The sequence below is a fragment of the Microbacterium indicum DSM 19969 genome (genome assembly GCF_000422385.1).
Taxonomy (GTDB): domain Bacteria; phylum Actinomycetota; class Actinomycetes; order Actinomycetales; family Microbacteriaceae; genus Microbacterium; species Microbacterium indicum.
This window is the reverse complement of sequence record NZ_KE383821.1, coordinates 53,585-137,939: the sequence shown is the minus strand read 5'-3', so window position 1 is coordinate 137,939 and position 84,355 is coordinate 53,585. Positions and strand designations below refer to the sequence as shown.

87 protein-coding genes, 4 tRNA genes and 1 riboswitch are annotated in these 84,355 nt (G+C 70.6%); of the genes, 46 read left to right on the top strand and 45 right to left on the bottom strand.

The annotated features are described in order from the left end of the window. Window positions 1-262 (bottom strand): transposase (locus H576_RS17040; RefSeq protein WP_029151297.1); only part of this gene is annotated, 262 nt, incomplete at its 3' end. Between the two features lie 431 nt (window positions 263-693). Here H576_RS17040 and infA point away from each other — a divergent pair. The 7 genes from infA (at window position 694) to H576_RS0113050 (ending at window position 3,987) form a co-directional block, all read left to right on the top strand. After that, on the top strand, window positions 694-912 hold the full coding sequence (gene infA, locus H576_RS0113080) for a translation initiation factor IF-1 (RefSeq protein ID WP_029151296.1): 219 nt from the start codon (window positions 694-696) through the stop codon (window positions 910-912). Between the two features lie 61 nt (window positions 913-973). Further along, on the top strand, window positions 974-1,090 hold the full coding sequence (gene rpmJ, locus H576_RS0113075) for a 50S ribosomal protein L36 (protein WP_029151295.1): 117 nt from the start codon (window positions 974-976) through the stop codon (window positions 1,088-1,090). A gap of 154 nt (window positions 1,091-1,244) precedes the next feature. Continuing rightward, a complete protein-coding gene (gene rpsM, locus H576_RS0113070; protein WP_029151294.1) occupies window positions 1,245-1,619 on the top strand; it encodes a 30S ribosomal protein S13 in 375 nt (124 codons plus the stop codon). 19 nt (window positions 1,620-1,638) lie between these two features. Next, window positions 1,639-2,037: a 30S ribosomal protein S11 gene (rpsK, locus tag H576_RS0113065; RefSeq protein ID WP_029151293.1), complete on the top strand. Its 399-nt coding sequence runs from the start codon at window positions 1,639-1,641 to the stop codon at window positions 2,035-2,037. Between the two features lie 147 nt (window positions 2,038-2,184). Then, window positions 2,185-3,174: a DNA-directed RNA polymerase subunit alpha gene (locus H576_RS0113060; protein WP_029151292.1), complete on the top strand. Its 990-nt coding sequence runs from the start codon at window positions 2,185-2,187 to the stop codon at window positions 3,172-3,174. Window positions 3,175-3,207: 33 nt separating this feature from the next. Beyond that, window positions 3,208-3,741, top strand: a complete 534-nt coding sequence (gene rplQ, locus H576_RS0113055) for a 50S ribosomal protein L17 (protein WP_029151291.1) — start codon at window positions 3,208-3,210, stop codon at window positions 3,739-3,741. Between the two features lie 164 nt (window positions 3,742-3,905). Next, a tRNA-Tyr gene (locus H576_RS0113050) sits at window positions 3,906-3,987 on the top strand. Window positions 3,988-5,050: 1,063 nt separating this feature from the next. On the opposite strand, the gene H576_RS0113040 is transcribed toward H576_RS0113050, so the two are convergent. From H576_RS0113040 to H576_RS0113015, 6 genes are all read right to left on the bottom strand, one after another. After that, a complete protein-coding gene (locus H576_RS0113040; RefSeq protein WP_029151290.1) occupies window positions 5,051-5,560 on the bottom strand; it encodes a hypothetical protein in 510 nt (169 codons plus the stop codon). Continuing rightward, window positions 5,547-6,416, bottom strand: coding sequence for a helix-turn-helix domain-containing protein (locus H576_RS16810; RefSeq protein ID WP_156888234.1), 870 nt, complete (start codon window positions 6,414-6,416; stop codon window positions 5,547-5,549). The genes H576_RS0113040 and H576_RS16810 overlap by 14 nt, the downstream gene beginning before the upstream one ends. A 568-nt stretch (window positions 6,417-6,984) precedes the next feature. After that, a complete protein-coding gene (locus tag H576_RS15880) occupies window positions 6,985-7,227 on the bottom strand; it encodes a helix-turn-helix transcriptional regulator (protein ID WP_036320937.1) in 243 nt (80 codons plus the stop codon). Window positions 7,228-7,376: 149 nt separating this feature from the next. After that, on the bottom strand, window positions 7,377-7,955 hold the full coding sequence (locus H576_RS0113025) for a hypothetical protein (RefSeq protein WP_029151287.1): 579 nt from the start codon (window positions 7,953-7,955) through the stop codon (window positions 7,377-7,379). A 53-nt stretch (window positions 7,956-8,008) separates the two neighbouring features. After that, the gene (locus tag H576_RS0113020) at window positions 8,009-8,512 is read right to left on the bottom strand and encodes a hypothetical protein (protein WP_029151286.1); all 504 of its coding nucleotides are present in this window, start codon (window positions 8,510-8,512) and stop codon (window positions 8,009-8,011) included. Between the two features lie 50 nt (window positions 8,513-8,562). Then, on the bottom strand, window positions 8,563-9,870 hold the full coding sequence (locus tag H576_RS0113015; protein ID WP_029151285.1) for a tyrosine-type recombinase/integrase: 1,308 nt from the start codon (window positions 9,868-9,870) through the stop codon (window positions 8,563-8,565). A gap of 296 nt (window positions 9,871-10,166) precedes the next feature. On the opposite strand from H576_RS0113015, the gene H576_RS15875 reads away from it, so the two are divergent. From H576_RS15875 to H576_RS17035, 3 genes are all read left to right on the top strand, one after another. Next, a complete protein-coding gene (locus H576_RS15875) occupies window positions 10,167-11,009 on the top strand; it encodes a hypothetical protein (protein ID WP_051172774.1) in 843 nt (280 codons plus the stop codon). Window positions 11,010-11,050: 41 nt separating this feature from the next. Further along, the gene (locus H576_RS0113005) at window positions 11,051-11,851 is read left to right on the top strand and encodes an inositol monophosphatase family protein (RefSeq protein WP_029151284.1); all 801 of its coding nucleotides are present in this window, start codon (window positions 11,051-11,053) and stop codon (window positions 11,849-11,851) included. A 179-nt stretch (window positions 11,852-12,030) separates the two neighbouring features. Beyond that, window positions 12,031-13,110 carry a M23 family metallopeptidase gene (locus H576_RS17035; RefSeq protein ID WP_051172772.1) on the top strand — a complete coding sequence of 360 codons (1,080 nt, stop codon included), beginning with the start codon at window positions 12,031-12,033 and terminating at the stop codon, window positions 13,108-13,110. Window positions 13,111-13,171: 61 nt separating this feature from the next. Here H576_RS17035 and H576_RS0112995 read toward each other — a convergent pair whose 3' ends face one another. Together H576_RS0112995 and H576_RS0112990 are read right to left on the bottom strand one after the other, a co-directional pair. Then, the gene (locus H576_RS0112995; protein WP_029151283.1) at window positions 13,172-14,305 is read right to left on the bottom strand and encodes a Gfo/Idh/MocA family protein; all 1,134 of its coding nucleotides are present in this window, start codon (window positions 14,303-14,305) and stop codon (window positions 13,172-13,174) included. Continuing rightward, entirely contained in the window at window positions 14,302-15,126 is an 825-nt protein-coding gene (locus H576_RS0112990; protein WP_029151282.1) for a sugar phosphate isomerase/epimerase family protein, read from the bottom strand. Before H576_RS0112990 ends, H576_RS0112995 begins: the two co-directional genes overlap by 4 nt. A 112-nt stretch (window positions 15,127-15,238) precedes the next feature. On the opposite strand from H576_RS0112990, the gene H576_RS0112985 reads away from it, so the two are divergent. Further along, window positions 15,239-15,838 carry a TetR/AcrR family transcriptional regulator gene (locus H576_RS0112985; protein ID WP_029151281.1) on the top strand — a complete coding sequence of 200 codons (600 nt, stop codon included), beginning with the start codon at window positions 15,239-15,241 and terminating at the stop codon, window positions 15,836-15,838. 71 nt (window positions 15,839-15,909) lie between these two features. Here H576_RS0112985 and H576_RS0112980 read toward each other — a convergent pair whose 3' ends face one another. Next, complete coding sequence (locus H576_RS0112980; RefSeq protein ID WP_029151280.1) at window positions 15,910-17,196, bottom strand: MFS transporter; 1,287 nt, start codon at window positions 17,194-17,196, stop codon at window positions 15,910-15,912. Window positions 17,197-17,367: 171 nt separating this feature from the next. On the opposite strand from H576_RS0112980, the gene H576_RS0112975 reads away from it, so the two are divergent. The 4 genes from H576_RS0112975 (at window position 17,368) to H576_RS0112960 (ending at window position 20,603) form a co-directional block, all read left to right on the top strand. Then, a tRNA-Thr gene (locus tag H576_RS0112975) sits at window positions 17,368-17,439 on the top strand. 20 nt (window positions 17,440-17,459) lie between these two features. After that, window positions 17,460-17,533: transfer RNA gene (locus H576_RS0112970), tRNA-Met, on the top strand. Window positions 17,534-17,964: 431 nt separating this feature from the next. Next, window positions 17,965-20,178: an MMPL family transporter gene (locus H576_RS0112965; RefSeq protein WP_084502736.1), complete on the top strand. Its 2,214-nt coding sequence runs from the start codon at window positions 17,965-17,967 to the stop codon at window positions 20,176-20,178. After that, complete coding sequence (locus H576_RS0112960; RefSeq protein ID WP_029151278.1) at window positions 20,175-20,603, top strand: pyrimidine dimer DNA glycosylase/endonuclease V; 429 nt, start codon at window positions 20,175-20,177, stop codon at window positions 20,601-20,603. Before H576_RS0112965 ends, H576_RS0112960 begins: the two co-directional genes overlap by 4 nt. 120 nt (window positions 20,604-20,723) lie before the next feature. Here the strand turns inward: H576_RS0112960 and H576_RS0112955 are convergent, their stop codons facing one another. From H576_RS0112955 to idi, 8 genes are read right to left on the bottom strand one after another with little or no spacing between them, the layout of a single operon-like run. Continuing rightward, a complete protein-coding gene (locus H576_RS0112955; RefSeq protein ID WP_036320934.1) occupies window positions 20,724-21,905 on the bottom strand; it encodes a ferrochelatase in 1,182 nt (393 codons plus the stop codon). Between the two features lie 2 nt (window positions 21,906-21,907). Further along, on the bottom strand, window positions 21,908-22,768 hold the full coding sequence (locus H576_RS15865; RefSeq protein WP_036320932.1) for a prenyltransferase: 861 nt from the start codon (window positions 22,766-22,768) through the stop codon (window positions 21,908-21,910). Then, window positions 22,758-23,048: a lycopene cyclase domain-containing protein gene (locus H576_RS0112945; RefSeq protein WP_245559189.1), complete on the bottom strand. Its 291-nt coding sequence runs from the start codon at window positions 23,046-23,048 to the stop codon at window positions 22,758-22,760. The genes H576_RS15865 and H576_RS0112945 overlap by 11 nt, the downstream gene beginning before the upstream one ends. 8 nt (window positions 23,049-23,056) lie before the next feature. Continuing rightward, on the bottom strand, window positions 23,057-23,386 hold the full coding sequence (locus H576_RS0112940; protein ID WP_029151275.1) for a lycopene cyclase domain-containing protein: 330 nt from the start codon (window positions 23,384-23,386) through the stop codon (window positions 23,057-23,059). Next, window positions 23,383-24,912, bottom strand: coding sequence for a phytoene desaturase family protein (gene crtI, locus H576_RS0112935; protein WP_029151274.1), 1,530 nt, complete (start codon window positions 24,910-24,912; stop codon window positions 23,383-23,385). The genes H576_RS0112940 and crtI overlap by 4 nt, the downstream gene beginning before the upstream one ends. Beyond that, on the bottom strand, window positions 24,909-25,775 hold the full coding sequence (locus H576_RS0112930) for a phytoene/squalene synthase family protein (RefSeq protein ID WP_342664886.1): 867 nt from the start codon (window positions 25,773-25,775) through the stop codon (window positions 24,909-24,911). Before H576_RS0112930 ends, crtI begins: the two co-directional genes overlap by 4 nt. Further along, a complete protein-coding gene (locus H576_RS15860) occupies window positions 25,772-26,818 on the bottom strand; it encodes a polyprenyl synthetase family protein (RefSeq protein ID WP_051172770.1) in 1,047 nt (348 codons plus the stop codon). Before H576_RS15860 ends, H576_RS0112930 begins: the two co-directional genes overlap by 4 nt. Further along, window positions 26,815-27,420, bottom strand: a complete 606-nt coding sequence (gene idi / locus H576_RS15855) for an isopentenyl-diphosphate Delta-isomerase (RefSeq protein ID WP_051172768.1) — start codon at window positions 27,418-27,420, stop codon at window positions 26,815-26,817. The genes H576_RS15860 and idi overlap by 4 nt, the downstream gene beginning before the upstream one ends. A 76-nt stretch (window positions 27,421-27,496) precedes the next feature. Here idi and H576_RS0112915 point away from each other — a divergent pair, with 76 nt between their 5' ends. Further along, on the top strand, window positions 27,497-28,054 hold the full coding sequence (locus H576_RS0112915) for a MarR family winged helix-turn-helix transcriptional regulator (protein WP_029151272.1): 558 nt from the start codon (window positions 27,497-27,499) through the stop codon (window positions 28,052-28,054). Between the two features lie 130 nt (window positions 28,055-28,184). On the opposite strand, the gene H576_RS0112910 is transcribed toward H576_RS0112915, so the two are convergent. Next, the gene (locus H576_RS0112910; RefSeq protein WP_029151271.1) at window positions 28,185-30,068 is read right to left on the bottom strand and encodes an ABC transporter ATP-binding protein; all 1,884 of its coding nucleotides are present in this window, start codon (window positions 30,066-30,068) and stop codon (window positions 28,185-28,187) included. 76 nt (window positions 30,069-30,144) lie between these two features. Between H576_RS0112910 and H576_RS0112905 the strand changes: the two genes are divergently transcribed. Next, window positions 30,145-31,542, top strand: a complete 1,398-nt coding sequence (locus H576_RS0112905) for a dihydrolipoyl dehydrogenase family protein (RefSeq protein ID WP_029151270.1) — start codon at window positions 30,145-30,147, stop codon at window positions 31,540-31,542. Here H576_RS0112905 and H576_RS0112900 read toward each other — a convergent pair. From H576_RS0112900 to ribD, 6 genes are all read right to left on the bottom strand, one after another. Then, window positions 31,539-32,924 (bottom strand): MFS transporter, encoded by a 1,386-nt coding sequence (locus H576_RS0112900; protein WP_029151269.1) that lies wholly within the window; start codon window positions 32,922-32,924, stop codon window positions 31,539-31,541. The two genes, H576_RS0112905 and H576_RS0112900, sit on opposite strands and share 4 nt — an antisense overlap. Before the next feature lie 259 nt (window positions 32,925-33,183). Continuing rightward, window positions 33,184-33,534 carry a Fe-S protein gene (locus tag H576_RS0112895; RefSeq protein ID WP_029151268.1) on the bottom strand — a complete coding sequence of 117 codons (351 nt, stop codon included), beginning with the start codon at window positions 33,532-33,534 and terminating at the stop codon, window positions 33,184-33,186. A gap of 24 nt (window positions 33,535-33,558) precedes the next feature. Further along, entirely contained in the window at window positions 33,559-34,032 is a 474-nt protein-coding gene (gene ribH, locus H576_RS0112890; RefSeq protein WP_029151267.1) for a 6,7-dimethyl-8-ribityllumazine synthase, read from the bottom strand. Continuing rightward, on the bottom strand, window positions 34,032-35,303 hold the full coding sequence (locus H576_RS0112885; protein WP_029151266.1) for a bifunctional 3,4-dihydroxy-2-butanone-4-phosphate synthase/GTP cyclohydrolase II: 1,272 nt from the start codon (window positions 35,301-35,303) through the stop codon (window positions 34,032-34,034). The genes ribH and H576_RS0112885 overlap by 1 nt, the downstream gene beginning before the upstream one ends. Further along, a complete protein-coding gene (locus H576_RS0112880) occupies window positions 35,300-35,935 on the bottom strand; it encodes a riboflavin synthase (RefSeq protein ID WP_029151265.1) in 636 nt (211 codons plus the stop codon). The genes H576_RS0112885 and H576_RS0112880 overlap by 4 nt, the downstream gene beginning before the upstream one ends. Next, complete coding sequence (ribD, locus tag H576_RS0112875; RefSeq protein ID WP_029151264.1) at window positions 35,935-36,981, bottom strand: bifunctional diaminohydroxyphosphoribosylaminopyrimidine deaminase/5-amino-6-(5-phosphoribosylamino)uracil reductase RibD; 1,047 nt, start codon at window positions 36,979-36,981, stop codon at window positions 35,935-35,937. Before ribD ends, H576_RS0112880 begins: the two co-directional genes overlap by 1 nt. Window positions 36,982-37,038: 57 nt before the next feature. Then, a riboswitch (FMN riboswitch) is annotated at window positions 37,039-37,183 on the bottom strand. Window positions 37,184-37,459: 276 nt separating this feature from the next. On the opposite strand from ribD, the gene H576_RS0112870 reads away from it, so the two are divergent. Next, a complete protein-coding gene (locus tag H576_RS0112870) occupies window positions 37,460-38,332 on the top strand; it encodes an endonuclease domain-containing protein (protein ID WP_029151263.1) in 873 nt (290 codons plus the stop codon). A 247-nt stretch (window positions 38,333-38,579) separates the two neighbouring features. Here H576_RS0112870 and H576_RS0112865 read toward each other — a convergent pair whose 3' ends face one another. The 5 genes from H576_RS0112865 to H576_RS0112845 are packed head-to-tail and all read right to left on the bottom strand — an operon-like array spanning window position 38,580 to window position 44,002. After that, window positions 38,580-39,137, bottom strand: coding sequence for a GNAT family N-acetyltransferase (locus tag H576_RS0112865; protein ID WP_029151262.1), 558 nt, complete (start codon window positions 39,135-39,137; stop codon window positions 38,580-38,582). After that, entirely contained in the window at window positions 39,130-40,140 is a 1,011-nt protein-coding gene (gene trpS, locus H576_RS0112860; RefSeq protein WP_084502735.1) for a tryptophan--tRNA ligase, read from the bottom strand. The genes H576_RS0112865 and trpS overlap by 8 nt, the downstream gene beginning before the upstream one ends. A gap of 9 nt (window positions 40,141-40,149) precedes the next feature. Further along, window positions 40,150-41,073 (bottom strand): NUDIX hydrolase, encoded by a 924-nt coding sequence (locus H576_RS0112855; protein ID WP_029151260.1) that lies wholly within the window; start codon window positions 41,071-41,073, stop codon window positions 40,150-40,152. Beyond that, window positions 41,070-43,262, bottom strand: coding sequence for an RNA degradosome polyphosphate kinase (locus H576_RS0112850; protein ID WP_029151259.1), 2,193 nt, complete (start codon window positions 43,260-43,262; stop codon window positions 41,070-41,072). The genes H576_RS0112855 and H576_RS0112850 overlap by 4 nt, the downstream gene beginning before the upstream one ends. Window positions 43,263-43,306: 44 nt before the next feature. Continuing rightward, entirely contained in the window at window positions 43,307-44,002 is a 696-nt protein-coding gene (locus tag H576_RS0112845) for a response regulator transcription factor (protein WP_029151258.1), read from the bottom strand. A gap of 208 nt (window positions 44,003-44,210) precedes the next feature. Here H576_RS0112845 and H576_RS0112840 point away from each other — a divergent pair, with 208 nt between their 5' ends. From H576_RS0112840 to ygfZ, 4 genes are read left to right on the top strand one after another with little or no spacing between them, the layout of a single operon-like run. Further along, window positions 44,211-44,549 carry a hypothetical protein gene (locus tag H576_RS0112840; protein ID WP_029151257.1) on the top strand — a complete coding sequence of 113 codons (339 nt, stop codon included), beginning with the start codon at window positions 44,211-44,213 and terminating at the stop codon, window positions 44,547-44,549. A 10-nt stretch (window positions 44,550-44,559) separates the two neighbouring features. Further along, complete coding sequence (locus tag H576_RS17310) at window positions 44,560-44,694, top strand: hypothetical protein (RefSeq protein ID WP_281167318.1); 135 nt, start codon at window positions 44,560-44,562, stop codon at window positions 44,692-44,694. 50 nt (window positions 44,695-44,744) lie between these two features. Beyond that, window positions 44,745-45,350, top strand: a complete 606-nt coding sequence (locus tag H576_RS0112830; RefSeq protein ID WP_029151255.1) for a nitrobindin family protein — start codon at window positions 44,745-44,747, stop codon at window positions 45,348-45,350. After that, window positions 45,350-46,426, top strand: coding sequence for a CAF17-like 4Fe-4S cluster assembly/insertion protein YgfZ (gene ygfZ / locus H576_RS0112825; protein ID WP_029151254.1), 1,077 nt, complete (start codon window positions 45,350-45,352; stop codon window positions 46,424-46,426). Before H576_RS0112830 ends, ygfZ begins: the two co-directional genes overlap by 1 nt. Window positions 46,427-46,441: 15 nt before the next feature. Here ygfZ and H576_RS0112820 read toward each other — a convergent pair whose 3' ends face one another. Continuing rightward, window positions 46,442-47,242, bottom strand: coding sequence for a class I SAM-dependent methyltransferase (locus tag H576_RS0112820; protein ID WP_084502742.1), 801 nt, complete (start codon window positions 47,240-47,242; stop codon window positions 46,442-46,444). A gap of 51 nt (window positions 47,243-47,293) precedes the next feature. Between H576_RS0112820 and H576_RS0112815 the strand changes: the two genes are divergently transcribed. After that, the gene (locus tag H576_RS0112815) at window positions 47,294-48,037 is read left to right on the top strand and encodes a phosphoglyceromutase (protein ID WP_029151252.1); all 744 of its coding nucleotides are present in this window, start codon (window positions 47,294-47,296) and stop codon (window positions 48,035-48,037) included. A 62-nt stretch (window positions 48,038-48,099) separates the two neighbouring features. Here H576_RS0112815 and phoU read toward each other — a convergent pair whose 3' ends face one another. Continuing rightward, on the bottom strand, window positions 48,100-48,795 hold the full coding sequence (gene phoU, locus H576_RS0112810; protein ID WP_029151251.1) for a phosphate signaling complex protein PhoU: 696 nt from the start codon (window positions 48,793-48,795) through the stop codon (window positions 48,100-48,102). A gap of 206 nt (window positions 48,796-49,001) precedes the next feature. Between phoU and H576_RS0112805 the strand changes: the two genes are divergently transcribed. Next, window positions 49,002-50,192, top strand: a complete 1,191-nt coding sequence (locus H576_RS0112805) for a sensor histidine kinase (RefSeq protein ID WP_029151250.1) — start codon at window positions 49,002-49,004, stop codon at window positions 50,190-50,192. Next, window positions 50,189-50,872, top strand: coding sequence for a response regulator transcription factor (locus H576_RS0112800; RefSeq protein WP_029151249.1), 684 nt, complete (start codon window positions 50,189-50,191; stop codon window positions 50,870-50,872). The genes H576_RS0112805 and H576_RS0112800 overlap by 4 nt, the downstream gene beginning before the upstream one ends. Window positions 50,873-50,938: 66 nt before the next feature. On the opposite strand, the gene H576_RS15850 is transcribed toward H576_RS0112800, so the two are convergent. Then, entirely contained in the window at window positions 50,939-51,466 is a 528-nt protein-coding gene (locus H576_RS15850; RefSeq protein WP_051172764.1) for a hypothetical protein, read from the bottom strand. Window positions 51,467-51,646: 180 nt separating this feature from the next. On the opposite strand from H576_RS15850, the gene H576_RS0112790 reads away from it, so the two are divergent. The 4 genes from H576_RS0112790 (at window position 51,647) to rlmB (ending at window position 55,700) form a co-directional block, all read left to right on the top strand. Further along, window positions 51,647-52,132, top strand: a complete 486-nt coding sequence (locus tag H576_RS0112790) for a CarD family transcriptional regulator (RefSeq protein ID WP_029151248.1) — start codon at window positions 51,647-51,649, stop codon at window positions 52,130-52,132. Between the two features lie 64 nt (window positions 52,133-52,196). After that, a complete protein-coding gene (gene ispD / locus H576_RS0112785) occupies window positions 52,197-53,366 on the top strand; it encodes a 2-C-methyl-D-erythritol 4-phosphate cytidylyltransferase (protein ID WP_029151247.1) in 1,170 nt (389 codons plus the stop codon). Next, complete coding sequence (gene cysS / locus H576_RS0112780; protein WP_029151246.1) at window positions 53,363-54,736, top strand: cysteine--tRNA ligase; 1,374 nt, start codon at window positions 53,363-53,365, stop codon at window positions 54,734-54,736. Before ispD ends, cysS begins: the two co-directional genes overlap by 4 nt. After that, on the top strand, window positions 54,729-55,700 hold the full coding sequence (gene rlmB / locus H576_RS0112775) for a 23S rRNA (guanosine(2251)-2'-O)-methyltransferase RlmB (RefSeq protein ID WP_029151245.1): 972 nt from the start codon (window positions 54,729-54,731) through the stop codon (window positions 55,698-55,700). The genes cysS and rlmB overlap by 8 nt, the downstream gene beginning before the upstream one ends. A 63-nt stretch (window positions 55,701-55,763) precedes the next feature. Here rlmB and H576_RS0112770 read toward each other — a convergent pair whose 3' ends face one another. Continuing rightward, on the bottom strand, window positions 55,764-56,870 hold the full coding sequence (locus tag H576_RS0112770; RefSeq protein ID WP_029151244.1) for an ABC transporter ATP-binding protein: 1,107 nt from the start codon (window positions 56,868-56,870) through the stop codon (window positions 55,764-55,766). A 231-nt stretch (window positions 56,871-57,101) separates the two neighbouring features. Here H576_RS0112770 and H576_RS15845 point away from each other — a divergent pair, with 231 nt between their 5' ends. Together H576_RS15845 and H576_RS0112760 are read left to right on the top strand one after the other, a co-directional pair. After that, window positions 57,102-57,944, top strand: a complete 843-nt coding sequence (locus H576_RS15845; protein WP_051172763.1) for a DsbA family protein — start codon at window positions 57,102-57,104, stop codon at window positions 57,942-57,944. A 27-nt stretch (window positions 57,945-57,971) separates the two neighbouring features. Next, window positions 57,972-58,047, top strand: a tRNA-Thr gene (locus tag H576_RS0112760). Between the two features lie 82 nt (window positions 58,048-58,129). Here the strand turns inward: H576_RS0112760 and H576_RS0112755 are convergent. Beyond that, entirely contained in the window at window positions 58,130-59,020 is an 891-nt protein-coding gene (locus tag H576_RS0112755; protein WP_029151243.1) for a toll/interleukin-1 receptor domain-containing protein, read from the bottom strand. 58 nt (window positions 59,021-59,078) lie between these two features. Continuing rightward, a complete protein-coding gene (locus H576_RS0112750; protein ID WP_169564355.1) occupies window positions 59,079-60,014 on the bottom strand; it encodes a tyrosine-type recombinase/integrase in 936 nt (311 codons plus the stop codon). A gap of 357 nt (window positions 60,015-60,371) precedes the next feature. Between H576_RS0112750 and H576_RS0112745 the strand changes: the two genes are divergently transcribed. Beyond that, entirely contained in the window at window positions 60,372-61,133 is a 762-nt protein-coding gene (locus H576_RS0112745) for a hypothetical protein (protein ID WP_029151241.1), read from the top strand. Between the two features lie 304 nt (window positions 61,134-61,437). Continuing rightward, window positions 61,438-61,896 carry an acyl-CoA thioesterase gene (locus tag H576_RS0112740; protein ID WP_245559187.1) on the top strand — a complete coding sequence of 153 codons (459 nt, stop codon included), beginning with the start codon at window positions 61,438-61,440 and terminating at the stop codon, window positions 61,894-61,896. Between the two features lie 57 nt (window positions 61,897-61,953). Here H576_RS0112740 and pgi read toward each other — a convergent pair whose 3' ends face one another. Continuing rightward, window positions 61,954-63,630, bottom strand: a complete 1,677-nt coding sequence (gene pgi / locus H576_RS0112735) for a glucose-6-phosphate isomerase (RefSeq protein WP_029151239.1) — start codon at window positions 63,628-63,630, stop codon at window positions 61,954-61,956. 106 nt (window positions 63,631-63,736) lie between these two features. Between pgi and H576_RS0112730 the strand changes: the two genes are divergently transcribed. After that, window positions 63,737-65,455, top strand: coding sequence for a nitrite/sulfite reductase (locus H576_RS0112730; protein WP_029151238.1), 1,719 nt, complete (start codon window positions 63,737-63,739; stop codon window positions 65,453-65,455). Next, window positions 65,452-66,198, top strand: coding sequence for a phosphoadenylyl-sulfate reductase (locus H576_RS0112725; protein ID WP_036320924.1), 747 nt, complete (start codon window positions 65,452-65,454; stop codon window positions 66,196-66,198). Before H576_RS0112730 ends, H576_RS0112725 begins: the two co-directional genes overlap by 4 nt. An 81-nt stretch (window positions 66,199-66,279) precedes the next feature. Here the strand turns inward: H576_RS0112725 and msrB are convergent, their stop codons facing one another. Next, window positions 66,280-66,708, bottom strand: coding sequence for a peptide-methionine (R)-S-oxide reductase MsrB (msrB, locus tag H576_RS0112720; RefSeq protein ID WP_029151236.1), 429 nt, complete (start codon window positions 66,706-66,708; stop codon window positions 66,280-66,282). Window positions 66,709-66,771: 63 nt separating this feature from the next. Between msrB and H576_RS0112715 the strand changes: the two genes are divergently transcribed. The 5 genes from H576_RS0112715 to groL all read left to right on the top strand — a co-directional run bounded on the left by H576_RS0112715 (window position 66,772) and on the right by groL (window position 70,784). Continuing rightward, window positions 66,772-67,722: a DUF2332 domain-containing protein gene (locus H576_RS0112715; protein ID WP_029151235.1), complete on the top strand. Its 951-nt coding sequence runs from the start codon at window positions 66,772-66,774 to the stop codon at window positions 67,720-67,722. A 49-nt stretch (window positions 67,723-67,771) separates the two neighbouring features. Then, complete coding sequence (locus H576_RS0112710; protein WP_029151234.1) at window positions 67,772-68,017, top strand: DUF3263 domain-containing protein; 246 nt, start codon at window positions 67,772-67,774, stop codon at window positions 68,015-68,017. 108 nt (window positions 68,018-68,125) lie between these two features. Beyond that, window positions 68,126-68,677 carry a LytR C-terminal domain-containing protein gene (locus tag H576_RS0112705; protein ID WP_029151233.1) on the top strand — a complete coding sequence of 184 codons (552 nt, stop codon included), beginning with the start codon at window positions 68,126-68,128 and terminating at the stop codon, window positions 68,675-68,677. A gap of 119 nt (window positions 68,678-68,796) precedes the next feature. Continuing rightward, entirely contained in the window at window positions 68,797-69,000 is a 204-nt protein-coding gene (locus tag H576_RS0112700; RefSeq protein ID WP_029151232.1) for a cold-shock protein, read from the top strand. A gap of 164 nt (window positions 69,001-69,164) precedes the next feature. Then, on the top strand, window positions 69,165-70,784 hold the full coding sequence (gene groL, locus H576_RS0112695) for a chaperonin GroEL (RefSeq protein WP_029151231.1): 1,620 nt from the start codon (window positions 69,165-69,167) through the stop codon (window positions 70,782-70,784). Window positions 70,785-70,857: 73 nt separating this feature from the next. On the opposite strand, the gene H576_RS0112690 is transcribed toward groL, so the two are convergent. From H576_RS0112690 to H576_RS0112680, 3 genes are all read right to left on the bottom strand, one after another. Further along, on the bottom strand, window positions 70,858-71,148 hold the full coding sequence (locus H576_RS0112690; protein ID WP_029151230.1) for a WXG100 family type VII secretion target: 291 nt from the start codon (window positions 71,146-71,148) through the stop codon (window positions 70,858-70,860). Window positions 71,149-71,285: 137 nt separating this feature from the next. Next, window positions 71,286-72,992, bottom strand: coding sequence for a sensor histidine kinase (locus H576_RS15840; RefSeq protein WP_051172761.1), 1,707 nt, complete (start codon window positions 72,990-72,992; stop codon window positions 71,286-71,288). A 9-nt stretch (window positions 72,993-73,001) separates the two neighbouring features. Beyond that, on the bottom strand, window positions 73,002-73,694 hold the full coding sequence (locus H576_RS0112680; RefSeq protein WP_029151229.1) for a response regulator transcription factor: 693 nt from the start codon (window positions 73,692-73,694) through the stop codon (window positions 73,002-73,004). Window positions 73,695-73,963: 269 nt separating this feature from the next. Here H576_RS0112680 and H576_RS15835 point away from each other — a divergent pair, with 269 nt between their 5' ends. After that, window positions 73,964-74,782: an inositol monophosphatase family protein gene (locus H576_RS15835; RefSeq protein ID WP_051172760.1), complete on the top strand. Its 819-nt coding sequence runs from the start codon at window positions 73,964-73,966 to the stop codon at window positions 74,780-74,782. A 355-nt stretch (window positions 74,783-75,137) separates the two neighbouring features. Here H576_RS15835 and H576_RS16175 read toward each other — a convergent pair whose 3' ends face one another. The 4 genes from H576_RS16175 to H576_RS0112655 all read right to left on the bottom strand — a co-directional run bounded on the left by H576_RS16175 (window position 75,138) and on the right by H576_RS0112655 (window position 79,907). Beyond that, window positions 75,138-76,055, bottom strand: coding sequence for a DUF559 domain-containing protein (locus H576_RS16175; RefSeq protein WP_156888233.1), 918 nt, complete (start codon window positions 76,053-76,055; stop codon window positions 75,138-75,140). A gap of 227 nt (window positions 76,056-76,282) precedes the next feature. Further along, the gene (locus H576_RS0112665; protein ID WP_029151228.1) at window positions 76,283-77,926 is read right to left on the bottom strand and encodes a DNA repair helicase XPB; all 1,644 of its coding nucleotides are present in this window, start codon (window positions 77,924-77,926) and stop codon (window positions 76,283-76,285) included. 35 nt (window positions 77,927-77,961) lie between these two features. Then, window positions 77,962-79,641 carry a helicase-associated domain-containing protein gene (locus H576_RS0112660; protein ID WP_029151227.1) on the bottom strand — a complete coding sequence of 560 codons (1,680 nt, stop codon included), beginning with the start codon at window positions 79,639-79,641 and terminating at the stop codon, window positions 77,962-77,964. Beyond that, window positions 79,638-79,907 (bottom strand): hypothetical protein, encoded by a 270-nt coding sequence (locus H576_RS0112655; protein ID WP_029151226.1) that lies wholly within the window; start codon window positions 79,905-79,907, stop codon window positions 79,638-79,640. The genes H576_RS0112660 and H576_RS0112655 overlap by 4 nt, the downstream gene beginning before the upstream one ends. Before the next feature lie 108 nt (window positions 79,908-80,015). Here H576_RS0112655 and H576_RS0112650 point away from each other — a divergent pair, with 108 nt between their 5' ends. The 5 genes from H576_RS0112650 to H576_RS15825 all read left to right on the top strand — a co-directional run bounded on the left by H576_RS0112650 (window position 80,016) and on the right by H576_RS15825 (window position 83,961). After that, window positions 80,016-80,396 carry a cold-shock protein gene (locus H576_RS0112650; protein ID WP_029151225.1) on the top strand — a complete coding sequence of 127 codons (381 nt, stop codon included), beginning with the start codon at window positions 80,016-80,018 and terminating at the stop codon, window positions 80,394-80,396. Next, window positions 80,380-80,949 carry a DUF3027 domain-containing protein gene (locus H576_RS0112645; protein ID WP_029151224.1) on the top strand — a complete coding sequence of 190 codons (570 nt, stop codon included), beginning with the start codon at window positions 80,380-80,382 and terminating at the stop codon, window positions 80,947-80,949. The genes H576_RS0112650 and H576_RS0112645 overlap by 17 nt, the downstream gene beginning before the upstream one ends. Before the next feature lie 9 nt (window positions 80,950-80,958). Next, on the top strand, window positions 80,959-82,068 hold the full coding sequence (gene serC / locus H576_RS0112640; protein WP_029151223.1) for a phosphoserine transaminase: 1,110 nt from the start codon (window positions 80,959-80,961) through the stop codon (window positions 82,066-82,068). Between the two features lie 82 nt (window positions 82,069-82,150). Further along, on the top strand, window positions 82,151-82,849 hold the full coding sequence (locus H576_RS0112635) for an iron-dependent transcriptional repressor DtxR (RefSeq protein ID WP_029151222.1): 699 nt from the start codon (window positions 82,151-82,153) through the stop codon (window positions 82,847-82,849). A gap of 185 nt (window positions 82,850-83,034) precedes the next feature. Then, window positions 83,035-83,961 carry a M23 family metallopeptidase gene (locus H576_RS15825; protein WP_156888232.1) on the top strand — a complete coding sequence of 309 codons (927 nt, stop codon included), beginning with the start codon at window positions 83,035-83,037 and terminating at the stop codon, window positions 83,959-83,961. Window positions 83,962-84,355 lie beyond the last annotated feature (394 nt).

Below are 84,355 nucleotides of genomic sequence, written 5' to 3'. Positions count from 1 at the left end.
ACGCCGCCGCGCGGCGGAGGACCTCGTTCTCCTGCTCGAGCAGACGGTTCCGCTTCTTCAGCTCACGGATCTCCGCCGCCTCGGTCCGCGACTGGCCGGGCTTCGGACCTTCATCGATGTCAGCGCGACGTATCCACTTCTGCAGCGTCATTGGGTGAACACCGAAGTCTTTCGCGATCTGCTCGATCGTCACTCCGGGCTCACGGTTCCGCGCGACGCGCACAACGTCGTCACGGAACTCGGACGGGTAGGGCTTGGGCACAGCAACATCCTTCCAGGCCCACCCCGCGGGCAAGCCAAATCAGATGTCACCTATCCGTGCAGCAGTCCCGACGTTGTGCCCGTAGCGCTCGCTTGTCGACCTCGCGATGGTACCGATCTGGGTGGCCACGAACCTGCGCTGCACCCATCGACCTTCGTCATCTGCCTCGCGGCTCTCCTCCGGATCTTCGGCACCGCCCAGCTGCGCCTCGACACCCTCGGCAGGTTGTTCTGATCGGCGCGCGCACCTCGCGAGCTGACGGCTGGGAGATCCCCGGATCTCTACCACGCTCTGACACGCCCAGGTTGTAGAACCTGGGCGTGTCGTCTACCATAGATCTTTGGTGCTTTGCGCCTGCTTCGGCATGCGCGCCTGCGCCATCCACCCATTCACCGCAGACCGGTCGGTCTGCTCAGAAGGTTAGCGAGTCTATGGCTAAAGACGGTGTCATCGAGATCGAAGGCACGGTGTCCGAGGCGCTGCCCAACGCGATGTTCCGCGTCGAGCTCACCAACGGCCACAAGGTGCTGGCCACGATCTCGGGAAAGATGCGGCAGAACTACATCCGCATCATCCCCGAAGACCGTGTCGTCGTGGAGCTCAGCCCCTACGACCTCACGCGCGGGCGCATCGTCTACCGCTACCGCTGATCCCGACCGGGAAGTAACGACCCGCGCCCGCGCGGGTACGAAGACAGCGATAGGAACACCCATGAAGGTCAAGCCCAGCGTCAAGCCCATGTGCGAGCACTGCAAGGTGATTCGCCGCAACGGCCGCGTCATGGTGATCTGCAAGTCCAACCCGCGTCACAAGCAGCGCCAGGGCTGACGCCCCGTCGCCGCTTGCGGCAGAGGTGAGACGCACCTCCCACAACTGAACATCTGAACGGCAGGATCAGATCCCACTCCGGTGGGGGACACCTCGGGGCGGAGGCCCGAGCACCGATCCTGCTCCACACCTCCACAAGCACAGGAGAGATCGCATGGCACGTCTTGCCGGCGTCGACATCCCGCGCGAGAAGCGCGTGGTGATCGCACTCACGTACATCTACGGCATCGGCCGTACCCGCTCCGTCGAGGTCCTCTCGAACACGGGCATCGACGAGAACATCCGCGTCAAGGACCTGACCGACGACCAGCTCGTCGCGCTCCGCGACGCGATCGAGGGCACCTACAAGGTTGAGGGTGACCTCCGCCGCGAGGTCGCCGCCGACATCCGCCGCAAGGTCGAGATCGGCTCCTACGAGGGTCTCCGCCACCGTCGCGGCCTTCCGGTGCGCGGTCAGCGCACCAAGACCAACGCGCGCACCCGCAAGGGTCCGAAGCGCACGGTCGCCGGTAAGAAGAAGGCTCGCTAAGGGTTTATAGGAGATCACAATGGCAACGCCGAAGACCGCCGCGCGCAAGCCGCGCCGCAAGGAGAAGAAGAACGTCGCACTGGGCCAGGCCCACATCAAGTCGACGTTCAACAACACGATCGTCTCGATCACCGACCCCTCGGGCGCCGTCCTGAGCTGGGCTTCGTCGGGTGGCGTGGGCTTCAAGGGCTCGCGCAAGTCGACCCCCTACGCCGCCGGCATGGCCGCCGAGGCCGCTGCGCGTCAGGCGCAGGACCACGGCGTCAAGAAGGTCGACGTCTTCGTCAAGGGCCCGGGTTCGGGTCGCGAGACGGCGATCCGTTCGCTGCAGGCCGCTGGCCTCGAGGTCGGCTCGATCTCGGACGTCACGCCCCAGGCGCACAACGGTTGCCGTCCCCCGAAGCGCCGCCGCGTCTGAGCACGCTCTCGCCGGAGCGTCGGCCCTCGTGGCCGGCGCCCCGGCGACACGTCGTTCCACCCGCGCGCCTCGGCGCGCACGAGTCACAACTCAAGACCTCATTCACCAAGTGTCATATAGCGGGCACTTGATCGAAAGGAACACATAGTGCTCATCGCACAGCGTCCCACTCTGACCGAGGAGAAGATCTCCGAGTTCCGCAGCCGGTTCGTCCTCGAGCCGCTCGAGCCCGGGTTCGGCTACACGATCGGCAACTCGCTGCGCCGCAGCCTGCTGTCGTCGATCCCCGGCGCGGCTGTCACGAGCGTCCGCATCGACGGCGTGCTCCACGAGTTCAGCACCATCCCCGGCGTCGTCGAGGACGTCACGCAGATCATCCTCAACGTGAAGCAGCTCGTCGTCTCGAGCGAGCGCGACGAGCCGATCACGGCGTACCTCCGCAAGATGGGCGCCGGCGAGGTCACGGCGGGCGACATCTCGGCCCCCGCGGGCGTCGAGGTGCACAACCCCGAGCTCGTCATCGCCACGCTGAACGACAACGCCAAGTTCGAGCTCGAGCTCACCATCGAGCGCGGCCGCGGCTACGTGTCGGCCGGTCAGAACCGCAACGAGTACGCCGAGGCCGGCCAGATCCCGGTCGACTCGATCTACTCGCCCGTCCTGAAGGTCTCGTACCGCGTCGAGGCCACGCGCGCCGGTGAGCGCACCGACTTCGACAAGCTCGTCCTCGATGTCGAGACCAAGCCCTCGATCGCGCCCCGCGACGCCGTCGCCTCGGCCGGTCGCACGCTGGTCGAGCTGTTCGGTCTCGCCCGCGAGCTGAACGAAGAGGCCGAGGGCATCGAGATCGGCCCCGCGCCGGTCGCCGAGGTCCTCACGAACGAGCTCTCGATGCCCATCGAGGACCTCGATCTGTCGGTTCGCTCGTACAACTGCCTCAAGCGCGAGGGAATCAACACGGTCAGCGAGCTCGTCGCCCTCTCGGAGACGCAGCTCATGAACATCCGCAATTTCGGTCAGAAGTCGGTGGACGAGGTGCGCGACAAGCTCACCTCGCTCGGACTGTCGCTGAAGGACTCGGTCCCCGGTTTCGACGGGTCGAACTTCTACGGCGGCTACGACGACGAGACGCTCTGATCCACCTCTCTTCTGATTCTGGAGAACTGAGATATGCCTAAGCCCACGAAGGGTGCCCGCCTCGGTGGCGGAGCCGCACACGAGCGTCTGATCCTCGCGAACCTCGCGTCGGCGCTTTTCACCAACAAGTCGATCAAGACGACCGAGACCAAGGCCAAGCGCCTGCGTCCCGTCGCCGAGCGACTCGTCACGTTCGGCAAGCGCGGCGACCTCGCCTCGCGTCGTCGCGCGCTGTCGATCCTCCGCGACAAGACGGCCGTCTACGAGCTGTTCGACGTCATCGCGCCGCAGGTCGCCGACCGTGAGGGCGGCTACACCCGCATCACGAAGGTCGGAAACCGCAAGGGCGACAATGCGCCCATGGCCGTGATCGAGCTCGTCCTCGAGCCCGTCACGCCCAAGGTCAAGAAGGCCGCTCCGGCCGCCGAGGAGGCCCCCGTCGAGGCCCCCGCCGAGGTCGTCGAGGAGGCCCCCGTCGAGGAGGCCGCCACGGAGGAGGCCGCCGAGGCTCCCGCCGCTGACGAGGCTCCCGCCGCTGACGAGGCTCCCGCCGAGGACGCCAAGTAAGCACCGCCCGCTGAGCGCCCCCGGATCCTCGGACCCGGGGGCGCTCGCGTCTTCAGGCGATTCCCCGGCGCGCCCGGCCCTCTCGATTTCTCCCGTGCCGCGGGGGAGCGTATGCTTGATGCTTGCGCCTCCGGTTGGCTGGGAAAGTTGGTCGGGTGCGTCTTGGTAGGTTGTCCGAGCGGCCAAAGGAATCTGACTGTAAATCAGACGGCTCAGCCTTCGGGGGTTCGAATCCCTCACCTACCACGCCAGGGAAACCCCCGGTCATGACCGAAAATCATGACCGGGGGTTTTCGTTTGCGTAGATCGCGGTAGCGCGGCGTGCCATAACTTTGCCACTACGGGCCGCAGAATGCGCCCGCGGTAGTTGGGCCCCGGGTCTCGATCGGCGCTCGATCGCACGTCCTCCGGCGGTGGGAGCGGTTTTCGTCAGATCCGACGAAAAGGGCCCCGCTGGCACTTCCGATCAGAAGTGAGCAGAAGTCCTCGCCTACGCGTCTCGTGCTCGGGGCGCACGCCGCGCGCAGTCGACAGCCACAGGGGTGCGCGCGACTCGCACGCGCCCTCAGAGCGTTTCGCGCACGAGCGGGCGACGGGCCGAGTACCGCCACGCTGCGGGGGAGGGCGCGCGACCCAGCGTGCGCGGCTCCTACCAAAGCGACACGCGCCCCTAGAAACCGGCCACCCAGATGCAACCCGCTCAGAAGTGCGCGGGTTCTCGAGCACCTCGTCTCGCACGTTCGGAAGGGTCGCGTTTGAAACGCGACCCTTCCGAACGACGATGCCCGCGCGCACCTGCTCGCAGCTCACACCGACAGCGGGGGGCGATCGTACGAGCGTCCACCGGCTCTGAGCGATCGACTCCCGGGTGCTCCTCCCGCACGTCACGCGCGAGCCTCAGCGGCTCGTCACCCACCCGGGCCGCGAGGCGCGCGGCGCACGCTCGCGGGCGACGCGTCTCGCGCTCCTTGCCGCGCAGTGCTGACCATGCTGACCCCTCCGACAAGATGGTCGCCCCAGCACCCTCCCCGCCGGAGGCAGTGCCGTCGGCCGGCGCGCGGCCGAGGCGGTCGAGCAGGATGATTCCTCGACCCCGCGAAAACGTCCGGCGGGACTTCTCTCCATTCCTTCGGGGAGAAAAAAAGTACTGGGGACGGGGTCTAGCCCAGGGCTTGAGCCCGAATTTTTTCGAGCCAGCGGGGGAGGAACCTCGCTGCGCGCACGCGCACGCGCACGCGCGTGCGAGGTGGTCGGCCTGTCCCGGCCTCGTCGTCGGGCGACGGCGGGCCGGGACGGCCGGCGGACGACGCTAGGGCATCCGAGCACGGCTCTTCGTGGCGTGAGCGGCTCTCCGCCCTGCGTCGACCCGCGCACGGTAGGACGGATCGGAACGGTACCGTTCGCGCTTCGATGCCTTCTGCGCCCGCTGCGCTGCTAGCTTGGCCTCGCGGTACGCCGGATCAAGGTAGTAGCGCTCCCGCCGCCGCTCCGAGTCCGCCGCATTGCGGCACGCATTCGAGCAGTACCGGCTGCGACGCGATGGGAGCGGCTTGGAGCAGACGACGCACAGCCCGAACAGCTGCGGATGCCGCGTTTCCTCGAGCTCGTCGGCCGTCCCCGCGAGCAGCACAGCCAGGTGTCCCAGCGCGGCTGACAGCCCCAGCACGAGAGCAGATCCGCCGTCAACGTCAACATCCGCACCGTCGGCGCTCAGCGCGAGCTGAATCGTTGAGGCGATGCGCTCGCCGCGGGTGCCGGGATCGCGATCGTCAGTGGCGATGACCCCCAGGTCGAGGGCGAGGCTTTCAGGGTCGAGCATCTGCGGCGGATCCTTCCTGCGCGTACATCGGTACCTGCGGCGAGCGCTTTCCTTCTTGTGAGTCGGTCCGTCGTTCGATGCATCCCATGCAGGTGCCGTCAGTGAGCCAGCGGTGCACGTGCTCGGGTGGCGGGGTGAGCGCGTTCTGCCAGGCGGTGTCGGTCGGTGGGCGAAGCATTGTCTCGAGGGGGTCATCCCATCGCTCTTCGCGGATCCATGCGGCGAGCGCGGGAACGTATCTCTTCCTGGCGGGATCGAGCGTTGCTCCGTATGCGGCTGCGTGGCGGGCGATCTGGTCGGCAAGCCAGTCGGGGTCGTGAATCTTCGTGGCGGTCGCGAACGCGGCCTCGGCGGGCTTGCGTCGTGTCTGTTTCGGCCAGGATCCCCACGCGCGCGCGAACGCGTCGCGAATCGCGTCGCGTGAGAGTTCTTGTCCTTGGTCTTCTTCTGTGCTGGTCTTCTTGTCCTTGGTCTTCTTAGGGGTCGGATTACCCGTTGACGGGTGACCCGTTGACGGGTGACCCGTTGACGGGTGACCCGTTGACGGATAATCCCGCAACGGTGGTTCCTGTAGCAGGAAGTCGGTTTCGGCGAACCTGCCGTCATTGTCGTGTCGTTGCTCGCGTCTGAGGTAGCCCGCGTTCTCGAGCTCTCGGATCGCGGCTCGGATTGCGTCGACGCCGTCGGGCCCTGCTGCGGCGATCTGCTCGATGCTGGTCTTCCAACCGGCCCGGTGCGTCATGAGCTCGGCGAGCACTCCTCGGGCCTTGTGGGAGAGGCGTGCGTCACGTAGCCATGCGTTCGGGATCTGCGTGTAGTTCGCTTCGAAGGTGAGCTCGACGCGGGTGATGCTCATCGCGTGGCCCTCCCTTCGTGGGGAGTGGCAGCTGTTGACGGGGCGAGCCCCCATATCCTCGCGGGGTTCCCGAGGCGTGAGAGGCCACGCCCGACGAGCACGACGCGGCCGGCCTTCGTGAGGGTGGACCGCGCGGAGCGGATGCGCTGCGGGGTGACGGCCGGGAGCCGCGCGGCGAGGTATGCCTGATGCAGAGAGTCGTCAGTCATGGGGCCGACGTCCAACAGCCGGACGATCGCGGACTCGACGTGGCCGGTCGAGCGCTTCGCCCGGTGGTACGACTCATGCGATGTTGACGGCAGATCGACGGTGCGCGGCTTCGACGGGCTCGCGCTCGAGGTTGAGAGCGGGTGCGTCTCCGGAGCGTCGTTGTATCCAGCTCGCGATTCAAACGCGATCTGGCCGAACAGGGGGAGCGGCGGTTGCACGATCGCTCCGCAGGTCTCGCAGAGCGCTCCGGTCGCGACGCCATGCGAGCACGTGCCGTCCTGTACCCTGGCCCCGTCTCGATCCCCAGAGATTCCAGCCGCCTGAGTTGACCCGCTCGGGCGGCTTTCTCGTGTGCGGTTCACAGCGAGGCCGCCGAGGTGATCGGGGTGCCCCACGCCAGCAGCGAGGTCGTCTCGATTCGAAGCGCGCGCGGACCCATGCGGCGCGCGCGAATCTCTCCGGCGGCGATAGCGTTCCGGACCGCCCATCGGGACAGGCCGGTGAGGTCGCACGCGACGGTGATCGTGATGAAGGGCGGCAGTGCGGCGGTGTCGAGCTGCTTGAGTTCGGTCGTGGGGTAAGTAGCTGCGGTTGCAGTCATTTCGTCTCCTGCGGCTTGCGTGCCGTGGAAGACGAAACGGACGTCGCCACGGCACAGAAAGTGCCGCAGGTGACGCCCGCGGAAGGTCTTGGTCCCAGTCGGCCGGGACGCGCTCAGCCTACCAGGACGCGTATCCCCGTGCCTAGCTACTACTTGACGTCGAGTAGCAGCATGAGCGGAATCTCATGGACCCCGCCGTGGGCCGCGCGGTCGACGACGTCGAGCAGCGCGTTCCAGCGAATGCGGACGTTTCTGCCGCAGTCGCAGCGAAGGACGAAAGAGAGGTCGTAGCGGCCATACGTCTGCGCCCCTTTGCCGTTCGGAAGGCGACGACCGTCCCGCTGACGCACGGTGCGCAGATCGACAGGCCACGTCCATGCGCCCATGCCCCGGAGCGAGTACTCGACCGCCCATGTCCCCGGCGGCATCCACTCCCCGTTACCCGGCGAGGCTCTCCGACCGCGAGCGACCGCTTCGAGTTCTGCCAGCCGCGCGGCGGCGTCCGGGTGCGTGTGATGCAGGAACGTCCACTCCGTCCGCGGTCTCTCCTGCCAGTCTCCCCCGCCCGCGTGCTCGCACACGATCGTGACCGCGAGAACGTCGGGCGCGGGGCTCTCGACCTTCGCCACGTCCACGGCGATGTCCAGGCGGTACAGCTGTCCATCCGGTCCGGTCATCTCCCGCCCCGTGCTCTGCGGCGAGCGCGTCTCGTCATCGGGTGCGGTCATGGGGTCTGCCTCCTCGCGGGGTTGTGATGGGGGAAGGCGCTCGCCGCAGAGCGCTACGCGATCACGGCGGCGGGCGCGGACCTCTCGGCTGCGGCGGGATCCGTGGGGGTCGTGCTCGAGACGGGCGCGGTGTTCGCGAGCATGGTGAAGCGGGAAGCGGCGTCTTCCGCGAGCTCCTCGAGAAACGTGGACGTCTCGTCCTCGGTGAGGATGCGACCGATCGAGACCGTGTCCGCCCCGTCGCGTCGTGTTCGCCACGGCATTGTCTCGAGCTCGAGCACGTTCCCGGCGACGTCGCGCAGAGTGCGGACCGCGAGCGGCAGGGCCCACACCGGTGCGTCTCGGGCGAGATACACGCTCGCCCGCCGCTCCGCCAGATCACGCACGAGGAAACCGTAGAACACCGAGGCGGTGAGCGTCGGCCACGTCGCGACGGCGTATTCGATGCGCTCGCTTAGCTTGACAAGGACGCGCAGCCGCCACCCGTCGAAGGTCTCCTCAACCACGGGGGAGAGCGGGCCCTGCGGCGAGCGCGGTCTGTCGTTGCGATCGGTCATGGTGATACCTCCGGACGTGATGATTCGTGGGACGCGCTCGCCGCAGGTGACTACGGTCGTGTGCCCGTGATGGGGGTGACTCGGGGCGGCGTGCGACGCGTGGGGATGCTCAGCCCGGCGGTGAGGTCGGCGAGGCGGTCGGCGGCGGTGTGCTGATAGACCATCGCGGCGGCGGGGGTCGAGTGGCCGAGGAATGCCATGGCGTCGCGCAGGGTGGCTCCGGACTGCGTGAACGCGGTTGCGGCGTAGGCGCGAAGGTCATGCTCGCGGACGGTCGACTCGAACCGGCCCGTAGGGTTCCCGTCGTCGTCGACCATGGGGCGGCGTACTCCGGCGGCGTCGCGGGCGACGTCCCAGGCTCGAGCCCACTCGCGGTCATGGACGTACTGTGATCGGCCAGCCGGAGCGAACACGAGCGACGCGGGGAAGTCGCCGACGTGCTCGGCGAGGTGCTCGGCGAGGTGCTGCGACACGTCGGCCGGGAGCGGCACGGTACGCACGCCCTCTGCAGACTTGGGCGGGCCGACGACCCATCCGTGCCCTGAGATCCATTGCGCGGCTCGCGTCACGCTCACGGCGGCTCTGGTCACGGTGTGACTGGTGCCGTCGTCGTCGACGAGGGTCGTTTCGAAGAACGTGACGTCCTGCCGCTCGAGGGCTCTCCACTCGGACAAGCGCAGACCGCCGACGGCGGCGAGCTCGAGGGCGAGGCGGAAGCGGGCCGGGATAGCGTCGAGCATGGTCACGAGCTCGTCCGAGGTCGGCGGGCGATGCGTGATGCCGGTCGTCGTCCTCGTGAGCGCGTTCGGTACGGGGTTCGCTGGGGCGATGCCGTCGGCGACAGCGGTCGTGAAGATCGCGCGCAACAGGCGGGCCTCTGCTCCGGCGGCGGTCGGATAGAGGCGGGCGCGCTCCGCGTGCCAGGTGCGCACGCGGGCCGCGGTGATGTCGCGCACGCGGTCGCCAGCGAACGGCGACAGGCCGGCCGAAAGCTGCCGCAGGTACTCAGTGCGGGTCTTCGCGCGGAGGGCCTCGCCTCGCGCGTTCCGTCGTTGCTCGATCCATGTCGTCGCGTAGGTGTCGAATCGCTCAGCGGCGGCTTGTTTCTCGTCGGCCTCGCGCTGACGTTCGGCGGTCGCCGGCGACACCCACGACCCGTCATCGATCGATCGGCGGATCCCGCGGAGCCATGCTCGAGCGTCGACCAGGGTTCCGAACGTCAGGGGTTTGTTGCTCTCGGTGCGGGCGGTGTAGTGCAGCCCATCGGGCCCCTGATAGCGGGCCTGGATCCGGCCGCTCGCGAGCTTGCGAACCGAGCCCCATTCCTCCCGTCGACCGCGCCTGGTGGCCTTCGCCATGACCCTGCCCCTTCCCCTCCGTGCCACAATTTTGCCACAACTCTCCTGCCCGTGCCATATCTCCCCGCACTTTGCTGACAGTCGTGGATCGCAGTCTTTCCCAGTCGAGACAACGGATCACGGCGGAATCACGCGGGAGCCGGATTCTCCGCGTTGCCTGACTGTAAATCAGACGGCTCAGCCTTCGGGGGTTCGAATCCCTCACCTACCACGTAACGATCGAAACCCGGATCCCCTGCGGATCCGGGTTTCGTCGTCTCCGGGTGCGATGATGGGGGCGTCCACGAGGAGGCGCCATGTCCGATCCGCAGATGCCCACCGCTCCGCAGCCGATCCCGCCGCGATCCGCGACGATCGCGCCGCCCGAGCCCGCCATGCCGAAGCTCCTCCGCGCCGCCATGTGGGTCGCGATCGGCGCCCTCATCGCCGCGGCGATCCTCTGCGTCGTGTGGGTCCTCGCCTCGCCGGACGGAGACGTCATCGGGCGCGCGTTCTGCACCATCGCGCTGCTCGCGGGCTTCGCGGGCGTGGCCCTCGGCGACGCGCACGCCGCCGCTCACCGGCCCGACTGGGTCGTCGTCGCGAGCATGATCGCCTGGATCGCGGCGCTCCTGGCGGGGCTCACGATCAGCTGGTCCGACTGGTCCTGGGAGAGCTGGGGCTTCTGGTTCCAGAAGCTCATCCACCTCGGCGTCATCGTCGCGGTCCTGCAGCTCGCGCTCGTGCAGCAGCGCCTGATGTGGCGCGCGGTCGGGCGCTTCCCGACGGCGTTCAACCGCGCGGCCGGCAGCGTCACGGCCGTGTTCCTCGTCGCGCTCGTCGCGATGATCGTGGTGTACCTCACGGTGCCGTATGCGCTCGACTACCCCGACATCTACGGTCGCATCATCGTCTCGCTTGCGATCCTCTCGGCCGTCGGCACCGCGATCATCCCGCTCGTGACGGCGCTCTTCGCGCCGAAGGCGCCCCGCCCCGCACCTCCCGCCCCCGCCGCGGCGGCCGAGCCGCTGCCATGGCCGATGCACGCCGACGGGGTCACGCCGCTCCCGATGCTCCCGAACGGCCAGCCCGACTTCGAGGCCGCACGCACGGGCGTGCTCTCGCCCGGATCGCGCCCGTTCCCGCCCCAGCCGCGCTGACCCGGCGTGGGGCGCGGCGCGGATCCCCGTAGCCTGGGGGCATGAGCCTCGAGACGGAGCTGCGGGACCTGGCGCGCGAGATCGCGATCGAGGCGGGCGCCCTCGCGCATCGACGCCGCCGGGAGGGCGTCACGATCGCCGAGCGCAAGTCGTCGCTCGCCGACATCGTCACGGAGGCCGACCGCGAGGTCGAGCTGCTCGTGCGCGAGCGCATCGCGGCGGCCCGCCCGGACGACGGCGTGCTGGGCGAGGAGGGCGGCACCGAGCGCGGCTCCTCCGACGTGCTGTGGGTCGTCGACCCCATCGACGGAACCGTCAACTACGCGCAGGGCATGCCGAGCTGGGGCGTGAGCATCGCGGCCGTCACGGGCGGCGAGAGCCTGAGCGCCTGGACGGCTCTCGCGGGCGTCGTGCGCGCCCCGGCGCTCGGCGAGACCTACGCGGCAGCGCGGGGCGAGGGATCCGTCGTCGAGGTCGACGGCACGACGTCGCGCCTCGCCGTCGCGGCCGAGCACCCCGCCGGTGCGCTCCTCGCGACGGGCTTCGGCTACGACCCGCGCACGCACGCCGGCGACATCGAGACGGTGCGGCGCGTCATGCCGATCGCGCGCGACGTGCGGCGGATCGGCGCCGCGTCGGTCGACCTCGCGTACGTCGCCGCCGGTCGCCTCGACGGCTACTTCGAGCGCGGCCTCAAGCCGTGGGACGTCGCGGCCGGCGCGCTCATCGTCGAGGAGGCCGCGGGAGCGGTGCGCGAACTGCCCGCCGACGCCTTCGGCCGGATCATGACGATCGCGGGATCCGCGGGCCTCGTCGACGAGATCGCGGGCCTCGTTCTCTGACCTCACCAGGGCGGAACCTGCCCGAGCGGTGGAAAGCGGCTGGACGATCCGTTCCCGAGTTGGCGATCCCGCGGCCCACCCACTACGGTTTTATCAGTTCGTTACCTCGCTCCCCCGCAGGGTTCGACTGACCCGATCTCCGACTCGTCCCCCGGCGAGCCTGCCGAAAGCGCACCCTGTTGACCCCTGAGAACTCCGCCGCCGAGCCCGCACGGCCGCTCACGCGCCGTGAGCTGCGCGAGCGCCGCGCCGCGGGGATCCCCGTGGTCGATGCGCCCGAGGAGCAGCCGGTCGCCGCATCGACGATGCCCAACGTGGCCGAGACGACCGAGCCCGCCTCCGCCGACGCGTTCAGCGACGCGGCGGGCGCCCTGGGCTTCACGGGCCGGCCGGCGCCGGTGCGCACGGCGGCCCCCGCGCCGACCCGCCGCGCGCGGCCCGCGGCGAAGGTCCTGCGCACGCCGTTCCGCCGCTTCGCGGCCGCGACGGGATCCCTCGCCGCGCTCGGCGCCGTCGCCCTCCTCGCCGTCGGCACGACGATCCCGATCGGCTCGCACGCGATCGCCGAGGCGGCGGTGACGACGCCGGCCGACGACGCGAGCGCGGCCGACCAGACGGTCGCCGAGGCCGCGGGCGAGCAGCTGCAGGGCTACGTGGCCGGATCCGACATCGCCGAGCAGCCGCTCGACCACATCGACGGCTACTCGGCCTCCACCTACGCGTCGGTCGCGAGCGCCGACGGCATCAGCACGGCCAACGCGTTCTACACGAACGACCCCATGGCCGACGTGCAGTACCCCTTCGTCGTCGGCACGAGCATGAGCTCGGGCTACGGCATGCGCTGGGGCCGCCTGCACGAGGGCATCGACTTCACGCCGGGCGAGGGCGCGCCCGTCCAGGCCATCGCCGACGGCGTCGTCCGCACCGCGACCGAGGCGGGCGGCGCATACGGCGTCACGGTCTACATCGACCACATCATCGACGGCCAGCTCGTCACGAGCCACTACGCGCACATGCTGTACGGCTCGCTGCAGGTCGAGGACGGCGACACCGTCGAGGTCGGCGACGTCATCGGCAACGTCGGCAACACGGGCCGGTCCTACGGCGCGCACATGCACTTCGAGATCATCATCAACGGCTCGACGACCGATCCGCAGCCGTGGCTCGAGGAGCACGCGGGCGAGCGCCTGTCGAAGGAGGACCGCGCCGCGATGCGCGCGGCCGAGACCGAGCAGCTCGGCGCCGTCTTCGACGACTGAGGCGCGGCGACACGGAAGGGGCGGGGATCCGAAGATCCCCGCCCCTTCCGTGCATCGCGCGTCAGAGGGTCTGCGCGAACGGGTCGAAGTCGAGCGGCATCGTGGGGATGGCGTCGACCGAGCTCTCGATGTCGAGGAACGCGCCGCCCTGCGCGGCCGACTCCTCGGCCGAGAGCATGACGTCGAGCACGTGGTAGCCGACCTTGCCGTTCGCGCGGTGGTCGCGCCCCTCGGCGATCGCGCGCACCATGTCGAGCAGGCCCAGGCCGCGGCCCGTGACGACGCCCTCGAGCTCCAGCTCGATGGTCTCCTGCTCCTGCGGCTTGCCGTCGCCGTCCATGCCCGGGATCGGCTTGATCAGGGTGATCGTGCCCTCGAACATGTTCGGGTCGGGCACGATGAGCGTGCCCTCGGTGCCGTACACCTCGAAGATCCCCTGGCGGAAGAGCGACGAGTCGTTCGACAGCAGGCTCTGCGACTGCTGACCGGCCTCGAACGCCGTGAGCACCTGGATCGTCGAGGGGACCTCGACGGGGAACTCGGCCCCGACGTCAGGGCCGACCTTGACGGTGCGGGTCTCCCGGCCCTTGAGCCCGAGGGCCGCGACCTTCTTCACCGAGCCGAACAGGTTCACGAGCGCAGTGAAGTAGTACGGGCCCATGTCGAGCAGCGGGCCGGCGCCCTTCGCGAAGAGGAACGAGGGGTTCGGGTGGAAGAGATCCGGCCCCTGGTACTGCATCTGCGTCGTCGCGAACAGCGGCGTGCCGATGAGCCCGCGGTCGATCGCGCGCTTCGCGGTCTGCACGCCCGGGCCGAGCACGGTGTCGGGCGCGATGCCGAGGCGCAGGCCCGCGTCGTCGGCCTGCTTCAGCAGGGCCGCCGTCGACTCGCGGTCGAGGCCGATCGGCTTCTCGCTCCACACGTGCTTGCCGGCCGCGAGGGCCTGCGACGAGATCTCCGCGTGCGTCTGCGGCAGCGTGAGGTTGACGACGACCTGCACGCGCGGGTGCTTCAGGACGTCCTCGCCCGTGCCGAACTCGGCGACGCCGTACTTCTCAGCCTGCGACTTCGCGCGCTCGACGACGATGTCGCCGAGGATGACGACCTCGACGTCGGGGAACTTCGTGAGGTTCGAGAGGTACTGATCGCTGATCATTCCGGCGCCGATGAAACCGACGCCCACGGGCCCGGTCATGCGGCGAGGGCCTCGTTCTTCAGGAAGTCGAAGCTGGCCTTGATGTCCTCGAACACGTCGCCCGGGGCATTGTCGTACTCGATGACGGCGAGCTGGATGCTCTCGTTCGCGCGGATGGCGTCGGCGAGGGGGACCTCGGCGGTGCCGGCGTGGCGCTGGTCGAGCTCGCGCGACGCGAACTCGGCCGACGCCTCGGGGCCCCAGGGGTTCGGGACCTTCACGCCGTCCTTGACGTGGACGGCGACGAGGCGGGATCCGAGCTGGCGCGACAGCGCGACGACGTCCTGGTCGCCGACGTAGGCCCAGAACAGGTCGAGCTCGAGGGCGATCGACTCGTCGAGCTGCGCGATCGCGCGCTCGTACGCCGTCTTGCCGTCGAACGACGCGACGAACTCCTGCGCGTGGTTGTGGTACCCGACCGTGAGGCCGAAGGTCTTCGCGACCTCGTTCGCGGCGTTGAGGCGCGCGGCGATGTCGTCGACGCCCTCGGCCGTCGCCCAGCGCTCGGCGGGGACGAACGGGTCGATGACCGTCTTCATCCCGATCGTGGCGGCGGCCTCGAAGACGACCTCGGGGGCGGGAGTGGGGATCTCGCCGTCGGGCGTCCACAGGGTGTCGCTCAGGAGCGGGGCGTGGCCCGTCGGCGAGGCGAGGCCGCTCGCGTCGAGCGCGGCGCGCAGCTGCGGGGCGCGGTTCACGAAGTCGAAGGCCTCGACGTTCTTCAGGCCGATCGCGGCCAGCTTGTCGAGGGATCCGCCCATGTCAGCGGAGAACTGCTCGGCCAGCGAGTAGAGCTGGACGGAGGGGATGGGAAGCGTCATCGGATTCCTGCTTTCGCACGTCGTCGTTCAAAAGACACGGCCAGCGCCGTTGCCGCAACGTTATCACCAAAACTAACCGACCGGAGGTTTTCCGCCAGGTAACGTGAGGATCATGGCCATGGACGGTGACGCCCCGATCGGGCGCAGCGGCGCGTACGCCAAGGGCGTGGCGCGTCGGCAGGAGATCCTCGACCGCGCGATCGAGGTGTTCGCCGAACGCGGCGCCGCCGGGACCTCGCTGCGGCAGATCGCCCAGGCGATCGGCGTCTCGCACGCCGCGCTGCTGCACTACTTCGACTCGCGCGAGCAGCTGCTCGTCGCCGTGTACGACCACGCCGAGTCGGGGCGCGACCGCGGAGGGCAGACCGCGAGCGGCGCCGTCGACCTCATGGTCGAGGCCGCGGTGCACAACGTCGCCGTGCCCGGCATGGTGCAGCTCTACTCGACCCTCGTCGCGGCGGCCCTCGAGGACGGGGCGGGGGAGAGCCGCCCCTTCTTCACCGACCGATTCGAGCGCGTGCGCGGCGACTCGGCCCGGCGGATCCGCGAGGAGCAGAAGCGCGGCACCGTGCGCAACGACATCGACGCCGAGTCGCTCGCGTCGATGCTCATCGCGATCTCCGACGGGCTCCAGACGCAGTGGCTCCTGGACCCGTCGATCGACCTCGAGGGGACCCTCGCGAAGTTCCAGGACCTCATCGCGCCGCGCTGACCCGCGCCCCGGACGACGAAGCGCCCGCCGACCCCGCGCGAGGGGTCGACGGGCGCTTCGGCCGCGAAGTGTTACTTGACCTTCTTGATGGGGATCACGGCGAGCGCGCCGAGGACGCAGACGACGCCGGCGGCCCACAGCAGAGCCGTGTAGTTCGAGTTGTCGCTCACGCCGATGCCCAGGAAGAGCGGTCCGATCGCCGGGGCGATGGACTGAGGCAGCGCGTTGGCGATGTTGATGACACCGAGGTCCTTGCCGGGGAGGTCGGCGTTCGGGAGCACGTCGATCACGAGCGCCTGGTCGACGGCGAGGTAGATGCCGTAGGCGAGGCCCATGACCACCTCGGCGATGTAGAAGTGCGCGACGTCGTCGGCGTGGGCGAGGATCACAAGGCCGACGCCGAAGAGTGCGGTCGAACCGCCGACGAAGATCTTGCGTCTTCCGAGCCGATCAGAGAGCCGGCCTGCGATCGCGGTGCCGACGAGGAGGGCGATCGTGTAGTAGAGCACGCCGAGCGCAACGGCCGCCGTCGCGTCCTGAAGCGAGAGCCCGATGTGATCCTGCATGTAGAGCAAGCGGTAGGTGGTGAACATGAACGTCGCGAGGATGATCGCGAACCGCGACCACCAGGCCAGGCCGAAGTCCGGATTCTTGATGGGGTTGGTCCAGAACGAGCTGATCAGGTTCAGCCAGGTGAACGGCTTGAGCTTGTAGGTCGGGAGCTCGTCCTTGCAGGTGAAGGTGTAGATCACGATCGCGATCACCGCGATGATGCCGGGGAGGATGAACAGCACCGGCATGTTCCCGACGAAGAACACCGTGAGGTAGGTGCCGCCGAGGATCGCGACGTTCTGTGCGACCGCGATCAGGCTGGATCCGAGGCCGCGCTGGAACTGAGGAACGTTGTCCGCGAAGCTCGCGACGAGCGATGCGAGGGTGGTGTTGGCGGCGAGCTGGCAGAGCAGCCAAGCGAAGATCAGGCTCGTCTGATCCTCGGAGAACGCCACCCAGGCGAGTCCTCCGAGAAAGACGATGACGCCGGACAGCAGCCAAGGGCGACGGCGGCCCCACCGGGTGCGGGTTCGGTCGCTGAGCGCGCCGGCGAGCGGGTTCGCGATGAGCGCCCCGAGTGCGCCGATCGAGAGGACCGGCTGCAGGAGGGCCGCGGGGTCGTCGGAGATCGTCTGGGCCTTGATCTGCATGCTGACGAGGACCGGTGTCATCAGCGCGAAGTAGAGCCCGAGATACCCGATGGTGAGGCCGACGAAGTACTTCGACGGTGCCCGCACCGATGCGACTGGCTGGGTCATGGGTTCGTTGGGGTCGGACGCTGACGGCTGCGTGAGCGGCTCAGACATTGACGCCTCCTTGAGTCAAATGAAAATACCAACCAGTGGTCAGTGACTCAGATGGTAGGTGATGTTCGACGGGTGCACAACCTCGTGACGGCGCGCAACGCCCGGGCTCCCTGATTCGACGACCCGCTGAGGGTTTGGTACGCTTACGGGGTTGCCCATTTTGCGGCGCACGCCCCGATAGCTCAGTGGTAGAGCACTTCCATGGTAAGGAAGGGGTCGTCAGTTCAATCCTGACTCGGGGCTCGCATCTACTCGATGTATGCGGCGGAGTAGCTCAGTTGGTGAGAGCGCACGACTCATAATCGTGAGGTCGTGGGTTCGAGTCCCACCTCCGCTACCGAAACAGCCTCCTTGAAACCCGGTCTGACCTGGAATTTTCAAGGAGGCTTTCTTGTTGAACCATGACCCTGCCGCCACCCCCGATGGCACACGCGCCCCTACGGAACCCCCTCTGGAGGCTGCGTGGGCCGTAGGCGCGGCCGCTGAAGGGGTCCTCCCTGTGCTCGGTCCTGTCTCCGCCGGTGCCTGACGAGTTTCAGCCAGGCCAGGGGAGGTCTCATCGGTGGTGCCGAATCGCCCGGGTCTCGGGGGTGGTCTGAAATGCGGAAAGGGTGGGGCGGGCGTGAGGAAAACTCGCCCGTGTCATTTGACGTCGATAGGCTTCGGGGACACTATGAGCGAGGGCACGCTCCTCGACGCCTCAGCAGGGCTGTCATCGGTTCCTCCAAGGGACCCCTGGGGTGGGCACGTCACCGAACGGAGCAGCATATGACCGGCCGTTCCCCGGAAACGTCGCTCCATCGCGACGGCGCACAGCCTCCCTTCCCTGCAGGCGCGCCCCCACGCTGGCTTCGGATCCTGCTCCCCGCCGTGCTCATCCTCGCGTGGCTCACTGCTGCGGCGATCGGCGGTCCGTACTTCGGCCGGGTGTCGGAGGTGTCGTCGAACGATCAGACGACCTATCTGCCGTCATCGGCGGACGCGACCCAGGTCCAGGCGCTGCTCGGCGAGTTCACCGACTCGGAGTCGATTCCGGCGATCGTCGTGTTCGCGGGCGAAGACGAGCTCACGAGCGACGACCTGTCGGCCCTGGGGGACGCGCTCGATGCGGCGACGTCGGTGCCCGGGTTGGAGGCGGACGTGTCACCCGTCATCCCCTCGCAGGACGGAACCGCAGCCCAGGCTTTCGTCCCCATCGCGGAGGACGCCGACGTCGGCGACGCCGTCGAGGCGCTGGGCGACACGCTGCGGGCCGACGCGGCGCCCGGCGTGAGCGTCTACGTCACGGGGCCGGCAGGGTTCAGCGCTGATCTGGTGGCAGGATTCGCCGGGATAGACGGTCTCCTGCTCGGCGTCGCGCTGCTGGCGGTGCTCATCATCCTCGTTCTCGTCTATCGGTCGGTCCTGCTTCCCGTGGCCGTGCTGTCGACGAGTCTGTTCGCGCTCTGTGTGGCGCTCCTCACGGTGTGGTGGCTGGCGAAAGCCGACATCCTGCTGCTGAGCGGGCAGACCCAGGGCATCCTGTTCATCCTCGTGATCGGGGCGGCGACCGACTACTCGCTTCTCCTCGTCTCGCGATTCCGGGAGGAGCTGCGCGCGACCACAGACAGGTGGGCCGCCGTGGTCAGAGCCACCAAGGGCTCCTTCGAGCCGATCCTCGCTTCGGGATGCACCGTGATCGCCGGTCTGATGTGCCTGTTGGTCAGCGACCTGAAATCGAACAGCGCGCTCGGGCCGGTCTCGTCGATCGGGATCGTGTTCGCCATGCTCTCCGCTCTCACCCTGCTGCCAGCGATCCTGCTCGTGTTCGGGCGAGCCGCATTCTGGCCGCGCCTCCCGAGGTACGAACCGGCGGCTGTGTCGAGCGAGGGCGGCCTGCCCGGCTCGGGGCTCTGGGCGAAGCTCGCCGCGATGGTGCGCCGCCGTCCCCGAGTGATCTGGATCCTCACGACCCTGGTCCTCGTCGCCGGGACGCTGGGCGTGACCCAGCTGAACGCGTCGGGCGTGCCTCAGTCGGACCTGGTGCTCGGATCCTCCGAGGCGAGAGACGGTCAGGAGGTGCTCGGCGAGCACTTCCCCCGCGGCTCGGGCAGCCCGGTGTACGTCGTCGTCGACGAGGCGCAGGCGGATGCCGCCGTGGATGTCCTTCTCGGGGAGCGCCGCGTCGACAGCGTGTCCGTCACGTCGGCCGATTCCCCCAGCGGCACGATGAGCGTCCCGGACGGCGGCCTGGCCGGCGGCGCGGACGAGGGAACCCCGGCGCCGACTGTGGTCGACGGCCAGGTGATGCTGCAAGCGACCCTCGACGACGCCGCCGACTCGGATGCCGCGGGGGAGACCGTGCGAGACCTGCGGGAGCAGCTCGCCGACGCTGCGCCGAGCGCGCTGGTGGGAGGCGTGACGGCGACGCTCGTCGACACCAACGACGCGTCCACGCGCGACAGGGGCCTCATCATCCCGATCGTGCTCGGGGTCATCGCGCTCATCCTCATGCTGTTGCTGCGATCGATCCTCGCCCCGATTCTCCTCGTCCTCACGACGCTTCTGTCGTTCGGAACCGCGATGGGGGTCTCGGCGCTCGTGTTCAACCACGTCTTCGACTTCCCCGGCGCCGACCCCGCGGTACCGCTGTACGGCTTCGTCTTCCTGGTCGCGCTCGGGATCGACTACAACATCTTCCTCATGACACGGGTGCGCGAGGAGTCGATCAGACACGGCACGCGCCAGGGCGTCCTCCGCGGCCTGTCGATCACGGGAGGCGTCATCACGTCGGCCGGTCTCGTGCTGGCGGCGACGTTCGCCGCGCTCTCCGTGATCCCGATCCTCTTCCTCGCCCAGCTGGCGTTCATCGTCGCGTTCGGAGTGGTGCTCGACACCTTCGTCGTGCGCACCCTGCTCGTCCCTGCGCTGTCGTACGACATCGGGCGCTCGATCTGGTGGCCGTCGAAGCTGAGCAGGGCAGACGACCGGGACGCGCGATGAGGCTGTGGTCGCTGCACCCGCGGCACCTCGACCGCGCGGGACTCATCGCCGAATGGCGAGAGGCGCTGCTCGCTCAGGCCGTGATCGCCGGGCGGACGAAGGGGTATCGGCACCATCCGCAGCTGTCGCGCTTCTCCGCGGCGGATGACCCGCTCAAGAGCATCGGCGCCTTGCTCGGGGGAATCAGGGACGAGGCGGCGGCACGGGGGTATCGCTTCGACGGGAGCAAGATCCTCGCGGGATCCCCGGAGGTGCCGCTCATCCCGGTCACGCAGGGGCAGCTCGATTTCGAGTGGATCCACCTCGGCGAGAAGCTCGCACGCCGCAGCCCGGCGGACGCCGATCGGTGGCAGCAGACGAGGCCCACGGCGCACCCGCTCTTCGCTGTGGTCGACGGGCCGATCGAGCCCTGGGAACGCCCGTAGGCACGGCCGAGCGCGGCGTGAGGACCGACAGCGCCGAGACCCCGTTACGGGGCGAAGCGGTCCGGTTCTCGCGGGCGATCACCGGACCGCTTCGCCCCGCTGAGGCGGGGCCGCGCGGCCTCAGGGAGCGACGCCGGCGGCGGCGGGCTTGAATCCCGCGCGGACGTTCTCGCAGCAGCCGGCGCGGCAGACATCGAACCAGGGGCCGAGCGTCGTGGCAGAGGGCCGTCGCTCCGGCTCAACCGCGGCGATCCGCTCTTCGACGAGGTCGACGATCCCGCGGACGAAGACCGGATCCGCGCCGGGTGTCGCCGTGCGCACCGCGCGGATCCCCACCTCGGCCGCCGCTTCCAGCGCCTCCGTGTCGAGATCCCACAGCACCTCCATGTGATCGCTGACGAAGCCGATCGGAGAGATCGCGATCGCGCCGACGCCCTCGCCGGGGAGCTGCGCGATCCGATCGCAGATGTCGGGCTCGAGCCAGGGCTGCGACGCGGGGCCCGAGCGCGACTGGTAGACGAGTTCCCACGCGACGTCGGCGAAGCGGTGATCCCGGGCCGCGACCCGCCGCATCACCTCCGCACCGACCGCGAGATGCTGCGCCTCGTACGCGCCTCCGGGGCCGAAGCCCCGATCCCGCGGCCCGGAGCGCTCGGCGTCCGTCATCGGAATCGAGTGCGTCGTGAACAGCACCCGCATCGTCTCGCCGCTCACCCCCTCGTCGGAGAACCCCGTGAGAGCCTCCACGACGCTGTCGACGAACGAATCGACGAAGCCCGGGTGATCGAAGAACTGCCGGATCTTGTCGATCGTGACGGTTCCGGCCAGGTCGGTCTCCTCCAGCACGCGCGCGAAGTCCTCGCGGTACTGGCGGCAGCTCGAGAACGAGCTGTAGGCGCTCGTCGCGAGTGCGAGCAGACGCGTGCGTCCTGAATCTGCCGCCTCGCGGATCGCGTCCGACAGGTACGGCTCCCAGTTGCGGTTGCCCCAGTAGACGGGCAGATCGATGCGGCGTGCGGCGAGCTCCGTCTCCAGCGCGGCCTTCAGCGCGCGGTTCTGGGCGTTGATGGGGCTGACGCCGTCGAAGTGACGGTAGTGGGTCGCGACCTCCTCGAGACGTTCGTCGGGGATGCCCCGCCCGCGCGTGACATTGCGCAGGAACGGGATCACGTCGTCCTGTCCCTCGGGGCCGCCGAAGCCGGCGAGCAGGATCGCGTCGTATGCCTGGGGCGTCGCCGCAAAGGGCGCGCCAGAAGCGGAGGCGGGGGAAGCGTGCGGAACGGGGGTCATGTTCTTCTCCATGTTCAGGGGGTCGTGAGCGCGTACCCGATGAGAAGCATCGTCACCAGGAAGCCGCAGAGGTAATTGATCCAGAGGAAGCGGCGCCAACCGCGGTTCGCGCGACCCGACTCCTCATCGGAGACGCGCGCGAACGGCCCGGCGGCGAACAGGTAGGGGACGACGAGCAGCGCCGCCCCGGCACCGGGCCAGCCGGTCGTGAGCATGAGGGCGCCGGCGAGCGTCCAGAGCGCGAGGGCGAGCCGCACCGTCCTGGCCGCGCCCAGCACGGTCGCGATCGACGCGATCCCGCCCTCGCGATCGGGCACGACGTCCTGCACCGCGCCGAACGCGTGGCTCGCCGCGCCCCAGAGGAAGAAGGCGACGAGGATCGTCCCCGCGGTGGGCCCGGGCAGCTCGCCGGCCAAAAGGATCCCGTAGAGCGCGGGCGAGCAGAAGTGCACACTCGAGGTGATCGAGTCGAGAACGGGGATCTCTTTGAAGCGGAACGGCGGCGCCGAGTACGCCACGAGGGCGAACAAGCTCACGGCGAGGGCGACCCACGACAGGGGCGGGCCGATCACGACGAGCGCGATGACGAACGGCACGCACGCCAGCGCCGCGCCGACGAGCAGCGGCCGGTGCCGCGACGGGTCGAGCAGCGCTCCCTCGACGCCGCCCTTGCGCGGGTTCGCGATGTCCGAGGCGTAGTCGAAGACGTCGTTGATCCCGTACATCGCGAAGTTGTAGGGGATGAGGAAGAAGACCGTGCCGATCACGAGGGCCGCGTCGACCTGGCCCGCCACGAGCAGGTACGCGGCCGCGAAGGGGAACGCCGTGTTGATCCAGCTCAGCGGGCGCGAGGCGGCCACCAGCTCAGCGATCATCGTTCCTCCTCACGCCGGACCACAGCGCCGGCAGCAGGATCACCGCGGCCAGCGGATACGCGAAATCTTCGATCGGGGCGAGGCCGATCCGCGGGCCGAGCAGATGCGCGTCGGCATAGGTGAACAGGCCCGCGGCGATCATGACTGTGTCGAAGGCGGCGGTGAGCGCGCAGAGCGCCAGCGCTCCCGCGGCGAGGGCGAGTGCGCTCACGCGCTCGCCGCGGCGGGCGGCGAGGACAGCGGTCGCGACCGCGATCGCGAGGAAGATCGCCGACAGCACGAGGTAGGTCACGAGTCGGATCCCTTCCGAGGGCGCACCAGGCGCTGGGCTCCCAAGACCAGCACCATCGTCACCTCGCAGAGGAAGACCAGGAAGACCGGCTCCTCGAGCGGCAGCTCAGGCGCGAGCATGACGCCCGTCACGAACGGCCCGTCGCCGCGCAGGAAGATGCCGAGGCCGATCCCCGCGAGGTCCCAGGCGAGGAAGAACACGAGGCCAGCCGCGAGCACGATGAGGGCCCGCCGCCAGTCGCGACCGAAGAAGAGCCGGAAGCGCACGTCGACGGCGACCACGCAGGCGAGGCACACGAAGAGCGCCCCGAGGTAGATGAGACTCATGCGGGAACCTCGCTCGGGCCCGCAGACCGATCGCCCCGCACGCGCTTCAGCACCAGCTCTGCGCTGATCAGGCACATCGGCAGGCCCACGCCGGGCACGGTCGTCGCTCCCGCGAGCAGCAGGCCGCGCACACCGCGTGCCCGTGTGCTGCCGCGGAAGACAGCGCTCTGCCGGAGCGTATGCGCCGGACCGATCGCGCCGCCGCGCCAGGATCCGTACTCGCGCTCGAAGTCGGCCGGCCCGATCGTGCGGCGCACGACGATGCGATCCGCGAGGTCGGGGATCCCGGCCCACTCCGCGACCTGCCGGATCGCGGCATCCGCGGCGCGCTCGACGCGCTCGTCTCCGCCTGCGCCGATGCCGGTATCGGCGGGGGTGGGCACGAGGACGAAGAGGTTCTCGTGGCCGTCGGGCGCGACGGAGGCGTCGCTCGCGCTCGGACGGCACACGTACAGCGAGGCGGGATCCGGGATCCGGGGCGCGGATCCGTAGATCGCGTCGAACCCCTCCTCCCACGCGTTCGTGAAGAACAGCGTGTGATGGGCGAGCTGGGGGAGTTCGCCGCGCACGCCGAGCAGCGCCAGAACGGCACCCGGCCCGGGGTTGCGGCGCCGCCACCAGCGCGCGCTCCGGCGCGGCGCGCGGGGAGGGAGAAGCTGCTCCGTGATCTGCGCGTCGGCCGTCGAGACGACGATGTCGGCGTCGAAGACCTTGCGCTCGCCGCGGGGCGTCCGCGCTTCGACGCCCCGCGCACGTTTCCCGTCGACGAGGATCCGCGCGGCCCGGTGCCCCGTGAGGATCCGAACGCCGTACTGCTCGGCGAGGCGGGCGATCGCTGCGATGACCTCGCCGAAGCCTCCGCGTGGATACAGCACGCCCTGGTCGACATCCAGGTGGCTCATGAGGTGGTACATGCTCGGCGCGTCGGCGGGCGACGTGCCGAGGAAAACCGACAGGTAGCCCAGCACCTGCTGCACGCGCCGCGATGGCGAGTGCCCGGCGATGAAACGGTCGAGGGGTTGCGTGAGGAGGCGGGCGAGCCGGGGAATCCGGCGCAGCGTCTCGCGGTCGGCGATGCCGTCGAGCGAGGCGAAGTTCGTGTAGAGGAACCTGCTGGTCGCCATCTCGTACGTATCCGCAGCCGAGTCGAAATAGCGCGTCAGGGCGTCGCGCGACTCCGGATCCATCCCGATGATCGCCTCGCGCGCGTCGTCAGCGGGCAGGTCGAACGGCGTGGGGTCGCCCTCGAAGTACACGCGGTAGCCGGGGTCGAGGCGCGCCAGGTCGAGCTGCTCGGCAGCGGACGTTCCCATCATGCGGAAGAAGTGATCGAACACCTCGGGCATGAGGTACCAGGATGGCCCCGTGTCGAAGGTGAAGCCGCGTTCGTTCCAGGTTCCGGCGCGTCCGCCCAGCTCGTCGCGGGCCTCCAGCAGCGTCACCTCCTGCCCGTCGCGGGCGAGTAGCGCCGCGGTTGCGAGACCCGTGATGCCGCCGCCGATGACGACGATGGACTGCCCGCTCATCGCGGCTCCCTCCCGGCGATCGCGCGGAGCACGATCGCCGTCTTCGCGAGCCGTGGCACCGAGAGACGTTCGCGGCGAATCCGTTCCGCCGGGGCAGCGCCCAGCCGTCGGTTGAGATCGGAGAACAGGCCGAGCGCGGCTACCGTCGCTCTGCGCGCGCGGCGTGGCAGGTGCCGGAGAGCGAGCCGAGCCGCGGCGAGGTCGCTCTCGATATCGTCGACGATCGCGTCCTTCTGCGCATCGGTCAGCACGGCAGGATCGACGCCGGGAAAGTACCGTCGGCCCAGGCGGTCGCAGTCGTCTGCGAGGTCGCGGAGGAAGTTGACCTTCTGGAAGGCGGCGCCGAGTCTGCGCGCGCCCTCCTCGGCGTCGGGGTGTGCGGGGCCGACCGCGCCGCCCTCGAGCATGAACACGCGCAGGCACATCGTGCCGACGACTTCGGCGGATCCGTGGATGTACCGGCGGTAGGCCTCGTCGTCGAACGAGCTCGGCGGTTCGACGTCGGTGCGCATCGACGCGAAGAAGTCGACGACGAGCCCTTCCTCGATCCCGACCTCGCGAGCCGTGGTCGCGAAGGCGTGCACGACGATGTTCGCGCTGAAACCGCGTCGCATCGCGGCGAGGGCGTCCTCCTCGAGCGCGCCGAGGATCCGTCGCCGCTCGGCTGCGTCGACTCCCGCTTCCGCGGCCGGTCCGTCGACGATTTCGTCGGCCACGCGCACCAGCGCGTAGATGTCGGCGATGCCGCCCCGCACGCGCCGCGAGAGGAGCCTGCTCGCGGCGGCGAAGGACGTCGAGTACGCGGCGATCACGCGCGCCGAGGCGACCCGGGCAGTGCCGGTGTAGAGGCCGAGGCCCGTCACGATTCCCGCTCCGCGCACCGGTGCGTGAGTCGCGTCAGCGCGCCGCGCAGGCCGGAGGGCAGATCCGAGCGTCCGATGTGGTCGACGCATGCGACGCGCTGCTGGTCGAGCAGCTCCTCCGCGCGTGAGCGTGCGCCGCTCGCGACCAGCGCATCGCGCATCCGATGCACGTCGTCGGCATCCGCTGAGCGTCGCCCGAAGAGATGACGCACTTCCTCCCACGCGTCTGTCCCGTCGGCGTAGGCGACGAGCAGCGTGCTCTTCCCGGCCCGGAGGTCGCTGTCGACGGATTTGCCGAGCGCTTCCTCCGAGCCGAAGACGCCGAGCAGATCATCGCGCAGCTGATAGACGAAGCCCAGCCGGGTGCCGATCTCGGCGAGATCCGCGTCGAATTCCGGTCCCGACCCCGCGAGCATGGCGGCGGCCCGCAGAGGAGCCGCGAAGGAGTATGCGGCCGTCTTGTCGCGCATCATCTGCATGATTCCGTCGACCGAGCGATCCAGTACTCCGACCGCGAGGCCGATGTCCGCCAGCTCGCCCGCGGCGGTCACGAAGAGGCACTCGTCGAGCAGGGAACGGAGCGCGGCGCCCGCCGGGGCGGTGATCTCGCCGACCAGCGCGTGCGCGGCGCTGATGAGCAGATCGCCGGCCAACAGGCCGGCGGCATCGCTCCACGCGGTCGCCGCCTGGAACGACCCGTCGGTCTCGAGTGCCTGTGCCAGGAAATCGCCCTGCAGGTTCGTCGCCCCCCGGCGCACCAGATCGCGGTCCAGCATGTCGTCGTGGATGAGCAGGGCGGTGTGCAGAAGCTCGAAGGCCGCCGCCGCCGTGACGGCGTCCTCGACCCGGGTGCCGCTGATCTCGGCGTGGGCCATCAGCAGCAGCTGCGGCCTGATCCGCTTTCCGCCTCGCACGGCGGAGCGGATCCGCATCCAGAGGCGCTGGTACGCAGGGCCCGCGCGTTCGGCCTGCTCGACCCTTTCGGAGAGCATGGCCTCGAGGCGCTGGTCGACCTCCTCCATGGCCACGCCCGCGGCGATCATCGACGTCGCCTGTCGCGCATCGCCCGGGGCGTCTCCGGCAGGTCCGCCGGCGCATCCGCGCGGTCAGTGAACGCCGGGACGACGGCGCCGAGGAGATCGAGCTGGTCCACCATCCACGGGCTGAACGCCCACGGGGTGGCGCGCGCCGCGGACATGAGCTCCCGGGGGCGTGCCCAGGCGATCTCCGCGACCTCATCGGGCGCCGGAAGGGGGGCGCTCGCCGCGGTTGCGATGTACACCGGACAGATCTCGTTCTCGACGATCCCCGAGGCGTCTGTCGCGCGATAGCGGAAGTCCGGCAGCACCGCGCGGATTCCGGTGAGCGTCATGCCGAGCTCGTCGGAGGCGCGCCGTTCCACGGCGTGTGAGAGCTCCTCGAACGGGCGGGGGTGTCCGCAGAACGAGTTGGTCCAGACGCCCGGCCACGTCGTCTTCGTCAGCGCGCGTCGTGTGACGAGGACTCGTGATCCGGACGCGTCGAAGACGTAGCAGGAGAAGGCGAGGTGCAGGGGCGTGCGGTCGTCGTGCACGCGTGTTTTCTCCGCCGTGCCGATCGCGACACCGTCGTCCTCCAGCAGAATCACTCGATCCCCCTGCGCCACCGCGGGCCTCCGATCAGAAAGTTCACTCAGTGAATAGTATGCGGAGTGTAATTAGAACATGGAATAACATCGAGGTGTGACGCCGGGGGACGGGAAAATGCGCAGCCTCGTGGATCCGCGGTTGACCGATCCACGGGGCGAGCTCGTCTCCTACCAGGGGATCGCGGCCGAGGACCTCGAGCAGATCGTCGCCGTCCTGGAGGCCATGGTCGCGTGGAGCGCGCGGGAGCGCTCGCTGAGCGAGAAGGCTCGCGCGTACATGCGCCTGGGCGACACCGACATGCGGGCGCTTCGCTATCTGATCGCCGCCCAGCGTCAGGGAGTCCTCGCCACCCCCGGGACGATCGCCGCCCACCTCGGCATCTCGCCGGCCGCCGCGACCAAGCTCACCGATCGTCTCGAAGCAGGGGGCCATATACGGCGGGTGCGAGACTCGGCGGACCGCCGGCGCATCGCGATCGAAGTGACCGAATCGACGAGTGCCTCGGCGCGTGCCTCCGTGGGGCGCAGTCACGCCCGCCGCTTCGATGCGATCGCCTCGTTGTCGGCAGGGGACCGCGCCGCTGTGCTGCGCTTCTTCGATGCGCTCATCGAATCCGCTGAGGCGATCGATCCCGAGACCGGCGAGGCATAGCGCGACTCGGCGCAGCGAACCCGGGTCTCGTCGCCGGGGCATCACCTGGCTTCCTCAGCTGACACGCCTCTCCGCGCCGCCGTGCGCCGCGCGGCGCGACCGCACCGCAGCAGGTGTCAGCCCCGCCTGATCACACGAGCAGCTGGTGCTTCGCGAGATCGCGGTACAGCGGCGTCGACGCGACGAGCTCGCTGTGGGTCCCCGTGCCGACGACGCGGCCCTCCTCGAGCACGACGATGCTGTCGCTGTCGACGACCGTCGACAGGCGGTGCGCGATGACGATGAGGGTCCGGCCCTCTGCGACGGCGTCGATCGCCTCTCGCATCCGCTGCTCGTTCACGCCGTCGAGCGACGAGGTCGACTCGTCGAGCAGCAGGATCGGGGGCGCGGCCAGCAGGGCGCGGGCGATCGCGAGGCGCTGGCGCTCGCCGCCCGACAGCATGACGCCGTCCTCGCCGACCGGGGTGTCGATGCCGAGAGGGGAGCGATCGACGACGGATCCTAGGTTCACGGCGCGCAGGGCGGCGTCGCACTCGGCGCCGGTCGCGTCGGGGCTCGCGAGGCGCAGGTTGTCGGCGAGCGTGCCCGCGAGGGTCGGGGCGTCCTGCTCGACGTAGCCGAAGTTCGCGCGCAGTTCGTCGCGCGGGATGTCGCGGATGTCGCGCCCGCCGAGCTCGACGGATCCGCCGGTCACGTCGTAGAAGCGCTCGATGAGGGCGAGGATCGTCGACTTGCCGGCGCCCGACGGGCCGACGAGGGCGACGCGGTGGCCGCGCGGAACCTCGAACGACACCCCGCCGAGCACGTCGTCGCGCTCGGGGCCGTCCTCGGCGTCTGCGGCGTGGGCCGCCGAGACGTGCTCGGGGTATCGGAAGCGCACGTCGCGGAAGGCGAGGGCCGGGGCCTCGGCGCGTGAGTACGGCAGATCCGGCCCGTCCCCGGCCCGGAAATCGGTTTCGGCGCCGGCGACGGCGAGATCTGCCGTACTCCTGCGATCGGCCGCGTCCTCCTCCGGCAGGTCGAGCACCTCCTGGATCCGGCCCAGGGCGCCGAGAGCCTGCCCGACGCTCGACATCGCCCCGAACGCCGAGCCCAGCGGCATGATCAGGAGGAAGAGGAACATCACGAAGGTGACGAGGCTCGCGATCGTGATCGCGCCCGACGCGACGCGCATGCCGCCGACGCCCAGCACGGCCAGGATCGACACCTGCATCGCGATCGTCGCGATCGGCACCACGAGGGCCGAGGCCTTCGCGACCCGCACGCCCGCGTCGTAGGCGGCGCCCGCCATGCCCTCGACCGACGCCTGCTCGCGTTCGGTCGCCCCGGCCGCGCGCACGGTGCGGATGGACCCGATCGCCCGTTCCATGCCGCTCGACAGCTCGCCGACCCGCTCCTGCTGCGCCGCCGTGGCGACGCGGATCCGCCCCGCGAGACCGCCGACCGCGACGACCGAGGCCGCGATCACGACGACGATCGTGGCGAGCAGAACGGGATCGATGAACGCCATCGCGATGATCGCGCCCACGAACAGCAGCGCGTTGCCGACACTGTCGGCGAGGCCCTGCGTCAGGACGGCGTAGAGCATCGTCGTGTCGGTGCCGACGCGCGAGACGAGATCTCCCGTGCGCCGCGCGTCGAACTCGCTGATCGGCAGGTGCAGGATCCGCCGGATCAGCGAGCGCCTGCTCGAGTGGACCACCGCCGTGCCCGTGCGCTGCAGGAGGTAGTGCTGGTACGCGCCGACGCCGGCCGACACGAGGACGAACGCGACGAGGCCCCACAGCAGCCAGCCCAGCGCGTCGCCGACCTGCACGCGGCCGATGACCTCGCCGATCAGGAGCGGCTGGACGAGGGTGAAGACCGACTCGACGATCGAGAGCACGACGACCCAGACGAGCACGCCGCGGTGCTCGAGCAGGAACGGCAGGAGGTCGCGGAACGAGGCGCGGGGGCCGTCGTCCTTCTTCCGGCGGGAGAACGGGGAGCGGCGGCGCGGAGCGGGAGAGGACATCGGGATCCATTCTCCTCCCGTGAACAGATCGGGAACGGGGTTGTCGCCCAGCTCCGCGCGCAATAGCGTCGGCATCATGGACGCGCGCGAAGTCGACGTGATCGTGATCGGTGCAGGCCCCGTCGGCGAGAACGTCGCCGACCGGGCCGTGCGGGGCGGGCTCGAGACGGTGATCATCGAGTCGGAGCTCGTCGGCGGCGAGTGCTCGTACTGGGCGTGCATGCCGTCGAAGGCCCTGCTCCGCCCGGGGCAGGCGCTGCGGGCCGCGCAGTCGGTCCGGGGCGTGACGGGCGGATCCCTCGACCCCGCCGCGATCCTCGCGCGCCGCGACGCTTTCGCCTCCGACTGGAACGACGCGGGCCAGGTGCGCTGGCTCGACTCGGCCGGCATCTCGCTCGTGCGAGGGCACGGCCGGATCTCGGCCGAGCGGGAGGTGACGGTCGAGCAGGAGGACGGATCCGTCGTGCTGCGCGCCCGCCACGCCGTCGTCGTGTCGACGGGCAGCGAGGCCGCGATCCCCGACATCCCCGGCCTCGCCGAGGCCGAACCGTGGACGAGCCGCGAGGCGACGTCGGTCGAGGAGATCCCCGCGTCGCTCGTGATCATCGGCGGCGGGGTCGTCGCTGTCGAGGCCGCGACCTTCTTCGCCGATCTCGGCACGGCCGTCACGGTGCTGTCGCGCGGGTCCCTCCTCAGCCGGCTCGAGGGATTCGCGGGCGAGGCCGTGCGCGACGCGCTCGGCGACCGCGGCGTCGAGGTGCGCGAGGGCGCGCGGATCCTCGAGGTCGATCGGGCGGGCGACGTGCTCGTGACGACGGACGACGGCGAGGTGACGGCCGACCAGATCCTCGTCGCCACCGGCCGCAGGGCGCGCACGGGCGACATCGGGCTGCGGGCCGTCGGCCTCGAGCCCGGCGAGTGGATCGACGTCGACGACACGCTCCGCGATCCCGGGAGCGATTGGCTCTACGCGACGGGCGACGTCACGGGCCGCACGGCCCTCACACACCAGGGCAAGTACGAGGCCCGCGCGGCGGGCGACGCGATCGTCGCGCGCGCGAAGGGCGAGGAGGTCGACGAGTCGCCGTGGGGCCGCCACGTCGCGACCGCCGACCACAGGGCGCAGCCGCAGGTCGTGTTCACCGACCCCGAGGTCGCCTCCGTCGGGCTGACGTCCGCCGAGGCCGAGGAGACGGGGATCGAGCACCGCGTCGTCGACTACGACCTCGGGTCCGTCGCCGGCGCCGCCCTCGTGGCCGACGGCTTCGAGGGCAAGGTCCGCGCCGTGATCGACGAGGAGCGCCGCGTGATCATCGGCATGACGCTCGTCGGCCCCGGCGCCGGCGAACAGCTGCATGCCGCAACCGTCGCCGTCGTCGGGGCCGTTCCGCTCGAGCGTCTGTGGCACGCCGTCCCGGCGTATCCGACCGTGAGCGAGTTCTGGCTCAGGCTCCTCGAGACCTACGGGCTCTAGACCGTCTCCTCGTCGAGGTCGACGTCCTTCGTCTCCTTGCTCAGCAGCAGGGCGATGAGGGTCAGTACGCCGGCGCCCGACATGTAGAGGCCCACGAGCCAGGGGTTGCCCTCTCCCGCGCGCCACAGCAGCACGGCGAAGATCGGGGCGAGCGCGGCGCCGAGGATCGACGATACGTTGTAGGCGATCGCTGATCCCGTGTAGCGCACGTTGGTCGGGAACAGCTCGGGCAGCAGCGCGCCCATCGGGCCGAACGTGAGCCCCATGATGAGGAACCCGAAGATCAGGAAGGCCTGCACGAGCGCGCCCGTGAACTGCGCGTCGGTGTGGGGGAGCAGGAACATCGGGAACAGCAGGCCGAGCACGATGATCCCGATCGTCACCCAGATGAGCACGCGGCGGCGGCCCAGGGCGTCGGCCATGGGGCCCGAGATCAGCGTGAACGCGCCGAAGAACAGCACGCCGATGATCTGCATCAGGACGAAGTGCACGTAGCTGAAGCCCAGGCCGGGGACGGGGGCGTCCGTCGCCGTCTGGCCGTAGGTGAGGGTGAAGTTCGTCATGAGGTAGAACAGCACGTACGTAGCCAGCATGATGAACGTGCCGAGGATCAGCTGCTTCCAGTACTTCGCGAAGACGTAGCCGATCGGGGCCTTCTTGATCTGGCCCGTCGTCTCGGCCTTCTTGAACGAGTCGGACTCGACGAGCTTGAGGCGCACCCACAGGCCGATGACGACCATGACGGCCGAGAACCAGAACGGCACGCGCCAGCCCCAGGCGAGGAACGCCTCGCTCGCTCCGCCCTGGGATCCGGGCATCGCGAAGTTGATGACGAGGAACAGCGCGTTCGCGATGATGAAGCCGATCGGCGCGCCGAGCTGCGGGAAGGTGCCGTAGAGCGCGCGCTTGCCGGCGGGGGCGTTCTCCGTCGCGACGAGCGCGGCGCCCGACCACTCGCCGCCGAGGGCGAAGCCCTGAGCGAGGCGGCAGATCAGCAGGAAGAACGCGGCCCATGCGCCGACCTGGCTGTGCGTCGGGAGGCAGCCGATGAGGAACGTCGCGATGCCCATCGTGAGCAGCGACGCGACGAGCGTGCCCTTGCGGCCGATCCTGTCGCCGAAGTGCCCGAAGACCGCGGCGCCGATGGGGCGCGCGACCATCGCGGCGCCGAACGTCGCGAACGAGGCGAGGAGCGCCGTCGTCTCGTTGTCGCTCGGGAAGAAGAGGATCGGGAAGACGAGGACCGCGGCCGTCGCGTACGCGTAGAAGTCGTAGAACTCGATCGTGGTGCCGATGAGGCTAGCCGTGATCACGCGGATGCGCGAGTTGGCGGGCTTGTCGGCGGGGCTTGCGGGGGCAGCCGCGGGGGCTGTTGACGTCATGGGGTGGCCTCAGGAAGTGCGCTGATCTGGGAAGCCGACGGGTTGGTCTGCGTGGCGTTCCGTCCGCGCGGGCACAGGGGTGGCGTGACCGTGCGAAGGGGAATGCCAGGCCTCGTGGCCTGGCACGAAGTGAAATTCTACGCCTAGATTCAGCAGATTGCTCACGGCGGGCGCTAGGAGGCCCGCCGCGACTGGTCACTCTGGTACGCGAACGGGGCGGGGACCCGTGTGGATCCCCGCCCCGTCAGGTCGGATCGCGTCAGCGCCACATGACGGCGATGGCGGCGTTCGCGAGCGTCAGGACGCCGACGAGCCAGAACAGCCCCGCGGGCGCCGAGCCCGTGCGCCGCTGCCGCGCCGAGCCGATGCCCAGAAGGGCGCCGATCACGACGATGATCGCGAGCTTCACGCCGATCTTGGCGTAGTTGAGCTCGCCGAGGCCCCACGGGGCCGCGAGCGCGAGGCCCGCAACGAGTGCGATGACGAGGCCCCAGTTCATGGTCTTCGTGAATTCGCGCCGCTTCGAGACGGCCTCGACGAGCCACGACCCGAAGATGGTCGCGAACCCGACGAGGTGGATCAGGACCACGGCGCTGTGCAGGATCTCCATGATTTCTACCCTATGTAGAAACGATCAGCGGCGCAGGTCGCGCAGCGTGAGGGCCGTGCGGACCGCGGCGTCGGCCGCCTCGGCGCCCTTGTCCTCTTTCGACCCCGGCAGGCCGGCTCGGTCGATGCCCTGCTGCTCGTCGTCGAGCGTCAGGACGCCGAAGCCCACGGGCTTGCCGGTGTCGAGCGCGACGCGCGTGAGGCCGTCCGTCGCGGCGTTCGAGACGAACTCGAAGTGCGGGGTGCCGCCGCGGATGATCACGCCGAGCGCGACCGCCGCGTCGGCGCCGTACTCGAGCGCGGCCTTCGCCACGACGGGCAGCTCGAACGAGCCGGCGACGCGCACGACCCGGTAGTCGGCGTTCACCTCGTCGAGGAGGCGCTCGGCCCCCGCGATCAGGCCGTCGGTGATCTCGTCGTGCCACGTCCCGGCGACGACGACGACCTTCAGGCCCGTCGCGTCGACGCCGCCCTGCTGCGGTGCGCCTTCTCCTGCCATCACTGCTCTCCCTTGTTCATCGTGGCGATCGCCGCCTCGAGCGCGTCCTCGCCGATGATGTGGCCCATGCGGTCGCGCTTCGTCTCGAGGTACTGGTGGTTGTTGGGGCCGACGCCGACGATGAGCGGAACCTGCTCCGCGACGTCGAGGCCGTGCGCGCGCAGCTGCGCGACCTTGTCGGTGTTGTTCGTCAGGAGCCGGATCTTCCCGATCCCGAGATCGGCGAGGATCGCCGCGGCCGCCGCGTAGTCGCGCGCGTCGGCGGGGAGGCCGAGCTGCAGGTTCGCGTCGAGCGTGTCGAAGCCCTGCTCCTGCAGCGCGTAGGCGCGCAGCTTGTTGAGCAGACCGATCCCGCGGCCCTCGTGGCCGCGCATGTAGATCACGACGCCGCCGTCGCGCGCGATGCGGTCGAGCGCCGCGTCGAGCTGCGGGCCGCACTCGCACTTGAGGGATCCGAACGCCTCGCCCGTCAGGCACTCCGAGTGCACGCGCACGAGCGGGGCGTCGACCGAGAGGTCGCCCGAGATCACCGCGATGTGGTCGACCCCCGTCGACCGGTCGCGGTACGCGAGGAAGCGCAGTTCGCCGTGGGTCGTCGGGATGATCGTGTCGGCGCGCAGGCTCACGAGGTGGCCCTGCGGCTGCTGCTCGTCGCGCGGTTCATGCTCGTCGAGGTATGCGATGAGCGCCTCGATCGTGATGACCGGGACGCCCTCGGCGGCGCCCATCTCGAGGAGGCCGGGGAGGCGCATCATCTCGCCGTCCTCGGCGACGACCTCGCCGATCACGCCGACGGGCGCGAGGCCCGCGAGGCGCATGAGGTCGACGGCGGCCTCCGTGTGGCCGGCGCGCTCGCGAACCCCGCCCGGCTTCGCGCGCAGGGGGAGGATGTGGCCGGGGCGGATGACGCTCGTCGGGGTCGCGTCGGGATCCGCGAGGACGTTGACGGTGTGGGCGCGGTCGTGCGCGCTGATGCCCGTCGTGACGCCGTCGGCCGCGTCGACCGAGATCGTGTATGCCGTTCCGCGCATGTCCTGGCTGTGCGCGACCATGAGGGGCAGCTCGAGGCGCTCGGCCCACTCCTGCGGCATGGGCGCGCACAGGTAGCCCGACGTGTAGCGCACGGCCCACGCGATGGTCTCGGGCGTCGCGAGCTGGGCGGACAGGATGACGTCGCCCTCGTTCTCGCGGTCCTCGTCGTCGGCCACGAGGACGGGGCGGCCGGCCCGCAGCGCGTCGAGCGCCTGCTCGATCGTCGACAGAGTGCTCATCGGGTGGTTCCTTCTTCCGGGGTCAGCTGCGCGAACGCGGCGAGGCGCTGCACGTGGCGCGCGATGATGTCGGTCTCGAGGTTGAGGCGATCGCCCACGCCGCGCTCGCCGAGCGTCGTGGCGCGGAGCGTCTCGGGGATCAGCGACACCTCGAGCCACGGCGCCGCGTCGCCCGCGGCGCTGATGTCGCTGATCGTGAGGGAGATGCCGTCGAGGGTGATGGATCCCTTGTCGACGACGAGGGGAGCGAGGTCGGAGGGGATCCCCACGCGAACGACCTGCCATTCGTCGCCCGGCCGCACCTCGAGGATCTCGCCGACGCCGTCGACGTGCCCCTGCACGATGTGGCCGCCGAGGCGGCCGCCGGACGCGAGGGCCGGCTCGACGTTGACCGCGGTGCCGACACCGAGGCCGGCCAGCGACGACATGTCGAGCGTCTGCTTCATGACGTCCGCCGTGAACCCCGTCGGCGTCTGGTCGACGACCGTGAGGCACACGCCGCTGATCGCGATCGAGTCTCCGTGGTGGGCCCCGTCGACCGAGCGCGGGGCCTCGATCGTGAGGCGCAGGCCGTCGCCCGACGGCTCGGCGGCCGTGACGCGGCCGATCTCTTCGATGATTCCGGTGAACATCAGATCTGCTCTCCTTCTGCGGGCGTGCCCTCTGCGGGCGCGGGGTTCTGGGGGCGCGCGACGACGAGCAGGTCGTCGCCGAGCCGCTCGACGCTCTCGACGGCGAGGCGGCGCTGCGCGCCGATCGTCCCGACGCCGACGTCGGTCAGCGCGACGCGCGGGCCGCCGATGAGGGTCGGCGCGACGTAGGCGAGGACGCGATCGGCCAGGCCCTGCGCGACGAACGCGCTCGCGAGGGTCGGACCGCCCTCGACGAAGACGCGGTGCAGGCCGCGGGCGTCGAGGTCGTCGAGCACGGCGCGGAGGTCGCGCGTCGGGTACGCGAGCGGCTCGTGCGGGTGGGAGCGGATCCGGGCGGCGTCGGGGATCCCGCGCTCCCCGATCACGACGGGGACCGGCTGGCGCGGGAACAGGCTCTCGCCGTCGCGCGCCGTGAGCGCGGGGTCGTCGGCGAGGAGGGTCCCCGTGCCGACGACGATCGCGTCGGCCTCGGCGCGGCGGCGGTGGACATCGGCGCGCGCGTCGGCGCCCGTGATCCACTGGCTGGATCCGTCCTGCGCAGCGGCGCGGCCGTCGAGGCTCTGCGCCCACTTCACGGTGACGAAGGGGCGGCCGAGGCGGCGCGAATCCGCCCACGGGGCGAGGAACGCGGTGACCTCCTCGACGAGGACGCCGCCCTCGACGGCGACGCCCGCCTGTGCGAGGCGCCGCGCGCCGCCCGCCTCGACGTCGCCCGGATCCGCCATGCCGTAGATGACGCGGGCGACGCCCGCCGCGATGAGCGCCTCGGAGCAGGGGCCCGTGCGACCCGTGTGGTTGCAGGGCTCGAGGGTGACGACAGCGGTCGTGCCGCGCGCGTCGGCGAGCTTGGCGAGTGCGTCGACCTCGGCGTGCGGGGTTCCGGCGCCGTGGTGCCAGCCCTCGGCGAGGATCTCGCCGTCGGGGGAGAGGATGACCGCGCCGACCTGCGGGTTGCGGCTCGCGGGCCCGCGGGCGGCGAGCTCGAGCGCTCGGCGCATCGCCGTGACCTCGACCTGTGACGCCATATCCGGATCCCTTCCGCGCGGCGGATCCGGGGGTCACGGACACGGCCGCAGAGGGCCATGCGTGCTGCCTTCCATCCGGACTCGCTGGCCTGGGCCAGCATCACCGTCGGTACCGGAATCACACCGGTTCAGCCCCTTCGTCGTGAAGGAGGTCGCGGACTCTACCGCCGGTTCGGATTCTCACCGACCCCGGAGCACGTGCTTGCACTCAGCATAACGTCGCGGCGCGGCGTCTATTCCCGCGCATGACTCCGCGTTGCGCCGGGCACGACGACGGCAGATCTGGGCCGGCCAGCCCGACACACCGGCCCGGGCCGCGGCGGGTGCGGATTCTGCCGTCGTCCTGCGGCGGGGCCGGCGTGTCGGAGGTGCGGGGCAGCGCGTCCCCACCCGCCGGATCTCGGCTGCTGTCCACCGAAACGGCGGATTCGGCGCCCTCGCGGAACGGGCCGACGCCGGATCCGCGCAGTGTGTCGGCATGGTCATCGATACCGCCCACACCCGGAGCTGGTCGTACGCCGAGCTCCGAGGCGACGGCATGTCGCGAGCCGGCATCGAGCGCTCGCTGGAGGTCGGCGCGCTCGTCCGTGCGCGCCGCGACCACTACGTTCACGGGAGCGCCCCGGAAGGGATCACGTCTGCGGTCCGCATCGGCGGCCGGCTCGACTGCGTCTCACTCATGCGCGAGCTCGGCGTCTTCGTGCTGAGCGACGACCGGCGGCTGCACGTGCAGATCCCGCGCGCTCGCACGATGCTGCGCTCGCCGCATTCGCGCATCGTGCGGCTCGACAACGCGGCCCACGGAGTGGTACCGCACTGGCGGGAGGATCCGGCTCCGGCCGATTCGACGATCGCGGATCCGCTCAGCGCCGTCAGACAGGCAGTGCTGTGCCAGCCGGTGCGCCCCGCGATCGCGACGATCGACAGCGCGCTGCACCTCGGGATCGTCGAGGAGCGGCAGCTCGGCGAGCTGTTCGCGAGGCTCCCGCGTCGGCTTCGCCGGCTGCGGCGACTCGTCGACGGTCGCGCGGAGTCGGGGCCCGAGACGCTCGCCCGACTGCTCGTCCGAGTGTTCGGGGTCTCGGTCGAGCTGCAGGTCGTGATCGCGGGAATCGGACGCGTGGATCTCGTCGTCGACGGGTGGATCGTGATCGAGTGCGACAGTCGCGAGTTCCATTCCGGGTGGGACGAGCAGGAGCGCGATCGGGCGCGGGACCTCAAGCTCGCCGCGCGCGGCTTCACGACGCTGCGTCCGACCGCGAACCAGATCTTCACGGCGCCGAGTCTGCTCGTGCACGCGGTCGCGACTCTGCTGGAGCGCGGCCCCTCAGCAGGAGTGCGGCGGATCTGACCCGGCCCCCGCCGACACGCCGTCCGGCCCGGCGAGAGGTGCAGTTGTGCCGTACTCCTGCGTGGCGCCGGCTCTTCGGCAGTTGGCTCGGCAGTCCCTCGGCACGACGACGGCACGGACCGCGGGATGTGTCACGACACGCCGGGTGGCGGCGCCCGCCGGTCAGATCTGCCGTGGTTCTGCCGCGGCGGGCGGGGTGCGCCGCGGGCCGACGGGCGGGGAAGCCGGGGCAGCGGAGCGGCGGGGCCTACGGGAGGACGGGCCAGGCGGAGGGCTCGCGGGGATCACCCGGGAGCAGACCCGCCAGCCAGCCGTCGGTCCGTACACCGTGGCCCGGGAGGCCGCGGCGGATGAGCCCCTCGTATCGGAAACCGAGCTTCTGGGCGACCCGCGCCGACGCCGTGTTGCCGACGACGGCCCGCCACGACACCCGCTCGAGGCGCATCGGCCCGAACGCGAAGTCGAGGACCGCGCCCGCCGCCTCCGTGACGTACCCGCGCCCGCGGCCAGGCGCCGCCATCCAGTACCCGAGCTCGGCGGCCCCGTCGGCGATCCGGTGCAGGCCGACCATGCCGACGAGCTCGCCGTCGGCGCGCACCGCCCACGTGCACTCGTCGCCCGTCCGCCACCAGCCGTCGACGAGCTCGACGAAGGTCCGCGCGTCGTCGCGCGTGTACGGCGACGGGACGGTCGTGTACTCCTGGATCAGCGGATCCTGGCACGCGTCGCAGATCGCGTCGACGTCATCGGACGTCGGGATCGAGAGGGTGAGCCGGCAGGTCGAGAGGGCGACGGCCTCAGGCACGCGGTGCCCGCAGCAGCCCGATGCGCTCGTACACGGCCGACAGCGTCTCCTCGGCCACCTCGGCGGCGCGCGCCGCGTTGACCGCGAGCAGCCGGTCGAGCTCGGCCGGGTCGTCGAGCAGCTCGAGCGTGCGCGCGCGCACGGGCTCGAACTCGGCGACGATCGCGTCGCGAACGGCCTTCTTGAAGTCGCCGTACCCGCGCCCCGCGAACTCGTCCTCGACGGCAGAGAGGGCGGATCCCGTGAGGGCCCCGTAGATCGACATGAGGTTCGAGACGCCCGGCTTCTCGGCCCGGTCGTATCGCACGACGCCCTCGCTGTCGGTCACGGCGCGCATGACCTTCTTTGCCGTGACGGCGACGTCGTCGAGCAGGTACAGCACGCCGGCCTGCGACTCGGCAGACTTCGACATCTTCGACGACGGGTCCTGCAGGTCGTAGATCCGCGCGGTCTCGCCCGGGATCACGGGGTCGGGCACCGTGAACGTCTCGCCGAAGCGCGAGTTGAACCGCTCGGCGAGGTTGCGCGTGAGCTCGACGTGCTGCTTCTGGTCGTCGCCGACCGGCACGGCCTTCGTCTGGTAGAGCAAGATGTCGGCGGCCATGAGCACGGGGTAGGTGAACAGCGCGACGGTCGTCTGGTCGGCGCCGTACCGCTGCGACTTGTCCTTGAACTGCGTCATGCGTCCGGCCTCGCCGAAGCCCGTGATCGAGGACAGGATCCACGCGAGCTCGGCGTGCGCCGGAACCTGCGACTGCACGAAGAGCGTCGACTTCTCGGGCTCGATGCCCGCGGCGATGTACTGGGCCGCGGTGCGGCGGGTCTTCGCGCGGAGCTCGGCGGGATCCTGCGCCACCGTGATCGCGTGCAGGTCGACGACCGAGAAGAACGCGTCGAACTCCGACTGCATGTCGCGCCACTGCATGAGCGCGCCGATGTAGTTGCCGATCTGGAGCGAGTCGGCGGAGGGCTGCATGCCGGAGAAGAGTCGTGCCTTGGTCACCGAACCACCCTATGCCCGGGCCGGGTGCGTCTCGACCGCGATGATGCCGGCGTCGGGCGACACGTGCACGACCGTGAAGGCGCCCGTCGCGAGGCGCGTCGCCTCGAGGAGCTCGTCCGACGGCGCGACCCCCGTCGCCTGCTCGAGCGACCGCATGATGAGCGGCAGCACGGGCCCGTGCGAGCAGATCACGGTCGCCTTGCGCTTCGCGATGCGCAGCGCGACGAGGGGTGCGGGATCCGCGGATCCGTCCTCCCACGCGTCCTGGCTGATGAGCGGCTCGGGGTGCACGCGCTTGCCGATCGCCTCGGCGATGGGCGTCGCCGTCTGCACGCAGCGCACGGCGTCGGAGGCCCACACGCGGCGGACGCCGAAGGCGCGGAGCGGCCCGACGGCCCCGCGCGCCTGCGCCTCGCCGCGCTCCGTCAGTGTCCGCGACGCGTCGCCCGCGACGCCCGCGGGCCCCGCCTGTCCGTGCCGCATGAGCACGATGGGGAAGGTCCCGAGCCCGCCCGCTTCGACGAGCCGCCGGAAGTCGGCGAGGACCGAGCGGTCGACGGGGTAGCTCAGCCGGTCGTCGGCGTCGGCGACCGTCACCCAGTCGAGCCGCGCGATCTCCTTGTTCGGGGCGAAGGTCGACGCGGCGACGGCCTCGTCGGTCGCCTCGACGGCCCAGTAGTGCACGACCTTCTCCCGCCCCGACGGCATGCCGTAGCGGACGGTGCCGAGGGAGGGGCCGAGGGATCCTCGGATCCCCGTCTCCTCCTCGAGCTCGCGCACGGCCGTCTCGGCGAGCGACTCGCCCCGCTCGGCCTTGCCCTTGGGGAACGACAGGTCGCGGTACTTCTCGCGGTACACGAGCGCGACTTCGAGCTCGCCGCCGGCGAAGCGCCAGAGCACCCCGCCGGCGGCGTAGACGGTGCCCGTCTTCACACGGAGCCTCGTGCGGTGCGCGCGCGGCGGCGGCGCTGGATCAGCGTCATGGTGCGGTCCTGCACGTCGACGAGCGGCTCGCCGTCGGGGCCGCGGTGGTGGCGCTCCCAGGATCCCTCGGCTCCGAGGTGCCACGTCGACGAGCCGTCGTCCATCGCGAGGTCGAAGAACTGCGAGAGCTCCTTGACGTGCGTGGGGCGCGTGACGCTCACGAGCGCCTCGACGCGGCGGTCGAGGTTGCGGTGCATCATGTCGGCGCTGCCGATGTAGGCCTCGGTGCTGCCGCCGTTCTCGAACAGGAAGATGCGCGCGTGCTCGAGGTAGCGGCCGAGGACGCTGCGCACGCGGATGTTGTCGCTCACGCCGGGCAGGTCGACGCGGAGGCTGCAGATGCCGCGCACCCACACGTCGACCCTCACGCCCGCCATCGAGGCGCGGTAGAGGGCGTCGATGATCCTCTCGTCGACCATCGAGTTGACCTTGATCCGCACCCGCGCGGGCTTGCCGTCGAGCGCGTTCTGCCGCTCGCGCTCGATGAGGCGCAGGAGGCCCTGGCGCAGGAGGAGAGGCGCCGTGAGGAGGCGCGAGAACTTCTTCTCGATCGCGTATCCCGACAGCTCGTTGAACAGGCGCGTCACGTCGCGCCCGACGACGGGGTCGGCCGTGAAGAGGCCCATGTCCTCGTACAGGCGGCTCGTCTTGGGGTTGTAGTTGCCCGTGCCGATGTGCGTGTAGTGGCGCAGCTGGCCGTGCTCCTCGCGGACGACCGTCGCGATCTTGCAGTGGGTCTTGAGCCCGACGAGGCCGTACACGACGTGCACGCCCGACTTCTCGAGGATCCGTGCCCACTCGATGTTGTTCGCCTCGTCGAAGCGCGCCTTGACCTCGACGAGCGCGAGGACCTGCTTGCCGGCCTCGGCGGCGTCGATGAGCGCCTTCACGATGGGGCTGTCGCCCGAGGTGCGGTACAGGGTCTGCTTGATCGCGAGGACCTGCGGATCCCGCGCCGCCTGCTCGAGGAACGCCTGCACGCTCGTCGCGAACGACTCGTACGGGTGGTGCACGAGGACGTCGCCCTGGCGGATCGCGCTGAAGATGTCGGCCTTCGCGTGCTTCGAGTCGCTGTCGGTCGGGCGCAGCGCGAGCGCCGTGACGGGCACATGCTTCGTGTACTTGAGGTCGGGGCGGTCGAGGTCGCCGAGCTCGGAGAGCGCGCGCAGGTCGAGCGGCGCGGGCAGGCGGTAGACCTCCTGCTCCGAGATGTCGAGCTCGTCGAGCAGCAGCTCGAGCGTGTGCTCGTCCATGTCCTCGGTGATCTCCAGGCGGATGGGCGGGCCGAAGCGGCGGCGCAGCAGCTCCTCCTCGAGCACCTGGATGAGGTTCTCGGACTCGTCCTCGTCGATCACGACGTCCTCGTTGCGCGTGAGGCGGAACGCGTGGTGCTGGAGGATCTCCATGCCCGGGAACAGGTCGGACAGGTTCTCGGCGACGAGCGTCTCGAGCGGCAGGAGGCGCACGCGCTCGTCGTCGCCCTTCGCGGGAACGCGCACGAGGCGCGGCAACATGGGCGGCACCTTGATGCGGGCGAACTCCTCGCGGCCCGTGCGGGTGTTGAGGATCCGCACCGCGAGGTTCAGCGAGAGCCCCGAGATGTAGGGGAAGGGGTGCGCGGGATCCACGGCGAGCGGCATGAGCACGGGGAAGACCTGCTGCTGGAAGTACTCGTACAGGCCGGCGCGCTCGCTGTCGGTGAGCTCGGTCCAGTCGACGATGTCGACGCCCTCCGCGCTGAGCGCCGGGCGGACCGTCTCGCTCCAGACGGCGGCGTGGCGGGCCTGCAGGCCCTGAGCCTCGCTGCCGATCGCCTCGAGCACCTTCTGCGCGGGCGTGCCGATGTTCGTCGGCACCGCGAGCCCCGTGACGATGCGGCGCTTGAGCCCCGCGACGCGCACCATGAAGAACTCGTCGAGGTTGCTCGCGAAGATCGAGAGGAAGTTCGATCGCTCGAGGAGCGGGAGTTCCGGATCCTCGGCGAGCTCGAGCACACGCTGGTTGAAGGCGAGCCAGCTGATCTCGCGGTCGGTGTACCGGTCGCGCGGGAGGTCGACGTCATCGGATCCGACGAGCGCGTCGAAGTCGTCGTCTTCCGCGTCGTCCAGCAGGGGGTCCACGAGGGGAGAGTCGCTCATGGGGTCCATCCTGACACCTGCGGGCGACGCGTCGGTGAACGCCGCTACTGGGTCTTCTGTCGCGAGCGCGGCGCGGGGACCTGGTCGTCGTCGTACACGTTGAAGCGGTAGCCGACGTTGCGGACCGTGCCGATGAGCTGCTCGAGGTCGCCGAGCTTCGCGCGTAGGCGCCTGACGTGCACGTCGACCGTGCGGGTGCCGCCGAAGTAGTCGTAGCCCCACACCTCGCTCAGCAGCTGCTCGCGGGTGAACACCCGGGAGGGGTGCGTCGCGAAGAAGTGCAGCAGCTGGAACTCCTTGTAGGTGAGGTCGAGCGGCTTGCCGTGCACCTTCGCCGAGTACGACGACTCGTCGATCGTGATGCCGGAGGTCTGGATCCGCGTGGACTGCGGCTGGTCGTCCTGGCGGCCGATCACGAGACGGATCCGCGCGTCGACCTCGGCGGGGCCGGCCCCGACGAGCACGACGTCGTCGACGCCCCAGTCGCTGTTCACGGCCGTGAGGCCGCCCTCGGTGACGATCAGCATGAGGGGCGCGTCGAGCCCCGTCGTGTTGAGGATGCGGCACAGCGACTTCGCGCCGGCGAGGTCGCCGCGCGCGTCGACGAAGATGACGTCGGCGCTCGGCGCGTTGACGAGCTGGGCGGGTTCGGCCGGGATCTGCCGTGCGCGGTGGCTGAGCAGGTCGAGGGCAGGCAGGACGGGACCGGGGGCGGAGCTGAGGACGAGCAGTTGTGCCACGAGAACTTCCTTTCGGGCCGGCCGGGGGTCCGTACCCTGCAGTTCGCCCCATAGTACGGCAGTACTGAGAGGGCACTGAGCGGGAGGACCCCTCGTCGATATTCTGTGGACTGTCCGGGGATCGCGGGATCGGCGCGGTTCCGGGCGGCTCGGGAGGCACAATGTATGCACCGGAGCGCGAGGGGTGCGCCGGACACGGGAGGGCACGATGACGACAGCGACGAAGCCTCGCGCGGCACGGCGCCTGGTGCGTCGGATCCGCGCGAGCCAGGGTCTCCTCCTGCCGTGGATCTTCGCGTTCGTCCTCGCGCTCGTCGCCGCGATCGTCCCGGCCCCCGACGCGCGGTGGGCTTGGTACGTCGCCGTCGTGGGCCTCACGACGATCGGGTCGTTCACGATCCAGCTCGTCGTCGGACGATCCGACGGCTTCATCCTGCGCACCGCGACGGCCGCCCTCGGCGCCGTCCTCATCGTCGGGATCGTCTCGGTGTTCACCGCGCTGTTCACGGCGGTCGCGTCGGGTCTGTCCTTCGCGCCGATCGGATAGGGTGAGGCACATGCTCGACTTCCTCGCAGACATCGACGTCTTCGCCCTCGAGATGTTCTTCGTCGGCCTCCTCGGCCTCGCGGGCCTCGCGATCGCGTTCGTCGCCGGAACCGTCATCGTCAACCTCTTCCGCGGCCAGCGCTGATCCGCCGCGTCCGCGCCGTCCCCGCCGGCGCGAAATAGACTGAGGGGATCATGATCGAGATCCCCACCGACCTTCCCGCCGAGATCGTCCCGCTGTCCTGGCTCATCGGCGTGTGGGAGGGAACCGGCGTCATCGACTACACCGTCGGCGACACCCGCTACGAGGGCGAGTTCGCGCACCGCGTGAGCTTCAGCCACGACGGCGGCCCCTATCTCAACTACTCGGCCACTGCGACGACCGCGGGCTCGGCGTTCCGCGCCTCGCAGCCCCTCGTCGCCGAGACCGGCTTCTGGCGCCTCGCGATCCCCGCGAGCGAGGGCGACGCCGGCCCCGGCCTGCTCCCCGCGCCCGGAACGGCGAAGGCCCGCACGGCCGAGGACATCGAGCGCCTGCGCACGAAGGACGACGGCTTCGCGATCGAGGCCGCGATCTCGCACAGCGACGGCGTGCAGGAGCTCTACGTCGGCGAGGTCAAGGGGCCGCGCATCGACCTCGGGACCGACGCCGTCGTGCGCTCGGCCGGCGCCCGCGCCTACACGGCCGCGACCCGCATGTACGGGCTCGTCGACGGCCACCTGCTCTGGGCGTGGGACATCGCCGCCCTCGGGCGCGAGCTCGGGTCGCACGCCTCGGCGCGCCTCGCGAAGGTCTCCTGATGCTGGGCGATCGCGCGGGCGTCGTCCGAGACGACGCGGGCGTGATCCAGCACGCCGGCAACCCCGTCGCCGAGCAGCGGCGCCTCGCCGCCGGCGCCGCCGTCGCGCCCCGCGGCGATCGCGCGATCGTCTCGCTGACGGGCCCCGATCGCCTCACCTGGCTCGACTCGATCACATCGCAGCAGGTCGCGACCCTCCAGCCGGGCGAGAGCACCGAGTTCCTCGTGCTCGACCCGCAGGGCCGCGTCGAGCACGTCGCGGGCGTCCTCGACGACGGCGAGACGGCGTGGCTGCTCGTCGACCGCGACGACGCGGCGGGCCTCGCGAAGTGGCTCACGATGATGCGCTTCCGCATGCGCGTGGAGATCGCGGTCCGCGACGACCTCGCGGTCGTCGCCGCCTTCCGCGGGGGCGCGGCCGCCGACCGCCTCGTCGAGACCGCCGAGCGCGGGGGAGAGATCCCCCTCGTCTGGGCCGACCCCTGGCCCGCCGTCGTCGCCGGCGGGTGGCAGTACGCCGAGGCCGCCGAGCACCCCGGATCCGACTACCACTGGGTCGAGGCGATCGTCCGGCCGGACGCCGACCTCGGCGAGCTGCCCGTCGCGGGCGCGATCGCCGCCGACGCCCTGCGGGTCGCGGCCTGGCGGCCCCGCTGGGCGAACGAGGTCGACGGGCGCACGATCCCGCACGAGGCCGACTGGCTGCGCACGGCCGTGCACCTCGACAAGGGCTGCTACCGCGGGCAGGAGACGGTCGCGAAGGTCCACAACCTCGGGCACCCGCCGCGCCGTCTCGTGCTCCTGCACCTCGACGGATCCGAGAACGTCCCGGCCGAGCCCGGCGACGCGGTGGTGAACGGCGACGCCGAGGTCGGGCACGTCACCTCGGTCGCGAACCACCACGAGCTGGGCCCGGTCGCGCTCGCGATCGTGAGCCGCCGCACGCCGTCCGATGCGCCCCTCGTGGTCGTGCACGACGACACGCGCATCGCGGCCGCGCAGGAGGTCATCGTTCCGGCCGACGCGGGATCCGTCGCCGAGATCCCCAAGATCACGCGGCTGAGCCGGCGCTCCTGATTCCGGGGCGTCGCCTCAGAGCGGGGAGACGGACGACCACGGCACGGTGAGCTCGCCGAGCCTGCAGCGGCGCTTCGGCGTGAGGATCCGCCAGCGCACGGCGAGGGCGTCGGTCGCGGCGAGCCAGCGCTGCACGGGGCCGAACGCGGCGTATCCCGCGGCGCGATCCCACTCGGCGTCGAGGTCGCGGATCAGGTCGTGCACGCGTTCGCCGTCGACGTTGTGGTGGATGAGCGCCTTCGGCAGGCGCTCGGCGACGATCGACGGGCGCTCGAGGTGGGGGAGCGACAGCGAGATCGAGAGCGACTGCGGCCCCGCGGCCGTGACGGCGACCCACGCCGAGACGCGCCCGATCTCGTCGCACGTCCCCTCCACGAGGACGCCGCCCGGGGCGAGGCGCGACGTCATGCGCTCCCACGCGGCGGGCACCTCGGCCTCGTCGTACTGCCGCAGGACGTTGTAGGCCCGCACGACGAGCGGATCCCGCGGCGCGGGGATCTCGAAGCCGCCGCGGCCGAACGAGACCGGCAGGTCGGCCGCGAACGCGGTCTCGCCGCGGCGCACCGATGCGAGCTGCTCCCGCGCGGTCGCGACGCGGTCCGGGTCGAGCTCGAGGCCCAGGACCTCGGCGCCGAGCGGCCGCAGCCGCGTCGCGAGCTCGAAGGCCGTCACGCCCGATGCGCCGAAGCCGAGGTCGACGACGAGCGGGTCGGGCGCATCCCGCAGCGCGGGAAGCTGGGCGATCCACCTGTCGACGCGTCGCAGGCGGTTGGTGCCCGTCGTGCCGCGGGTGGGGGATCCTTCCGGGGCGGGCATGGTGTCCATTCTCGTTCACCGCCGCGAAACCGCGCTGGATACGATGGACCCATGACGCACACCCTGATCCTGCTCCGCCACGGGCAGAGCGAGTGGAACGAGAAGAACCTCTTCACCGGATGGGTCGACGTGCGACTCACCGAGAAGGGCCGGGCCGAGGCGAAGCGCGGCGGCGAGATGCTCGCCGAGCAGGGTGTGCTGCCCGACGTGCTGCACACCTCGGTGCTGAGCCGTGCGATCCAGACCGCGAACATCGCGCTCGAGGCGGCCGACCGCCTGTGGATCCCCGTGACCCGCTCTTGGCGCCTCAACGAGCGCCACTACGGCGCGCTGCAGGGCAAGGACAAGGCTCAGACCCTCGAGGAGTTCGGCGAGGAGCAGTTCATGACCTGGCGCCGCTCGTTCGACGTGCCGCCGCCCGCCATCGCGGCCGACGACGAGTTCGCGCAGACCGACGACCCGCGCTACGCCGGCATCGACGACGAGCTGCCCGCGACCGAGTCGCTCAAGCTCGTCATCGACCGCATGCTGCCCTACTGGGAGTCCTCGATCGTCCCCGACCTGCAGGCGGGGAAGACCGTCATGGTCGCGGCGCACGGCAACTCGCTGCGCGCGCTCGTGAAGCACCTCGACGGCATCAGCGACGACGACATCGCGGCGCTCAACATCCCCACGGGCATCCCGCTCGTCTACGAGCTCGGCGACGACATGAAGCCCGTCGGACCCGGCCGCTACCTCGACCCCGAGGCCGCCGAGGCGGGCGCCGCGGCCGTCGCCAACCAGGGCAAGAAGTAACCCCACACGTCGAAGCGCCCCACGGATCCGCGGATCCGTGGGGCGCTTCTCGTCGCGCGCCGTCAGTCGGCGGGCGTCGTGTCGATGATCTCGACCTCGGGCACGACGTCGTCGGCCCCGGCCCAGTCGCCCGTCGCGAGGTACACGACCTTCTTCGCGACCGAGACGGCGTGGTCGGCGAAGCGCTCGTGGTAGCGGCTCGCGAGCGTCGCGTCGATCGCGCCGGGGATCTCGCCCGAGAACGAGTCGCCGAGGACGCGTTCGTACACCGAGGCGTGGAGCTCGTCGATGTCGTCGTCGAGGTCGCGCAGCTCGGCCGCGTACTTGAGGTCCTGCGTGCGCAGCAGCTCGACGAGCGTGCGGGCGGCGACGACGTCCTTCTCGCCCATCTTCTTGAACGTGCCCTTGAGCCCCTTGGGGATCGCGCGCTCGGGGTAGCGCGAGCGCACGAGCTGCGCGATGTGCTCGGCGAGGTCGCCCATGCGCTCGAGCGACGCGGTCGCGCGGAGCGCCGAGATGATGACGCGCAGGTCGTGGGCGACGGGCTGCTGCATCGCGAGGGTCTCGATCGCGATCTCGTCGACCGACACCGCGAGGGCGTCGATCTGCTCGTCGTTGGCGATGACCTCTTCTGCGAGGGCGACGTCGCCGTGAGTGAACGCGTCGACCGCCTTCGTGATCGCCTCGGAGACCAGCTCGGCCACCTCGACGAGGCGGCCCTGGATGTCTTCGAGCGTGTCGTGGAACACTTCGCGCATCGGTGAGACCTTTCGGTTCGGGTGGGAATCGGGGGCCGGACGTCGGCAGTCGGATGTCCAGCCTGGCCAGGGTCGCGCACGGGGGCGGCCCCGATGTCGACCGTAGGTTAACGAACGGTGGAAGCTTCGTGAACAGACGGGCCGTCTGCCACGAGATCAGCGGCCACCGCGCCATACGGCCGGGCTCGTGACTTTACGCTGTATTCATGCCAGATGCTCTGTTGGCCCTGCTCGTCGGGGTCGCCATCGGAGCGGTCATCGTCGTCGTGATCGTCGCAGCGATGCGGGCGAGGAGCCGTGCGCTCACGCACGCGCACCCGCGGCTGCCCGTCGAGGCGGTCGCGCTGCTGGGCGTCCTCGACGACGCCGCGATCGTCACGGATCCGTCGGGGCGCGTCGTCGCGACGTCGCCCGGATCCGGCTGGATGGGCGCCGTGGCGGGCGACAGGCTCGAGCAGGAGGAGCTGCGCGGCCTCATGAAGACGGCGCGGCAGATGGGCGCGTCCGAGACCCAGACGATGCGGATCCGCGCCGGGCGCCTGGCGCGCGAGCCGCGGCTCGTCGTCGCCCGCGCGGCGCAGATGGGCGAGGACTTCATCGTCGTCCTCGTGCGCGACATCTCGGAGCAGGAGCGGCTGCAGCAGACGCGGCAGGACTTCATCCAGAACACGAGCCACGAGCTGAAGACGCCCGTCGGGGCGATCCAGCTGCTCGCCGAGGCCCTCGAGATGGCGGCGGATGACCCCGAGCAGGTGCGCCGCTTCTCCGAGCGCATGGGCGCCGAGGCCGCGCGCCTCGGCCAGCTCACGGGCCGCATCATGAACCTCTCGCGGCTGCAGGCGGCCGACGAGCTCACCGACGTCGGCCCCGTGTCGATCGACGAGGTCGTGCAGTCGGCCGTCGAGGCGCACCAGGTCACGGCGACGGGAGCGGGCGTCGACATCGTCGTCGGCGGCGAGCGCGGGCTCTACGTGCACGGCGACTCGCGCGTGCTCATCGAGGCCGTCGGCAACCTGCTCTCGAACGCCATCGTCTACTCGCCCGAGGGCTCCCACGTGGGCGTCGGGGTGCGCTCATCGGACGAGGCGGTCGAGATCGCCGTGACCGACACGGGGATCGGCATCGCCGACGAGGACCAGAAGCGCATCTTCGAGCGCTTCTTCCGCGCCGACGAGGCCCGGTCCCGCCGCACGGCCGGCACGGGTCTCGGCCTCGCGATCGTGAAGCACGCGATCCAGCGTCACGGCGGCGAGGTGCGGCTCTGGTCCCGCGAGGGCCAGGGATCCACGTTCACGATCCGCCTGCCGCGCGGCGAGACGCCCGAGGGGCTGTCGACCGCGGATAAGCAGACCAAGAAGCGCCGCAAGAAGGCGCAGAAGAAGGAAGAGACCGTATGACGCGTGTTCTGATCGTCGAGGACGAACCCGATCTCGCCGACCCGCTCGCCTACCTCCTGCAGCGCGAGGGCTACGAGGTCGAGATCGCCGACGACGGCGAGAAGGCCCTGCGGGTCTTCCGCGAGCAGGGCGCCGACGTGATCCTGCTCGACCTCATGCTGCCGGGGATACCCGGAACCGAGGTGTGCCGCCAGGTGCGCACGACGTCGCAGGTGCCGATCGTCATGCTGACCGCGAAGGACAGCGAGGTCGACATCGTCGTGGGGCTCGAGCTCGGCGCCGACGACTACGTCACGAAGCCCTACTCGTCGCGCGAGCTGCTCGCCCGCATGCGCGCCGTGATGCGCCGCAGCACGACGCCAGAGGAGGACCTCGACGAGCACGTCCTCGAGGGCGGCCGCGTCGCGCTCGACATCGACAGGCACACCGTCGCGGTCGACGGCGAGCAGATCAACATGCCGCTCAAGGAGTTCGAGCTCCTCGAGCTGCTCATGCGCAACACGGGGCGCGTGCTGACCCGCGGCCAGCTCATCGACCGCGTGTGGGGATCCGACTACTTCGGCGACACCAAGACGCTCGACGTGCACATCAAGCGGATCCGTTCGCGGATCGAGGAGACGCCGTCGAAGCCCGTCATGCTCGTGACGGTGCGCGGCCTCGGCTACCGCTTCGAGGGCTGATCGCGGAGCTGAGATGACGAAGGGCCCGGCGTCAGCCGGGCCCTTCGTCATCTCATCGACCGAGGATCACTCGTGCTCGTCCTCCACGAACGACTGCGGGTCGCACGTCGCGCGCGACGTCGGCGAGTCGGTCGGCGCGAGGTCGGCGTACTCGGTGAGGCAGTTGTCGAGGACGGGGATCTCAGCCGAGGCGCCGTCCTGGTCGGCGGCCTGGAAGTAGACCTCGGTCGTCGAGCCCGGCTTGGCGTCGAGGCTCTCGAGCAGCAGGGGCTCGTCCTCGCCGCCGAGGCTCACGGTCGAGTTCGCGGGGACGTCGACGGTCGCGGTGCCGCCCGTCCAGTCGACCGTCACGGTCGAGTCGTCGTCGCCCGAGTTGACGATGCCGGCCACGAGGTTGCCCTCGGCGCCGTCCTGGTCGGCGACGATGAAGACGTTGCGCAGCACGACGGTGTCGGACTCCTGCGAGGCGATGCTCACGCCGTCGGAAGGGTTCACGTGCAGCGTCGTCGCCTGCTGCGTGAGGTTCGAGCAGCCCGTTGCCGAGAGCAGAACGATGCCCCCGAGGGCGAGGGACGCAAAGACGCGCGATTTCACGGATCCTCCAGGTGTCGCAGACGCGGCCCGGCCGCGGGCCATGGTCCATCCTACGGGGTCGGCGGGCCCGATTTCTGTGGCCTCGCGCGCGCGTGAGGGGGCCGGTCCGGTGAGCGGCCGGGGATCTTATCGCATTTCTGCTTGTGGTAAACTCGATAGGCCGGGAAGGACATAACTCATATGCTTTTTGAGGTTGGCGAGACCGTCGTCTACCCCCACCACGGGGCCGCAACTATCACCGAGGTCAAGACTCGCGTCATCAAGGGCGAAGAGAAGACGTACCTCAAACTCAACGTCTCGCAGGGCGACCTCGTCATCGAGGTTCCGGCCGACAACGTCGACCTCGTCGGCGTGCGCGACGTCATCGGAGAAGACGGGCTCAGCAAGGTCTTCGACGTGCTGAAGGCGCCCTTCACCGAGGAGCCCACGAACTGGGCGCGTCGCTTCAAGGCCAACGGCGAGAAGCTCGCCTCAGGCGACGTGATCAAGGTCAGCGAGGTCGTGCGCGACCTCTGGCGCCGCGATCAGGACCGCGGGCTGTCGGCTGGCGAGAAGCGCCTGCTGGCGAAGGCCCGCCAGGTGCTCGAGTCCGAGCTCGCGCTCGCGAAGGAGGTCTCCGAGGAGGAGGCCGCCGGGATCCTCGACGCGGCCCTCGCCGAGGGCTGATCGCAGAACCGCGTTCGACGGCCCCGCGTCTCCCTGTGAGACGCGGGGCCGTTATTTTTGAGGGATGCAGAGCATCACGACCGCGATCGTCGTCGTCGCGGCGGGCAGTGGAACGCGCCTCGGCCAGGCAGCGCCCAAGGCGTTCGTCGGCCTCGACGAGCACACGATCCTGCGGCACTGCCTCGCGGGGGTCTTCGCGGCGCGCGAGGCGCAGGTCGTCGTCGTGGCGCCCGCCGACCGCGTGGGCGAGGCGCTCGCCGAGGCGCACGAGATCGCCGGCGCGCGCCGCGACCTCGTCTCCGTGGTCGCGGGCGGCGCGACACGGCAGCAGTCGGTGCGGGCGGGCCTCGCGAAGCTGCTGCCGACGGTCGAGACGGTCCTCGTGCACGACGCGGCCCGTGCCCTGACGCCGCCCGAGGTCATCGACCGGGTCGCGGACGTCGTGCGCGAGACGGGTCACGGCGTCGTCCCCGCGATGCCGGTCGTCGACACCATCAAGCGCGTCGAGGGCGACGCGATCACGGGCGTCGTCGACCGCGCCCAGCTCGCGGCCGCGCAGACCCCGCAGGGATTCCGCCGCGACGTGCTCGTCGCAGCGTACGAGATCGCCGCCGAGGAGTACACCGACGACGCGGCCCTCGTCGCCGCCGCGGGGCACGCCCTCGTGCGGGTCGAGGGATCGGCGCTCGCGTTCAAGATCACGACGCCCGCCGACCTCGACCGGGCGCGCCAGCTCATCGCACCCGCGGCGCCGCCGTTCCGCGTCGGCGTCGGCACCGACGTGCACGCGTTCGGGGGAGAGGGATCCCTCTGGCTCGCGGGCCTCGAGTGGCCGGGCGAGCAGGCGCTGTCGGGGCACTCCGACGGCGACGCCGTCGCGCACGCGGTCGTCGACGCGCTCCTGGGCGCGGCTGGGCTCGGCGACATCGGCAGCCGGTTCGGAACCGCGCGCCCCGAGTTCGCGGGCGCGCACGGCGAGGAGTTCCTACGCGAGACCGTCGCGATCCTCGCGGCGGCCGGGTGGCGCCCCGGGAACGTGTCGGTCCAGGTGCAGACCCAGCGCCCGCGCTTCGCCGCGCGGCGGGCCGAGGCCGCGGCGGCGCTGAGCCGCGCCGTCGGCGCCCCCGTCGCGGTGTCGGCGACCACGACCGACGGGCTCGGGTTCACGGGCCGCGCCGAGGGCGTGCAGGCGCTCGCCGTCGCGGTGATCGTGCCGACTACGCTTGACGGGTGACCGTCAGGCTGTACGACTCCCGCGCGCAGGCGCTGCGCGACTTCGCCCCGCTCGATCCGTCGAACGTGACGATGTACGTCTGCGGGCCGACGGTGCAGTCGGGCCCCCACCTGGGTCACCTCCGCAGCGCGCTCGCCTTCGACCTGCTGCGTCGGTGGCTCGCGCACCGCTTCGGGCGCGTGACGCTCGTGCGCAACGTCACCGACATCGACGACAAGGTCCTCGCCAACGCGACGGACGCCGAACCGTGGTGGGCGCTCGCCTACCGCATGGAGCGGGAGTTCACCGCCGTCGGCGACGCGATCGGCGTGCTGCCGCCCACCTACGAGCCGCGCGCGACGGCGTCGATCCCGCAGATGCACGAGCTGATCGAGCGGCTCATCGACGCGGGTCACGCGTACGCGGCCGACGGCGACGTGTGGTTCGACACGCGTTCGTGGCCCGAGTACGGCGCGCTCACGCGCCAGGCGCTCGATGACATGGAGGGCGACGCCGACGCCGATCTGCGCGGCAAGCGCGACCCGCACGACTTCGCGCTCTGGAAGGCGCGTAAGGCCGACGAGCCCGCCGACGCGTCGTGGGACTCGCCGTGGGGGCCCGGCCGCCCGGGCTGGCACATCGAGTGCTCGGCGATGTCGCGCCGCTACCTCGGGCCCGAGTTCGACATCCACGGGGGCGGCCTTGACCTGCGCTTCCCGCACCACGAGAACGAGCTCGCGCAGTCGGCCGCGGCCGGCGACGCCTTCGCCCGCTACTGGGTCCACAACGGCCTCGTCACGGTCGAGGGCCAGAAGATGTCGAAGTCGCTCGGCAACTTCACCCTCGCGCGCGACCTGCTCGCCGCGCGTCCGCCGCGCACGGTGCGCTACGCGCTCGCCGCGGCGCACTACCGCTCGAGCCTCGACGTCTCCGACCAGGGCCTCGACGAGGCGCGCGCCGCGCTCGAGCGGATCGACGGCTTCGTCCAGCGAGCCGAGCGCCTCGTGGGGCAGACGGATCCGTCGATCCCCGACGCGTTCGCGGCCGCGATGGACGACGACCTCGGCGTCCCGCAGGCGCTCGCGGCGCTGCACGAGACCGTGCGGGCGGGCAACACGGCTCTCGACGCGGGAGACGAGGCGGCCGTCCGGGGCGCCCTCTCAGGCGTGTCGGGCATGATGGGGGTTCTCGGTTTCGACGATCTGACCGGCGGTTCGTCGGCGGATCACGGGGCTCTCTCGACCCTCGTCGACGAACTCGTCGCACAGCGCGCCACGGCGCGCGCCGAGAAGGACTGGGCGGCGGCCGACCGCATCCGCGATCTCTTCGCGGTCGCGGGCGTCGCCCTCGAAGACACACCCGATGGAACGGTTTGGAGCATCGATGGCTAAGCCAGGCAGGCCCGGCGCCGCGAAGGGCAAGAAGGGCGCCCCCAAGGGCACCGGCGGGAAGAACCGCAAGGGCCTCGCGGGTCGCGGCCCGACCCCGAAGGCCGAGGACCGCACGTACCACGCGGCGCACAAGCGCAAGGTGCTGGCCGAGCGCTCGGCCGCGAAGCACCCGCAGCAGAAGAACGTGCAGCGTCGCCGCCCGAACGACGACAACGAGTACGTGACGGGCCGCAACAGCGTCCTCGAGGCGCTGCGCACGCGGATCCCCGCGGCGGCGTTCTACATCGCGCAGCGCGTCGAGATGGACGACCGCGTCAAGGAGATGCTGTCGATCGCGCGCAAGCGCGAGCTGCCGATCCTCGAGGTCACGCGCCCCGAGCTCGACCGCATGGCGGGCTTCGACGGCGTGCACCAGGGCGTCGCGCTCAAGGTTCCGCCGTACGAGTACGCGCACCCGCAGGAGCTGCTCGAGCAGATCGTCGAGACGGGCGAGACCCCGCTGCTCGTCGCGCTCGACGGCGTCACGGATCCCCGCAACCTCGGCGCGATCATCCGCTCGACGGCGGCGTTCGGCGGCCAGGGCGTCATCATCCCCCAGCGCCGCTCCGCCGGCCTGAACTCCGCCGCGTGGAAGACGAGCGCGGGCGCCGCGGCGCGGATCCCCGTGGCCATGGCCTCGAATCTCACGGCGACGCTCAAGGACCTCAAGAAGCAGGGCGTCTTCGTCCTCGGCCTCGACGGCGGCGGCGAGGTGCGCATGCCCGACATCGAGCTCGCGGATCGCCCGCTCGTGCTCGTGATCGGCAGCGAGGGCGACGGCCTCTCGCGCCTCGTGACCGAGACCTGCGACCAGATCGTGTCGATCCCGATCTCGCAGGCCACCGAGTCGCTCAACGCCGGGATCGCGGCCTCGGTCGCGTTGTATCAGGTGTCGACGATGCGCGAGGCGCTCGCCGCCGAGTAGCGCCGCCGAAACGCAGAAGCGGGCCCCACCGGAAGGTGGAGCCCGCTTCTGCGTCGATGCCGGTTACGCGGCCGACGCGATGCGGTCGTCGTGCAGGCGCTCGCCCGAGTTCTGGTCGAACACGTGCACGTGGTCGGGAACCGGGGTGAGGGTGACGGTGTCGCCCGCGAACGGGTGGTTGCGGCCGTCGACGCGCGCGACGAGGTTCACGGTCTCGCCGTTCACGTCGGTCGAGCCGTACATGTAGCCGTCGGCGCCGAGCTCCTCGACGAGGTCGACCCGGACCTGCAGACCGGCCTCGCCCGCGCCCGAGACCACGAGGTCCTCGGGGCGCACGCCGACCTTGACCTGCGAGCCGCTGGCCTTGGCGAGCGTCGAGGCCTCGACGCCGACCGTCTTCTGGCCGAACAGGACGCCGCCGTCGGTGATCGAGGCGGGGAACAGGTTCATGGCCGGCGAGCCGATGAAGCCGGCGACGAACTCGTTGACGGGGGCTTCGTAGAGCTCGCGAGGCGAACCCACCTGCTGCAGGAGGCCGTCCTTGAGGACCGCGATGCGGTCGCCCATCGTCAGGGCCTCGGTCTGGTCGTGCGTGACGTAGACCGTCGTGACGCCGAGGCGGCGCTGCAGCGACGCGATCTGCGTGCGGGTCTGCACGCGGAGCTTCGCGTCGAGGTTCGAGAGCGGCTCGTCCATGAGGAAGACGCGCGGCTCGCGGACGATCGCGCGGCCCATCGCGACGCGCTGGCGCTGACCACCCGAGAGGGCCTTCGGCTTGCGGTCGAGGTAGGGCTCGAGGTCGAGCAGCTTGGCCGCCTCCTCGACGCGCTTGCGGCGGTCCTCCTTACTGACGCCCGCGATCTTGAGGGCGAAGCCCATGTTGTCGGCGACCGTCATGTGGGGGTACAGCGCGTAGTTCTGGAACACCATCGCGATGTCGCGGTCCTTCGGCGGGACGTCGGTGACGTCGCGGTCGCCGATGAGGATCCGGCCGTCGTTGACCTCTTCGAGGCCCGCGAGCATGCGGAGCGAGGTGGACTTTCCGCAACCCGAGGGGCCGACCAGGACGAGGAACTCGCCGTCGCCGATCTCGAGGTTGAGCTTGTCGACCGCGGGGCGCGTGCCGCCGGGGTAGACACGGGTGGCGTCGTCGAACGTCACAGTTGCCATGATGGCTTCTCCTTCACCGGCAGGTACGTGCCGGACGATCCTTTGTGAATGAGCGAAGGCCGGGGCCGCCGCACGCTCGTCATCGAGCGATGGAACACACTCTGGCAGATTCCCGGGAGGAAGGGAAATCGCTTCGGGTACGCGCGCGGGCGCGGCATGACATTTCCCAGCGGCTCTCACTACGATCGGGACGTCGCCGCACGCCCTGGCGGCACGAGGAGATCCCGATTCATGAGTGACGAGCAGCAGAACGCGCCCGAGCAGTCGAGCGACGCCCGCGCCGCCGTGCGCGAGAAGGCCCAGAAGGTGCGCACCCGGATCACGGCGCGCAAGATCGCGCGGCGCGTGATCATCGGCGTGGTGATCGCGGCGGTCGTCGTCGCCGGCGGATGGGCCGCGTGGACCCAGCTGCAGCCCGACCTCAACAGGCCCGAGGTCACGCCCCAGAACATCACCGACACCGACGGCATCGACGTCTCGGCCGTCGCGGCGACCGAGTCGCCCGCCCCCGCCGACGAGGACCCGATCCACGTGGACGTCTACGTCGACTACCTCTCGCCCGACTCGGGATCGCTCGAGGAGCAGATCACCCCCGCGGCGCTCGAGCTCGTGAACGAGGGCGTCATCACGTACACGTACCACCCCGTCTCGCTGCTGACCGGACAGGGCAACCGCACGGGCTACTCGACGCGCGCCGCCGGCGCCGTGATGTGCGTCGTCTCCGAGGCGCCCGCGTCGTTCGCCGCGTACAACACGGCGCTCCTCACCGACCAGCCGACGTCCGACGACGGCTACACCGACGAGCAGCTCGCCTCGCTCGCGAGCGACGCGGGCGCGACGGGATCCGCCGTCTCCTACTGCATCGAGAACCGCGACATGACGGGATGGGTCGTCGACGCGACCGCCCGCGCGGTCGGGGCGAAGGACCTGCTCGGTGCGGAGGGCCTCACGTTCTCGGGCACGACCCCCATGATCGTCGCCGACGGGCGCGTCTACGACGGCGCGTACGACGACCCCGCCGACTTCACCCAGTTCCTCCTCACGGTGCAGAGCGAGGAGCACTTCGGCGAGTAGTCTCGCTGAGGGCGCCCAGCGCCCGACGCCGGCTTAGCTCAGTTGGTAGAGCACCTGTCTTGTAAACAGGGGGTCATCGGTTCGAACCCGGTAGCCGGCACCAGAGAAGGCCCGATCGGGTGAGAATCTGATCGGGCCTTTCGCATTGTTCGAAGGTGGCCGGGGCTCCAAGAGGGCTCCAACTCCTAAAACGGATCCGGTTCTGCGGGACGGGCGGGCGGCCAGGCCTGCCCGTGCTCGCGGTAATACGGGGCCAGTGCTCGGCCGACGAGTCCCGCGCCTCCGACCTGATCGTTCTCGTGGTAGATCTCGGCCAGCGTCGCCCACTGCTTCGGCGTCAGAGTCTCGATAGTGGCGATTCGCTTTGCGGTCGCACCGGCGTCCATGTAGTTCCCCGCGGAGCGGAGAGCAGCAAGCAAACCGTCCACAATCTGATCTGAGAACTCCGGGATCTTGCTGACCCACTGGAGGATGATCTGGGCTACCTGCCGGTGGTCAACGTCTCCGGCCTGAGGCCACTGCGTGCGTCCGATGAACCCTGTGGGGTCTGCTGGCGCACGGACGACGTACTTGGGGACGCCCCGACCAAGCGCCCAGCCGATCTCCTGATGACACCACGCACTGTCGAGAAACTCAGCGTGCGTGACCGCGACGAACGCCTGCATGCTCCGAAGTGCTTCTTCGATCTGCTCCTGCCACGGGAGCTCATACTCCATCGTGTCGTGCGCCACGAATGCATGTATGCCGGAGACCGCGAGCTCGTCTGCGACCTGCCCGATGAACTTCTTGTGCCGTGCCGAATGCGACAGGAACAGTCGGACGTAGCCGGGCTTCCAGAGCGACGAATCCACCGTCTCGATCTGGCTCTGTACGTCATCGACCTCTGTTCCGGTTACGAGCGAGTACATCTCGATGAGGTCCGAGTCCGAGACGTCCTTGACGCTGTCCTCGAACGCGAAGTCGTCGTTGCCGTACCCGCCGAGGGGCGTGCATCCGTACTCGATCAGCAGAAGGTTGACACGCCGGAAGTTCCAGTTGCGGTCCTCATCCAACACGTCGACCATCTGGCGCTTCATCTTGAATCGTTCGACTCGGGAGAGGGGCACACGGCGATCTTAGCCACGTCTCGGGGGCCTATCGACCGATAGTGAGAACGGGCGCGGGCGGGGTCTGCGCGGCGGCGACGTGCGCCGAGAACGCGGCGCGGTGGCGGGAGTAGTCCCGCGGGCGCAGGTGTGCGTAGACCTTGTCTGTGATGGCGTAGCTCGCGTGGCCCATCGCCCGGCTGAGTTCGTGCATGTCCAGCGCGCCGGACTCCAGCGCGAGCGTGGCGAAGGTGTGGCGTAGCTCGTGGAACTTGAGCCCCTTCATCCCGGCCCGCTCCGCCGCGGGCTTGAACGTGTAGCGGTAGAAGCCTTTGGGGTCGAAGGCGCGCTCGTAGCTGAGGAGGTTGTGCCCATAGACCTTCCCCGGCCACAGCCCGGCTTCGAGGTCGTCGCGGTAGGGGTGGTTGCGCAGGTGCTCCTTCAGGTCTGCGAACAGCCCATCGTCCAAGATCGGCACATCGCGCACGCCGCGGGAGGTCTTCGGGGTGCCGAGGACATAGCCCTGCGACGTGTGCGTCATGTTCCGGCGTACCTGGACCTCGCCCCGGCGCAGGTCGACGTCGCGCACGCGCAACGCGGCGACCTCTCCCACGCGCAGCCCTGTCAGCGCCGCGGATCGGACCAGCAGGTCGTACGGCGGCTGCGTGGCGAGCTCTGTGGCCAGCGCGTGCACTTCCTCGATGGACAGGAAGCGCGCCTCTCGGGTGTCGGCCTTCGGCGGCGTTACGGCTAAGCACGGGTCGAACGGGATGAGCCGATGTGCGTAGGCGTACGAGAACACCTTCCGCACCGTGCGGTACATGCCCAGCACCGACGTCTCCGACCGTGCAGCGCCGTTGGCCTTCGGCTTGGCACGCATATCCGCGATCCAACCTTCGAGGTCCGCCGCGCTGATGGTGGCGATGCGGCGCTTGCCGAACGCGGGGAAGGCGTGCGCCCGGAACGCCAGGTCGTAGTAATCCACCGGTACCGCACACCGGACGGCATGCCGCGCAAGCTGAGCGTGAGTGAGCGCGTGCGGCTGCTCAGAGCGCATGGTCGCGATCCGGAGCAGGTCTTCCCTGCCGACGGCGCCGCGCCCGAGTACGGGGTGCGTCTCCGCTGAGCCGACCGCCTCCTGCGCGGACTGTCGCCGCATCCGACCGCGCGGGCGGCTCCCCTCGGACCAGGGGAGCTCGAGCGGGGCGAGGTTGAGGGATCGCGGCCTCCCTCGCCCCGTTCGCCCGCTACGCGGCCACCTGCTCAATCACATGGGCGCGACGGCCACCTACACGGCGACTGCGCGCGCAGTGTCGGAAGCGCGCGGCAAGATGGTTCCGTGATGACAGCCACGAACCCCGAGAAGCCGGAGAAGCCTTCACTCCTGGGGCGCGCGTGGACTCACGCAGCAATCCTCATCGCGATCTTGCCCGTGGTCGTGGCCGCGATCCGCGTCATGTTGTACTCGGGCGGCGACCCGGTCGTAATGAAGACACTCGTAGAGACTCTGAACATCCTCACCCTCCTGCTCGGGACGTTCCTCCCGCTGCTCCCGCTGCTCGTCTACTTCGCCTTTCAGATGCTCATGGCCAGAACCCCGGCGTTCAACGCGGCGATACGCACGGCGAAGGGCCGACTCGCTCTTTTCGCCGGAGCTGCATTCTGGCTCTTGCTCGGCCCGTTTCCGGCGACAGTCTGGCTTGTCGGAGCTGTCGTCTTTGGTTTGGTGACCGGGTGGCTGTTGCTGCGCTATGTGAAGCCCTGGCGTCGCCTCCACGAGTGGATGGCCCCGGGCCCAGGCAAGACGCCGCCAACCTCACCGGCCTACATCACGACCATTGTTCTTCTGGTAACGCTCCTTGTGGTTCCACAGGGCATGTGGTTGCCGCTCGAACGTGTCACCCGCTCAGGCTCCGCCGATCAGTTCGTGTACGTGCTCAAAGATGCCGAGGGCTGGACAACGACAATCACGAACAATCGCTCGATCGATGTCTTCAAGTCGAGCGAGGTGACCGCGCGGGTCGTCTGCGACCAGGGGCAGTACGCCTCGATCCTGACGATGATGACCGGCGCAGACCCTGATACGCGCGACAAGTGCGAGTGACTATCAAGCGGCAGCGCTGGTTGTGAAGCTGGGGCTCCTGTGAGGCTCCACCTGCGCCTCTCCGAGCCCCACTTCGGTCCTCCGCGGCGCACCGCCTTGCGCCGCTCTGAGAGTGGCGAAACCTGCGGAATCTCGGGCTAGAACGGGGTGCGGTGGTGCGCAGCGGGCTACGCGGTGGGGCGCTCGACGTTGCCTTGTAAACAGGGGGTCATCGGTTCGAACCCGGTAGCCGGCACAGACGATCGAGGCCGCGCGCACAGGCGCTGACGGCGAAGGCACGGGCTCGCGGCGTAGCGTGGGATCCGTGGCACGCAAGAACGACATCACGTCGGAAGACGGCATCAACTTCCACACCCGCAAGTGGGTGAAGCCCGAGGACCTCAACGCCAACGGCACCCTCTTCGGCGGCAGCCTGCTGCGCTGGATCGACGAGGAGGCGGCGATCTACGCGATCGTCCAGCTCGGCAACTACCGCGTCGTCACGAAGCTGATCTCCGAGATCAACTTCGAGGCGTCGGCGGTGCAGGGCGACCTCATCGAGATGGGCCTCACGGCGACGCACTTCGGCCGCACCTCGCTCACGATGCGCGCCGTCGTGCGCAACATGATCACGCGCCGCAAGATCCTGACGATCGAGAAGATCGTGTTCGTGTCGGTCGACGAGAACGGCTCGCCGACGCCGCACGGCTACACCGACATCACCTACAACCGCGACCGCATGCCGACGGAGCACGCCGACACCGCGTCGATCCGCCTCCCGTAGGCGCAGACGACGAAGCCGCCCGGGGGGGGATCCCTCGGGGCGGCTTCGTCGTGCGGCTTACTTCGCGCGGTGCTCGCGGTAGTACGCGAGCAGCTGCTGCGTCGACGCGTCCTGCGACGCGATGGCCGCCTCGTCGCCGTCGATCGCGGGCGAGATCTCGAGGGCGAGCTTCTTGCCGAGCTCGACGCCCCACTGGTCGAACGAGTTGATGCCCCAGATCGTGCCCTCGGTGAACACGATGTGCTCGTAGAGCGCGACGAGCTCGCCGAGCACGCGCGGCGTGAGCGACGGCGCGAAGATCGACGTCGTCGGGCGGTTGCCGGCGAAGGTGCGGGCGGCGACGAGCGCGCCGGTCGTGCCCTCGGCCTCGACCTCCTCGGGCGTCTTGCCGAAGGCAAGCGCCTTCGTCTGCGCGAGGAAGTTCGCGAGGAACAGGCCGTGCACGTCGACGCCGCCGTCCTCGAGCGGGTACGCCGGGTTGACGAACGCGATGAAGTCGGCGGGGATGAGGCGCGTGCCCTGGTGGATCAGCTGGTAGAACGCGTGCTGGCCGTTGGTGCCCGGCTCGCCCCAGAAGATCTCGCCCGTGTCGGTGACGACGTCGGATCCGTCCCAGCGGACCGACTTGCCGTTCGACTCCATCGTGAGCTGCTGCAGGTACGCGGGGAAGCGGTGCAGCTGCTGCGCATAGGGCAGCACGGCGTGCGACTGCGCGCCGAGGAAGTTGTTGTACCAGACATTCAGGAGGCCCATGAGGACCGGGACGTTCTTCTCGAGCGGCGTCGTGGCGACGTGCTCGTCGACGGCGTGGAAGCCCGCGAGCAGGTCGCGGAACGCGTCGGGGCCGAGCACGACGGCGAGCGAGGTGCCGATGGCCGAGTCGACCGAGTAGCGGCCGCCCACCCAGTCCCAGAACCCGAAGGCGTTCGCGGGGTCGATGCCGAAGGCGGCGACCTTCTCGAGCGCCGTCGAGACCGCGACGAAGTGCTTCGCGACGGCGCCCGTGCGGGCCTCGTCGGTGTCCTCGATCGCGCCGGCGGCGACGAGGCCCTTCCAGAGCCAGTCGCGCGCGAGGCGCGCGTTGGTGAGGGTCTCGAGGGTCGTGAACGTCTTCGAGGCGACGATGAAGAGCGTCGTCTCGGGGTCGAGGTCCGAGACCTTCTGCGCGAGGTCGGTCGGGTCGATGTTCGAGATGAAGCGGGCCTGGATCCCCGCGTCGGCGTAGGGGAGGAGCGCCTCGTAGACCATGACGGGGCCGAGGTCGGATCCGCCGATGCCGATGTTGACGACGTGCGTGACCTTCTTGCCCGTCACACCGGTCCACTCGCCCGAGCGCACGCGGTTCGCGAACTCGTCGATGCGGCCGAGGACCTCCTGCACGTCCTTGTCGACGTCCTGGCCGTCGACCTCGAGGGCCGTGCCGGCCGGGTTGCGGAGAGCCGTGTGGAGCACGGCGCGGTCCTCGGTCGTGTTCAGGTGCTCGCCGCGCAGCATCGCGGCGAAGCGCTCGGCGACGCCGGTCTCCTCGGCGAGCTTCAGCAGCGCCTGGAGGATGCCGTCGGTGACGAGGTTCTTCGACAGGTCGACGTGCAGGTCGGCGAGCGGGAGGCTGAGGCGCGCGGCGCGGTCTGGGTCCTCCTCGAACCACGCGCGGAGGTCGGGGGAGAAGCCGTCGCCGAGCGACAGGAGCTCCTCCCATGCAGCGGTGCCGGTGGGGTCCACGGGAGCAGTCATACTGCCCAGATTAGTCCGCTCGGCGGGGGCTCCCGGCCCATGTCTCACAGCGTCGCATTACGTCACACGGCGGCCCGCGCGGAGGGGCCCTCCCTAGGCTCGCCCCATGTCGATCGATCAGGCTCCCTCGACCCCGGCCCGCGGGGCCCGCACCCGCGCCGCACGCGGCGCGTCGAAGCCGCTCGGGCAGTGGAAGATCGACGGCACAGAGCCGCTCAACGCCAACGAGCAGTTCAAGGCCGACGACAACGGGCTCAACGTCCGCGAGCGCATCGAGAACGAGTACGCGCGCGGCGGGTTCGCCTCGATCGACCCGACGGATCTGCACGGCCGCTTCCGCTGGTGGGGGCTCTACACGCAGCGCAAGCCCGGAATCGACGGGGGGAAGACCGCGACGCTCGAGCCGCACGAGCTCGAGGACGAGTACTTCATGCTGCGCGTGCGCATCGACGGCGGGCAGCTCACGACCGAGCAGCTGCGCGTCATCGGCGGGATCTCGACCGAGTTCGCCCGCGGATCCGCCGACCTCACCGACCGCCAGAACATCCAGCTGCACTGGATCGAGGTCGAGTCGATGCCCGAGATCTGGCGGCGCCTCGAGAGCGTCGGCCTCGGCACGACCGAGGCGTGCGGCGACGTCCCGCGCGTCGTCCTCGGATCGCCCGTCGCGGGCATCTCGGCCGACGAGCTCATCGATCCGACGCCGCAGATCGACGAGATCACGACCCGGTTCATCGGGGATCCCGAGCTCGCGAACCTGCCGCGCAAGTTCAAGACCGCGATCACGGGGCACCCGAGCCAGGACGTCGTGCACGAGATCAACGACGTCGCGTTCATCGCCTCCCGCCACCCCGAGCACGGCGTCGGCTACGACCTGTGGGTCGGCGGGGCGCTCTCGACCGTGCCGCGGCTCGGCGAGCGCCTCGGCGCGTGGGTCGCGCCCGACCAGGTCGCCGACGTCTGGCACGGCGTCTGCCGCATCTTCCGCGACTACGGCTACCGGCGGCTGCGGAACAAGGCGCGGCTCAAGTTCCTCCTCGCCGACTGGGGGGCCGAGCGCTTCCGCGAGGTGCTCGAGTCGGAGTACCTCGGCTACGCGCTCGCCGACGGCGACGCGCCCGTCCGTTCGACGGGACCCGCCGACCACGTCGGCGTGCACCGCCAGAAGGACGGCCGCTTCTACATCGGCGTCGCCCCGACCGTCGGGCGCCTCTCGGGCGACACCCTCACGGCGCTCGCTGACGCGCTCGAGCGCCGCGGATCCGGACGCCTGCGCACGACGCCGCACCAGAAGCTCGTCGTGCTCGACGTCGAGGAGGCCGAGGTCGAGCCGCTCATCGCCGAGATGGACGCGCTCGGGCTCGAGGCGCGGCCGAGCCTCATCCGGCGGGGCACGATCGCCTGCACGGGAATCGAGTACTGCAAGCTCGCCATCGTCGAGACGAAGGAGACCGCGAAGCGCGCGATCGACGAGCTCGAGCAGCGCCTCGCGGGCCAGGATCTCCCGCTCCTCAGCCTGCACGTCAACGGCTGCCCCAACTCGTGCGCGCGGATCCAGACGGCCGACATCGGGCTCAAGGGGCAGATGATCACCGACGACGCGGGCAACAGGGTCCCGGGCTTCCAGGTGCACCTCGGCGGCGGTCTCGCCTCCGAGAGCCGCGCGGAGGCCGGGCTCGGCCGCACCGTGCGCGGGCTCAAGGTCGAGGCCGACGGGATCGCCGACTACGTCGAGCGCGTGACTCGGCGGTTCACGTCGGACAGGCAGGGTGACGAGACGTTCGCGGCCTGGGCGCACCGGGCCGAAGAGGAGGCGCTGCGATGACGGTCGACCTGGCACCCCGGGTCTCGGCCCTGCGCACGGCCGACGAGCTGCGGGAGATCGCGCTCGCCGGCGTCGAGGAGCTCGGATCCGGAACCGACCACGAGGCGACGGCCGCGGAGGCGCTCGCCTGGGTCGCGCGCACCTTCGACACGGGCGCGGTCGCCGTCGCGTCCTCGATGGCGAACACGGTGCTTCCGCACCTCGTCTCGCAGCACGTGCCCGGCGTCGACGTGCTCTTCCTCGACACGGGCTACCACTTCATCGAGACCCTCGCGACGCGCGACGTCGCGGCGGAGGACCTCGACATCCGCCTCGTTAACATCACCCCCGAGCACACCGTCGCCGAGCAGGACGCCCGCCACGGGAAGGACCTCTTCGCGACGGATCCCGAGGCGTGCTGCGCGATGCGCAAGGTCGAGCCGCTGGGCGGGGCGCTCGACGGATACGAGGTGTGGATCTCGGGCGTGCGCCGCGAGGAGTCGATCACGCGCCGCAACGCGCCCCTCGTGACCTTCGACCACAAGCGCGGCATGGTGAAGGTCAACCCGCTCGTCACCTGGATGAGAGACGAGCTCTACGGCTACGCCGCCGAGCACCGCGTCCCGATGAACCTGCTGCTCGACGCGGGGTACCCCTCGATCGGCTGCGAGCCGTGCACCCAGCCCGTCGAGGAGGGCGCGGATCCGCGTTCCGGCAGGTGGGCCGGTTCGACGAAGGTCGAGTGCGGCATCCACGTCATCTGAGACGACGAAGGCCTCGCGTGCTCAGGGCACGCGAGGCCTTCGGAGGGTCCAGCGGTTCGCGGGTGCGGTGCCCGCGGGCCGCTAGGCCTCGGGGGTGAAGTTCAGGGACAGCGAGTTCATGCAGTAGCGGTCGCCCGTCGGGGTGCCGAAGCCGTCGGGGAAGACGTGGCCGAGGTGGCCGCCGCAGTTCGCGCAGCGCACCTCGGTGCGCTCCATGCCGTGGCTGTTGTCCTCGATCAGCTGCACGGCGTCGGGGCGGATCGACTCGTAGAAGCTCGGCCACCCGCAGTGCGAGTCGAACTTCGTGCCGCTCTTGAAGAGCTCGGCGCCGCACGCCGCACAGGTGTAGAGGCCCGCGCGCTCCTCGTCGAGCAGCTCGCCCGTCCACGCGCGCTCGGTCGCCTGCTGGCGGAGCACCGCGTACTGCTCGGGCGACAGCTCGGCGCGCCACTCCTCGTCGCTCTTCTCGACGTTGTACCCCGTGGGGTCCGTCTCCACCTCGTAAGCCATACCCCCAGGGTATTGCGGATCCGGCCCGCCGGCGCGAGTGTGACGGCGCGAGAGGATGGGTGCGTGAGCATCGACGACGTCCGCGCCCGCTACGACCGGTTCGCGCGCGAGGAGGCGCCGGGTCGCAGCGAGGTCTACGGCGCGTGGGCCGCGGGCGTCGCCGCCGACCCCGAGATCGCGGAGCTGCTCGCGCCGCTGCCGTCGCCGCACCGCCAGCCGCCCGTCGTCTTCGCGGTGACGCGCATGCTCGGCGCCCCGCTCGGCGACTACGCCGCGTGGTCCGCCTTCGTGCGCGGGAACGCCGACCGGATCGTCGCCGAGTGCGCGGCCCGCACGACCCAGACGAACGAGCCGCTGCGGTGCGCCCCGCTGGCGCTCGCGCTCGCGCGGATCCCGGGCCCCGTCGCGCTCCTCGAGGTCGGCGCCTCGGCGGGGCTGTGCCTCTACGCCGACCGCTACGCGTACCGCTTCGGGGAGGAGACGCTCGGCGATCCCCGGTCGCCCGTCGTGCTCGAGGCCGCGATCGAGGGGCTCGAGGCACCCGACCGCCTGCCCGAGATCGTCTGGCGTGCGGGCATCGACCCGCAGCCGCGCGACCCGCGCGACCCCGCCGACCGCGCGTGGATCGAGGGGCTCGTGTGGCCGGGGGAGGATCTGCGCGCTCGCCGCATCTCGGCGGCCCTCGACGTCGCGGCCGCGGAGCCCCCGCTGCTCGTCGCGGGGGACGCGGCCGCCCCCGGCGCGCTCGAGGCGCTCGCCGCCGAGGCCCCCGCCGGCGCGACGCTCGTCGTCACGACCCCCGGCGTCCTGCCGCACATCCCGCGCCCGGGCCGCGAGGCCCTCATCGCCGCGATCCGCGCGCTCGGCGCCCGGTGGATCACCCTCGACAGCCCCGGCCTCCACGACGCCTGGAACGCGCCGGTCCCGGAGGGCGGGGCCGGGTTCGTCCTCGCCCTCGACGGCGAGCCGATCGCACGCGCCGATCCCCTCGGATCCTGGATCCATCGGCTCTGAGGCGGCGCGTCACGGCGCCCGCCCAGCGCGCCGCGCCTACTCTCGGTGCATGGAGTCCGGGCTCGACGACAGGCAGCGCGCGATCCTCGCGTTCGAGACCGAGTGGCCACGCCACTCGGGCGCCAAGGAAGAGGCGATCCGCGTGCAGCTCGCCCTCGAACCCGCCCGGTACTACCAGCTGCTCGCGCACCTCGTCGAGGACCCCGACGCCCAGGCGTACGCCCCGCTCCTCATCGGCCGTCTGCGCCGCCTGCGCGAGGCGCGATCCTCCCGCAGAGCCCGCCTCCTCCGGTAGTCGAGGGGCCGGCGACGTGCGCCCCTCCAGCCCGCGCGGACGCGGGAGACACGCCGCGCCCGCGACCTGCCAGCAAACGGCGAAAAGACGGCCGATACGATGAGCCGGATGCCGCAGAAGACCGATTTCCCGCGCGACCGCTTCGACGAGGTCCCTCGCGACCCCGCGCGCGTCGGCGCGCACCGGGCTCCCCGCCCGCGGTTCAGGTGGCTCTCGACGCTCCTCTGGTGGCTGCTCGCCGTCGCGATCCTCACGGGCGCGGGGATCCTCGGCTTCCTCGCCCTCTCGCAGACGCAGGACATCTCGCTGCCGCTGCCGTCCTCCTCCTCGCAGGAGACGCAGGAGCCCGAGGCGCAGCTCGACACGACGAAGACGGTCCTCGTGCTGAACGGCACCGACGACCAGGCCGCGGCGGACGCCGTGCGCCAGGCCGTCGTCGACGCGGGCTGGTCGGAGGACCTCGTGGTTCCGCTCGACGCCGACCGCGACGACTTCGCCGAGACGATCGTCTACTACGGCGACGACGACGAGCAGTCGGCCGCCCAGGCGCTCTCGGACGCGATCGGCGCCGCGGGCATCCAGCAGGACACGGCGTTCGACGACATGAGCGAGAGCGGCCTCACGGTGGTCGTCGGACTCGACCGTGTTTCCTCCGAGTAACAACCTCGCGGCGCCCCCGTCAACAGTGCCGGGATCCGCCGATCCGCGCCCTCGGGCCTGATTAGCCTCAAGGAACGGCACCCGTTCCCGCGGTGCCGAGAGCGGCATCAGGAGTGAGCATGGCCCAGGGCACCGTCAAGTGGTTCAACGCCGAGAAGGGGTACGGATTCATCACCGTCGACGGCGGCGATGACGTCTTCGTCCACTACTCGAACATCGAGATGAGCGGCTTCCGCGTGCTCGAGGAGGGCCAGGCGGTCACCTTCGACGTGGGCGCGGGCCAGAAGGGGCCGCAGGCCGAATCGGTGCGCCTCGTCGCCTGATCCCGAACGTCTTCCGACGCCGCCCCGCGGAGCACCGCGGGGCGGCGTCGTCGTGTGTCGGCGGATGTTTGCACTCGCACCGGGCGAGTGCCAGAATGCTCTTAGCACTCGACTCGTTCGAGTGCTAAGACCACACGCCTCACGTCCGGGAGGGACGACACAACATGGCAAAGATGATCGCTTTCGACGAGGAGGCCCGCCGCGGCCTCGAGCGCGGCCTCAACACGCTGGCCGACGCCGTCAAGGTGACGCTCGGCCCCCGCGGCCGCAACGTCGTGCTCGAGAAGAAGTGGGGCGCCCCCACGATCACGAACGACGGTGTCTCCATCGCCAAGGAGATCGAGCTCGACGACCCGTTCGAGAAGATCGGTGCGGAGCTCGTCAAGGAGGTCGCGAAGAAGACCGACGACGTCGCCGGTGACGGAACGACCACCGCGACGGTCCTCGCCCAGGCGCTCGTGCGCGAGGGCCTGCGCAACGTCGCGGCCGGCGCCGACCCGATCAGCCTCAAGAAGGGCATCGAGAAGGCCGTCGCGGCCGTCACGGCCCAGCTGCTCGCGAACGCCAAGGAGATCGAGTCGAAGGACCAGATCGCCGCGACCGCGTCGATCTCCGCCGCGGACCCCGAGATCGGCCAGCTCATCGCCGAGGCGATCGACAAGGTCGGCAAGGAGGGCGTCGTCACGGTCGAGGAGGCTCAGGCGTTCGGCACCGAGCTCGAGCTCACCGAGGGCATGCGCTTCGACAAGGGCTACCTGAACCCCTACTTCGTCACGGACCCGGAGCGCCAGGAGGCCGTCTTCGAGGACCCGTACATCCTCATCGCGAACCAGAAGATCTCGAACATCAAGGACCTTCTGCCCGTCGTCGACAAGGTGATCCAGTCGGGCAAGGAGCTCGTCATCCTCGCTGAGGACGTCGAGGGCGAGGCCCTCGCGACGCTCGTGCTCAACAAGATCCGCGGCATCTTCAAGTCGGTCGCCATCAAGGCCCCCGGATTCGGCGATCGCCGCAAGGCCCAGCTCCAGGACATCGCGATCCTCACGGGCGGCCAGGTCATCACCGAGGAGGTCGGCCTCAAGCTCGAGAACACCGAGCTCGACCTGCTCGGCCGCGCTCGCAAGGTCATCGTCACGAAGGACGAGACGACGATCGTCGAGGGCGCCGGCGACGCCGGCCAGATCGAGGGTCGCGTGACCCAGATCCGCCGCGAGATCGAGGCGACCGACAGCGACTACGACCGCGAGAAGCTCCAGGAGCGCCTCGCGAAGCTCGCGGGCGGCGTCGCCGTCATCAAGGCCGGTGCCGCGACCGAGGTCGAGCTCAAGGAGCGCAAGCACCGCATCGAGGACGCCGTCCGCAACGCGAAGGCGGCCGTCGAGGAGGGCATCGTCCCCGGTGGCGGCGTCGCGCTGCTGCAGGCCGCCGAGACCGCCTTCGAGACCCTCGAGCTCACGGGCGACGAGGCGACGGGCGCGAAGATCGTGCGCGTCGCGATCGAGGCCCCGCTGAAGCAGATCGCGACGAACGCCGGCCTCGAGCCGGGCGTCGTGGCCGCGAAGGTCGCCGAGCTCCCCACGGGCCAGGGCCTCAACGCCGCCACGGGCGAGTACGTCGACATGCTCGAGTCGGGCATCATCGACCCCGCGAAGGTGACCCGTTCGGCTCTGCAGAACGCCGCGTCGATCGCGGGCCTGTTCCTCACGACCGAGGCCGTCGTCGCCGACAAGCCCGAGCCCGTCGCCCCGGCTGCCGCTGGCGGCCCCGAGGGCATGGACTTCTGAGCGAAGACCCTCACCACGCGAGAGCCCCTCGCCGCTTCGGCGGCGAGGGGCTCTCGCCCTGTCGGTGCCCCTCTCAGTACGCCATCATGCGGGTGATCTGATCCTCGACGTCGCGATAGCCGGTGCCCGCGGCCCCGAGCCGCTGGCCGAGGGAGGCGAGGGCGTCCTCGACCTGCAGGTGCAGCGCCTGCCACTGCGCGACGAGGGCCTGGAATCCGGCCGACGCTCCGCCCTGCCAGGACGACTCGAGCTGGGTGACCCTGCCCATGAGGAACGCGACCTCGGTGCGCAGGCGATCGGCCGAGGCCGCGACCTCGCCCTGCCCGTACATGAGCATCTCGCTGTCGACGGTGAACTGTGCCATGGTGGCTCCTTTCTCTGGTGGAGCACCACGGTAGGAGGGCGCGCGCCCGCGCCGCGGGGCCGGGAGGCCGGATCCTCGGAGAACTCCGCCGGATCGGCCCCTGTGGACGCGCTGACCCCGCGGTCGACACGCCCGGATCAGGCGGTCTGCGCCGCCAGGGGGAACGCGACCTGGAACGTCGCTCCGCCGCCGCGCGTCTCGAAGACGGAGATCGTGCCTCCACCGCGCTCGACGATCGAGGCGACGATCGCGAGCCCCAGCCCGCTTCCGCCCGTCTCTCGGGCGCGCGAGGTGTCGGCGCGCCAGAAGCGCTCGAAGATCTTCGCGCGGATCTCCTCGGGGATCCCCTCCCCGTGGTCGATCACCGAGATCCACCCCATGCCCTTGACGGGGTCGATGCCGACCTCGAGCTCGATGGGCGACTCGGCGGGGCTGTACCGGCGGGCGTTGCCGAGCAGGTTCGTGACGACCTGCTGGATCCCCTCGGCGTGCCCGCGCACGATCGGGGGCGTGTCGACCTCCTTGCCCTCGGCGGGGGCGGAGAAGTCGAGCGGCGCGATCTCGGGCTGCTCGCCCGTCTTGGGCGCGCGGCGGCGCAGGAAGGGCAGGGGGCCGGTCGTGCGGGGCCTCTTCTTCGGCTCCGCCGCGTCGTCCGGCGTCTCGGCGGCCCCGGACGTCATGGCCTCGCGCGCGCTCGACGACAGTAGCGTGATGGGGCCCGTGAGCGCCTCGAAGGTCGTGTCGTTGACCGCGACCTGGCGCGCGGGGTCGGCGGCGCGCACGTCGAGCGCCGCATCGCGCGCCACGACGCGCAGGTCGACGTCGGTGATCTCGACCTCGCGACGCTCGTCGAGGCGGGCGAGCGAGAGCAGATCCTCCACGAGGGAGGTCATGCGCTTCGCCTCCTTCTCGATCCGATCCATCGCGCCCGCCGTGTCCTCGGGGGTCTGGATCGCGCCCATGCGGTAGAGCTCGGCGTAGCCGCGGACGCTCACGAGCGGGGTGCGCAGCTCGTGGCTCGCGTCGCCGATGAAGCGGCGCATCTTCTCGAGGGCGGCGTCGCGCTCGGCGCCCGACTCGTCGAGCCGGTCGAGCATCGCGTTGATCGCGATCTTCAGCCGGCCGACCTCGGTCGTCGGCTCGATGTCGGTCATGCGCTGCTCGATGTCGCCGTCGGCGATCGACATCGCGGTGTCCTCGACCTGGCCGAGGCGGCGGAACGCGAGGGTCACGAGCCAGCGCGTCACGAGGGCGCCGACGACGAGCGTCAGCATCGTCATCGTCGTGAAGACGCCGATGTAGGTCGTCACGAAGGCGTCGGCCTCGGTGAGGGGCTGCGCGACGATCTGGGCGAGGAGAGCCGAGGTGCCGCCGACGTCGACCTGCACGGGCGCGATCGACGCGCGGTACGCCGTGCCGTCGGCCGCGTGCAGCGTCGTCGCCCCGCCCTGCGCGAGGAACGCGTCCTGCACCGTCAGCGCGGTCGGGAAGACGGGATCGCTCGGCGTGTCGCGCTCGCCGCCCGCGACGGCCATGAGCGATCCGTTCGCGGTGTACATCGCGACGATGTACTCGGTGCGCGGCTCGGGGTTCTTGGGGTCGACCGACACGCCGCCGGCGCCGTCGCTCGAGGCGTCGAACACCGTCTCGAACACGTCGGTTCCCGCGAGCTGCACGACCGACTGGTCGACCGACGAGATGAGCGCGGGCCGGAGGATCGCGAACGACCCGATGCCGGCCGAGATGAGCCCCGCCGCGAGCACGCCGACGGTGACGCCGGTGATCTTCGCCCTGAGGCTGGTCCGGCGCCACCACCGCGTGACGGCGTCGAACGGGGATCCCATGGGCGGTGGCTAGGCCTTGTCGACCTTGAGCATGTAGCCGAAGCCGCGCTTCGTCTGGATGAGCGACTCGCTGGCGTGCGGGTCGATCTTGCGGCGCAGGTACGAGATGTAGCTCTCGACGATGCCGGCGTCGCCGTTGAAGTCGTACTCCCACACGTGGTCGAGGATCTGGGCCTTCGACAGCACGCGGTTGGGGTTGAGCATGAGGTAGCGCAGGAGCTTGAACTCGGTCGGGCTCAGGTCGATGGCGGTGTCGCCGACGTAGACGTCGTGCGTGTCCTGGTCCATCGTGAGCTCGCCGGTGCGGATCACCGACTCCTCCTCGTCGGTCTGCATCGTGCGGCGCAGGACCGCCTGGATGCGGGCGACGATCTCGTCGAGCGAGAACGGCTTCGTCACGTAGTCGTCGCCGCCGACGTTCAGACCCTTGATCTTGTCGTCGGTGTCGTCCTTGGCGGTGAGGAAGATGATCGGGGCGGTGTAGCCCGCGTCGCGCAGGCGCTTGGTGACGCTGAACCCGTTCATGTCGGGGAGCATCACGTCGAGCACGATGAGGTCGGGCTCCTCTTCGAGGACCGCCGAGATCGTCTGCGCGCCGTTGATGACGGTGCGCACCTGGAACCCTGCGAAGCGCAGGCTCTGCGAGAGCAGGTCGCGGATGTTCGGCTCGTCGTCGACTACGAGGATGCGCGGTGCTGTCATGTCCCCATTATGTCGGGTGGACCGTCAGGAGTGTGTGAAATCCGGGCATCGCATAGCGATCGCCTATGAACGCGGTTCCCGCGGCGGCGCCGCGGTCGCGCCCGCGCGGAACGCGACGGGGAGCGTGACGCTCTCGGGGGATCCGCCGTTCAGCAGCTCGTCGACGATGCGCCCGTCCTCGCGCCCGCGCGGCGTGCTGGACCGTCGACGACCCCGCGCAGGCGGCGCACCTCGCGGCGCTCGGCGTCGACTCGATCACCTCGAACGACGTGGCCGCCGTGCGCGCCGCCTCGGTCGACGAGTCGTCGCGCCGCCTCGCGATCGTCGCCGAGCTCGCGCACCACGGCGCCGAGGTCGTCGCCCGGGCGCGGCGCGAGGGTGTCGGGGACGTCGACACGAAGGCGAGCCCCGCGGATCACGTCACGGAGGTCGACCGCGGCGTCGAGCGCTGGGTGCGGGCCGTCATCGGCGTGCAGTTCCCGGGGCACGACATGGTCGGCGAGGAGTACGGCGGGTCGGCCTCGGCCGGGCGGCCGTGCTGGTACCTCGACCCCGTCGACGGCACCGCGAACCTCGCGAACGGCGTGCCGTGGACGAGCCTCTCGCTCGCGCTCGTCGAGGGCGGTCGGCCCGTCGTCGGCGCGGTCCTCGACCCCGTCGGCGGCGTTCCGATCGTGGCGGCCGAGGGGCGCGGGGCGTGGCGCGCGGGCGAGCGCCTCGCGATCGCCGACCCGGGCGGGGAGGATCCGCTGTCCGGCCGCATCGTGACGACCGAGCTCGCGGGCGCCGACCCGTGGCCGGGGTTCGTCCCGCTCCTGGAGGATCTGGCCACGCGGCACTGCACGACGCGCGTCCCCGGATCCGGCACGGCGACCCTCGCGGGCGTCGCGCTCGGCCGCGGCGTGGCCGCGATGGTGCACCGCTACAACCCGATCGACCACGCGACCGCGATCCTCGTCGTGTCGGAGGCCGGCGGCGCGGTCCTCGGCCACGACGGATCGCCGACCCTCGCCCCCGCGGCTGCCCCCGTCTTCACGGGGACCCCGTCGGCGGCGCGCGCCCTCGCGGCGGAGTACGCGGCGGTGTAGCGCGCCCTCCGGGTGCGCAGGTGGTCGCGGATCGCTCTCCCGCGCGACCATGTGCGTACCCGGAGCGGCCGCGGGTTCGTTCCGGGTGCGCATGTGGTCGCGGATCCGGCTCGCGCGCGACCACATGCGTACCCGGAGCGCGCGGGGGCGGGGTGTGCGGGCCCGCGTTGGCCCCGGTGGGATCCGCGGCTGGGTCTTCCGGGTGCGCATGTGGTCGCGGATCCGGCCCTGCCGCGACCATGTGCGTACCCGGAGCGGCGGCCGGTTCGTTCCGGGTACGCAGGCGGTCGTGGATCGGGCTCTCGCGCGACCATGTGCGCACCCGGAGCGTACGAGCGCCACTCCGGGGCTCGCGTCAGCGGATGAGGGCGCCGCGCGCGCGGAGGGCGGCCGCGATCCGCGCGCGGAGCTCGGGCGGGCGGGCGAGCAGATCCTTCGTGACCTGCAGCACGATCCACCCGGCCGCGCGGAGGCGCTCGATCCGCTCGATGTCCTGCGCGTAGGTCTCGGCGTGCATCGCGCCCTGGTACTCGACCGCGATCCTCAGCCGCCGATACGCCATGTCGACGCATCCGAGGAAGCGGCTGGATGCGTCGCGGACGTCGACGTTGAGATCGGGCTCGGGCAGACCCGCGCGCAGGATCGCGCACCGCAGCTTCGACTCGCGCGGAGACCAGCTGTCTCGGCGGATCCACTCGAGCGCGGCCCGGAGATCCGATGCTCCGACGCGGCGCCCGCTCGCCGCCGCGCGCAGCTCGTCGATCGTCGCGAGAGGGGGACGCCCGGGATCCGGGCGGCCGACCCCGACCCGCCACACCCGGCACAGGAAGTCGCCGACGGCGACGATGTCGTCGACAGGCAGATGCCCGAGCTGCGCCCACGTCGTCGGCGGCGACGCGACCGGCAGTCCGTCGACCTCCGCCACACGGGCGAGAGGCGAGCGCTCGCGGTGGGCTCGGACGCCCCGCGACCGCGGGAACGCCGCGTCGCCGAGTGCGCTGACGTGGATCCGTTCGTCGCCGACCGGGACAGGCGCCCCATAGAGGACGGCCGCGGTCTCGTGGCTGAAGACGTGGCCCGTTCCGAGCCGCGGGGCGAAGGCGCGGGCGAGCCCGCGGATCCGTTCCTCGCGCCCGCTCTCGGCGAGCAGATCCGGTTCGGCGCGGATCGAGTGGAAGGGATGATCCCAGCGCGGCCGTCGCAGCTGCCCGCGCGTCATGCCCGACGCGAGCGCGTCGCGCACGAGGAACGCGGGGCCGAGAGAGGATTCCATGCTCTTCACGGTGCCCTGTCGGACGGAGCCGAAACGGGTTATCCACAGGAAGATCTCGCGGCGCGGCCGATCGGATCCGTTCCGGGTGCGCAGGTGGTCGCGAATCGCCCGCCCGGGTGACCATTCGCGTACCCGGAGCGGGCCGCGGATCCTTCCGGGTGCGCAGGTGGTCGCGAATCGCCCGCTCGGGCGACCACTCGCGCACCCGGAGCGGCGCGCGCGGCGCGCTATGCCGCGATCAGGTCGTCGGTGTCGAGGATCTCGTAGCTGTAGCCCTGCTCCGACAGGAAGCGCTGGCGGTTCTGGGCGAAGTCCTGGTCGACGGTGTCGCGCGCGATGAGGGTGTAGAAGCTCGCGGTGTGATCGGTCGACTTGGGGCGCAGAAGGCGGCCGAGGCGCTGCGCCTCCTCCTGGCGCGAGCCGAACGACCCCGACACCTGGATCGCGACCGACGCGTCGGGCAGGTCGACCGAGAAGTTCGCGACCTTCGACACGACGAGCAGCTTGAGGGACCCCTCGCGGAACGCCTGGAACAGCCGCTCGCGCTCGTCGACGGGCGTCGCCCCCGTGATCTGCGGGGCGCCGAGGGCGTCGCTCAGCTCCTGCAGCTGGTCGAGGTACTGGCCGATCACGAGGATCTGCTCGCCCTCGTGGCGGGCGATGATCTCGCGGGCCGCGTCGATCTTCGCCGTCGCGGTCGACGCGATCCGGTACCGGTCCTCATCGGCGGCGGCCGCGTATTCGAGGCGCTCCGACGCCGGCAGATCGATGCGCACCTCGTAGCAGGCGGCGGGGGAGATGTAGCCCTGGGCCTCGATCTCCTTCCAGGGCGCGTCGAAGCGCTTGGGGCCGATGAGGCTGAACACGTCGCCCTCGCGGCCGTCCTCGCGCACGAGCGTCGCGGTGAGGCCGAGGCGGCGGCGCGCCTGCAGGTCGGCCGTCAGCTTGAAGACGGGCGCGGGCAGCAGGTGCACCTCGTCGTAGACGATGAGGCCCCAGTCGAGCGCGTCGAGCACGTCGAGGTGCGCGTACTGGCCCTTCCGCTTCGAGGTGAGGATCTGGTAGGTCGCGATCGTGACGGGCTTGATCTCCTTGACCTGGCCCGAGTACTCGCCGATCTCGTCCTCGGTCAGCGTCGTGCGCTTGAGCAGCTCGTCGCGCCACTGCCGCGCCGACACCGTGTTCGTCACGAGGATCAGGGTCGTCGTGCCCGTCGCCGCCATGGCGCCGGCGCCGACGAGCGTCTTGCCCGCGCCGCAGGGGAGGACGACGACACCGGATCCGTCGTGCTGGAACGTGTCGACGGCCTGCTGCTGGTACGGCCGCAGGTTCCAGCCGTCCTCGTCGAGGTGGATCTCGTGGGGCGTGCCGGGGGTGTAGCCCGCGAGGTCCTCGGCGGGCCAGCCGATCTTGAGCAGCTCCTGCTTGATCTGCCCGCGCGCCCAGTCGTCGATGATCCACGTCTCGGGCGTCGGGTGGGTGAGCAGGAGGTTGGCGATGCGCTTGTTGCGCGACACCTCCTGCAGAACGGCGCGGTCGTCGGAGGCGAGCAGCAGCTCGCCCTCGTCGCCGCGGCGGATCGTGAGGCGCCCGTAGCGGTTCACGGTGTCGCGCAGGTCGGTCGACACCGACGGCGGCACGGGGAAGCGGCTCCACCGGTCGAGCGTCTCGAGCATGTCGTCGGCCGTGTGCCCCGCGGCGCGCGCGTTCCACAGCCCGAGCCGCGTGATCCGGTAGGTGTGGATGTGCTCGGGGGCGCGCTCCAGCTCCGCGAACACCGCGAGCGCGTGACGCGCCGCCTCGGCATCGGGGTGGGCGACCTCGAGCAGCACGGTGCGGTCGCTCTGGACGATGAGGGGTCCGTCAGCCATAGCTCCCCATTTTATCCGCCCGTGGCGGCTCCGGATCAGAGGCGCCGCATCGAGCGGATCAGCGAGACCGGAAGGGTTCGCTCGACGTCGGCCGCCGCATCGAGGCCGCGCATCCGCCCGCCGCCCATGCCCGTCGCCTCGAGGCGCAGCTCGCGGACGGATCCGTCGGGCATCGCGACCTCGACGACGATCGTGGCGCGCTCGCGCACGGCCGCGTCGAGCTCGCGCTCGAGCCAGGCGGCGTCGGCGTCGGGGCCCTGCCCGGCGCGGAGCCGCGCGATGAGCTCGTCGTACGAGTGCTCGTCCTGGGCCTCGACGATTCTGCCGCGCTCGAGGGTGCGCGCGGATCCCTCGTCGTCGACCGCGACGACCGGGTACCGCGCGTCGGACAGCGCCCAGTACACGGCGTCGCGCGAGGCGCGCGAGCGCAGGACCTCGCCGTCGCGGACGAGCCCGAGCGACGAGAGCGCCTGGTCGACGGCGAGGGTGCGGAGCACGTCGGGGGCGGGGCTCGTCACGATCGTGTGGCCGAGGGCGGGGTCGGTCCCGACGCGCACGAGGCCGTAGCGATCGGCGACGCGGTCGATGAGGTAGCCGAGCGGCTGCGGGAGCCCGGAGAGCGAGAGCCCCGTGAGGAATTCGCGCATCGACTCGGCGGTCTCGCCGCGCCCCACGGCCGCCGCGAGCGACGCCTCCGTGAAGCGGTAGGTCGACGCCTGCGCGTGCGATTCGCGCACCGCCATGGTGCGCAGCCGCACGTCGAGCGCGGGCGCGAGGGGGCCGGGGCTGATCGCCGAGAGGTCGTTCTGCAGGTAGAGGCGGTCGACCTCGCTCGGCAGGAGGGCGGCGAGGAGGGCGGGATCCGGGGCGTCCCCGCGGCGCAGCGGCTCGGCCCACGCGGGCTCGCCGTCCGACGCGATGAGGCCCAGCAGGTCGGCGAGCGCCGTCCACTCGGCGGCGGCGGCGGGCCACGCGGGGTCGAGGGGGTACGCGCCGGCCCACAGTGCGGGGTCGATCCACCCCGCGCCGTCGCGAAGCCCGGCCGGGAGCGCATCGCGCAGGGATCCCGCGAGGCGCGCCCACCGCTCGGGCGTCGACAGCTGGACCCACGCGGATCCGTCCGGCGTCGTCCCGATCGCGCGGCCCTCGCTGCGGAGGACGCCCGTCACGACCGCGAGGCGCACGACGAGGTCGGCCTCGCCCTCGCGCACGATCTGCTCGTCGACGAGCCGGCGCCGGTCTCCCGCCGCGAGCGCCCCCGTGCCGACCCGCGCGAGGGGCGCGGTCAGGGCTCCGATCGCGATGTCGCCGATCGCCGTCACGGTCGTGAAGGCGCGTTCGGCCGCCCGAGCGGCCGCGTCGTCGGACGCGGGCCGGGGGTCCTGAGCGGGCGCCGCGTCGATCTCGGCGTCGCCGATCGCGGCGGCGACGGGGGCGATCGCCCGACCCTCAGCGTCGGTCAGGCCGAGGAGGCGGATCGGATCCCCGTGCGTCAGCGCCGCGAGCTCGGCGCGCGGGAGGCCCGCGACGGCGGCCGCGATCGCCTCGGGTTGGAGGAGCGACTCGGCCGCGTCGAAGAAGTCGCGCCAGGTCGACGCGGGAGCCGAGGCGGGGGAGATCCGTCGGGCCGCGAACAGCCGCGCGAGGTCGTGATCGTCGGAGGCGCCGAGCGCCTCCGCGATCCGACGGGCCGCGCCGCCGTCGACCCGGTTCATCCCCTGTTGGCCCTGCCCCGCCGGATGAAGCTCATGACGAGCAGCACGAGCAGGAGGACGAACGCGATGATCGGCCCGATCATGACGATCATCGACACCATGGGCCACGCGCCCTCGCCCATCGCCTCGTGCGGGACGCCCGCGGCGCTCGCGATGATCACGGCGAGGAAGCAGACGATCGAGAGCATGACGATCCCCAGCGACATGAAGGCGAGGATCCTGTCGATCCGCCGGACCGGGGGTCCGTCATTGCGCGACGTGCTCATCCCCTCGAGACTAGTGCACACGGAACCGTGCGCGGCCTCGCGGGTATCCTGGAGGAGAGGGATCAGCGCGATCCCTCTTCGTTCGTTTACAGCAGCAGTGAGGTAGCCATGCCCACCGGCAAGGTCAGGTTCTACGACGACGAGAAGGGCTTCGGCTTCATCTCGTCCGACGACGGGCAGGACGTGTTCCTGCACGCCAGCGCACTTCCCGCCGACGCGTCCCTGCGTCCGGGCACGCGCCTCGAGTTCGGCGTCGCCGACGGCCGCAAGGGCCCGCAGGCGCTCTCGGTGCGCGTGCTCGACGCCCCGCCGAGCGCCGTGAAGGCGCACCGGCGCCCCGCCGACGAGATGGCGATCATCGTCGAGGATCTCGTGAAGCTGCTCGACGGCATGGGCGGCGACCTGCGCCGCGGCCGCTACCCCTCCAACTCGCACGCGCGCAAGGTCGCGCAGGTCCTCCGGAAGGTCGCCGATGACATCGACATCTGAGGCCGATCCGCGCCTCGTGGGCGCGACGGATCTCGCGCTCGCCGCCCTCAGGGAGATCACCGCTCCCGAGACGATCGGCGCGCCCGCCGGCCACGCCGTCGCCGACGACGGCGTCGTCTCGCTGAGCTTCGAGAACACGATGCCCGGGTACCCGAACTGGTTCTGGACGGTGTCGCTCGCCGTCGTCGAGGGATCCGAGCCGACGGTGCTCGAGGCCGAGCTGCTGCCGGGCGACGGCGCGATCCTCGCCCCCGAGTGGGTGCCGTGGTCGCAGCGCCTCGAGGAGTACAAGGCCGCGCAGGCCGCCGCGGCCGAGGCCGCGGCGCACGACGCCGAGGCCGACGCGGACGACGACGAGGTCGAGGACGACTACGACGATGACGACGAGTCGGATGAGGACGAGGGCGACGCCCCGATCCTCCATGCGGGCGACCTCGACGGCGTCGACATCGACGAGCTCGACGACTCGGCGGGCGACCACGATGACGAAGACGATGAAGGCGACGAGTCGGAAGATGACGACGCGTCCGAAGACGGCGAGCGCGACTCCTAAGATCGTCGTATGACGCTCGAGATCCCCTCTGACCTTCTGCCCGTCGACGGCCGTTTCGGCTGCGGTCCCTCGAAGGTGCGGCCCGAGCAGGTCTCGGCGCTCGCAGCGGTCGGAGGGTCGCTCCTCGGCACCTCGCACCGCCAGGCCCCGGTCAAGAACCTCGTCGGCAGCGTGCGCGAGCGTCTCGCGGCGCTGTTCGGCCTGCCCGAGGGCTACGAGATCGTCCTGGGCAACGGCGGATCCACGGCGTTCTGGGACGCGGCGGCGTTCGGCCTCATCGAGAAGCGCAGCCAGAACCTCTCCTTCGGCGAGTTCGGCGGCAAGTTCGCCAAGGCCGCGGGCGCCCCGTGGCTCGAGGCTCCCGACGTGCGCACGTCCGAGCCCGGCACGATCGCGCGGCCCGAGGCCGTCGCCGGCGTCGACGTGTACGCGTGGCCGCACAACGAGACCTCGACGGGCGCCTACGCCCCCGTCACGCGCGCGGCGGGCGACGAGGGCGCTCTCACGGTGATCGACGCGACGAGCGCGGCGGGCGGGATCGCCGTCGACGCCTCGCAGTTCGACGTCTACTACTTCGCGCCGCAGAAGAACCTCGGCTCCGACGGCGGGCTGTGGCTCGCGGCGATGTCGCCCGCGGCGATCGAGCGCGCCGAGCGCATCGCGGCGTCGGGCCGCTACGTGCCCGAGTCGCTGAGCCTCACGACGGCGATCGACAACTCCCGCAAGAACCAGACGTACAACACCCCCGCGATCACGACGCTGCACCTGCTCGACAGCCAGCTCGGCTGGATCCTCGACAACGGGGGCCTCTCGTGGGCCGACGCGCGCACGCGCGAGTCGTCGGGCGTGCTCTACGACTGGGCGGCGCGCACCGCGGGGGCAACCCCGTTCGTGGCGAACGAGGCCGAGCGCTCTCCCGTCGTCGCGACGATCGACTTCGACGAATCGATCGACGCCGCGGCCATCGCGAAGACGCTGCGCGCCAACGGGATCGTCGACACCGAGCCCTACCGCAAGCTCGGCCGCAACCAGCTGCGCATCGCGACCTTCGTGTCGATCGACCCCGACGACGTCCGTCAGCTCACGAAGTCGATCGACTTCGTTCTGGCGAACAGCTGACAGCGGCCGTACGCCGCGGGCCCGCCGCGGATCCGCGGATTAGGATGGCCTTACCCGTGATCCGTTCGACGAAAGCGCACCCATGGTTGACCTGATCGACACCACCGAGATGTACCTCAAGGCCGTCCTCGAGCTCGAGGAGGAGGGCGTCGTGCCTCTCCGCGCGCGTATCTCCGAGCGCCTCGGCCACTCGGGACCGACGGTGTCGCAGACGGTCGGCCGCATGGAGCGCGACGGCCTCATGCACGTCGGAGAGGACCGTCGCCTGGTCTTCACCGAGCTCGGCCGCCGCACGGCGATCGAGGTCATGCGCAAGCACCGCCTCGCCGAGCGCCTCCTCAGCGACGTCATCGGCCTCGACTGGGCCTACGTCCACGAGGAGGCCTGCCGCTGGGAGCATGTCATGAGCGAGGGCGTCGAGCGTCGCCTCGTCGAGCTCCTGGGCCACCCCGACGAGTCGCCGTACGGCAACCCGATCCCAGGCCTCGCAGGCCTCGGCGACGACGACGTGCCCGTCGACTTCGGCGACGGCGTGATCAGCGCCGTGAAGAAGCTCGACGCGGCGGGAGCGCCGATCCAGGGCACGGTCCGGCGCCTCGCGGAGCCGATCCAGGTCGAGCCCGAGCTGCTCGGCCAGCTGCGCGACGCCGGCGTCATGCCGGGCGCTCAGGCCGACTTCCGGTACAGCGAGGGCTACGTCCTCGTGCAGGTCGACGGGGTCGACGAGGGCATCGAGCTGCCCGTCGACATCGCGGCCCACGTGTTCCTCGCGGCCGAGTAGTTCCTGGGCTCCGTGATCGGAGCGTGACTTTTCCGTTATCTTTCGTTACCGTGGAGCGATACCACCCGGTAGCTCTGTGGGAAATCGCCTCTCCGGCTCGCCCTTCCCGCGGAGTCACACTGTGCCCCCAACCCAGTGCTGGCGAGTCGGCGCGTCCCTGAGCGCGAGGCGACGGAGGAACCCCATTGTCGAACACCCCCACGAACGGCGACGAGCTCGCCGAGTCGGGCTCAGCCCGACCGCTGACGAGTCGCCGTATGGTGGCTGCCGCGCGCCGCGAAGCCCGAAGCGCTGAGCGCGCGACCCGACGTCCTTCGTCGTCCGCGCCCCGCCGGGCCCGCGGATCCAAGCCGTTCCGCACGGTCGGAACGCTCGTCGCCGCACTCGCCCTGATCGCGGGTGTCGCGATCCCCGCCTACGCCGTCACGCAGGGCGGCGCCACGGCGTCGGCCTCCGACAGCGCGAGCGTCCGCGACGTCGCCTCGGGCGACGCCCAGTCGTTCGCGTCGAGCGAGGACGTCCAGCAGTCGGGTCTCTCGACGACCGACTACTCGGCCACGACGGCCGAGGAGATCGCGCAGAAGAAGGCCGAGGAAGAGGCGCTCGAGCGCGCCAAGGAGCAGGCTGCGGCCGCCGCGGCCGCGGCGTCGTCCACGGTCGACTCCACGTCGACCGACGAGGCGAGCGGAACGGTCGCGAGCGCGTCGACCGCGACGCCGGTCAACGGCCTCGTGTTCCCGCTCCCCGGCGGCTACACGCTCGGCGACGGCGTCGGCTACCACAGCGGTCACTACGCGAGCCTCCACGAGGGCCAGGACCTCCTGATCGCGTGCGGCACCCCGATCTACGCGGCCGCCGACGGCGTCGTCGAGACGGCGGGCGTCACGGGCGGCTACGGCAACTTCGTCAAGTACTCGTCGACGGTCGACGGCCAGAACCTCACCTTCGGCAACGGCCACATGCAGTCGATCTCGGTCTCGGTCGGTCAGTCGATCACCCAGGGCCAGGTCATCGGCTACGTCGGCAGCACCGGCTACTCGACGGCCTGCCACCTGCACCTCGAGATCCACCAGAACGGCTCGCTCGTCTACGACGTCATGGGAACCTTCTGATCCGAAGCCCTTCCGAGAACGCCCGCTCCTCCTCCCGAGGGGCGGGCGTTCTCGTGTTCTCCGCGATTTAACCTCCCGTCGCGCCGCCGGGCGTGTCGCGTGCGTTACTCTTTACGCGTCGCCGCACCAGCCGCACGCGAAAGGAGAGCCTCATGGATCAGCGCGCACGCACCCGAACCACGGTTGCGCTGGGTCGCTATGTTCTGAGGCATTCTGTGTGCACATGCCGCGCTCTGAGCGCGGTCGCAGACGTGGCGTTGCCCTTCGGGCAGCGCCTTTTTTCGTCCTCCGCGCGGGCTGTCGGCGATTCCACAATGCAGAGCTCGGAAGCCATCCGGGCCGTATCGAAAGGAATCCGCGTATGCGCACCCTCGTCCTGAACGCGGGATACGAG

Coding starts and splice junctions, on each gene's coding strand:
- H576_RS0112635 (WP_029151222.1), top strand. CDS start 82,151: ATGGTTGACCTGATCGACACCACCGAGATGTACCTCAAGGCCGTCCTC.
- H576_RS0112645 (WP_029151224.1), top strand. CDS start 80,380: ATGACATCGACATCTGAGGCCGATCCGCGCCTCGTGGGCGCGACGGAT.
- H576_RS0112665 (WP_029151228.1), bottom strand. CDS start 77,926: ATGGCTGACGGACCCCTCATCGTCCAGAGCGACCGCACCGTGCTGCTC.
- H576_RS0112790 (WP_029151248.1), top strand. CDS start 51,647: ATGCTTTTTGAGGTTGGCGAGACCGTCGTCTACCCCCACCACGGGGCC.
- ispD (WP_029151247.1), top strand. CDS start 52,197: ATGCAGAGCATCACGACCGCGATCGTCGTCGTCGCGGCGGGCAGTGGA.
- H576_RS0112815 (WP_029151252.1), top strand. CDS start 47,294: ATGACGCACACCCTGATCCTGCTCCGCCACGGGCAGAGCGAGTGGAAC.
- H576_RS0112870 (WP_029151263.1), top strand. CDS start 37,460: ATGGTCATCGATACCGCCCACACCCGGAGCTGGTCGTACGCCGAGCTC.
- H576_RS0112710 (WP_029151234.1), top strand. CDS start 67,772: ATGGAGTCCGGGCTCGACGACAGGCAGCGCGCGATCCTCGCGTTCGAG.
- ribH (WP_029151267.1), bottom strand. CDS start 34,032: ATGGCAGGAGAAGGCGCACCGCAGCAGGGCGGCGTCGACGCGACGGGC.
- H576_RS16175 (WP_156888233.1), bottom strand. CDS start 76,055: ATGGAATCCTCTCTCGGCCCCGCGTTCCTCGTGCGCGACGCGCTCGCG.
- H576_RS0113005 (WP_029151284.1), top strand. CDS start 11,051: ATGAGCCTCGAGACGGAGCTGCGGGACCTGGCGCGCGAGATCGCGATC.
- H576_RS0112770 (WP_029151244.1), bottom strand. CDS start 56,870: ATGGCAACTGTGACGTTCGACGACGCCACCCGTGTCTACCCCGGCGGC.
- H576_RS15860 (WP_051172770.1), bottom strand. CDS start 26,818: ATGATCGCCGCGGGCGTGGCCATGGAGGAGGTCGACCAGCGCCTCGAG.
- H576_RS0112655 (WP_029151226.1), bottom strand. CDS start 79,907: ATGAGCACGTCGCGCAATGACGGACCCCCGGTCCGGCGGATCGACAGG.
- rpsK (WP_029151293.1), top strand. CDS start 1,639: ATGGCAACGCCGAAGACCGCCGCGCGCAAGCCGCGCCGCAAGGAGAAG.
- crtI (WP_029151274.1), bottom strand. CDS start 24,912: ATGAGCGGGCAGTCCATCGTCGTCATCGGCGGCGGCATCACGGGTCTC.
- ygfZ (WP_029151254.1), top strand. CDS start 45,350: ATGCTGGGCGATCGCGCGGGCGTCGTCCGAGACGACGCGGGCGTGATC.
- H576_RS0112840 (WP_029151257.1), top strand. CDS start 44,211: ATGACGACAGCGACGAAGCCTCGCGCGGCACGGCGCCTGGTGCGTCGG.
- H576_RS0112725 (WP_036320924.1), top strand. CDS start 65,452: ATGACGGTCGACCTGGCACCCCGGGTCTCGGCCCTGCGCACGGCCGAC.
- rpmJ (WP_029151295.1), top strand. CDS start 974: ATGAAGGTCAAGCCCAGCGTCAAGCCCATGTGCGAGCACTGCAAGGTG.
- H576_RS0112960 (WP_029151278.1), top strand. CDS start 20,175: ATGAGGCTGTGGTCGCTGCACCCGCGGCACCTCGACCGCGCGGGACTC.
- infA (WP_029151296.1), top strand. CDS start 694: ATGGCTAAAGACGGTGTCATCGAGATCGAAGGCACGGTGTCCGAGGCG.
- H576_RS0112985 (WP_029151281.1), top strand. CDS start 15,239: ATGGCCATGGACGGTGACGCCCCGATCGGGCGCAGCGGCGCGTACGCC.
- H576_RS0112660 (WP_029151227.1), bottom strand. CDS start 79,641: ATGAACCGGGTCGACGGCGGCGCGGCCCGTCGGATCGCGGAGGCGCTC.
- H576_RS0112800 (WP_029151249.1), top strand. CDS start 50,189: ATGACGCGTGTTCTGATCGTCGAGGACGAACCCGATCTCGCCGACCCG.
- H576_RS0113020 (WP_029151286.1), bottom strand. CDS start 8,512: ATGACCGATCGCAACGACAGACCGCGCTCGCCGCAGGGCCCGCTCTCC.
- H576_RS0112895 (WP_029151268.1), bottom strand. CDS start 33,534: ATGGAGATCCTGCACAGCGCCGTGGTCCTGATCCACCTCGTCGGGTTC.
- H576_RS0112730 (WP_029151238.1), top strand. CDS start 63,737: ATGTCGATCGATCAGGCTCCCTCGACCCCGGCCCGCGGGGCCCGCACC.
- msrB (WP_029151236.1), bottom strand. CDS start 66,708: ATGGCTTACGAGGTGGAGACGGACCCCACGGGGTACAACGTCGAGAAG.
- H576_RS0112885 (WP_029151266.1), bottom strand. CDS start 35,303: ATGAGCACTCTGTCGACGATCGAGCAGGCGCTCGACGCGCTGCGGGCC.
- H576_RS0112680 (WP_029151229.1), bottom strand. CDS start 73,694: ATGACAGCACCGCGCATCCTCGTAGTCGACGACGAGCCGAACATCCGC.
- H576_RS0112830 (WP_029151255.1), top strand. CDS start 44,745: ATGATCGAGATCCCCACCGACCTTCCCGCCGAGATCGTCCCGCTGTCC.
- H576_RS0112955 (WP_036320934.1), bottom strand. CDS start 21,905: ATGGAGAAGAACATGACCCCCGTTCCGCACGCTTCCCCCGCCTCCGCT.
- H576_RS15880 (WP_036320937.1), bottom strand. CDS start 7,227: ATGACTGCAACCGCAGCTACTTACCCCACGACCGAACTCAAGCAGCTC.
- H576_RS0112980 (WP_029151280.1), bottom strand. CDS start 17,196: ATGTCTGAGCCGCTCACGCAGCCGTCAGCGTCCGACCCCAACGAACCC.
- H576_RS17310 (WP_281167318.1), top strand. CDS start 44,560: ATGCTCGACTTCCTCGCAGACATCGACGTCTTCGCCCTCGAGATGTTC.
- H576_RS0113040 (WP_029151290.1), bottom strand. CDS start 5,560: ATGCTCGACCCTGAAAGCCTCGCCCTCGACCTGGGGGTCATCGCCACT.
- H576_RS15865 (WP_036320932.1), bottom strand. CDS start 22,768: ATGATCGCTGAGCTGGTGGCCGCCTCGCGCCCGCTGAGCTGGATCAAC.
- rplQ (WP_029151291.1), top strand. CDS start 3,208: ATGCCTAAGCCCACGAAGGGTGCCCGCCTCGGTGGCGGAGCCGCACAC.
- phoU (WP_029151251.1), bottom strand. CDS start 48,795: ATGCGCGAAGTGTTCCACGACACGCTCGAAGACATCCAGGGCCGCCTC.
- H576_RS0112650 (WP_029151225.1), top strand. CDS start 80,016: ATGCCCACCGGCAAGGTCAGGTTCTACGACGACGAGAAGGGCTTCGGC.
- H576_RS0113015 (WP_029151285.1), bottom strand. CDS start 9,870: ATGGCGAAGGCCACCAGGCGCGGTCGACGGGAGGAATGGGGCTCGGTT.
- H576_RS0112990 (WP_029151282.1), bottom strand. CDS start 15,126: ATGACGCTTCCCATCCCCTCCGTCCAGCTCTACTCGCTGGCCGAGCAG.
- H576_RS0112745 (WP_029151241.1), top strand. CDS start 60,372: ATGACAGCCACGAACCCCGAGAAGCCGGAGAAGCCTTCACTCCTGGGG.
- H576_RS15840 (WP_051172761.1), bottom strand. CDS start 72,992: ATGGGATCCCCGTTCGACGCCGTCACGCGGTGGTGGCGCCGGACCAGC.
- rpsM (WP_029151294.1), top strand. CDS start 1,245: ATGGCACGTCTTGCCGGCGTCGACATCCCGCGCGAGAAGCGCGTGGTG.
- H576_RS0112850 (WP_029151259.1), bottom strand. CDS start 43,262: ATGAGCGACTCTCCCCTCGTGGACCCCCTGCTGGACGACGCGGAAGAC.
- H576_RS0112690 (WP_029151230.1), bottom strand. CDS start 71,148: ATGGCACAGTTCACCGTCGACAGCGAGATGCTCATGTACGGGCAGGGC.
- H576_RS15845 (WP_051172763.1), top strand. CDS start 57,102: ATGAGTGACGAGCAGCAGAACGCGCCCGAGCAGTCGAGCGACGCCCGC.
- H576_RS0113025 (WP_029151287.1), bottom strand. CDS start 7,955: ATGACCGCACCCGATGACGAGACGCGCTCGCCGCAGAGCACGGGGCGG.
- H576_RS0112965 (WP_084502736.1), top strand. CDS start 17,965: ATGACCGGCCGTTCCCCGGAAACGTCGCTCCATCGCGACGGCGCACAG.
- H576_RS0112705 (WP_029151233.1), top strand. CDS start 68,126: ATGCCGCAGAAGACCGATTTCCCGCGCGACCGCTTCGACGAGGTCCCT.
- H576_RS0112700 (WP_029151232.1), top strand. CDS start 68,797: ATGGCCCAGGGCACCGTCAAGTGGTTCAACGCCGAGAAGGGGTACGGA.
- H576_RS0112905 (WP_029151270.1), top strand. CDS start 30,145: ATGGACGCGCGCGAAGTCGACGTGATCGTGATCGGTGCAGGCCCCGTC.
- H576_RS16810 (WP_156888234.1), bottom strand. CDS start 6,416: ATGAGCATCACCCGCGTCGAGCTCACCTTCGAAGCGAACTACACGCAG.
- serC (WP_029151223.1), top strand. CDS start 80,959: ATGACGCTCGAGATCCCCTCTGACCTTCTGCCCGTCGACGGCCGTTTC.
- H576_RS0112880 (WP_029151265.1), bottom strand. CDS start 35,935: ATGTTCACCGGAATCATCGAAGAGATCGGCCGCGTCACGGCCGCCGAG.
- pgi (WP_029151239.1), bottom strand. CDS start 63,630: ATGACTGCTCCCGTGGACCCCACCGGCACCGCTGCATGGGAGGAGCTC.
- H576_RS0112910 (WP_029151271.1), bottom strand. CDS start 30,068: ATGTCCTCTCCCGCTCCGCGCCGCCGCTCCCCGTTCTCCCGCCGGAAG.
- H576_RS0112805 (WP_029151250.1), top strand. CDS start 49,002: ATGCCAGATGCTCTGTTGGCCCTGCTCGTCGGGGTCGCCATCGGAGCG.
- H576_RS0112995 (WP_029151283.1), bottom strand. CDS start 14,305: ATGACCGGGCCCGTGGGCGTCGGTTTCATCGGCGCCGGAATGATCAGC.
- ribD (WP_029151264.1), bottom strand. CDS start 36,981: ATGGCGTCACAGGTCGAGGTCACGGCGATGCGCCGAGCGCTCGAGCTC.
- H576_RS0112940 (WP_029151275.1), bottom strand. CDS start 23,386: ATGAGTCTCATCTACCTCGGGGCGCTCTTCGTGTGCCTCGCCTGCGTG.
- H576_RS0112900 (WP_029151269.1), bottom strand. CDS start 32,924: ATGACGTCAACAGCCCCCGCGGCTGCCCCCGCAAGCCCCGCCGACAAG.
- H576_RS15875 (WP_051172774.1), top strand. CDS start 10,167: ATGTCCGATCCGCAGATGCCCACCGCTCCGCAGCCGATCCCGCCGCGA.
- H576_RS0112820 (WP_084502742.1), bottom strand. CDS start 47,242: ATGCCCGCCCCGGAAGGATCCCCCACCCGCGGCACGACGGGCACCAAC.
- groL (WP_029151231.1), top strand. CDS start 69,165: ATGGCAAAGATGATCGCTTTCGACGAGGAGGCCCGCCGCGGCCTCGAG.
- H576_RS0112755 (WP_029151243.1), bottom strand. CDS start 59,020: ATGAAGCGCCAGATGGTCGACGTGTTGGATGAGGACCGCAACTGGAAC.
- rlmB (WP_029151245.1), top strand. CDS start 54,729: ATGGCTAAGCCAGGCAGGCCCGGCGCCGCGAAGGGCAAGAAGGGCGCC.